Source organism: Pseudomonas gingeri (genome assembly GCF_013385425.1).
GTDB classification, from domain to species: domain Bacteria; phylum Pseudomonadota; class Gammaproteobacteria; order Pseudomonadales; family Pseudomonadaceae; genus Aquipseudomonas; species Aquipseudomonas gingeri_D.
Genome location: NZ_JACAQA010000003.1, coordinates 228,551 through 342,535, shown reverse-complemented (window position 1 = coordinate 342,535; position 113,985 = coordinate 228,551). Strand labels below are relative to the sequence as shown.

Annotated in this window: 106 protein-coding genes, 1 tRNA gene and 2 pseudogenes (2 of these 109 only partly in view); 71 read left to right on the top strand and 38 right to left on the bottom strand. The window is 61.7% G+C overall.

From position 1 onward, the window contains the following. Together HX830_RS04210 and msrB are read right to left on the bottom strand one after the other, a co-directional pair. Positions 1 to 1,198, bottom strand: the 5' portion of a protein-coding gene (locus tag HX830_RS04210) for a cytochrome c biogenesis protein DipZ (protein WP_177099061.1). The gene continues 608 nt to the left of window position 1, outside the view; the window shows 1,198 of its 1,806 coding nt (coding positions 1-1,198); the start codon lies at positions 1,196 to 1,198; its stop codon lies beyond the left edge, outside the window. A 27-nt stretch (positions 1,199 to 1,225) separates the two neighbouring features. Continuing rightward, positions 1,226 to 1,744, bottom strand: a complete 519-nt coding sequence (gene msrB, locus HX830_RS04205) for a peptide-methionine (R)-S-oxide reductase MsrB (protein WP_103495162.1) — start codon at positions 1,742 to 1,744, stop codon at positions 1,226 to 1,228. A 159-nt stretch (positions 1,745 to 1,903) separates the two neighbouring features. Here msrB and HX830_RS04200 point away from each other — a divergent pair, with 159 nt between their 5' ends. Next, positions 1,904 to 2,620 carry a response regulator transcription factor gene (locus HX830_RS04200; RefSeq protein ID WP_177099060.1) on the top strand — a complete coding sequence of 239 codons (717 nt, stop codon included), beginning with the start codon at positions 1,904 to 1,906 and terminating at the stop codon, positions 2,618 to 2,620. Beyond that, complete coding sequence (locus HX830_RS04195) at positions 2,617 to 4,077, top strand: sensor histidine kinase (protein ID WP_177099059.1); 1,461 nt, start codon at positions 2,617 to 2,619, stop codon at positions 4,075 to 4,077. Before HX830_RS04200 ends, HX830_RS04195 begins: the two co-directional genes overlap by 4 nt. A gap of 3 nt (positions 4,078 to 4,080) precedes the next feature. Here the strand turns inward: HX830_RS04195 and HX830_RS04190 are convergent, their stop codons facing one another. Then, positions 4,081 to 4,668, bottom strand: coding sequence for a TetR/AcrR family transcriptional regulator (locus HX830_RS04190; protein ID WP_103495165.1), 588 nt, complete (start codon positions 4,666 to 4,668; stop codon positions 4,081 to 4,083). Between the two features lie 132 nt (positions 4,669 to 4,800). Beyond that, positions 4,801 to 5,388: an NAD(P)H-dependent oxidoreductase gene (locus HX830_RS04185; protein ID WP_152739736.1), complete on the bottom strand. Its 588-nt coding sequence runs from the start codon at positions 5,386 to 5,388 to the stop codon at positions 4,801 to 4,803. Between the two features lie 107 nt (positions 5,389 to 5,495). On the opposite strand from HX830_RS04185, the gene HX830_RS04180 reads away from it, so the two are divergent. Continuing rightward, entirely contained in the window at positions 5,496 to 6,401 is a 906-nt protein-coding gene (locus tag HX830_RS04180) for a LysR family transcriptional regulator (protein ID WP_103495167.1), read from the top strand. On the opposite strand, the gene HX830_RS04175 is transcribed toward HX830_RS04180, so the two are convergent. After that, on the bottom strand, positions 6,346 to 7,269 hold the full coding sequence (locus HX830_RS04175; protein ID WP_152739737.1) for a LysR substrate-binding domain-containing protein: 924 nt from the start codon (positions 7,267 to 7,269) through the stop codon (positions 6,346 to 6,348). The two genes, HX830_RS04180 and HX830_RS04175, sit on opposite strands and share 56 nt — an antisense overlap. Positions 7,270 to 7,363: 94 nt before the next feature. On the opposite strand from HX830_RS04175, the gene HX830_RS04170 reads away from it, so the two are divergent. Then, positions 7,364 to 8,245 carry an EamA family transporter gene (locus HX830_RS04170; RefSeq protein ID WP_177099058.1) on the top strand — a complete coding sequence of 294 codons (882 nt, stop codon included), beginning with the start codon at positions 7,364 to 7,366 and terminating at the stop codon, positions 8,243 to 8,245. Between the two features lie 11 nt (positions 8,246 to 8,256). On the opposite strand, the gene HX830_RS04165 is transcribed toward HX830_RS04170, so the two are convergent. Then, positions 8,257 to 9,387, bottom strand: coding sequence for a patatin-like phospholipase family protein (locus HX830_RS04165; protein WP_177099057.1), 1,131 nt, complete (start codon positions 9,385 to 9,387; stop codon positions 8,257 to 8,259). A 524-nt stretch (positions 9,388 to 9,911) separates the two neighbouring features. Here HX830_RS04165 and HX830_RS04160 point away from each other — a divergent pair. The 3 genes from HX830_RS04160 (at position 9,912) to HX830_RS04150 (ending at position 11,608) form a co-directional block, all read left to right on the top strand. Beyond that, complete coding sequence (locus HX830_RS04160; RefSeq protein ID WP_177099056.1) at positions 9,912 to 10,337, top strand: YciI family protein; 426 nt, start codon at positions 9,912 to 9,914, stop codon at positions 10,335 to 10,337. Between the two features lie 32 nt (positions 10,338 to 10,369). Further along, entirely contained in the window at positions 10,370 to 10,786 is a 417-nt protein-coding gene (locus HX830_RS04155) for a VOC family protein (protein WP_177099245.1), read from the top strand. 153 nt (positions 10,787 to 10,939) lie between these two features. Beyond that, positions 10,940 to 11,608, top strand: coding sequence for an HAD family hydrolase (locus HX830_RS04150; protein WP_177099055.1), 669 nt, complete (start codon positions 10,940 to 10,942; stop codon positions 11,606 to 11,608). Here HX830_RS04150 and HX830_RS04145 read toward each other — a convergent pair. Next, positions 11,570 to 11,764 (bottom strand): hypothetical protein, encoded by a 195-nt coding sequence (locus tag HX830_RS04145; protein ID WP_177099054.1) that lies wholly within the window; start codon positions 11,762 to 11,764, stop codon positions 11,570 to 11,572. The two genes, HX830_RS04150 and HX830_RS04145, sit on opposite strands and share 39 nt — an antisense overlap. Before the next feature lie 224 nt (positions 11,765 to 11,988). Here HX830_RS04145 and HX830_RS04140 point away from each other — a divergent pair, with 224 nt between their 5' ends. Next, a complete protein-coding gene (locus tag HX830_RS04140) occupies positions 11,989 to 13,704 on the top strand; it encodes a hydrogenase maturation protein (RefSeq protein ID WP_177099053.1) in 1,716 nt (571 codons plus the stop codon). Here the strand turns inward: HX830_RS04140 and HX830_RS04135 are convergent. From HX830_RS04135 to HX830_RS04120, 4 genes are all read right to left on the bottom strand, one after another. After that, a complete protein-coding gene (locus tag HX830_RS04135; protein WP_177099052.1) occupies positions 13,701 to 14,774 on the bottom strand; it encodes an ABC transporter ATP-binding protein in 1,074 nt (357 codons plus the stop codon). The two genes, HX830_RS04140 and HX830_RS04135, sit on opposite strands and share 4 nt — an antisense overlap. Next, positions 14,771 to 16,369 carry an ABC transporter permease gene (locus HX830_RS04130; RefSeq protein WP_370868285.1) on the bottom strand — a complete coding sequence of 533 codons (1,599 nt, stop codon included), beginning with the start codon at positions 16,367 to 16,369 and terminating at the stop codon, positions 14,771 to 14,773. Before HX830_RS04130 ends, HX830_RS04135 begins: the two co-directional genes overlap by 4 nt. A 15-nt stretch (positions 16,370 to 16,384) precedes the next feature. Beyond that, positions 16,385 to 17,401, bottom strand: a complete 1,017-nt coding sequence (locus tag HX830_RS04125) for an iron ABC transporter substrate-binding protein (protein ID WP_152739743.1) — start codon at positions 17,399 to 17,401, stop codon at positions 16,385 to 16,387. Between the two features lie 264 nt (positions 17,402 to 17,665). Further along, a complete protein-coding gene (locus tag HX830_RS04120) occupies positions 17,666 to 18,760 on the bottom strand; it encodes an AbrB family transcriptional regulator (RefSeq protein WP_103499621.1) in 1,095 nt (364 codons plus the stop codon). 131 nt (positions 18,761 to 18,891) lie between these two features. On the opposite strand from HX830_RS04120, the gene HX830_RS04115 reads away from it, so the two are divergent. Next, positions 18,892 to 19,821: a LysR family transcriptional regulator gene (locus HX830_RS04115; RefSeq protein ID WP_103499620.1), complete on the top strand. Its 930-nt coding sequence runs from the start codon at positions 18,892 to 18,894 to the stop codon at positions 19,819 to 19,821. Here the strand turns inward: HX830_RS04115 and HX830_RS04110 are convergent. The 5 genes from HX830_RS04110 to HX830_RS04090 form a co-directional block, all read right to left on the bottom strand. Further along, entirely contained in the window at positions 19,799 to 20,590 is a 792-nt protein-coding gene (locus HX830_RS04110; protein ID WP_177099051.1) for an amino acid ABC transporter ATP-binding protein, read from the bottom strand. The two genes, HX830_RS04115 and HX830_RS04110, sit on opposite strands and share 23 nt — an antisense overlap. After that, the gene (gene ehuD, locus HX830_RS04105) at positions 20,583 to 21,233 is read right to left on the bottom strand and encodes an ectoine/hydroxyectoine ABC transporter permease subunit EhuD (RefSeq protein ID WP_177099050.1); all 651 of its coding nucleotides are present in this window, start codon (positions 21,231 to 21,233) and stop codon (positions 20,583 to 20,585) included. The genes HX830_RS04110 and ehuD overlap by 8 nt, the downstream gene beginning before the upstream one ends. 2 nt (positions 21,234 to 21,235) lie before the next feature. Beyond that, positions 21,236 to 21,907 carry an ectoine/hydroxyectoine ABC transporter permease subunit EhuC gene (gene ehuC / locus HX830_RS04100; protein WP_103499617.1) on the bottom strand — a complete coding sequence of 224 codons (672 nt, stop codon included), beginning with the start codon at positions 21,905 to 21,907 and terminating at the stop codon, positions 21,236 to 21,238. A gap of 41 nt (positions 21,908 to 21,948) precedes the next feature. Continuing rightward, positions 21,949 to 22,824 carry an ectoine/hydroxyectoine ABC transporter substrate-binding protein EhuB gene (gene ehuB, locus HX830_RS04095; RefSeq protein ID WP_177099049.1) on the bottom strand — a complete coding sequence of 292 codons (876 nt, stop codon included), beginning with the start codon at positions 22,822 to 22,824 and terminating at the stop codon, positions 21,949 to 21,951. Between the two features lie 352 nt (positions 22,825 to 23,176). Then, positions 23,177 to 24,124, bottom strand: a complete 948-nt coding sequence (locus tag HX830_RS04090; RefSeq protein ID WP_177099048.1) for an AraC family transcriptional regulator — start codon at positions 24,122 to 24,124, stop codon at positions 23,177 to 23,179. Positions 24,125 to 24,341: 217 nt separating this feature from the next. Here HX830_RS04090 and HX830_RS04085 point away from each other — a divergent pair, with 217 nt between their 5' ends. Next, entirely contained in the window at positions 24,342 to 25,541 is a 1,200-nt protein-coding gene (locus HX830_RS04085; RefSeq protein ID WP_256145108.1) for a colicin E3/pyocin S6 family cytotoxin, read from the top strand. After that, on the top strand, positions 25,538 to 25,771 hold the full coding sequence (locus tag HX830_RS04080) for a DUF7683 domain-containing protein (protein ID WP_177099046.1): 234 nt from the start codon (positions 25,538 to 25,540) through the stop codon (positions 25,769 to 25,771). The genes HX830_RS04085 and HX830_RS04080 overlap by 4 nt, the downstream gene beginning before the upstream one ends. Positions 25,772 to 25,788: 17 nt before the next feature. On the opposite strand, the gene HX830_RS04075 is transcribed toward HX830_RS04080, so the two are convergent. From HX830_RS04075 to HX830_RS04045, 7 genes and pseudogenes are all read right to left on the bottom strand, one after another. Beyond that, entirely contained in the window at positions 25,789 to 26,148 is a 360-nt protein-coding gene (locus tag HX830_RS04075; protein ID WP_177099045.1) for a Na+/H+ antiporter subunit G, read from the bottom strand. After that, entirely contained in the window at positions 26,145 to 26,423 is a 279-nt protein-coding gene (locus HX830_RS04070) for a K+/H+ antiporter subunit F (RefSeq protein WP_100943305.1), read from the bottom strand. Before HX830_RS04070 ends, HX830_RS04075 begins: the two co-directional genes overlap by 4 nt. After that, a complete protein-coding gene (locus HX830_RS04065) occupies positions 26,420 to 26,908 on the bottom strand; it encodes a Na+/H+ antiporter subunit E (RefSeq protein ID WP_177099044.1) in 489 nt (162 codons plus the stop codon). The genes HX830_RS04070 and HX830_RS04065 overlap by 4 nt, the downstream gene beginning before the upstream one ends. Continuing rightward, a complete protein-coding gene (locus HX830_RS04060) occupies positions 26,905 to 28,572 on the bottom strand; it encodes a monovalent cation/H+ antiporter subunit D (RefSeq protein WP_177099043.1) in 1,668 nt (555 codons plus the stop codon). The genes HX830_RS04065 and HX830_RS04060 overlap by 4 nt, the downstream gene beginning before the upstream one ends. Further along, positions 28,569 to 28,913 carry a Na+/H+ antiporter subunit C gene (locus HX830_RS04055; RefSeq protein WP_177099042.1) on the bottom strand — a complete coding sequence of 115 codons (345 nt, stop codon included), beginning with the start codon at positions 28,911 to 28,913 and terminating at the stop codon, positions 28,569 to 28,571. Before HX830_RS04055 ends, HX830_RS04060 begins: the two co-directional genes overlap by 4 nt. Further along, the gene (locus HX830_RS04050) at positions 28,913 to 31,831 is read right to left on the bottom strand and encodes a monovalent cation/H+ antiporter subunit A (protein ID WP_177099041.1); all 2,919 of its coding nucleotides are present in this window, start codon (positions 31,829 to 31,831) and stop codon (positions 28,913 to 28,915) included. Before HX830_RS04050 ends, HX830_RS04055 begins: the two co-directional genes overlap by 1 nt. A 116-nt stretch (positions 31,832 to 31,947) precedes the next feature. Beyond that, positions 31,948 to 32,987 (bottom strand): annotated as a pseudogene (locus tag HX830_RS04045) (DMT family transporter). On the opposite strand from HX830_RS04045, the gene HX830_RS04040 reads away from it, so the two are divergent. The 12 genes from HX830_RS04040 (at position 32,982) to HX830_RS03985 (ending at position 44,497) form a co-directional block, all read left to right on the top strand. Then, a complete protein-coding gene (locus HX830_RS04040; RefSeq protein WP_103499610.1) occupies positions 32,982 to 33,545 on the top strand; it encodes a helix-turn-helix domain-containing protein in 564 nt (187 codons plus the stop codon). The pseudogene HX830_RS04045 and the gene HX830_RS04040 overlap by 6 nt on opposite strands. A 281-nt stretch (positions 33,546 to 33,826) precedes the next feature. Beyond that, positions 33,827 to 35,029, top strand: coding sequence for an SfnB family sulfur acquisition oxidoreductase (locus tag HX830_RS04035; RefSeq protein WP_177099039.1), 1,203 nt, complete (start codon positions 33,827 to 33,829; stop codon positions 35,027 to 35,029). A 9-nt stretch (positions 35,030 to 35,038) separates the two neighbouring features. After that, a complete protein-coding gene (locus HX830_RS04030) occupies positions 35,039 to 35,494 on the top strand; it encodes a hypothetical protein (RefSeq protein WP_177099038.1) in 456 nt (151 codons plus the stop codon). Then, positions 35,484 to 36,881 carry an LLM class flavin-dependent oxidoreductase gene (locus HX830_RS04025; protein WP_177099037.1) on the top strand — a complete coding sequence of 466 codons (1,398 nt, stop codon included), beginning with the start codon at positions 35,484 to 35,486 and terminating at the stop codon, positions 36,879 to 36,881. Before HX830_RS04030 ends, HX830_RS04025 begins: the two co-directional genes overlap by 11 nt. Positions 36,882 to 36,956: 75 nt before the next feature. Beyond that, positions 36,957 to 37,952, top strand: a complete 996-nt coding sequence (locus HX830_RS04020; protein ID WP_177099036.1) for an acyl-CoA synthetase — start codon at positions 36,957 to 36,959, stop codon at positions 37,950 to 37,952. Beyond that, positions 37,949 to 38,725, top strand: a complete 777-nt coding sequence (locus HX830_RS04015; protein ID WP_177099035.1) for an ABC transporter ATP-binding protein — start codon at positions 37,949 to 37,951, stop codon at positions 38,723 to 38,725. Before HX830_RS04020 ends, HX830_RS04015 begins: the two co-directional genes overlap by 4 nt. After that, complete coding sequence (locus HX830_RS04010) at positions 38,725 to 39,606, top strand: branched-chain amino acid ABC transporter permease (protein WP_177099034.1); 882 nt, start codon at positions 38,725 to 38,727, stop codon at positions 39,604 to 39,606. Before HX830_RS04015 ends, HX830_RS04010 begins: the two co-directional genes overlap by 1 nt. A 3-nt stretch (positions 39,607 to 39,609) precedes the next feature. Beyond that, a complete protein-coding gene (locus tag HX830_RS04005) occupies positions 39,610 to 40,659 on the top strand; it encodes a branched-chain amino acid ABC transporter permease (protein ID WP_177099033.1) in 1,050 nt (349 codons plus the stop codon). A 35-nt stretch (positions 40,660 to 40,694) separates the two neighbouring features. After that, positions 40,695 to 42,035 carry an ABC transporter substrate-binding protein gene (locus tag HX830_RS04000; protein ID WP_177099032.1) on the top strand — a complete coding sequence of 447 codons (1,341 nt, stop codon included), beginning with the start codon at positions 40,695 to 40,697 and terminating at the stop codon, positions 42,033 to 42,035. Positions 42,036 to 42,038: 3 nt separating this feature from the next. Then, the gene (locus tag HX830_RS03995) at positions 42,039 to 42,806 is read left to right on the top strand and encodes an ABC transporter ATP-binding protein (protein ID WP_103494300.1); all 768 of its coding nucleotides are present in this window, start codon (positions 42,039 to 42,041) and stop codon (positions 42,804 to 42,806) included. Between the two features lie 14 nt (positions 42,807 to 42,820). Further along, entirely contained in the window at positions 42,821 to 44,275 is a 1,455-nt protein-coding gene (locus tag HX830_RS03990) for an FAD/NAD(P)-binding protein (RefSeq protein WP_177099031.1), read from the top strand. A gap of 148 nt (positions 44,276 to 44,423) precedes the next feature. Then, positions 44,424 to 44,497, top strand: a tRNA-Cys gene (locus tag HX830_RS03985). Between the two features lie 100 nt (positions 44,498 to 44,597). Here the strand turns inward: HX830_RS03985 and HX830_RS32385 are convergent. Both HX830_RS32385 and HX830_RS03980 read right to left on the bottom strand, forming a co-directional pair. Beyond that, positions 44,598 to 44,678 (bottom strand): annotated as a pseudogene (locus tag HX830_RS32385) (tyrosine-type recombinase/integrase); the annotation flags it as partial. Positions 44,679 to 44,779: 101 nt separating this feature from the next. Beyond that, complete coding sequence (locus HX830_RS03980; protein WP_152739211.1) at positions 44,780 to 45,160, bottom strand: hypothetical protein; 381 nt, start codon at positions 45,158 to 45,160, stop codon at positions 44,780 to 44,782. A gap of 393 nt (positions 45,161 to 45,553) precedes the next feature. Here HX830_RS03980 and HX830_RS03975 point away from each other — a divergent pair, with 393 nt between their 5' ends. Both HX830_RS03975 and HX830_RS03970 read left to right on the top strand, forming a co-directional pair. After that, complete coding sequence (locus HX830_RS03975) at positions 45,554 to 46,078, top strand: hypothetical protein (protein WP_152739205.1); 525 nt, start codon at positions 45,554 to 45,556, stop codon at positions 46,076 to 46,078. Between the two features lie 416 nt (positions 46,079 to 46,494). Further along, positions 46,495 to 47,100, top strand: coding sequence for a DUF6338 family protein (locus HX830_RS03970; RefSeq protein WP_152739202.1), 606 nt, complete (start codon positions 46,495 to 46,497; stop codon positions 47,098 to 47,100). A 376-nt stretch (positions 47,101 to 47,476) separates the two neighbouring features. Here the strand turns inward: HX830_RS03970 and HX830_RS03965 are convergent, their stop codons facing one another. From HX830_RS03965 to HX830_RS03955, 3 genes are all read right to left on the bottom strand, one after another. Beyond that, complete coding sequence (locus HX830_RS03965) at positions 47,477 to 48,151, bottom strand: polysaccharide lyase family 7 protein (RefSeq protein ID WP_152739199.1); 675 nt, start codon at positions 48,149 to 48,151, stop codon at positions 47,477 to 47,479. Positions 48,152 to 48,307: 156 nt separating this feature from the next. After that, positions 48,308 to 48,676, bottom strand: a complete 369-nt coding sequence (locus tag HX830_RS03960) for a VOC family protein (RefSeq protein ID WP_152739196.1) — start codon at positions 48,674 to 48,676, stop codon at positions 48,308 to 48,310. 136 nt (positions 48,677 to 48,812) lie between these two features. After that, entirely contained in the window at positions 48,813 to 49,343 is a 531-nt protein-coding gene (locus tag HX830_RS03955) for a GNAT family N-acetyltransferase (RefSeq protein WP_152739193.1), read from the bottom strand. A 246-nt stretch (positions 49,344 to 49,589) separates the two neighbouring features. On the opposite strand from HX830_RS03955, the gene HX830_RS03950 reads away from it, so the two are divergent. From HX830_RS03950 to HX830_RS03940, 3 genes are all read left to right on the top strand, one after another. Beyond that, on the top strand, positions 49,590 to 50,282 hold the full coding sequence (locus tag HX830_RS03950; RefSeq protein WP_177099030.1) for a hypothetical protein: 693 nt from the start codon (positions 49,590 to 49,592) through the stop codon (positions 50,280 to 50,282). A gap of 221 nt (positions 50,283 to 50,503) precedes the next feature. Then, on the top strand, positions 50,504 to 51,136 hold the full coding sequence (locus tag HX830_RS03945) for a LysE family translocator (protein WP_152739188.1): 633 nt from the start codon (positions 50,504 to 50,506) through the stop codon (positions 51,134 to 51,136). A gap of 66 nt (positions 51,137 to 51,202) precedes the next feature. Next, positions 51,203 to 51,601 (top strand): DUF3224 domain-containing protein, encoded by a 399-nt coding sequence (locus HX830_RS03940; protein ID WP_177099029.1) that lies wholly within the window; start codon positions 51,203 to 51,205, stop codon positions 51,599 to 51,601. A 45-nt stretch (positions 51,602 to 51,646) separates the two neighbouring features. Here HX830_RS03940 and HX830_RS03935 read toward each other — a convergent pair whose 3' ends face one another. Then, positions 51,647 to 52,786: a lactonase family protein gene (locus HX830_RS03935; RefSeq protein WP_152739182.1), complete on the bottom strand. Its 1,140-nt coding sequence runs from the start codon at positions 52,784 to 52,786 to the stop codon at positions 51,647 to 51,649. A 501-nt stretch (positions 52,787 to 53,287) separates the two neighbouring features. Here HX830_RS03935 and HX830_RS03930 point away from each other — a divergent pair. The 18 genes from HX830_RS03930 (at position 53,288) to HX830_RS03845 (ending at position 77,021) form a co-directional block, all read left to right on the top strand. After that, complete coding sequence (locus HX830_RS03930; RefSeq protein WP_371317470.1) at positions 53,288 to 54,370, top strand: efflux RND transporter periplasmic adaptor subunit; 1,083 nt, start codon at positions 53,288 to 53,290, stop codon at positions 54,368 to 54,370. Positions 54,371 to 54,422: 52 nt separating this feature from the next. After that, on the top strand, positions 54,423 to 57,488 hold the full coding sequence (locus HX830_RS03925) for an efflux RND transporter permease subunit (protein WP_177099028.1): 3,066 nt from the start codon (positions 54,423 to 54,425) through the stop codon (positions 57,486 to 57,488). A 5-nt stretch (positions 57,489 to 57,493) separates the two neighbouring features. Next, a complete protein-coding gene (locus HX830_RS03920; RefSeq protein WP_177099243.1) occupies positions 57,494 to 60,601 on the top strand; it encodes an efflux RND transporter permease subunit in 3,108 nt (1,035 codons plus the stop codon). A 2-nt stretch (positions 60,602 to 60,603) separates the two neighbouring features. Beyond that, positions 60,604 to 62,046, top strand: coding sequence for an efflux transporter outer membrane subunit (locus HX830_RS03915; protein WP_248745958.1), 1,443 nt, complete (start codon positions 60,604 to 60,606; stop codon positions 62,044 to 62,046). 181 nt (positions 62,047 to 62,227) lie between these two features. Next, a complete protein-coding gene (locus HX830_RS03910) occupies positions 62,228 to 63,274 on the top strand; it encodes a phytoene/squalene synthase family protein (RefSeq protein WP_177099027.1) in 1,047 nt (348 codons plus the stop codon). A gap of 63 nt (positions 63,275 to 63,337) precedes the next feature. Then, positions 63,338 to 64,540, top strand: coding sequence for a DUF3142 domain-containing protein (locus HX830_RS03905; RefSeq protein WP_177099026.1), 1,203 nt, complete (start codon positions 63,338 to 63,340; stop codon positions 64,538 to 64,540). Then, positions 64,527 to 66,701, top strand: a complete 2,175-nt coding sequence (locus HX830_RS03900) for a hypothetical protein (protein WP_177099025.1) — start codon at positions 64,527 to 64,529, stop codon at positions 66,699 to 66,701. The genes HX830_RS03905 and HX830_RS03900 overlap by 14 nt, the downstream gene beginning before the upstream one ends. Before the next feature lie 111 nt (positions 66,702 to 66,812). Continuing rightward, on the top strand, positions 66,813 to 67,043 hold the full coding sequence (locus HX830_RS03895) for a hypothetical protein (protein WP_103497472.1): 231 nt from the start codon (positions 66,813 to 66,815) through the stop codon (positions 67,041 to 67,043). A 223-nt stretch (positions 67,044 to 67,266) separates the two neighbouring features. After that, the gene (locus HX830_RS03890) at positions 67,267 to 68,247 is read left to right on the top strand and encodes a nucleoside-specific channel-forming protein Tsx (protein WP_177099024.1); all 981 of its coding nucleotides are present in this window, start codon (positions 67,267 to 67,269) and stop codon (positions 68,245 to 68,247) included. A 23-nt stretch (positions 68,248 to 68,270) separates the two neighbouring features. Next, positions 68,271 to 69,308 carry a purine-nucleoside phosphorylase gene (locus HX830_RS03885; protein WP_177099023.1) on the top strand — a complete coding sequence of 346 codons (1,038 nt, stop codon included), beginning with the start codon at positions 68,271 to 68,273 and terminating at the stop codon, positions 69,306 to 69,308. Positions 69,309 to 69,376: 68 nt separating this feature from the next. After that, a complete protein-coding gene (locus HX830_RS03880; protein WP_177099022.1) occupies positions 69,377 to 70,099 on the top strand; it encodes an alpha/beta hydrolase in 723 nt (240 codons plus the stop codon). 82 nt (positions 70,100 to 70,181) lie between these two features. Further along, positions 70,182 to 71,663, top strand: coding sequence for a helix-turn-helix transcriptional regulator (locus HX830_RS03875; protein WP_152739160.1), 1,482 nt, complete (start codon positions 70,182 to 70,184; stop codon positions 71,661 to 71,663). A gap of 141 nt (positions 71,664 to 71,804) precedes the next feature. Beyond that, the gene (locus HX830_RS03870; protein WP_103497467.1) at positions 71,805 to 72,047 is read left to right on the top strand and encodes a DUF1652 domain-containing protein; all 243 of its coding nucleotides are present in this window, start codon (positions 71,805 to 71,807) and stop codon (positions 72,045 to 72,047) included. A 214-nt stretch (positions 72,048 to 72,261) separates the two neighbouring features. Then, the gene (locus tag HX830_RS03865) at positions 72,262 to 72,930 is read left to right on the top strand and encodes a GntR family transcriptional regulator (RefSeq protein WP_103497466.1); all 669 of its coding nucleotides are present in this window, start codon (positions 72,262 to 72,264) and stop codon (positions 72,928 to 72,930) included. 72 nt (positions 72,931 to 73,002) lie between these two features. Further along, complete coding sequence (locus tag HX830_RS03860; protein WP_103497465.1) at positions 73,003 to 73,809, top strand: ABC transporter substrate-binding protein; 807 nt, start codon at positions 73,003 to 73,005, stop codon at positions 73,807 to 73,809. A gap of 12 nt (positions 73,810 to 73,821) precedes the next feature. Next, on the top strand, positions 73,822 to 74,598 hold the full coding sequence (locus HX830_RS03855; protein WP_152739157.1) for an amino acid ABC transporter permease: 777 nt from the start codon (positions 73,822 to 73,824) through the stop codon (positions 74,596 to 74,598). Between the two features lie 2 nt (positions 74,599 to 74,600). Next, a complete protein-coding gene (locus HX830_RS03850) occupies positions 74,601 to 75,380 on the top strand; it encodes an amino acid ABC transporter ATP-binding protein (protein ID WP_152739156.1) in 780 nt (259 codons plus the stop codon). A 30-nt stretch (positions 75,381 to 75,410) separates the two neighbouring features. Then, the gene (locus tag HX830_RS03845; protein WP_177099021.1) at positions 75,411 to 77,021 is read left to right on the top strand and encodes a gamma-glutamyltransferase family protein; all 1,611 of its coding nucleotides are present in this window, start codon (positions 75,411 to 75,413) and stop codon (positions 77,019 to 77,021) included. A gap of 54 nt (positions 77,022 to 77,075) precedes the next feature. Here HX830_RS03845 and HX830_RS03840 read toward each other — a convergent pair whose 3' ends face one another. Then, positions 77,076 to 77,732, bottom strand: a complete 657-nt coding sequence (locus HX830_RS03840) for a peroxiredoxin-like family protein (RefSeq protein ID WP_152739150.1) — start codon at positions 77,730 to 77,732, stop codon at positions 77,076 to 77,078. Positions 77,733 to 77,902: 170 nt separating this feature from the next. Between HX830_RS03840 and HX830_RS03835 the strand changes: the two genes are divergently transcribed. Further along, positions 77,903 to 79,201, top strand: a complete 1,299-nt coding sequence (locus HX830_RS03835; RefSeq protein ID WP_152739147.1) for a chloride channel protein — start codon at positions 77,903 to 77,905, stop codon at positions 79,199 to 79,201. Here HX830_RS03835 and HX830_RS03830 read toward each other — a convergent pair. Further along, positions 79,131 to 79,610, bottom strand: coding sequence for a hypothetical protein (locus HX830_RS03830; RefSeq protein WP_152739144.1), 480 nt, complete (start codon positions 79,608 to 79,610; stop codon positions 79,131 to 79,133). The genes HX830_RS03835 and HX830_RS03830 overlap by 71 nt on opposite strands. Positions 79,611 to 79,692: 82 nt before the next feature. Further along, positions 79,693 to 80,565 (bottom strand): LysR substrate-binding domain-containing protein, encoded by an 873-nt coding sequence (locus HX830_RS03825; protein WP_177099020.1) that lies wholly within the window; start codon positions 80,563 to 80,565, stop codon positions 79,693 to 79,695. A gap of 102 nt (positions 80,566 to 80,667) precedes the next feature. Here HX830_RS03825 and HX830_RS03820 point away from each other — a divergent pair, with 102 nt between their 5' ends. From HX830_RS03820 to HX830_RS03735, 18 genes are all read left to right on the top strand, one after another. Beyond that, positions 80,668 to 81,789, top strand: coding sequence for a muconate cycloisomerase family protein (locus HX830_RS03820; protein WP_177099019.1), 1,122 nt, complete (start codon positions 80,668 to 80,670; stop codon positions 81,787 to 81,789). A 24-nt stretch (positions 81,790 to 81,813) separates the two neighbouring features. Beyond that, positions 81,814 to 82,104, top strand: a complete 291-nt coding sequence (gene catC, locus HX830_RS03815; RefSeq protein ID WP_152739138.1) for a muconolactone Delta-isomerase — start codon at positions 81,814 to 81,816, stop codon at positions 82,102 to 82,104. 53 nt (positions 82,105 to 82,157) lie between these two features. Next, positions 82,158 to 83,063 (top strand): catechol 1,2-dioxygenase, encoded by a 906-nt coding sequence (catA, locus tag HX830_RS03810; RefSeq protein ID WP_177099018.1) that lies wholly within the window; start codon positions 82,158 to 82,160, stop codon positions 83,061 to 83,063. 99 nt (positions 83,064 to 83,162) lie between these two features. Further along, positions 83,163 to 84,131: an AraC family transcriptional regulator gene (locus HX830_RS03805; protein WP_177099017.1), complete on the top strand. Its 969-nt coding sequence runs from the start codon at positions 83,163 to 83,165 to the stop codon at positions 84,129 to 84,131. A gap of 85 nt (positions 84,132 to 84,216) precedes the next feature. Beyond that, positions 84,217 to 85,593 carry a Rieske 2Fe-2S domain-containing protein gene (locus HX830_RS03800; protein WP_177099016.1) on the top strand — a complete coding sequence of 459 codons (1,377 nt, stop codon included), beginning with the start codon at positions 84,217 to 84,219 and terminating at the stop codon, positions 85,591 to 85,593. Beyond that, positions 85,590 to 86,078 (top strand): benzoate 1,2-dioxygenase small subunit, encoded by a 489-nt coding sequence (gene benB, locus HX830_RS03795; RefSeq protein WP_152739126.1) that lies wholly within the window; start codon positions 85,590 to 85,592, stop codon positions 86,076 to 86,078. Before HX830_RS03800 ends, benB begins: the two co-directional genes overlap by 4 nt. A 10-nt stretch (positions 86,079 to 86,088) precedes the next feature. Further along, positions 86,089 to 87,111: a benzoate 1,2-dioxygenase electron transfer component BenC gene (gene benC, locus HX830_RS03790; protein ID WP_152739123.1), complete on the top strand. Its 1,023-nt coding sequence runs from the start codon at positions 86,089 to 86,091 to the stop codon at positions 87,109 to 87,111. Between the two features lie 10 nt (positions 87,112 to 87,121). Continuing rightward, complete coding sequence (locus HX830_RS03785) at positions 87,122 to 87,883, top strand: 1,6-dihydroxycyclohexa-2,4-diene-1-carboxylate dehydrogenase (protein ID WP_152739120.1); 762 nt, start codon at positions 87,122 to 87,124, stop codon at positions 87,881 to 87,883. A 154-nt stretch (positions 87,884 to 88,037) separates the two neighbouring features. After that, positions 88,038 to 88,412, top strand: a complete 375-nt coding sequence (locus HX830_RS03780) for a DUF2946 domain-containing protein (RefSeq protein WP_256350405.1) — start codon at positions 88,038 to 88,040, stop codon at positions 88,410 to 88,412. 85 nt (positions 88,413 to 88,497) lie between these two features. After that, complete coding sequence (locus HX830_RS03775) at positions 88,498 to 89,523, top strand: hypothetical protein (protein ID WP_103497451.1); 1,026 nt, start codon at positions 88,498 to 88,500, stop codon at positions 89,521 to 89,523. A gap of 26 nt (positions 89,524 to 89,549) precedes the next feature. Then, positions 89,550 to 90,053 (top strand): TlpA disulfide reductase family protein, encoded by a 504-nt coding sequence (locus tag HX830_RS03770; protein ID WP_103497450.1) that lies wholly within the window; start codon positions 89,550 to 89,552, stop codon positions 90,051 to 90,053. A gap of 335 nt (positions 90,054 to 90,388) precedes the next feature. Further along, positions 90,389 to 91,873 (top strand): carbohydrate porin, encoded by a 1,485-nt coding sequence (locus tag HX830_RS03765; protein WP_218171191.1) that lies wholly within the window; start codon positions 90,389 to 90,391, stop codon positions 91,871 to 91,873. Positions 91,874 to 91,983: 110 nt separating this feature from the next. Beyond that, the gene (locus HX830_RS03760) at positions 91,984 to 93,123 is read left to right on the top strand and encodes a hypothetical protein (RefSeq protein ID WP_177099014.1); all 1,140 of its coding nucleotides are present in this window, start codon (positions 91,984 to 91,986) and stop codon (positions 93,121 to 93,123) included. Beyond that, on the top strand, positions 93,120 to 94,424 hold the full coding sequence (gene efeB, locus HX830_RS03755; RefSeq protein WP_177099013.1) for an iron uptake transporter deferrochelatase/peroxidase subunit: 1,305 nt from the start codon (positions 93,120 to 93,122) through the stop codon (positions 94,422 to 94,424). Before HX830_RS03760 ends, efeB begins: the two co-directional genes overlap by 4 nt. Positions 94,425 to 94,502: 78 nt before the next feature. Continuing rightward, positions 94,503 to 95,528: an iron ABC transporter substrate-binding protein gene (locus HX830_RS03750; RefSeq protein WP_177099012.1), complete on the top strand. Its 1,026-nt coding sequence runs from the start codon at positions 94,503 to 94,505 to the stop codon at positions 95,526 to 95,528. Further along, positions 95,529 to 97,109 (top strand): ABC transporter permease, encoded by a 1,581-nt coding sequence (locus HX830_RS03745; RefSeq protein ID WP_152739105.1) that lies wholly within the window; start codon positions 95,529 to 95,531, stop codon positions 97,107 to 97,109. 8 nt (positions 97,110 to 97,117) lie between these two features. After that, positions 97,118 to 98,176, top strand: coding sequence for an ABC transporter ATP-binding protein (locus HX830_RS03740; RefSeq protein ID WP_103497444.1), 1,059 nt, complete (start codon positions 97,118 to 97,120; stop codon positions 98,174 to 98,176). Positions 98,177 to 98,471: 295 nt separating this feature from the next. Beyond that, positions 98,472 to 99,137 carry a dienelactone hydrolase family protein gene (locus HX830_RS03735; RefSeq protein ID WP_103497443.1) on the top strand — a complete coding sequence of 222 codons (666 nt, stop codon included), beginning with the start codon at positions 98,472 to 98,474 and terminating at the stop codon, positions 99,135 to 99,137. A gap of 47 nt (positions 99,138 to 99,184) precedes the next feature. On the opposite strand, the gene HX830_RS03730 is transcribed toward HX830_RS03735, so the two are convergent. Then, a complete protein-coding gene (locus tag HX830_RS03730) occupies positions 99,185 to 100,261 on the bottom strand; it encodes an alpha/beta fold hydrolase (RefSeq protein ID WP_177099011.1) in 1,077 nt (358 codons plus the stop codon). A 297-nt stretch (positions 100,262 to 100,558) separates the two neighbouring features. Between HX830_RS03730 and HX830_RS03725 the strand changes: the two genes are divergently transcribed. The 4 genes from HX830_RS03725 (at position 100,559) to HX830_RS03710 (ending at position 106,480) form a co-directional block, all read left to right on the top strand. Then, positions 100,559 to 101,545 carry a universal stress protein gene (locus HX830_RS03725; protein WP_152739096.1) on the top strand — a complete coding sequence of 329 codons (987 nt, stop codon included), beginning with the start codon at positions 100,559 to 100,561 and terminating at the stop codon, positions 101,543 to 101,545. Positions 101,546 to 101,640: 95 nt separating this feature from the next. Next, positions 101,641 to 104,037: a phosphoketolase family protein gene (locus tag HX830_RS03720; protein ID WP_103497440.1), complete on the top strand. Its 2,397-nt coding sequence runs from the start codon at positions 101,641 to 101,643 to the stop codon at positions 104,035 to 104,037. A 29-nt stretch (positions 104,038 to 104,066) separates the two neighbouring features. Then, the gene (locus HX830_RS03715) at positions 104,067 to 105,275 is read left to right on the top strand and encodes an acetate/propionate family kinase (protein WP_177099010.1); all 1,209 of its coding nucleotides are present in this window, start codon (positions 104,067 to 104,069) and stop codon (positions 105,273 to 105,275) included. Positions 105,276 to 105,502: 227 nt separating this feature from the next. Beyond that, entirely contained in the window at positions 105,503 to 106,480 is a 978-nt protein-coding gene (locus HX830_RS03710; protein ID WP_152739086.1) for an isopenicillin N synthase family dioxygenase, read from the top strand. Between the two features lie 54 nt (positions 106,481 to 106,534). On the opposite strand, the gene HX830_RS03705 is transcribed toward HX830_RS03710, so the two are convergent. The 5 genes from HX830_RS03705 to HX830_RS03685 form a co-directional block, all read right to left on the bottom strand. Further along, a complete protein-coding gene (locus HX830_RS03705; RefSeq protein WP_152739083.1) occupies positions 106,535 to 107,299 on the bottom strand; it encodes a substrate-binding periplasmic protein in 765 nt (254 codons plus the stop codon). A gap of 136 nt (positions 107,300 to 107,435) precedes the next feature. Next, positions 107,436 to 108,824, bottom strand: coding sequence for a heavy metal sensor histidine kinase (locus HX830_RS03700; protein ID WP_177099009.1), 1,389 nt, complete (start codon positions 108,822 to 108,824; stop codon positions 107,436 to 107,438). Then, positions 108,821 to 109,492 carry a heavy metal response regulator transcription factor gene (locus tag HX830_RS03695; RefSeq protein ID WP_177099008.1) on the bottom strand — a complete coding sequence of 224 codons (672 nt, stop codon included), beginning with the start codon at positions 109,490 to 109,492 and terminating at the stop codon, positions 108,821 to 108,823. Before HX830_RS03695 ends, HX830_RS03700 begins: the two co-directional genes overlap by 4 nt. A 145-nt stretch (positions 109,493 to 109,637) precedes the next feature. Next, positions 109,638 to 109,892 (bottom strand): DUF2790 domain-containing protein, encoded by a 255-nt coding sequence (locus tag HX830_RS03690; RefSeq protein WP_103497434.1) that lies wholly within the window; start codon positions 109,890 to 109,892, stop codon positions 109,638 to 109,640. A gap of 190 nt (positions 109,893 to 110,082) precedes the next feature. Next, positions 110,083 to 110,316, bottom strand: coding sequence for a hypothetical protein (locus HX830_RS03685; RefSeq protein ID WP_177099007.1), 234 nt, complete (start codon positions 110,314 to 110,316; stop codon positions 110,083 to 110,085). Between the two features lie 411 nt (positions 110,317 to 110,727). Between HX830_RS03685 and HX830_RS03680 the strand changes: the two genes are divergently transcribed. Both HX830_RS03680 and HX830_RS03675 read left to right on the top strand, forming a co-directional pair. Next, complete coding sequence (locus HX830_RS03680) at positions 110,728 to 113,382, top strand: glycosyltransferase (RefSeq protein ID WP_177099006.1); 2,655 nt, start codon at positions 110,728 to 110,730, stop codon at positions 113,380 to 113,382. Next, a protein-coding gene (locus HX830_RS03675; RefSeq protein WP_177099005.1) for a radical SAM protein crosses the window boundary here: on the top strand, positions 113,382 to 113,985 show its 5' portion. 836 nt of this gene lie beyond the right edge of the window; the window shows 604 of its 1,440 coding nt (coding positions 1-604); its start codon is at positions 113,382 to 113,384; the stop codon falls past the right edge of the window. The genes HX830_RS03680 and HX830_RS03675 overlap by 1 nt, the downstream gene beginning before the upstream one ends.

Genomic DNA, 113,985 nt, shown 5'->3' with positions numbered 1-113,985 from the left:
GGGCATCGACGAAGTAGTGGGCTGGCCAGTACTGGTTGTTGAAACCGCGCCAGATGGCATAGTTGTTGTCGATGGCCACCGGGTACTGGATGCCCAGCTTGCCGACGGCCTGGCGGACGTTGTCGATATCGCGTTCGAAGGCGAACTCCGGTGCATGCACGCCGATCACCACCAGGCCCTGGTCGTGGTACTTCTGCGCCCAGGCGTTGACGTAGGGCAGGCTGCGCAGGCAGTTGATGCAGGAGTAGGTCCAGAAGTCGATCAGTACCACCTTGCCCTTGAGCTCGGCGGCGCTCAGCGGTGCGGAGTTGAGCCACTGCACGGCACCCGAGAGGTCCGGCAGGGTGCCTTCCACCGGCAGCGCACGTTCCGCGCCACCGGTCTTGGCCGCCATCGCCATCATGCTGCCGCTCGGCTGGCCGGCGTCACTGTTGACCGCCGCCATCATGGCGCCACCCTGTTCCGGGGCTTTCTTCGGCGTCAGGTTGTCGAGCAGCTTCTGTTCGAGGCCCGAGGTGGCGACCGTGGACACCCGGGTCAGGATGCCGGTGTCCAGGCCCAGGGCAATGGCGACCACGCCGATCAGCATGGCCGCACCCAGGCCGCGACGCAGCCATTGGCCGGTGCCGAGGTTGCGCTTCATCGCGCTGAACAGCTTGCCACCGATCAGCAGCGCGCCGGCCAGGGAGGTCGCGGCACCGGCGGCGTAGGCCAGCAGCAACAGGGTGGTGCCGATGTTCGCGCCCTGCAGGGCGGCACCGGTGAGGATCAGCCCGAGAATTGGCCCGGCGCAGGGCGCCCACAGCAGGCCGGTGGCGATGCCGAGTACAAAGGACGAGCGCGCGCTGGGCGAGCCATCGTGGCTTTGCGCCGAGCGTGACAGCCGATCACCGGCCGCCACCAAGGGTTGGGTCAGGCGTTCGGCCAGGTGCGGGAACAGCAGGGTAATAGCAAAAAACGCCATCAGCGCCATGGCCAGCCAACGGCCGTACTGGTTGGCCTGCACCACCCAGCCACCGCCGACCGCCGCCAGGGTCGCGACCAGGGCGAAGGTCAGGGCCATGCCACAGAGCAAGGGCAGGCCGCTGCGCCGGAACGGTTCGCCGGAGCGGGCGAAGACGAACGGCAGCACCGGCAGGATGCAGGGGCTGAGGATGGTCAGAAGACCGCCGAGGTAGGCCAGGATAAGCAGGAACATGATGGAATCCTTGTCGAAACGTGGGAATCAGGCCGCGCCGGGGGCGAAGGTCATGGCGACACCGTTCATGCAGTAACGCAGGCCGGTGGGCTGCGGCCCGTCGGGGAAGACATGGCCCAGGTGGCCGCCGCAACGGTGGCAATGCACTTCGGTCCGGGAGACGCCGAAGGAGGTGTCGCGGCGGGTGGCCACGGCGCTTTCCAGCGGTGCGGTGAAACTTGGCCAGCCGGTGCGGCTGTCATATTTGGCGGCCGACGAAAACAGCGCCAGGCTGCAGCCGGCACAGGCGAACACGCCGGCGCGGTGCTCCTCATTGAGGGCGCTGCTGTACGGCCGCTCGGTGCCTTCATGGCGCAGCACTTCGTATTGCTCATCGCTGAGCATCGATTTCCACTCGGCGTCGGTATGGCTGACTTCGAAGGTTTCGCCGGTGTCGGCCGAACGACTGCCGCTGCCGAAGGTGGCGCCGACGGCGCGCCAGTCGAACAAACCGGCGGCGAGCAGGGTGGCGGCACTGGAAACAAGAAAGCGTCTTCTGGAGGACATGGCGTCGCGTCCACGGTGATTGATCAGGCTTTCATTGTTGAGCGGCGGGGGTCGCCAAATCCTCCCGTAAACTTAACTTATTTGTGAACATTGCCTCCTGGCGATCCGGCACAATGATTCAGGCGTCGTTTTCGCCGATTACCAGCACAAAGGTTGCCCATGGATTCACCCAAACGCATTCTGATCGTCGAAGATGACCTGCACCTGGCGGACTTGCTGAGCCTGCACCTGCGGGACGAGGGGTATGAGGTCACCCACTGCGCCGACGGCAACCTGGGCCTGGCGCAATTGAGCAAGGGCTCCTGGGATGCGCTGATCCTCGACCTGATGCTGCCGGGCGTCGATGGCCTGGAAATCTGCCGGCAGGCGCGGGCCATGGCGCGCTACACCCCGATCATTATCACCAGTGCCCGTTCCAGCGAGATGCACCGGGTGCTCGGGCTGGAACTGGGCGCCGACGATTACCTGGCCAAGCCGTTCTCGATGCTGGAACTGGCGGCGCGGGTCAAGGCCTTGCTACGGCGGGTCGATGCCCTGGCCAAGAGCCTGAAAATCGAGGCCGGGACCCTGGAGCAGGGCGGCCTCAGCCTTGATCCGCTGAGCCGTGAAGCCCGGGTCGACGGCAAGTCCCTGGACCTGACCCCACGGGAATTCGACCTGCTGCATTTCTTTATGAAAAACCCCGGCACCGTGTATTCGCGCATGGACCTGTTGAACCAGGTCTGGGGTTACCAGCACGACGGTTATGAACACACGGTCAACACCCATATCAATCGCCTGCGGGCCAAGATCGAAGTCGACCCGGCGCAACCCGAGCGGATTCTCACGGTCTGGGGCCGCGGTTATCGCTTCTCGCCGGTGAGTCGCCCGTCATGAACCTGACCCTTTCCCAGCGCCTGTCCCTGGCTTTTTCCATCCTGCTGCTGGCCTGTTGCGGGGCCTCGGTGTGGTTGCAGGTGCGGGCCAGCGACATGCATGAAAAGGAAGTGGTCCAGGGACTGTCCCGGGACCTGGCCCAGAGCATTGCCCTGGACAATCGGCTGGTGGGCACCGAAGGCCTGACCATGGAGGGCGTGCGTGCGCTGTTCGGCCAGTTGATGAACGTCAACCCGAGCGTGGAAGTCTATCTGCTCTCACCCAGCGGCAAGATCACCGGCGATGCCGCGCCCCAAGGCCACCTGCACCGTGATCACGTCGACCTGGCGCCGATCCGCCGCCTGCTCGACGGCCAGCCGCTGCCGATCCTCGGTGACGACCCGCGCAGCGATGACGGGCGCAAGGTGTTCAGCGCGGCGGCCTTGCGCGGTGGCGGCAAGGAACTGGGCTATCTGTACGTAGTCCTCCAGGGCGAAGAGCATGATCGCCTGGCGGCCCAGGTGTCGGCCAGTTCGGTGCTGCGCACCACCTTGTGGGCCATGAGCCTGGTGGCTCTGTTGGGGCTGATCGCCGGCCTGATCGCCTTCCGCCTGATCACCCGTCCGCTGCGCCGCCTGACCGAGACCATGCGTGATTTCGATACCGATGCCGCCCCGGCACAGTTGCCGGTGTTGTCCCGGGCCGGAGCCGGGCGTCGCGATGAAATCGAGGTGCTGGAAGCCAGCTTTGCCCAGATGGCCACGCGCATCGGCGAACAGTGGCGCAGCCTGACCCAGCTCGACCAGGATCGTCGCGAGCTGGTGGCGAATATTTCCCATGACTTGCGCACGCCCCTGGCGTCCTTGCACGGTTACCTGGAAACCCTGTCCCTCAAGGACGCGGTGCTGGCACCGGATGAGCGTCGACGTTACCTGGGGATCGCCCTGGCCCAGAGCAGCAAGGTCGGGCAACTGGCCCAGGCGCTGTTTGAACTGGCGCGCCTGGAGCATGGCGCGGTGCGGCTGCAGGTCGAGGATTTCTCCCTCAGCGACCTGATCCAGGATGTGTTCCAGAAGTTCGAGCTGATGGCCGAGACCCGCCAGTCGAAGCTGTTGGCGGTATTGCCCCGTGGCGCGTCGATGGTCAGCGCGGACCTGGGGATGATCGAGCGGGTCCTGACCAACCTGATCGATAACGCCCTGCGCCATACCCCCGAAGGCGGCACCATCGAGGTGGCGCTGACCCATGGCCGCGGCAAGCTTCAGGTCACGGTCAGCGACACCGGTCCGGGGATTGCCCCGAGCTTGCTGGAAAACCTGTTCCGCCGGCCGTTCAACCAGGACGGCGACCGGCGTTCCGGCGGCCTGGGGTTGCTGATTGTGCGGCGCATCCTGCAATTGCACGACAGTCAGATTCGCTTGTTGTCGATTCCGGGCAAGGGCGCGGTGTTCTGTTTCGAACTGACGGCGGTGGGCTGATTTTCAGCTCGCTTCGGCCAGCAGGAAATCCCTGGCTGCTGTCAGGAACTCGTCCGATAGCGCCTGGCCCCGGGTCGAACGGGCCAGGGTCAGGGCGCCGACCAGCAGCGCCTGCTGCACCAGGGCTTTTTGCCGGACCTGCGGGTCGTCGGTACCCAGCAGTGAGGCGTAGGTGTCGAGCAGTGTCTCCAGGCCCTTGACGTAGTTGCGATGCAGCGCGGTCCCGGGGTCTTCATGGGCCAGGTCGCCGCAGAAGGCCGCCACCGGGCAGCCTTCGCCCGGCGTGTCGCGATGTTTCGTACTGAGGTAGTGCTCGACAATGGACTGGCGCGCCGCTTCGCCGTGGCCCAGGGTCTCGGCCTTCTGCCGCCAGCGCTCGGTCGACTGCTGGAAGCTGCGGCTGCAGGCCTCGGCGGCCAGGGCTTCCTTGGACTCGAAATGCCCATAGAAACCGCCATGGGTCAGGCCGGCGGCGCCCATCACCTCAACCAGGCTCAGACTTTTCAGACCGCGCTCACGAAACAGCCGCGCAGCGGCGTCGGTGATGCTTTCGCGATTGAGTTCGGCCTGTTTGCGCGAGACGCGGGGCATGGGGGGCTCCTGAAGGGATGCGGTGATTGGCTTAGCATCCTTCAGATTATAGATTGTTGTAAACATCTATCTGTTCTTTTCCATACCTTGGACGACTTCCTTGTCATGAGTGGCAGGTGGCATGAACAACGCTTATCGAGTGTTGAACACCTGCTCCAGATGCCGCTTGTAGCGCAGCTGGTCGTTCTCATGTCCGGGGTTTTTCACGACGTCGAAGCAGGCGAAGGTCGGCAGCGCTTGCAGCCCGATCAACTGATGAGCCTTGTGGAACGGGAAGTAGACGGCATCGATATCCTTGCCTTCAAAAAAATCATCTTCGGCTTCAAAAGCGTGCCTGGGGGCGTTCCAGGTTGCCGAGATCATGTATTTGCGACCCTGCAGCAGCCCTCCGGAGCCATAACCAAGGGAGGGGGTTTCAGCGCTGCGCCCATCGCTGGCATAGAGCTGGCCATGGCCCACGGTGAAGACTTCGTCGATGTATTTCTTCAGTGTCCAGGGCGCGCCCATCCACCAGGCCGGCATCTGATAGATGATCGCATCGGCCCAGAGGAACTTGGCGACTTCTTCCTCCTCCCGGTAACCCTCTGTCAGGTGGGTGGAGCGGACCTCGTACCCGGAGCGGGTCAGCAGGCTGACCGCGGTGTCATGCAGGCTGCGGTTCAAGTCGCCTTTGGCAAAGGCATAAGGGGTGCCGGCGTTGATCACGAATATCTTGTCCATCACGGTGCTCCAGTTGAGTAGGAGTAGACGATAGCGATGAACATCGATTGGAAAAATGGTTTGTAGATCCGTTTAGAATGGACTCTGGAGTCATTAATGGGATGGGTATGGACAGTCTGAGTGCAATCGGTGTGTTTGTGCAGGCCGCCGAGGCCCGCAGTTTCGTGGCGGCCGGACGCTTTCTGGGGATTTCGGCATCGGCGGTCAGCAAGAGCATGGCGCGGCTGGAGGAAAAGCTCGGCGTGCGCCTGTTTCATCGCAGCACCCGGAGCATCGCGCTAACGGGCGAAGGGATGCTGTATCTGGAGCGCTGCAAGCGGGTACTTGGGGAGTTGGATGCCGCTAACGCCGAGCTGTCGCAGCTATCGTCAATGCCCCAGGGGCGGCTGCGTATCAGCCTGCCGATGATCGGCAAGCCCTTTCTGCCAGTCTTTACCCAATTCCAGCGACGCTATCCGGATATCCAGCTCGACCTGGAGTTTACCGACCGGGTGGTGGAAGTGATCGAGGAGGGGTTCGATGCGGTGATCCGGACCGGGGAACCCAAGGATTCCGGGCTCAGTGCCAGACCGTTGGGGGGCTTTCGGATGCTGGTCGCCGGCTCACCGGCCTATTTCTCCCGGCGCGGGGTTCCACTCACGCCTGCGGATCTGTGGGCCCATGCCTGCATTCATTTTCGTTACCCCCTGACCGGCAAGCTGCAGAGCTGGATGCTGTCGGGGGCTGGAGAGGACGCCGAAGCGGGGTTGCCCTGTTCGATGGTCTGCAATGCCCAGGATGGTCGAACGGCTTTCGCGGTTGAGGGCCTGGGGCTGATTTACGTGGCGGATTTCCTGATTGCGCGGGAGCTGGAAAACGGTGAACTGATTACCGTGCTGGACAGCTTCACCCAGGAAACCGGTCAATTCAATGTACTGTGGCCCTCAGGTCGGCACGTGGTGCCCAAGCTGCGGGCGTTTATTGACTTTCTGCAAGAGCACCTGCCGTTTCCGAAGTCAGCGACCGGGGCATGATGATATTCAACTCTTCCCCGAGGAAGCTTTGCAGCGCCTGGACCGCGGCGGCCTGGACCGCCGGTACCCGGCGGACATAGAGGGCGAAATCGACGATGGGCGGCGCCGGCAGGCCATCGGCCGGGCCCAGTACACGCATGCTTTCGCTGCGGATATTGCCTTCCAGCAACACCGTGATGCCCAGGCCGGCCTCGACCGCCGACTGTACCGCCGGCAGGCTGGTGCTGCTGCAGACCACGCGCCAGGGGATGTTCGCCCGCTTGAGGATTTTCACCACCTGGCCATGCCACAGGCAGCCACCGCCAAAGGTCACCAGGGGCAGGCTCTGGGTGCTCAGGTCGGCGGGCAGGGCCAGGCCGCGAGCCCCGACCCAGAACAACGACTGGGTCCAGCAGGCCTGGGGCTGGGCAGTGATCGCCGAGGCGTCACCGATGATCACATCCAGGGTACCGTCCGCCAGCTTGGCGGACATGGCCACGCTGCTGTCGATCACGATTTCCAGGGAAATGTGTGGATAGGCTGAGGAGAAGCGCCGTAGCGCCCGGGGCAGGCTGCCCACCGCAATGTCTTCGAGCAGACCCAGGCGCACGGTGCCGGCGATCTGGCTGGCGGACAAGGCCCGTCGGGCATCGGTCCCGGCGCCAAGAATGCTGTGGGCGTAAGGCAATAGCAGGTGGCCGGCCTCGGTCAGGCGCAGGCCCCGTGGCGAGCGGTCGAACAGGCGGCGTTCGAGGTCTTCCTCCAGCCGCCGCAACTGCATGCTGACCGCGGCCTGGGTGCGTGCCAGGCGCCGGGCGGCCGTGCCCACCGCACCGGTTTCGGCGACGGTGACGAAGGTTCGCAACAGACTGCTGTCGAGATCGCGCATTATCAATATTCGTGAAGTCTGGATAAGAAATATCAGCTTATTTGAAGTCTCTGCGACTGGCTAGGATGGCTCGACATTCACAGGAGACTTCAGCATGCAGGAAAATGCCACCGGACTACCGCTCTCCGATACCGGCAGGACACACCGCCGCGCGCTGTTATGGGCGGCCATGCTCTGCGTGCTGTCGATGCTCTTTGTCCAGTTCGGCGCGGCGCTGTCAACGCCGACTATGGAGACTTACGGTACGTTCAGCACCACCTGGCTGCGATTGTGCTGGGCGGCGGCGATTCTTGCGCTGCTGGTGCGGCCGCGCCTGCATCGCTTTTCGCTGTCACGCTGGCTGGCCGCCGGGAGTCTTGGCCTGGCGATGGCGGTGATGACCACCTGTTTCTTCGCGGCGATCCAGCGCATTCCACTGGGGCTGGCGATCGCCATCGAGTTTCTCGGTCCGTTGCTGGTGGCCAGCCTCGGGGTGCGCAGCTGGCGGGCGTTGATCTGGCCGCTGCTGGCGGTGACCGGGGTGCTGCTGTTGGCACGCAACGAGGAGGGCTGGATCGGCGAGCCACTGGGTGTGTTGCTGGCGTTCGGTTCGGCGGCGGGTTGGGCGGCTTATATCCTGATGATGAAAAAGGTCGGTCGGCTGTTCCAGGGCTTTGAAGGCTTGTCGGTATCGCTGCTGGCCGCTGCCCTGATTGCCACGCCCCTGGGGCTTTGGCAAAGCGGCGGCCATCCGCCTCTGTTGCAGATCGCCAGCTGCGCGGGCTTGGCCTTGTTCGTACCGCTGCTGCCTTATGGCCTGGAGATGGTTGCGTTGCGGCGGATGCCGGCGTCTTCGTTCGGCATCCTGATGAGCGCCGAACCGGCAGTGGGTGCCCTGGCCGGTTATGTGGTGCTGGCCCAGCCGATGATCCCGATGCAGTTTGTCGGCACCGCCCTGGTGATCAGTGCCAGCCTGGGCGTGCTGGTGCTGCCCTGACTGTTGCGGCTTTACGAGAGCACGAGGAGCTCCGCTGTTTTCGAGGCCACGGGCAATAGCGGGTACTCCCGGTCGGTCGCTTGCGCCACGGCATAGCCATGTCGGGCGATCCGCTCGAACACCTCGGGCTTGAGGCGATTCAGGGTGGTGGGGAAACCCGCGGCAAAGGCCGCATCGCTGCCTTTGAACGAGTCGATCAGGGAGCTGGCGATACTCAGGTAACCGCCGCGTCCCGGGGCTTTCTTCAGGTATTCGACAAAGGTCCGGCTGCGCAACGCCCGGGTCTGGTCGGACATGATGTCGGCCAGGCGCTTGAGTCGCCAGGGGCTCAGCACCCCGGCGTCAAACCCCGGCTTCAGCGGTGCGCCCGCGTCCGAGAGAATGATCGGGTATTCGTAGCGCTTGGTCTGTCCGGTAGCTGCGTCGAAAAAAGGTTCCAGGCCGAGGTTGTCATAGACGCCGCCGTCGTAGAGCCGCAGCTTCTTGAACGGCAAACGCATCTCGACGGCGCTGTTGAGTGGGGCTTCCCATTCGCGCTGCATCCATTTGAAACGGCGGGTCTTGAGCGACAGCGGGCCGATGCCACCGGGGAACGCCGCCGACACCGCCAGGGCCTGGGCCAGGGGGAAGCCGGTGGTGCTGGCGTAACCGATGGAGTAGTCACCCATATTGCTGCGCTTGAAGCGAAAGCGCTTGCCGTTTTCCGCCGTGGTGCCGTTGATCGACCAGTCGGGTTTGGCGGCGATCTCCGGCAGCAGGGCGGTCACTCCCCATTCTTTTTGCAGGGCCAGGGCCAGCAGGTTCGCCCGGGACAGCAGGAAGCGCCAATTCAGCGGGTTGCACAATTGGCGCAAGGCGCTCCAGAGCAGGCTGCGTGAGCACAGCCTGGCTTGCAGGGCGGGGTAGATATGTTGCAGGAAGGTCGCGGAGTCGGGCCACTGGCCGTGGTTTTCGTGAAGCATCAGGCCCACCAGCAGACTACCGCCGGACACCGTGGAAATCTGCGTGACCCGTTCCAGGGCCTGTTGTTCGGCGAGGTATCTGAGCACGCCGAGGTGAAACACCATGGCTCGAACGCCACCGCCGGAGAGCGCAAGGGCAAAATCTGAACGCGGGTCGATCGAGACTGCAGGAGACTCCATGTTTCCTCTCTGGTGGGGGGCGGCGTAGGCAATGGTTCTTCGATGTTAGTGCGTTCTCGGGGCGCGGCATAGAGCCCCGATGCCATATCAGTCAGGTAAGCGGCGTGGGCTTGTAGGCGCTTGGCTGGTCAGCGAATCTTTTAGCGATCTTGAGGGCCTATTCGCGGGCAAGCCCTGCTCCTACAGATCTATGTCGTACACAGGATTTGTATTCGACGCTGAACTGTAGGAGCAGGGCTTGCCCGCGAAGCTTCCAGCGGCTGGCGGATGATCTATGCCTTTCTGGCTCGGGGCCGCCGGACGGGTTTACCGGGGCGCGAAAGATCTACTTCTATGCTTAGGCTCAGTCGAATGAGGGGCGGCGATATCGACCGCCGATCTTCTGCGCGCTCGGAAACGGACCAACGGCGATCAGAAAAAAGTTGTCGTAAGTTGTCGATTTCGTGCTCGCCCGTTCGATTAGTCGACACAGCCGCCTGCCGGCTTGTCGATTTTGTCTACCACCACCATCAGGAGAAATGACCATGCGATTTATGGTGATCGTCAAAGCCAGCCCGGAATCAGAAGCCGGCGAAATGCCCAGTAACGAATTGCTGGCGGCCATGGGCGCCTATAACGATGAACTGGCCAAGGCCGGTGTAATCCTTGCCGGGGAGGGGCTGCACCCCAGCGCCAAGGGTGTGCGCGTGCAGTTCAGCGGCAAACAGAGGAGTGTGGTCGACGGACCCTTTATGGAGACCAAGGAACTGATTGCCGGTTTCTGGATCTTCAATGTGCAGTCACTGCAAGAAGCCATCGACTGGGTCAAGCGTTGCCCGAACCCGATGGCCAGCGACTCTGAAATCGAAATCCGCCAGATCTTCGAGGCCGAGGACTTTGGCGAGAGCCTGACCCCCGAGTTGCGCGAACAGGAAGAACACCTGCGCGCGAAGATGTCCAGTCAATCCTGAAAACCTGCCAGAACAGGAGATCCATCATGAGCCTGAAAATCATTCCTTACCTGACCTTCAACGGCAACTGCAAGGAGGCCTTTGCCCTGTACAAAAAGGTGCTCGGTGGCGAGCTGTTTTCCCTGTCGTTCGCCGATGCGCCGGAAGAGGCCTGCATCCCCAAGGATGCACCGAACCGGGACAAGATCCTGCATACCCGCCTGACAGTGGGGGATTTCAGCCTGATGGCCTCCGATTGTCCGCCGCATCAGCCGTACAGCAAAATGCAGGGCATTTCGGTGTCGCTCAATGTCGACAGCGTTGACGAGGCCAAGCGACTGTTCGCTGGCCTGAGCGACGGCGGCAACATCCATATGGCGCCGGCCAAGACCTTCTGGGCCGAGTACTTCGCAATGTTCGAAGACCGTTTTGGCGTGAGCTGGATGATCAATTGCGAGACGGGCCACTAAGCCTCTGAGATAAACCCGCTCCCGCAGCCAGGCGGTCAGTTGCGGGAGCGAGCGGGCTCGTGAGGGAAGGGCATTGGCGACACCTGTCGTTCAGGCAATTGTCGCGCAGGAGTGAGACACTGTGCCCGTTCGGTTCATGAGCGTGAAACAGCAATGACGATTTCAAACAGTGCCGCGCCGCAAGCCGTAACCTGCGTGGCCTTCGATTTTGACGGCACCATTACCACCACCGACAGCCTGCGGGATTTCGTCCGTTACCAGGTGGGTAACCGGCGTTTCCTGATCGCCGGACTGCTGGTCTTGCCCTGGCTGGCGGGTATGTATACGGGGCTGTGCAAGCGGGCCGAGGCCAAGGCCCGGTTTCTGGCGTTCACCCTGCGTGGCAGGAGCCAGGTCGAGCTGGAAGAGGCCGCGGCGCGTTATGTCGCCGAGCGCCTGCCGACGCTGATCCGTCCGGAAATGCTCGAACGGATCGAGGCGCACAAGCGCCTGGGGCACCGTCTGGTGCTGGTCAGTGCATCGCCCACGCTCTATCTCGAGCACTGGGCCCCGGCCGTCGGTTTTGATGCGGTACTGGCCACGCAACTGGAGTTTCGCAACGGACGTTTTACCGGACGCCTGGCGTCGCCCAACTGCTGGGGGCCGGAAAAGGTCCGGCAGTTGCAGCACTGGTTGGGCGATGCGCGCGGGCGGGTACTGTTTGCCTATGGCGACAGTCGCGGCGACCAGGAGATGCTGGCGTTTGCCGAACACGGCTGGTTGCGCGGACTGGGCGCCTTGCCTTCACTCGATGCCCGGCCGGATGGGCTGCACCACGGCTGAAGGCCTGTCGCTCTCGATCAGGCGGCGCTCTTGCAATACATTGATCAGGGCAACGCGGGCGGACGGATCCAACTGATGTTCCCGTTCCTTGAGTTCCAGCAGGATGGGGCTGGACCAACTGCGATAGGCACGCTCTGCAAGACGAACTGCACTCATTTCTCTCTCCTTGTTCAAAAGCCCGCTGAATAGTCGGGCGACTCCATGAGCGGAAAATCCTAGCCGAGAAATCGATGCTGCGCGAATGCTCCCGCCGTACGGTTGTCTGTTGACCTCGGTCAAGGTGCCGCGGGTGGGGCGCTTTACTGTAGCGGCTCCGGTCGGGCCATGGATTGCTCGTTGCAGCGTGGGGCCCGACGTATTGCTCAAGGAGGAGTTCCGTTATGCGTTCATTGAAAATCGTTCTGCTGGTATCGGCATTCAACGGCTTGACCCAGCGCGCCTGGTTGGAACTGCGCGAAGCGGGGCACGTGCCCAGTGTGGTGCTGTTCAGCGACGAAGATACGGTTTGCCAACAGATCGAAAACACCGATGCGGCCCTGGTGATCTGCCCGTTTCTCAAGGACCGGGTGCCGGCCCGGTTATGGCAGGATCCGCAGCGCCCGGTGGTGATCATCCACCCCGGGATTGTCGGTGATCGCGGCGCCAGTGCGCTGGATTGGGCGATCACCCGGCAGTTGCCCACCTGGGGCGTGACCGCCTTGCAGGCCGCCGAGGAAATGGACAGCGGGGCGATCTGGGCCACCTGCGAATTCGAGATGCCGGCGGGCGTTCGCAAGTCCGAGCTCTACAACGGCCCGGTGGCCGACGCGGCCATGACCTGCATCCACGACGTGGTGGCCCGGTTCGGCAGAGACTTTGTGCCCCAGCCCCTGGATTACCGTTTGCCGGAGGTTCGCGGGCGTCTGCAAGCGAATATGAAGCAGAGCGACCGCGCCTTCAGTTGGCAGGATGACGCCGAACTGATCCAGCGGCGCATCGACGCCGCCGACGGCCAGCCCGGCGTGCTCGCCGAACTGCTGGGCGAATCCTGCTACCTCTATGACGCCCATCTCGACAGCCGCTGTGGAACGCCGGGCCAACTGCTGGCGGTGCATGACGATGCGGTGCTGGTGGCGACCGGAGACCGCAGCCTGTGGATCGGCTCATTGCGGCGCAAACCCCGGCCGGGGGAAGAGACGTTCAAACGCCCGGCGCGGCATGTGCTGGCCGGTCGGCTCGACAAGGTGCCGACCTTGAATTGGTCTGTCGCCAGCCACCCGTATTGCAAGGAGGCCTACCAGCCGATCCGGTATCGTGAGCTGGACGGTGTGGGCGAGCTGACCTTCGAGTTCTACAACGGCGCCATGAGCACCGAGCAATGTCGACGGTTGGTCAGTGCCCTGCGCTGGGCCAAGGCCCAGGACACCGAGGTGCTGCTGTTCCGTGGCGGGCGCGGCAGTTTTTCCAATGGTGTGCACCTCAACGTGATCCAGGCGGCGGCGGTGCCCGGGCTTGAGGCCTGGGCCAATATCCGCGCGATCAACGATGTCTGCCGTGAGTTGCTGACCGCGCGGCAACTGGTGGTCAGCGGCCTGACCGGTAGCGCCGGCGCCGGTGGGGTGATGCTGGCCCTGGCGGCCGACGGGGTGTTCGCCCGCAGTGGCGTGGTGCTCAACCCTCACTACAAGAGCATGGGCCTCTATGGCTCCGAATACTGGACTTACAGTCTGCCTCGCGCGGTGGGCTATGAGCGTGCGCTGCAGCTCAGCGAAGACTGCTTGCCGATCAGCGTCGCCCAGGCGCTGGAAATCGGCCTGGTCCAGGACATCGGCCCGCGTTGCCCGCAGGCCTTTGGCAACTGGTTGATGGCCCAGGCGCGGCGTGTCGCCCACGACCCTCTTTATAAAGCCGTACGCGAGCGCCGGCGTGCCCGGGATGTCGAAGACATGGAGCGCTGCCGCGACGAAGAGTTGGCGCAGATGCGCCTGGATATGGTCGAGGATCGTAATGGCTTTGCAGAAAAGTGCCGGCACTTCGTGTTCAAGCACCGGACCTGCGGGACACCTCGGCGACTGGTTGCGCCCTGGGTGAACAGCGCCGAGGTGGTGAACGGCTAGCGGACGGCCTGGCGCCCCAGCACATGGGCATGGCCCAGGGCCGAGACCAGCACTTGGCTGCCGACCCGGGGTGCGTGCATGCCGGAGCTACGCACCAGCAATGAACGTTTCTGTCCGTCGGCGGCCGGTGCCTTCAGCTCCACGGTCAAGGTGCAGGTGTTGCCGCCGAAGTCGCATTCGGTGACCACCGCCGGGCTGCCGTTGCCGTCCGCTTGTCCCGGCGCCTGGGCCGCGAGTTGCAACTGCTCGGGGCGCAACATGATCTGCGCCTGGCCGTGGCGGCCTTCATCATTGACCGCCAGCCGGCCCAGGTCGCATTGCGCCCAGCCGTTTTCGATCAGGGCAGGCAGGATCACCGCATCGCCAAGGAACAGCGCGGTGTCCTCATCGTCCGGACGCAGGTACAGGTCCATCGGGTGTCCGGCCTGTACCAGCCGGCCCTTGCGCATTACCGCCAACTGATCGGCAAAGGACAGGGCTTCGGATTGGTCGTGGGTGACCAGGATAGTGGTCACCCCGGCTTCGGACAGCAGCCGCGCGACCATCTTGCGCATGGATGCCCGCAGCCCGGTGTCGAGGGCGGAAAAGGGCTCGTCCAGCAGCATCAACCGAGGGCGTTGCGCCAGGGCGCGGGCCAGTGCCACCCGCTGTTGCTGACCGCCGGACAACTCATGGGGCCAGCGTTTGCCCATCTGCGGCTCCAGGGCCACGCTGTCCATCAGCTCGGCCACCCGATGTTGCCGGGTAGCCTTGTCGACGATACCGAAGGCGATGTTATCGGCCACTGTCATATGGGGAAACAGCGCGCCGTCTTGCGGCACATAACCAATCAGCCGCTGGTGGGCCGGGACCTGGGTCTGGGCATCCACCAGCGGTTGGCCGTCGAGGGTGATACGCCCGGCGTCGGGAAACTCGAAACCGGCGATCATTCGCAGCAGGGTGGTCTTGCCCGAGCCGGATGGGCCGACGATGGCCGTGCGGCTACCGGTGGTAATCGACAGATGGATATCTTCCAGGGCCGCTTGCGAACCGAAGGACTTGTACAGCGCGTTGATTTCAAGAGCGTTCATCGGCCAGCCGTGCGTTTGGATTGATGATAGAGAAGCCCGGTCAGCGGCAGCGACAGCAGGATCATGAGCAGCGCATAGGGCGCGGCGCCGGCATAGTCGATTTCACTGGTCATGGCCCAGAAACCGGTGGCCAGGGTCCGTGTGCCGTTGGGTGCGAGCAGCAGGGTGGCGGTCAGTTCGTTGGTAATGGCCAGGAACACCAGTGCGGCACCGGCGGCGGCCCCCGGCGCGGCGAGACGCAGGGTGATCGACCAGAGCGCGCGGACCGGTGAGCGCCCGAGGCTGCGGGCGATATTTTCCAGTTCCACCGGCGCCTGGGCGATACCGGCGCGCAGGCTGACCAGGGCGCGGGGCATGAACATCAACAGGTAAGCCAGCAGGACGGTGATCGAGGTCTGGTAGATCGGTCGGGCGAAGTTGATGGTGACCGTGACCAGGGCCAGGGCCACGACTATGCCGGGCAGGGAGCTGGTGATGTAGTTGCAGCTTTCCAGCAGGCGATGCAGGCGTCCGGGCGAGCGGATCGACAACCAGGCCACGGGCACCGCCGCGCAGGTGGTCAGCAGGGCGCCGGCGGCACCGAGCAGCAGCGTCTGTTCCAGGGCCGGCAGCAGGTCGCCCATTTGCCAGACCTCGCGGCCACCGGCGATCAGCCAGTTGCCCAGGGTGACCAGCGGCACGCCGAGGGCCAGCAGGCTGCTGACGATCGGGATGCTCAGCGCCAGCAGCTTGGTGCTGCGGCTGAGGCGTACCGTGCGTTGTTGCCGCGCGCTGCCGGAACCGACCCGGGCATAACGGGCCTTGCCCCGGGCGGCCGATTCGACGGTCAACAGGCCCAGGCAGCACAGCGCCAGGATCCCGGCCAGGGTATGGGCCGCCGGGCCGCTGAAGGTCGACTTGAACTGGTCGAAGATCGCCGTGGTGAAGGTGTCGAAGCGGATCATCGCGTAGAGGCCGTATTCGGCCAGCAGGTGCAGGCCGACCAGCAAGGCGCCGCCGCAGATCGCCAGGCGCAGTTGCGGCAGGACAATGCGGAAAAATACCGCCCAGGGTTTGAGCCCCAGGGACTCGCCGACATCCTCGATGGCCGGGTCCAGGCGGCGCAGGGTCGCGGCAATCGGCAGGTAGAGAAACGGGAAATAGGCGATCACCGAGACCAGCACCCCGGCGAACAGCCCGTGGATCGGCGGCACCAGGCTGACCCAGGCGTAGCTGTGGACGAACGCCGGTACGGCCAAGGGCGCGGTGGCCAGCAATGACCAGGCGCGGCGGCCGGGCAGGTCGGTGCGTTCGGTCAGCCAGGCCAGGGCCAGCCCGAGTGCCACGCAGAGGGGAATGGTGATGACCATCAGCAACAGGGTGTTGGTCAGCAGCTCGGCCACCCGCGGACGCCAGACCAGCGCTTCAAGGGTGGTCCACCCGGTTTGCCAGGAAGACAGGATCACGAAGGCGATCGGCAACAACGCCAGCAGGGACACCAGCACGGACAGCCCGATGATCCAGGCATTGCCCTGGCGCCCGAAGAAATTTCTGGATCGCTTGCGCGAAAGCGCCGCAGGCGCGTAAGCGACTGCGGCGGGGTCCAGGGGGGAAATGGACTCTGGGATCAATTACAGGATTCCGGCCTGGGTCATCAACTCAACCGCTTTCTTGCTGTCGAGTTTCGAGGCATCGACCTTGGGTGCGTCGAGGTCCTTGAGCGGCACCAGTTTCGCATTGGATTCGGCACCCACGCCCACCGCGTATTCAAACGAGTTGCCGTTCTTGAGAACCGCCTGGCCATCTTTGCCGGTGATCCACTTGAGGAAGGCCTGGGCCTCTTCCGGGTGTTTGCTCGACTTCAACACACCACCGCCGGAGGTGCTGACAAAAGCGCCCGGATCCTGGTGCTTGAAGTAGTGCAGCGAGGTGTTCTTGCTGTTCTCGCCGGTCTTGGCCTGGTCGCCGAAGCTGTAGTAGTGGTAGATCACACCGCTTTCGACTTGCCCGGCATTGACCGCCTTGAGCACCGCGCTGTTGCCGCGATAGATCGATGCGTTGGTCTTCATTGCCTTGAGCCAGTCCAGGGTCGCGGCTTCGCCCTTGAGTTCCAGTACGGCGGCGACGATGGCCTGGAAGTCGGCACCGGCCGGCGAGGCGGCCCAACGACCTTTCCACTCAGGCGAGGCGAGGTCGAGCAGGGACTTGGGCAGTTGGGCTTCGGTCAGCTTGCTCTTGTTGTAGACGAACACGGTGGAGCGGGCGGCGATGCCGACCCAGTTGCCGTGGGCCGGACGGTAGGCTGCACCGATCTGTTCCAGAGTGGTCGGGGCCACGGGTGCGAACAGTTTGGCATTGTCCACCAGGACCATGGCCGGGGAGTTCTCGGTCAGGAACACGTCGGCTGGCGACTTGTCGCCTTCCTGGACGATCTGGTTGCCCATCTCGGTGTCGTCGCCATTACGCAGGGTCACCTTGATCCCGGTTTCCTTGGTGAAACCATCGACCCAGGCCTTGGTCAGGCTTTCGTGCTGGGCGTTGTAGACCACGATGCCGTCGGCGCTTGGGGCCGCATAGGCGTGGCCGGCGCTGAGCATGGCGGTGGTCAGAAAGGCGGTTTTCAGAAACGAAGGCAGACGGGGAATCATTGCGTGGGTAGCTCCTGCAGTCTTTTAGTAGTCGAGGTGGCTGGCGATTTTCGGCGCATCTACACCCGGTTCGCCGGCCCAGTTAAACAATGGGAATCATTCGCATGTTTGTCTGGGGCGGCAATTTAGAGGGTGAAATGAGAAAAAAACGTCAAAACCAGCATGACTCTCAAACAAATCTTAATCAATGTCGTTCGTATTTTGACTAAGGTAACGACGCAGATTGTGCCATGAATGCTTCGTCATCGGTGAGTCTTGTCGTGCCTAAGGCTTGATGGGTAGGGAGAAGCGAATCACCAGCCGGGCAAAGAACGCGCCGGTGAAGATCACCGCCAGCAGGCGCAAGGTCTGCATCGCCAGGACCAGGCCGACATCCGAATGGGTGTCGACTGCGATGATCGCCATGGTGTCGAGCCCGCCGGGGCTGGTGGCCAGGTAGACCGAGAGGAAGTCCAGGCCGAGCCACTTCGCCAGGACCCAGGCCGAGGCGGCGCACAAGGCGATCAGGCTGATGGCGCTGAGGATCATGGCCGGCAGGTGTTTCCAGACATAGAGCACGGTGGGGCGGTCGAAACGCAGGCCGACGTAGCAGCCGATGGCGCCGTAGGCGATTGCCAGCAGCCAGGCGGGCAGGGTGATATGCAGCAGCCCGGACAGTTGCAGGACGGCACCGATCAGCAGCGGTACCAGCAGGGCGCCCGCCGGTACGCGCGCGCCCAGCACCACGCCGAACACCACGGTGATCAGCGTCAGCCCCAGGTTGAGCAGGTTGAAGCCATGCAGCGCGGCATCGGCGGCATGGGATTCGCTGCCGTTGACCGGTGCTTCGAGCATATGGCTGACCAGCGCCCCGATCATGACCACGCAGACCACCCGCACATACTGCATGGTTGCCACGACCCGCCCGTCGGCGCCGAAATCATCGGCCATGGCGACCATGGCCGATGCCGCTCCAGGGGAGGTGCCCCAGGCGGCGGTGCTGGCCTGGATCCCGCCGAAACGCACCATCGCCAGGCCCACCATGGCGCTCAGGCCCACCGTCAGTACCGTGGCGAACAGCATCAGGTGCCAGGAGTCGGCCATTGACGTCAGTACCGCCAGGGTTATGGAGTGGGCGGCGAGCAGGCCGATGCAACCCTGGCCCAGGCGGAACGCCTGGCGGTGAACACGGATGCTGGCGCCACTGACGCCAAAGGCGATTGCCACCAGCATCGGACCGATAAATTGCCCGGCGGGCAACTCGGCGTACTTGAGCAGTTGTCCGCTGCCGCCGGCCAGCAACAGCAGGGCCAGCCATTGCAACGAGCGCGGCCAGGTGGTCAGGGAAAGCCGGGAGGATGAGGATGATAATGTGGTCAAGAGCACTCTCCAAAGCGCTGGACGCTCCTGTTGCAGGGCGTTGAAAGCGGCGCAGTGGGTAAATTATTGATAGCCTGATCGATCAAGTCTAGTTTCTAATTGTGATGAAACGATAACTTTGGTTGATTGAAATGGACCTGCGGGATCTCACCTATTTTGAAACCATTGCCGAGCTGGGTCATCTGGGCCGCGCGGCGCAGAAGCTCAATCGCAGCCAGCCGGCGCTGACCAAGAGCATCCAACGGCTGGAGGAATCGTTCGGCACCAAGCTGTTCGAGCGCGAGGGCCGACGGATCAAGCTGACGCCGGTCGGCGAGTTATTGCAGCAGCGCGGTCGGCAGTTGCAGCAGAGCATTGCCGAGACCCACCGTGAAATACGCGATTTCGCCAGTGGCGTGCTGGGCAATATCCGCCTGGGCTGCGCGTCGAGCATGGCCGAATACCTGCTGCCGCAACTGACTGCGGCCTTGCTGGAGCGGGCGCCGGAGATCACTTTGAGCCTGGCGATCGGCCAGGACGATATGTTGCGCGAATCCCTGCGTTCCGGCCGCCTGGACATGGTGATCTGCCCGCTGTTCGACGATGACCCCCAGCTGTTGTCGCATCCGCTGTTCGATGACGAAGCGGTGGTGGTTGCCAGTCGCAATCACCCGATCTTCGACGCGCCGATTCGCCTGAGCGAGCTGGGGCGTTATCGTTGGGTGCTGCCTGCATCGGGTGTTTCATCCCGCCGCTGGATCGACAATGTGTTCCTGGCTCACGATCTGCCGCTGCCCTCGGTGCAGATCGAGACCAACACCATTTCGCTGCTACCGCGGCTTATCGGCCAGACCCGCCTGTTGAGTTTCCTGGCGCGGGAAACCCTGGAGGATGTGAAGGGCGCGACGCACCTGCGGGAAGTGCGGCTCAAGGAAACCACCATGAAGCGTACCTTGGTGGTGTCGGTGCGTGCTGGCGCCTACTTGTCGCCAGCGGCGCAGACCATGCTCGACCTGCTAAAACGCGATGGCCGGGCGTTTTTCAGCGCACGGCGAGCCGTTAACGCTGCTCGACCCGATTGAGAAAGCGCCGGGTGCGTTCGTTGTCCGGCTCCACCAGGATCTGCCGGGGCGTGCCGTCGGCGACAATGCGCCCGGCTTCCATGAACAGCACCCGGTCGGCAATGTCCTGGGCGAACTTCATTTCGTGGGTCACCAGCAGCATGGTCACCTGTTGCTCATGGGCAATCGTGCGAATCACCTCCAGCACTTCGCCCACCAGTTCCGGGTCGAGGGCCGAGGTCACCTCGTCGAACAGCATCACCTTCGGACGCATCGCCAGGGCCCGGGCGATGGCCACCCGTTGCTGTTGGCCGCCGGACAGCTGGGCGGGATAGGCATCGGCCTTGTGGCTCAGGCCGACCATCGCCAGATAGGCCTGGGCGCGGTCCAGGGCTTCTTCGCGACTGACCTTGAGCACCTGCAACGGCGCCTCGGTGATGTTTTCCCGCACGGTCAGGTGCGGGAACAGGTTGAACTGCTGGAAGACCATGCCGACCCGATGCTCCACCGGGGCTTTTTTCGTGCCGGGCCAGCGCCAGCCGCCGCCCTTGGCGCTGACCGCCACGCCGTCGACCTCGATGCGGCCCTGCTCGTAGCTTTCCAGGCCCTTGATCAAGCGCAATACGGTGGATTTCCCCGAACCGCTGGGGCCGATCAGCGCGACTTTCTGCCCTTGGGGAATGCTCAGGTCGAGGTGGTCGATGACCCGGGTCGCGCCGAAGTGCTTGACCACCTGGGTGAGGCGGATCTGTGCCGGCGCCGTGGCCGCGAGGTGTGCAACGTCAGACATGGCTGCGCCTTTCCAGGAACTTGAACAACAGGGAAGTCGGCACACTGATGATCAGGAACAGCACGGCCATCAGCGTATAGGGTTCGGTGTAGCGATAGCTCATCCCGGCCACCTGCTTGGCGGCCTGGAACAGCTCCGGAATGGTGATCACCGCCAGCAGCGGAGTTTCCTTGAACATGCCGATCAGGTAGTTGCCCAGCACCGGTAGCATGGGTTTCAGGGCCTGGGGCAGGATGATTCGGCGCCAGGTGGTGGCCGTGTCGAAGTCCAGCGCCCGGGCGGCTTGCCACTGGCCCGCCGGTACCCCGTCGATGGCGCCGCGATAGGCCTCGGCGATATAGGCGCTGTAGTAGAGCCCGAGGCCGATCACCCCTGTGGAGATCGCCGGCAGGGTAATCCCGGCCGAGGGCAGGGCAAAGAACAGCACATAGAGCTGGACCATCAGCGGCGTGTTGCGAAAAAAGCTCAGATAGCCCTGGCAGCCGCGCCGTATTGCGCTGACCGATGAGCGTTGGGCAATCGCCAGGATCAGCCCGAGCAGTACCGCCAGGAGGAAACCGAGCACCACCACCTGCACGGTGACCAGCAGGCCGCGCAGCAGGTCGGGCAGGATCGACCAGGCAAACTCGAAGTCGAATTCCATGGTTACTCCCGGCGCCAGGCCGAACTGTGATGTTCATAACGCCGCACCAACCAGGTCAGCGGCCAGGCCATGACGAAGTAGCAGACCAGCACGATGCTCCAGATCAGCGTCTGTTGCCCCAGCGTGGTCACCAGCTGATTGCCGGAAAAGGTCAGGTCGCTCAAGGTGATCAACGACACCAGCGAAGTGGTTTTCATCAACTCGACCAATTGGTTGCCCAGTGGCGGCAGCATAAAGGGCAGGGCCTGGGGCAGGATGATCCGCCGAAAGGCCGCCAGCGGCCCGAAGTCCAGTGCGCGCAAGGCATCACGTTGCCCGGCGCTGACATTCACCAGCGCCGCGCGGACGATCTCCGAGCCGTAGGCCGAGAAAGTCAGGCCCAGGCCGATCACCCCGGTGGTCATCGGCGACAGGCTGATACCGAACAGCGGCAGGATAAAGAACAGGTAGAACAGCAGCACCAGGGCCGAAATGCCGCGCAGCAGCTCGACATAGGCGGTGGCGAACCAGCGCAGCGCGCGCCAGGGCGACAGGCGCATCAGCGCGATCACCAGCGACAGCACCAGTACCAGCAGTTCCGCGAGGAAGGTGATCTGCACGGTCACCCACGCGCCATGGGCCAACTGGCGCGCGATGAACAGGGCCGTTTCCACGGCTGGGGTATCGAGGGACATGGCCTGTACTCGTGTGGGTTTGAGGCCGTTTCAGCGTCTGGTTACTGGCTGCAACGTTGGGCGGCGGTGACGTCCAGGTCGGGCAGCTCGTTTTCGGTGTAGTCGTATTTCTGCAGGATCTTCAGCAACTCACCGGAGGCCCGCAGCTTGGCCAACTGTTCGTTGAAGGCCTGGGTAAAGGCCGGATCGTTTTTCGGCAGGCCATAGGATTGGTAGTTCCAGCTTGGCTTGCCCTGGGCATCGGGGATCTGCGCGAAAGGCAGGGCGCGTTCGATAGCTGGGTTGGCGGCTTTCTTGAGCAGGCCGATGATTTCCGCGTCGGGGAAATACACCACGTCGATACGTCCGGCCTCGAGGGCGGAGAGGGCTTCGGTGTCCTTGTCGAACAGCACCAGATTGGCCGCTGGAACGCCGCTGTCGCGGGCTTCCTGGACCTGGTTGGTGCCGGCCTGGGTGGCCAGGCGTGCCTGGCCGTTGTTGGCGACATCCTTGAGGCTGTGCAGGTTCAGAGGGTTGCCGGCCTTGACGATAAAGGCGCCGCCGGAGCGGGTGATCGGGTTGGAGAAACCGATGACCTTGCAGCGATTGGCGTTGATGAACAGGCCTTCGCCGATCAGATCGAAACGCTTGGCGGTGACACCGGGGACCAGGGAACCGAAGTCGGTGATCGGGGTTTCCAGCTTGTGGATGCCCAGCGGTTCGAGAATCGCCTTGAGCACATCGACATAGGCACCGGTGACCTTGCCGTCGGTGCCGATGTAGGCGTACGGCTGCTCATTGGCGATACCGGCGCTGAGACCTTGGCTACGACCCTTTTCCAGCAGGCCCGCGGCCAGGGCCGAGGAGGACGGGGCTAGGTTCAACAGCACGCTGGCGCACAGCGCGGCCTGCAACGACAGGGACTTGATAGCGTTCATGGAGGACCTGGAGAGAATGGAAAGGGGTGCCAGACAGTTAAGCCGAATACATGACCCGTAGGAGCCGGCTTGCTGGCGAAGAGTCCGTGAGGACGCTAAAAGCTTCGCGGGCAAGCCCTGCTCCTACAGGTTAGGTGGCATTTTTGAGATCCCATTTCCTTAACTGACTGGCACCGGCGACAAGTCCACTTATCGCCAGTCCAGCCTGGCCCGAGGGGGTGTTCAGCCTCGACTGACAGAATCTGAAGTGATTTTATCGATATAAGTGAAAAGTTTTAAATATCGTTAAGTGATAAGTATATGTTGTTTGCCGAGGGTAACGCCGACCGTTGGCGTTACCCTCGGTCCGGGCTCACAGCGGTCGCACGGGAATGCACAGGTCACAGTCGAGGGTGCCGGCTACCGGGTCGTAATGGGCGTCCTTCGGATAACGTTCGAACGGCGGCCCGCTGCCGAACTGCATCCCGCTGCGGGGCAGCCAGTCACCGCAGAGTTCGGTCCAGGCATCCGGGAACTCCCGGACGTGGCCGCTGAACCGGGCGACGGCATAACGCCCGCCCGGCATGGTGGTCAGGGTGGCCTCGCCGCTGCCGGTGAAATCGTCCGGTACCTGCACGCAGGCGTCATAACGGCATTTGGCCGCGGGAGTGATCTGCGGGTCATCGAGGCCGATTCCGAAACGCACTTCGCCCATCAGGCCGTTGCGCTCCATCCAGGGGGCGAACACCTCGCGCCAGAACGTACCGATGCCCAGGCCATAGGGGCCGGTATAACGCATATAGGCGATGCGGGTCGGGGGGATCTCTTCAATCGTGACGTCCATCGTCATGTCCTTCGGGGTGTGGGAGAGGCCATGGTCGGATAGAAGCAGGGCGTTTGCCTGATCAGGATTGCGAAATGACGCCCGGCGTTTTTCACGAATCTCATTCAGGCGCTGTTCCCAGCGTGCGGGTTCGAGCTGGCGCCAAGCGCTGGGCGTGACATTGAAATGCTGCTTGAACGCCCGGGAAAAGGCCTCGCCGGAACCGAAGCCGACCTCCAGCGCGATCTCCAGGACTGTGGCGTCGGGGCGCTCGGCCAGTTGCAGGGCGGCACAACCGAGCCGCCGCCGGCGCAGGTAATCGCCGAGGGTTTCACCGACCCAGGCGCTGAACAGGCGATGGAAGTGAAAGGGCGAGAAGCAGGCGATTTCCGCCAGTTCGGCCAACTCCAGCGGTTGGTCCAGATGCTGGTCGATATGCTCTAGGACCCGGTTCATACGGCGGGTGTACTCCAGCAGGCTCTGGTAGGCGACGCTCATCGGTTCCCAGCTCCCGCCTTCGGTACGTCAAAGGCAATCAACATGTTGTTTTCTCGTCTCCCATAAAGCAGGTGATATTCGCGCTGTAGACGGTCTGGAGTAGGACCAATCTGTAAACGCTGAAGGGCTTTTTGTAAACACTCTTCAGGGGCTTTATCGCCGTGAAAACCTCCCCCATGTTCCTTCGTACTGCAAACCAGTACGAAGGAACATGGGTTTGAAATGGAGCAATGATTTTTTCGAGAAAGGCGACAAAAAAGACTGCCTCTTCTGTCGGCCCGGCCAGCCATGCTCCTGGTGCAAGGAGCCTGACTGGCGGACCGAAAGCTGGGGCTGCTTCGGTGGTGTCGAACAGAAAGACCCCGCCCCGGCGCCTCCGGAGATCCCCCTCAAGAAGGATCCATGGTCGCAGCCGAAACCGTCACAAGGCGCGATCTTTGCCAAGTCCTGTGACCCCGCAAACTGGTGCTGTACGGAGGCGGGCACGGCTACGGAACCGGCCTCCCATTTCGGCAAGGTCATGGTGTCGAAAACCAAGGCGATTCCCGCCGGAGCCGCCGTGCTTGGTGCCACGTTGGGAGCCGATGCGGCCCTGGGGCGAATCGCCGGAGGCGGCATCGTCCAGCAGGGTTTCCGCTGGATGTTGCGTAGCGCCATGGTGGCCGGTGGTGGTGCCACGGTCTTTATTGCCGGCATGCTCCCCGCCCGTATGGGGGACGGCACCTTGTACAGCGACGACGAACTGCGCCAGATGGCGGCGGCGGCCTCCCGTGTGCGTTTCCAGTTTCGTCATGACGCCGAAGGGGCGTTGCAGCTCTACGGTATTCACACCGAGGCTTCCGGGGAGGACAGCGTCCGTATTGTCAAAGCCCAATGGAGGGCCGACGGCCGCACGCTGGAAGCCCATCTGGGCGACGGCATCACCCTGCTCTGGACGCCCAACGGTGGCCCGCTGCTCACCCCCGAACTGACTTTCCCGGAACACACGGATCAGCCGATGGGCAGCATCCTTGTGCATCCCATCGAGGAAGGGGTGGATTCACAGATCGACGGTTATCCGGTCGCTGACGACGTTACCCTTGGTGATCGGATCATTACGTTTCCGCTCGACTCCGGGCTGAAGTCGATTTATGTGGTGTATTCGAAGCCATTTGGAGGGGATCATTCGTACTACCCAGCGCCTAAAGGGCTGATGGCTTTTCCGGATGCCAAAGTGACACCCCGTAAAACATCCGTACGAGGTGGTGGTCATCTACGCAAACGTTGGAAAACCAAGGACGGCACTATTTTTGAGTGGGACAGCCAGCATGGTGCAGTCGAGAAGTACAACAGACGCGGAAAACACCTGGGAGAGTTCAATTCGGAAACAGGTGAGCAGACAAAACCAGCCGACAAAACACGTGAGGTAGAGCCTTGAGATACATAATCGAAGCATTCGATAAAGAAACCGAGTTGCTGGCCTTTGAAATTGAGCTTCCTGAGGACTGCGAGGAGCAATTGTCAGCAGTCATGGCGTGGTCTGCTCCTCAACGTGGGGATGAAGGCTACGATCTTAGTGCCTCACAGTTGGAGGCTGTTGAAGCGTTGGCTGGTAGAAAACTTTACGACCAACGCTATATTTTCCAACTGACCTGTAATGCCTATTGAACTGTCCTTCAAATCTCTCAGCCCTTGCCCTCGGTACGCCCACTACTGACTTCCGCGGGCACATCGTCGCCGGCCATACGCTTGCGGAACAACCCTGTGCGGGCCAGCAGCAAGGTGGTCACCGGGACGGTGATCGACAACAGGATCGGAATCAGCCAGGCGTGGATCACCGGCTCCGACTTGAGTGCCGAAAAGTACAGGATCGAGGCCAGCGCCACGCACCAGGCGCCAAGGGTCGAGGCCAGTGCCGGCGGGTGCATGCGCTGGAAGAAGTCCTTCATGCGCAACAGGCCGATGGCGCCACACAGGGCGAGCAGGCTGGCGGCCACCAGCAGAAAGGCCACCGGAATTTCGATCCAGAGGGATAACGGGTTCATTCGATCACCTCGCCACGCAGAAGGAATTTGGCCAGGGCAAACGAGCCGACAAAGCCGAACAGGGCAATCAGCAGCGCCGCTTCGAAGTAGGTATCACTGGCGTAGCGGATGCCCAGTACCAGCATCATCAGCATGGCAATCAGGTACAGGTAGTCCAGGGCCAGGACCCGGTCTTGCGCCGACGGGCCCTTGAACAGCCGGACCACGGTCAGCACCAGCGCCACGCTGAAGATGAACAGGCTCAGCAGGATCGCATTGGCGAGCAGTGCGCTCATTCGAAGATCTCCATCAGAGGACGTTCGTAAGTCGTCTTGAAGTGCTGGATAAAACCGCTTTCGTCGTCCAGGTCGAAAACGTGCAGTAGCAGGACGCTGCGGTCCAGGGCCAGTTCCGACCAGACGGTGCCGGGAACCACCGTGCAGATCATCGACAGCACGGCCAGGCCGTTGGCATCGCGCAGGTCCAGGGGCACCTTGACGAAGGCCGAACGCGGCGCGCGGCGTCCGGCGTTGAGCACGCCCCAGGCAACGGCGAGGTTGGACAGCACCACGTCGGCACCGACCCGAAAAAACAGGCGCAGCATCACCCCGGGGCGACGGATACGGATCGGCCGCGGGCGCAAGGGCGCCATCATCACCGGAGCGAAGACGCCGAGGGCCGCACCCAGCAGCAGGTTACCCGGGCTGACCGACAGGTTCAGCACCAGCCACAACAGCCACAGCGCCAGGGACAGCCACGGCGCGGGGAACAGGCGTTTCATGGCTGTACCTCCACGGCGGTGGTCGGGTTCGGCACCGGGCGAGCGGCCTGCACGGCGCTGATGTACTGTCCGGGGTTGTCGAGGGAGTCAGCCGCCGCCTGGGTGTAGCGCAACAGCGGCTCGGCCTTGACGGTCAGCAGGATGCACAGGCCCAGCAGGGCAAAGATGGGCAGGCATTCGAAACGCCGTAGCGCTGGCGACGGACGCTCCTGGGGTGTCCAGAAACGCGAGATGCCCATGCGCGAGAAAGCCAGCAGCGAAGCGAGCCCGGACAGCACCAGCAAGGCCAGCAGGCCCCAGGCCGCCAGGGAGATCGGCGCATCGATGCCCAACCCTTTCGGATTGAGCAAGGCGCTGAGCAAGGCCAGCTTGCCGATAAAGCCGGACAGCGGCGGCATGCCGATGATCAGCAGGGCGCAGGCGATAAAGCTCAAGCCGAGGAAGGCCATGGTCCAGGGAATGACCTGGCCGACCACGGCTTTCTGTTCATCGTCCAGGTTGGTGCCGGGCCTTGGGTGCAAGGACTCCAGCCGCCGGGGCAGCGGGTCGATGTCCTCTTCCAGCGGTAGTTCGTTGGCCGAACGTGAGCGTTCGATCAGTTCGGCCAGCAGGAACAGCGCACTCAGGGCCAGGGTCGAGCTGACCAGGTAGAACAGCGCGCCGGCCGTGAGGTTCGGTTGGGCGAAACCGATGGCCGAGAGCAGGATCCCCGCCGAGACCAGGATACTCAGGCTGGCCATGCGTTCCAGGCGCTGGGCGGCGAGGATTGCCACGGCGGCGCAGGCGATGGTCGCCATGCCGCCGTAGATCAGCCAGTCACCGCCAAAATGCGCCGAGGCACCGGCCTCGCCGGAAAACAGCAAGGTCCACAGCCGCAGCAGCGTGTAGATCCCGACCTTGGTCATGATCGCGAACATCGCCGCCACCGGGGCGCTGGCCGAGGAGTAGGCGGGCACCAGCCAGAAGTTCAGCGGCCACATCCCGGCCTTGGCCAGGAAGGCCACGGCGAGAATCGCCGCGCCCGCATGCAGCAGCCCGCGATCGGCTTCCGGCACCAGCGGGATCTTCAGCGCCAGGTCGGCGAAGTTCAGGGTGCCGGTAACGCCATAGATCAGCGCCGCGCCGATCAGGAACAACGACGAGGCCAGCAGGTTGATCGCGATGTAGTGCAAGCCCGCCGACACCCGCGAGCGCCCCGAACCGTGCAGGACCAGGCCATAGGAAGCGGCCAGCAGGACTTCGAAGAACACGAACAGGTTGAACAGGTCGGCGGTCAGGAAAGCGCCGTAAAGGCCCATCAACTGGATCTGGAACAACGCGTGGAAGCTGGCGCCGGCACGGTCCCAACGGGCCATGGCGAACAGCAGCGCGCTGACGCCGATGATCCCGGTCAGCACCAGCATCAACGCAGAGAGACGGTCGACCACCAGCACGATGCCAAATGGCACCTGCCAATTGCTCGGCAGGTAGACGCCGATGGAGCCGGTTTCGCCGGCCTGGGTGCCGATCAGCAAGAGTACCGAGATGCCCAGGCCGATCAGGCTCGAGCCCAGGTTGAGGCGGGCCTTGAGCGGCCGGTGCTTCTCGCCGAGCATCAGCATCAGCGCCGCCGTGAGCAGCGGCAGCAGGATCGGGGCGATGATCAGGTGCGACATCGGGTTCATTCCTTGGGCTCCCGGCCATCGACATGGTCGGTACCGGTCAGGCCGCGCGAGGCCAGCAGCACCACCAGGAACAGCGCGGTCATGGCGAAGCTGATCACAATGGCGGTGAGCACCAGGGCCTGGGGCAGCGGGTCGGTGTAGTTGAGCAGGTCCTGGGGCACGCCGTCCTTGATGATCGGCTCCTTGCCGATAAACAGGCTGCCCATGCTGAAGATAAACAGGTTGACCCCGTAGGACAGCAGGCAGAGGCCCATCACCACCTGGAAGGTCCGTGGACGCAGCATCAGCCAGACCCCGGAGGCCGCGAGCACGCCAATGGCAATTGCAATGACTTCTTCCATCAGGCGGCTCCTGGCTTGGGTTGGGCGCCGAGTTGCTGGCTCGGCCGATGGGCGCGGACCGACTGGTGCGCCAGGGCGGTGAGGATCAGCAGGGTCGAACCGACCACCACCGCGTACACGCCGATATCGAAGAACAACGCGCTGGCGACATGGATATCCCCCAGCAACGGCAGATGCAGGTGGGCGGTGTGGGTGGTCAGGAACGGATAACCGAAAGCCATCGCCCCCAGGCCCGTGACCGTGGCGAACAGCAGGCCGGTGCCCATCCAGCGCAACGGCCGCAGGCTCATCTGTGCTTCAACCCACTGGGTGCCGGCGACCATGTATTGCAGGATAAACGCCACCGACATCACCAGCCCGGCGACAAAACCGCCACCCGGCTGGTTATGCCCGCGCATAAACAGGTACATCGAGACCACGAAGGCGATCGGCAGCAGCAGGCGCACCAGCACCGCCGGCACCATCATGAAGCCCAGGGCGGTGTCGCTGGCGCTGCGCGGGTTGACCAGATCGGTGGCCACGTCCGGGGCCAGTTGGCGCTGCTGGTTGGGTAGTTCGAGGCTTTCCTTCGGCGGACGGAAGCGGCGCAGCAGGGCGAACACGGTCAGGGCGGTGGCCATCAGCACGGTGATTTCACCGAGGGTGTCGAAGCCACGGAAGTCCACCAGCATCACGTTCACCACGTTACTGCCGCCCCCTTCGGGCAGGGCACGACTGAGGTAGAACGAGGAGATATCGTTGGGCGTCTGGCGGGTCAGCATGGCGTAGGACAGCAGGGCCATACCGCCGCCGACCCCGACCGACAACAGCAGGTCGCGCAGGCGGCGAATCCGCGCCTTGCGCAGGCTGCTCGGCAGCGGCGAGACCTCTTCGATACGCCGTGGCAGCCAGCGCAGGCCCAGCAGGATCAGCACCGTGGTCACCACTTCCACCACCAGTTGGGTCAGGGCCAGGTCCGGCGCGGAGAACCAGACAAAGGTGATGCAGGTCATCAGGCCGCAGACGCTGACCATGATCATGGCCGCCAGCCGGTGGTACTTGGCTTGCCAGGCGGCGCCCAGGGCGCAGGCGATGGCCAGCAACCAGAGGGTGACGAAGACAATGGAGCCGGGGATCTTCGGCCGGTCGCCCCAGGACAGGCTGCTGTGCAGCATCGGGATCAGGCCGGCAACCACCGCCGCCAGCACCAGCAGGAACAACTGGGTTTGCAGGCGCTGGGTGCTGACCCGGCGCTCGATGCGCCGGGCGTAGCGCATGATGGTCACCAGGCAGCGCTCGAACAGGCGCTTGCCGTTGAGGCGACCGATCAGCGGCGGACGACTGAAACGGCCACGCTTGAGTTGCTTGCGTAGCAGCAGATAGAGCAGCACGCCGCCGGACATGGCGATCAGGCTCATGATCATCGGCGCATTCAGGCCGTGCCAGATCGCCAGGCTGTACTCGGGCAAGACCCCGCCGACCACCGGCAGGGCCGCGGTGGCGAGGATTGAACCGACCACCTGGGCCGGGAAAATCCCCACCAGCAGGCAGGTGAACACCAGCAGTTCCACCGGCGCGCGCATCCAGCGCGGCGGCTCGTGAGGCGTGTGGGGCAGGTCGGTGGCCTTGGGACCGAAGAACACATCGACGGTAAAGCGCAGCGAGTAGGCGACGCTGAAGGTGCCGGCGAGGGTGGCAATCACCGGCAGGGCCGTTTCGACCCAGGCCGTGGAATTGATGAACACCGTTTCGGCGAAGAACATTTCCTTGGAGAGGAAGCCGTTGAGCAGCGGCACCCCGGCCATGGAGGCACTGGCGACCATCGCCAGGGTCGCGGTGAACGGAATCAGCTTGATCAGGCCGCTGAGCTTGCGGATATCGCGGGTGCCGCTTTCATGGTCGATGATGCCGGCGGCCATGAACAGCGAGGCCTTGAAGGTCGCATGGTTGAGAATGTGGAACACCGCGGCCACGGCGGCCAGTGGGCTGTTCAGGCCCAGCAGCAGGGTGATCAGGCCCAGGTGGCTGATGGTGGAGTAGGCCAGCAGGCCCTTGAGGTCGTTCTGGAACATGGCGCAGTAGGCGCCGAGCATCAGGGTTGCGGCGCCGGCACCGCCGACAATCCAGAACCACTCGTCGCTGCCGGAGAGCGACGGCCACAGTCGGGCGAGGAGAAACACCCCGGCCTTGACCATGGTCGCCGAGTGCAGATAGGCCGAAACCGGAGTCGGCGCGGCCATGGCGTGGGGCAGCCAGAAGTGGAATGGGAACTGCGCGCTCTTGCTCAGGGCGCCGATCAGGATTAGTGGCAGTAGGACCGGGTACAGGACGTGGGCACGGATTTTATCGCCGGCCGCCAACACAGTGTCCAGGTCATAGCTGCCGACCACATGGCCGAGAATCAATACCCCCGCCAGCAGGCACAGACCGCCGGCGCCGGTAACCGTCAGCGCCATATAGGCACCGCGACGGGCATCACTGCGGTGGTGCCAATAGCCGATCAGCAGGAAGGAGAACAGGCTGGTCAGTTCCCAGAAGAACACGATCTGGATCAGGTTGCCGGACAGCACCAGGCCGAGCATGGCGCCCATAAAGGCCAGGAAAAAGGCGAAAAAGCGCGGCACCGGATCTTCCGGCGACATGTAGTAGCGAGCGTACAGCGACACCAGGGTACCGATGCCCAGCACCAGCATGGAGAACAACCAGGCGAAGCCATCCAGGCGCAGGACGAAGTTCAGCCCCAGGCTGGGCAGCCAATTGATGGTTTCGTGAATCACACCGCCGTGGGCGATCTGCGGGTAGAGCAGCGCCATCTGCAGGGTGCCGACCAGGGCGATGACACCGGCCAGGATGGATTCACTGTTGCGGGCGTTATGCGGCAGCAGGGCCGCCAGACAGCTGCCGATAAAAGGCAGAAGCAGTAGAACTATCAGGGACATAGGCTTCTAATCTGCAGGAGTTTGCGAAGGATCATACGTGGCGCGCCGGAGATCACCAACCCAGAACCTGTGGCAGAATCCTACAAGGTAGGTGGCAAATGCCTGATTTGCCCTGTTTATTTGTTCGGATCCAGCCCTTCGGCTTCCGCAGCCTCTTCGACTGCCTCGGCCCGTTGTTTGCCCTTGGTCTTCAACTCGCTGACGATCACCGCCGCGACAATCAACGCCGCCCCCAGCAGCGCAATCCCCGGCAGGCGCTCACCGGCCAGACGCCCGGCAATCCCCGCCCAGACCGGTTCCCCGGCATAGATCAAGGTGGCACGGGTCGGCGAAACACTCTTCTGCGCCCAGTTCATCGCCACCTGAATCGCCGCACTGGCGGCCCCGAGGCCGACGGCACTGGCCAACAACAACCAGGAAAACTCCGGCAACGCCTCCTGGGTCGGCACGATCATCAGAAACGCCAGGATCGACGCCGTGGCCAACTGCACCACGGTCACCCGCCGTACATCGACCTTGCCGGCATAGTTGCTGATCAGGATGATTTCGGCGGCAATCGCGATGGCGCTGATCACCGTGGCGATCTCCCCGGAGCTGAAATTCAGCTTCGCGCCATTGGGCCCGGACAACAGCATCAAACCGGTAAACGCCAGCATGATCCCGACACTCGGCATCAGCCCCGGACGCTTGCCCAGCACCAGCCATTGCAGCAGCGGCACAAAAGGCACGTACAACGCGGTAATAAATGCCGACTGGCTGCTGGGAATACTTTGCAGGCCCACGGTTTGCAGACCGTAGCCGAGCATGATTGCGGTGCCGATAAAGAATCCCGCCTTCAGCTCGAAAGCCGTAATGCCCCGCAGGCTGCGGGCCGAGAACAAGGCGACGATGCACGCCGCCGCGGCAAAGCGCAGTCCGACGAAAAACATCGGGCCGCTGACGGTCATGGCGTTCTGCACCAGCAGAAAGGTACCGCCCCAGACCATGGTGATCAGGATCAGCACGCACTCGGCCTTGCTGAACCGCAGGGTCGAGGCAAACGAGGTGTTGGGGTTCGCCGCAGTCATGGCCTTGCACACTATTCGGGTGAGACGCACAATGCGCCGAAGCTGGGCAGTATACTGCGCAAACCAACCAAGTGAGCAATATAGTGCACAAAGAAACTTCGCAACGGGCTTCGGTGTTGCAACACGTCAGCTTGAACGTGCGTCGACTGCGCCATGAGGCTCAGTTGAGTCAGACCGCGTTGTCGGAAAAGTCCGGGGTCAGCCGCCGTATGCTGGTGGCGATCGAGGCAGGGGAGAAGAATGTCAGCCTGACCACCTTGGACCGGGTGGCCGAGGCGTTGGGTGTGGCTTTCAGCGATCTGATCCAGGCGCCGGATGTCCGCGACCCGAGTCGGATCAACGAGGTGGCCTGGGCCGGGGTGATTCCGGGGAGCAAGGCGGTGTTGCTGGCCAAGGCCATGGCCAGTCGCGAAGTCGAACTCTGGGAGTGGCGCCTGGAGCCGGGGGAGCGTTATGACTCGGAGCCGGACTGCGATGGCTGGAGTGAGCAGATCTATGTCTTCGAAGGTTGCCTGACGGTGGTGCTCGGGGAGCAGCCGCGGTTGGTAGCGGCGGGGGAGTTCTTTATGTTTCCCAGCAACCAGCCCCACGGCTATCGCAACGATGGTGATGTGGCGACGCGCTTTATCCGCAACGTTGTATTGTAGGCGCGTGGCTTGCCCGCGAAGCTTTTGGCGGCCTCAAGGGCCTCTTCGCTGGCAAGCCAGGCTCCTACAGGTTCGCGGTGTTCTTAAATTTCCATCTCCATCTGCCCCAATACCAACTGTTGCCAGGGCAACAGTGTCTGGACAGTTTGCTGTTTTACAGCTGCGATCAATTCTAGGTTTTTATTTTAAATGACTGAAAAATATAGATTTTAATTTCAGGCACGACTCCTGCTATGTCCTTGTCATGCGTTTTGCATTTTCAAGGACTCGGGAGTCGGTCTATGACAACTGTCGCCAAACCTGCTTACACCGCCCATATCATCCGTTCGGATGAAGAGGCCATTGCCGCGGCCAGAACCCTCGCAGCGCGTTTTGCCGTCGAAGCCGGCGTACGCGACCGCGAGCGACGCCTGCCCGCCGCCGAACTCGATGAATTCGCCGCCAGCGGCCTGTGGGGCATCACCGTTCCCAAAGCCTATGGCGGTGCCGGTGTTTCCTATGTGACGGTGGCGCAAGTCATCAAGATCATTTCCGCTGCCGACTCGTCCCTTGGCCAGATCCCGCAGAACCACCTCGGTGTGCTGGACATCCTCCTGCAAACCGCCAGCGAGGAACAAAAGCATTACTACTTCGCCAAGGTGCTGCAAGGCTATCGCTTCGGCAATGCCTTCTCCGAAGCCAAGAGCAAGAATGCCGGCACCTTCAACACCGGTATCCGTTTCGACGGCGACACCGCACATATCGACGGTGAGAAGTTCTACTGCACCGGCGCCTTGTTCGCCCATATCGTCCCGGTGGTCGGGCTCGACGAGGCCGGTAATGCGCAGATCGCCTTTGTCGAGCAGGGCACCGCGGGTCTGACTATCGTCGATAACTGGGACGGCTTCGGCCAACGCACCACCGCCAGCGGCAATGCGCTGTTCAACGACGTGAAGGTACCGCGCAGCAGCGTGATTCCAGCCCACCAGGCCTTCGACCGGCCCACCGCCAACGGCCCGATTTCCCAGATCATCCAGGCGGCGGTCGACACCGGTATTGCCGTCGGTGCCCTCGAAGAAGCCAAGCGTCATGCCCGTCAAGCGCGGCCGTGGATCGACAGCCAGCAGGAACATGGCTGGCAGGACCCGTTCACCCAGGCTGCCATCGGCGATCTTGAATGGCGGGTACACGGCACCGAAGCCATCCTGGAAAAGGCCGGCCTGGCAGTCGACCACGCCCTGGCGCAGCCCAGCGAAGACAGTGTTGCCCTGGCCTCCGTGGTGGTGGCCCAGGCCAAGGTGCTGTCCGCCGAAATCGCGTTGCTGGCCAGCAGCAAGATTTTCGAACTGGCCGGCACCCGTTCGGTACTGGCCAGGCACAACCTTGATCGCCATTGGCGTAACGCCCGCACCCACACCCTGCATGACCCGGCGCGCTGGAAATATCACCTGATCGGCAACTACCTGCTCAACGGCGTCAAGCCGGCCCGACATGCCTGGAACTAGGAGCCCACGATGAACGCATTGACTCATCCCGCCAGCCACCAGCCCGCCCTGGCCCGGGTGGCGAGCGACCTGCATAACGCCCGCCAATCCCTGGAACGGACCCTCGGCGTTGCGCGCGCCCATGCCCAACTGGCCAACGATCACCAGGTCATCGGCAAGTTCGGCGACCTGCAGATTCGCATCGAGGTGGCGGCGGCGCTCCTGGAGCGCGCCGAACGCATTGCCGCCGGCAACCAGGACGAGGCCGAAAAGACCATTGCCGTCGCCGAAGCCAGTATTGCCATCGCCGAAGCCCTGGCGCAGGTCGGCCAGGTTGAACAGGAACTGACCGGCCAACGCCCCGAGTGGTCGCCCAGCCATGATCCGCTCCAGGATCCGTTGCATCTCAAATACCGATTGATCGGTGACTTGCGCCTCAATGGCGTGGTTCCGCCGAGTGCCAGGAGTGCTGTCGATGTCCCGTGAAATCCGCCTCAATGCCTTCGACATGAACTGCGTCGGCCATCAGTCGCCCGGACTGTGGGCTCACCCGCGTGACCGTTCCTGGCAATACAAGGACCTGGAGTACTGGACCGACCTGGCGAAGATCCTTGAGCGTGGCAAGTTCGACGGCCTGTTTATCGCCGATGTGCTGGGCATCTATGACGTTTATAACGGCAATGGCGATGCGGCGATTCGCCAGGCGGCCCAGGTGCCGGTGAACGACCCGTTGCAGTTGATTCCGCCCATGGCGCTGGTGACCGAGCACCTGGGGTTCGGCCTCACGGCTTCGCTGTCCTTCGAGCATCCGTATCCCTTTGCCCGACGTCTTTCCACCCTCGATCACCTGACCAAGGGGCGCGCCGGCTGGAACATCGTCACTTCGTATCTGGAAAGCGGTGCGAAGAACCTCGGCCAGCGTGCCCAGACCGAACATGACGCCCGTTACGACTATGCCGAGGAGTATCTGGAGGTCTGCTACAAACTCTGGGAAGGCAGTTGGGAAGACGGCGCGATCCTGCGCGACCGGGCGCGCAAGGTGTTCAGCGACCCGAGCAGGATCCACGAGATCCAGCATGTCGGCAAACACTTCCAGGTGCCGGGTATTCACCTGTGCGAGCCGTCGCCGCAACGTACCCCGGTGCTCTACCAGGCCGGCGCGTCCAGCCGTGGCAAGCAGTTCGCCGCCGAGCATGCCGAGTGCGTGTTTGTCGCCGCGCCGTCCAAGGTGCTGCTGAAAAAGGTCGTGGCCGATATCCGTCGGCGCGCGGCCGAGGCGGGTCGGGACCCGAAAAGCATCCTGATCTTCAACCTGCAGACGGTGATCCTTGGCGAGACCGATGCCAAGGCCAAGGCCAAGTTCGAGGAATACAAATCCTATGTCAGCTACGAGGGCGCCATGGCACTGATCTCGGGCTGGACCGGGATCGACTTCAGCCAGTTCAAGCCCGATGAGCCGCTGCGGCATGTGCACACCAATGCCATCCAGTCGGCGGTGGAGACCTTTTCCACGGCGGACCCGAACCGGATCTGGACGCCCAATGAACTGGCTGACTGGGTCGGGATCGGTGGGTTTGGGCCGCTGTTTGTCGGCAGCCCGGAAACCGTGGCGGATCTGCTGCAGGAGTGGGTTGAAGAGACCGATGTCGACGGTTTCAACCTGGCCTATGCGCTGACCCACGAGACCTTTGTCGACGCGGTGGACTTGCTGGTGCCGGAGTTGCAGAAGCGTGGTGTGTACAAGACCGAGTATGCCCCGGGGACCTTGCGCGAGAAGCTGTTCGGCGCGGGGCCGAAGCTGGCGGATATCCATCCGGGGGCGGGGTATAGGGATCTGGCGGCGTTGCGGGAGAAGAGCCTGCGTTCGGCCTGATTACCGACCGAAAAACCTGTATTTCACAATCGCCAGCGGACCACCGCACGCCAAACGACTGAACGAGGTTCCGCCATGAGCGTGCATGAACTGAAACGTCCGCCCGTCATCCATCCGCCGCACCCTGAAACGGTTTCGATCTTTACGGGTGCTCTTGAGCAGCTGCGCCACTGGGCCCAGGTCAGCCCGTTGCAGAGCGCCTTGCGCCACAAGCGCCACGGGCAATGGCACAGCTGGCGCTGGATCGATGCCTTGCGCGAAGTCGAGCGTTTGGCCGATGGCCTGCGCCAACAAGGCTTCACTGCCGACTCGCGCCTGGCCGTCAGCGGCGCCCAGGAACCGAACCTGTTGCTGCTGGCACTGGCCGCCCATTCCATCGGTGGCCTGGTCTTCAGCCTGGCCTCGGACCTGAACGCAGAAGCCCTCGACCAAGCGTTCTGGCGCCTGCACCCCAGCCACGGCTTTGTCGACAGTCGCCAGCAACTGCTCAATTGGCTAGCTGCCGGCGATTCAAGTGCCGCCCCAGCAGTGCTGATCGCCAATCAGCTGCCGGGACGCCAGCCGGGTTCGCCGAGGCAAAACGTGCTCGCCTTCGCCAGCCTCGGTGGCGACAACCAGGAGCCGCGTCCGCTGGTGCGGTGGCGTGCAACAGGCGCCCAACCTCAGCTATGGAGTGAAGAAGATACCCAATGGCGGGGCGGCTTGAGCGTGGTCCTGGAGCAATGGCTGAACACCGGCCACAGCCTGGCCTTCCCGGAAAGCCGCGACAGCGCCAGCCGTGATCGACGGGAACTCGCGCCGTCCGGCCTGCTGCTGTCAGCGGAGCGCCTGCAAGTGCTGGCCGACGAAATCGAACAACGCTTGGCTCCTCCGGGCAGTTGGCGCCGGCGCCTGTGCGAATGGTCACTGGCCCATCCCGAACGACTCGTGGCCCGCCTGCTCAAGCAGCGTGTGCGGCGCCTGCTGGGCTTTCAGCGCCTGCAATACATCTGGCAACCGGCGACGCCATCGAAAGTCCCGGCGGCCTTCAATCAATGGCGGGTCGATGCCCCAGGACGGAAAAGCGCATGAGTACGCTCGAACCTATTTTGCAAGTACGTGACGTGTCGCTGTCGTTCAAGGGCGTGAAGGCCATCAATGCACTGTCATTCGACGTGCCGCGCGGCGAGATCTGCGCCCTGATCGGGCCCAACGGCGCGGGCAAGAGCTCGTTGCTCAACCTGTTGAACGGGGTCTACCGCTTCGACAGCGGTGAGATCGTCTTCGAGCAGCAGCGCTTTCACCGTATCGATCCCCTGGACGCGGCCCGTCGCGGCATTGGCCGGACCTTTCAGAACAATGCGCTGTTCAAGAAGATGAGCGTGATCGACAACCTCCTGACCGGGCTGTCGCGGCATATGCGCAGCCACTTTCTCGAACAGGCCCTGGGCCTGTCCCGGGCGCGTCGGGAGGCCGAGGCCTTTCGCCTCAAGGCCCAACACATTCTCCAGTTGCTTGAACTCCAGGCCGTGCGCGATGTGCCGGTGGGCACCTTGTCCTATGGCCGGCAAAAACGCGTGGAGCTGGGCAGGGCATTGATCGCCGGTCCCACGCTATTGCTGCTGGACGAGCCCATGGCCGGTATGAACGCCGAAGAAAAACAGGAAATGGCGCGGTTTATCGCCGACGTCAATCGCGACCTCGGTACCACCGTGGTGCTGATCGAACATGACATGGGGGTGGTGATGGGTTTGTCCGATCATGTGGTGGTGCTCGACTACGGGCGCAAGGTCGGCGACGGCACGCCGGCCGAAGTGCAGGGCAATCCCGAAGTGATCGCGGCCTACCTGGGAGCGGTGCACTGATGGCGTTTTTTCTCGAAACCCTGATCGGCGGATTACTCGCCGGGACCCTGTATTCGCTGGTCGCCATCGGCTTCGTGCTGATCTACAAGGCCAGCGGCGTGTTCAATTTTGCCCAGGGCTCGATGCTGCTGTTTGCCGCGCTGACCTTTGTCAGTCTTCACGACCAAGGCGTGCCGTTCGCCCTGGCGTTGCTGCTGACGGTCGGAGTGATGGTGATCGGCGCGCTGCTGATCGAGCGCCTGGTATTGCGGCCGCTGGTCAACCGTTCGCAGATCACCCTGTTCATGGCGACCCTGGGCCTGTCGTTCATTATCGAAGGCCTGGCACAAGGGCTGATGGGCTCCCAGGTCCGTGCGTTGGACCTGGGCATCCACGACGTACCGCTGTTTGTCCACGGGATGATGCTCAGCCAGTTCGACCTGATTGCCGCCGCTGCCGCCGTGGTCCTGGTGGTGGTCCTGGCGCTGCTGTTCAACAAGACCCGGATCGGCGTGTCGCTGCGGGCGGTGGCCGACGACACCACGGCGGCACTGTCCATCGGCATCAACCTCAATCGCATCTGGCAGATCGTCTGGGCGGTGGCCGGCTGTGTCGGTCTGGTGGCGGGCCTGCTCTGGGGCGCACGCCAGGGGGTGCAGTTTTCCCTGTCGCTGGTGGTGCTCAAGGCCTTGCCGGTGCTGATCATCGGCGGCTTCACCTCGATCGGCGGGGCGATTGTCGGCGGGTTGATCGTCGGCGCCTCCGAGAACCTCGCCGAAGTCTATATCGGGCCGCTGATCGGCGGCGGCATCACGCCCTGGTTCGCCTATGTCCTGGCGCTGGCCTTCCTGTATATCCGCCCGGCCGGCCTGTTCGGCGAGCGGGCCATTGAGCGAGTCTGAAGCATGTCCGTTCCCGTAATGAGTGAAACCGCACCCTGGGTGCTGATCGAGCGGCGCCTGCCATGGTCGTTGCTCGGCCTGCTGGTGCTGGCATTTGGCGTTGTGCCGCTGGTGGGCAACGATTATTGGCTGAGCGCGATCCTGATCCCGTTCCTGGTGCTGTCCCTGGCGGGGCTGGGGCTCAACCTGCTGACCGGCTACACCGGGCAGACCTCGGTCGGCGCGGCGGGTTTCATGGCAGTGGGGGCCTTTGCCACCTACGGCTTTCTGCTGCGCCTGCCGGAACTGGGCCTGCCCGTGGCGCTGCTGGGTGGTGGCATTATCAGTGGCCTGGTGGGCTTGCTGTTCGGCCTGCCCAGTTCGCGGATCAAGGGCTTCTACCTGATGGTCACCACCCTGGCCGCGCAGTTTTTCCTCGAGTGGTTGTTCGTCAAGTTTCCCTGGTTCTACAACTACGGATCGTCCGGGACCATTTCCGCACCGAGTCTGTCGTTGCTCGGGCATGACCTGAACACCCCGGTGGGCCGCTACCTGCTGACCCTGGTCACGGTGCTGCTGCTGACCTGGGTCGCGCGCAACCTGGTGAACAGCCAGACCGGGCGCAACTGGATGGCGATCCGCGATATGGACACGGCCGCGGCGGTGATCGGTATTCCGGTGGCGCGCTACAAGCGCCTGGCATTTGCCGTCAGTTCGTTCTACCTGGGCATCGCCGGGGCGCTGTGGGCGTTCGCCTACCTGGGCACCGCGAGCGCCGGCAGTTTCGATATCAATCGGTCGTTCCAGATCCTCTTCATCATCATTATCGGCGGCATGGGCAGCATCGCCGGCAACTTCGTCGGCGCGGCCTTTATCTGCCTGCTGCCGATCCTCCTCAGCCATCTCGGGCAGGCCTTGCTCGGTGGCGCGGTGGATGCCGGGCAGTTGCAGAACCTGCAAAAAATCATCTTTGGCGTGCTGATCATCCTGTTCCTGATCAAGGAGCCGGAAGGGCTGATCCGCCTGCTGAGCAACACCCGCGAACGGCTCCGGCACTGGCCGTTGCGCTTCTGACTTCCGATTTCCCATCCCTGGAGAACGATTCCACCATGCGTGCACTTTTCAAACGTTCACTGACGGCTACGGCCCTGGCCCTGACGGTTCTCGGCACTGCGGCGCCGATGGCCCAGGCCTCGTCCGACCAGCAATTCTTCCCCCTGGCCACCTACCGGGTCGGCGCCTATGCCTCCAGCGGCGTGCAGGTCTGGGCCGGGATGATCGACTACCTCAACTACATCAACGAGGTGGAAGGCGGGATCAACGGCGTCAAGCTGGTCTGGCAGGAGTGTGAAACCGAATGGACGGCGGAGAAGGGCATCGAGTGCTACGAGCGCTTCAAGAATGGATTGGATGGCGCGCCGGTGGCGGTCTATCAGCCTAACGGCGCGCCGGCGGCCTACGCCCTGAGCGAGCGCGCGGAAGTCGACAAGATACCGTTGATCACCCTCGGTTACGGGCGCACCGAGGCCACCGACGGCAAGGTCTTCCCCTATAACTTCCCGGTGATGCTGACCTTCTACAGCGAAGCCTCAACCCTGGTGAATTACATAGCCCAGCGCGAAGGCGGCTTCGACAAGCTCAAGGGCAAGAAGATCGCCACCGTCTACCATGACTCGGCCTATGGCCGTGAAACCCTCGGGCCGCTGAAACTGCTGGCGGAAAAATACGGCTTCGAGAATATCCAGATTCCAGTAGCTGATCCGGGCAACGAACAGTCGGCGCAATGGCGGCAGATTCGCCAGCTCAATCCGGACTGGGTGTTCCTGCGGACCTGGGGTGTATCGACGCCGGTAGCGGTCAAGACCGCCGCGCGCTTTGGCTTCCCGGTGGACCATATCGTCGGTGATATCTGGGCCAGTTCCAGCGAAGATGTGTTGCCGGCGGGTGCGGCGGCCAAGGGTTATCTGGCGTTGACGCCTTACCCGGCGGGCGCGGACTTCGAGATCCACAAGCGCCTCAAGCAACACATCCTCGACAAGGGCAAGAGCGACCTCAAGGACCTGAACAACTTCGGCAGCGTCTACTACAACTCCGGGCTGGTGAACGCGGCGATTGCGGTGGAAGCCATTCGCACCGGGCAGGCCAAGTTCGGCAAGCGGCCGCTGCATGGCGAAGAAGGGCGTTGGGGCCTGGAGCATCTGGATATCGATGATGCGCGACTCAAGGCCATGGGCTTCTACGGCCTGATGCAGAACCTGAAACTGTCCTGCAGCGACCATGAAGGCGGCGGTTCGGCGCGGGTCCAGCAATGGGACGGTAGCCACTGGAGCCTGGTCAGCGACTGGATCGCGGCGGATCGGGCGCTGTTGCGGCCGTTGATCGACGAGAAGTCGGCAGCCTTTGCGGCGGAAAAGCACCTGACTCCGCGCACCTGCGCGGCGGGCGAGTAAGCCATGGGCCGGCCCGCGCTTGAAGCGAGCGGTGCGCCGCTGTTGCAGGTCTCGGACATCGAGGTGATCTATGACCGGACGATCCTGGCGGTGTCCGGGGTTTCCCTGAGTGTGCCCAAAGGCGGCATTGTCGCCTTGCTCGGGGCCAACGGTGCCGGCAAAAGCACCACCCTCAAGGCGATCTCCGGGCTGGTGCGGGCCGAACGGGCGCAGGTCACGCGCGGCAGCATCCACTTCCAGGGGCATGACAGCCTGGCGGTCGACCCGAGCCAGCGTGTGCGTGACGGCCTGGTGCACGTGCTGGAGGGGCGACATGTATTCGGGCAACTGACGGTGGAGGACAACCTGCGCAGCGGTGGGTTTGTCCGCGGGCTGAGTCGACGGCAGATGCTGGAAGACCTGGAGCGGGTCTATGCCTGGTTCCCGCGCCTGAAAACCAAGCGCAAAACCCAGGCCGGGCTGACCTCGGGAGGCGAGCAGCAGATGGTCGCCATTGGCCGGGCCTTGATGACACGACCGACTTTAGTCTTGCTCGACGAGCCATCCATGGGCCTGGCGCCTATTATCGTTCAGGAAATCTACGAGATCGTGGCTCAGCTCAATCGTGAGCAGCAGGTCAGCTTCCTGATTGCCGAGCAAAACATTAATGTAGCGCTCAAATACGCGACCCAGGCCCATGTGCTCGACACCGGCCGGGTGGTGCTCAGCGGTACGGCGGATGAATTGCTGGCCAGGGGCGACCTGCACGACTTCTACCTGGGCAAGCACTGACAAGAGAGTGAAGAATGAGTGGAACCCTGAGCGGACAGGCGACAGACGCCATCCCGGCTGCTGATGTGTTGATTATCGGCGGGGGCTTGAGCGGCGCGATGCTGGCGGTGCAGTTACTGCGCCTGGAAGGCCGGCGGCGGATCCTGATCGTCGAGCCGCGTGCCGAATTGGGACGGGGTGAGGCCTACAGCGCCACGGAGCTGGGGCATACGTTGAACGGTAACGCGGCGCGGATGAGCGTCGACCCGGACAATGCCGATGACCTGACGCAGTGGTTGCAGGCTTATATAGCGGACGGTGGTTGGCCTGAGTCGGATCAACAGCATGTTCCGGTCAGCGAGCTGTTCATGCCCCGGGGGATCTTTGGCCTTTACGTCCAGCAGCGCCTGGCCGAAGCCCGGGAGCAGGGGGCGGCCTGGGGATCGACGGCCGAGCATGTGCGGGGCGAAGTGGTCGATCTGCAAAGCGACAGTGATGGGGTACTGCTGATGCTGGCTGATGGTCGGCAATTGCAAGGTACCAGCGCGGTGCTGGCGACCGGCATGTTCCCTGCGGCGCGTACCCGGCAGAAACAGTCCAGCGGCTTGAATGCGGCGGCGGTTGACCCTTGGGATGTGGCGACCATGTCGCGGCTTGATCCTCAAGGGCCGGTGCTGATCATCGGCTCCGGCCTGACCATGGTCGATGCCGTAGTCTCGCTGGAACAGGCCGGGCATCGTGGGCCGATCCGGGTGATTTCTCGGCACGGGCTGTTGCCTCATGTGCGGCGTCAGCCGCCGAGCTGGGTGGATTTCCTGGCGGCTGATCACAGTATTCGCAGCCCACGGCAGTTGCTGCGCGAGGTGCGTCGCCAATGCACCTTGGCGTTGGAGACCGGGATTGACTGGCAGGCGCCGTTGGACACGGTGCGGGCGCATATCGGTCGGCTCTGGAGCCAGGCCAGCGATGTGCAGCGTCGGCAGTTCGTGCGGCATGTGCGGCCCTGGTGGGAGAGTCATCACCACCGTTCGCCACCCTTGAGTGCCGAGTTGGTGGAGCGGTTATATAAAGAAGGGCGGCTGACCATCGAGGCGGCGTCACTCAAGGGCCTGGACGAGCCACGGGATGGGCAGGTGAGTATTTTCGTCCGGCCAAGGGGGGAGACGCAGACACATACAGTTACGGGCGCGGCGTTGATCAACTCCACGGGTATTGAATATGACTGGCGCCGGGTGGATCGCCCATTGCCCCAGCAATTGCTGGCACGACGATTGGTTCGGCCAGGGCCGCTGGCGTTGGGTATCGCGGCGGATGTCGGTGGCGCTGTGGTGGATGCCGAGGGCAATATCTCCACCCGCTTGTTCGCTATGGGCCCGCCGTTGCGGGGCATGTGGTGGGAGAGCACGGCGGTGACGGATGTGGCCAGCCAGGCGAAGGCACTGGCGGTGCGTCTGGCGCAATTGAGCGCCTCGGAGAAAGACCGAAGCTGACCTAAAAATTATTAGAATTCAGGGGGTTGCCAGTGTCATTCAACTAGGACATAATGCGCGCCATCAGCAGGGACGGCAACGTAACCAACGCTGAAGAATCAAGGAGTTGCGGCAAGCCAGTCTTGCAAGGGCGCTCGATTCGACCTGAGGCCGAGTAGCAAAATGGTTATGCAGTGGATTGCAAATCCATCTACGCCGGTTCGATTCCGACCTCGGCCTCCACCTTCAAAGCCCCGTAAATCAACGATTTACGGGGCTTTTTTAATGCCCATTATTTGGCAATCGCTTCCGCAACTATAGCCATCGCTTCCGCAACTCGACGTCATTTCGTTGGATTGACGATCTCGCCAACCCGACGATAGACCTTTTTCGTCATCTCTTCGGTCGAGTGGCCAAGCAACCTGCAACTCTTCAGGCACTCTGAGGACGTCACGCTCATAATAATAAGGTTGAACAAAAAAGCCCGGCGCTGGGCCGGGCTTCAAGGGCGTTGCGCATTCAACGCTATTGGAAATTTTTCGTGATTGCTCGCTTACCTATTGCTGCCTCAATATTGCAATAAGTACGCTTATCGGCGGCGCAGAGAAGATACCTCCCATCCCTTAGCTGCATCGAAAAGGTCAGCTCGATCTCATCACCAGCCAGCATCACGCCGGCCATGGCTCCAATCGGGCCGAGAGCCAACGCTCCAGCCAGCCCCAGACCAACAGCACTCGATACGTCCCGGTACGAGGCCTCACTGATAATCCTGATGTCGAGTATTTCGGAGGTGGCAATCTTAAGTCCAGGCCACGGATACACAGCAGTTTGTATAGTTATGAAGCCGGGCTCAAGTATTGCAAATCCCTCAAGGAAATCCCCCGCCAGGATTTTTATTTTTGCCATGCGGTGTCCTCCTTGTATCAACTGCTATGAAATTGAACGCTTAGCGGGACGGGGCGTCAATGGCCTGTGGGTAATGGTCCTCAATGACCCGACAAATGGATGAGAACGAAAAGCCCGGCGCTTGGTCGGGCTGAAATCGATTGGCTCTTGCTAAACCACACGTAGTCGCCCAGGGCCGCTCCATCCTCCAGCAACGCGGCGTTGATGCTTCGGTGACTATCAAGGCCAACAGTGAGGTCGGGGTAATCGACTGGTTTGTGATGACCCCGCAATGCCCCTACCAACTTCCTACACCAATGAAACATTTGTTAGTTGTCCCGCGCCGCTATGGCATGGACCATGGTCCATGGTAAACGCCAATCACGCTACTTCAGCACGAGGAAAATGGCTTCCATGCTTCAGAAGAAACGCTCGCCGCAGCACACGGTCATTCACTGTCTGGGCAGGCTTAGCCTGCGCACAGCGGGTGCCGTCGCAATCACCCTCGCTACCTTGGGTGGCGCACAAGCGGCTACGTCCACCACCGATACCATCAAGGCATTCAAACTCTGCACTGGCGCGGATAACAACTCCCACGTACTGGAAGGGACCATCGACCAGCACATGCGCAACGACGTGACCGCCATTCACTTCAAGCAAACCCCGGCGCATGCCTCCTTTGATTGGCACAAGGACCCGGAGCCTCAGTACGTCATTACATTGTCCGGTACCCTGGCGTTCGTGACCAAAACCGGTGAGAAATTCACCCTGCATCCGGGTGAAGTACTGGTCGCCGAAGACAATACCGGCTCGGGGCATCGCTGGAATCTGGTCGACGATCAACCCTGGCGGCGTGGGTATGTGGTCCTGAAGCCGGGGGCGCCGGATTCGTTTATCCCGAACGATCCGGTTGCTGCGAAAGTATGTAAAGCGCCTTAAGAATGCTGTCCTGCGCACCGCTGTAGCGTGCCACTGGCCCGGCAATCAACTGCCGGGCCAGCTCATCATTTGTCATGCGGCCAAGACCCAGACCCTCTGCAACCTCTTTGGATAGAGGTGATTCCGCTTATGGGGACTTCATTGACGGGGAGGATCGCATTTACCTCGCACGATTTCATCTATCTTCTGAACACTTTCCATTAGTGCATCAAAAAACTTGCTCATTAATATGTTCTCACTGTTTTATGGCGCTTGAAAAATATTTTCGCCGCATTCTACTACGTTGATTTGACCGTAAGATAATTCTCCTTTTGTTGAGTGATATTTCTTGGAGTGCTTTTCTGTCTTGTGGATTGATGGTGATTTGATTTTTAGTGGAGTATTACAGGCGTCCGAATGCAAGTGGCTACCCGCAAATGGATGATCTCGTAAAAGATGTGATACCTCTGCTGCAATACCTGATCCCGGGCTTCTTAACCGCTTGGATCTTCTATTCGCTAACCGCCTTTAAACGGCCTGATACCTTCGGGCAAATAGTGCAGGCGCTGATTTTTACATTTGTTGTGCACGGGGTTGTGCTTGCAATTGGCGCGCTATGCCTCTGGGTTGGATCGAAGGGTCTGGCAATTGGAAAATGGGACGCAAAAGCCGAGGCATTTTGGTCCTTCATGATATCCGTTTTACTCGGATTGCTTTCATGCTGTCTCGCCACCAGCGATAAACTGCATAGTTGGTTAAGGAGCCGCGATATCACTGAGCAGACTTCATACCCGAACGAGTGGTACAGCACCTTCTCGAGATATCCGCGCTTTGTAGTCTTGCATTTGAATGACGAGCGCCGCCTTTATGGATGGCCTTCGGAATGGCCCAATGAGCCGGCCCAGGGGCAATTTGTCATCCAGAACCCCGCCTGGCTTGACGAGCGAGGGGGGCAAAATCATTGTGGTGCGCAGTTTTTGGTTATCGACGCTTCGAAGGTACAATGGGTAGAGTTTGATCAAGAGATAGAGGACGAGAAATGACCAGTAAAGCGCCTCAACCAATGCCAGCGTCCGGACGAAAGGGCATTGCGCATGACGGCAAAAATCCACTTCCCAGAGCCGTTGTTAGGCCAACGGCCCCCTCTGCTCCTCCGCCGCCGAAGAGATGAGAGCAGGGCCCTGGTGATCAAGATCGGACCTGAGGACGCTTCGGCGGACAGGTCCCGTTTAATAACGTTGACCGGCCGGAAGTCGTTACTGGCCCCTGATCAGTCCGGCATGCCTGACGGCCGGCGTGGTGGCGCAAGCATCGGATTTTCTTCTCGCTGCTCCAGTCTGATGTACGCGGGCCAATTGGTAACAAAAAGGTTCGGTCATCCAGCGAATAGAGCAGTATTGGGCTGCGGCTAATGCCAGATTAAATGTGAGTCACGGACAGTTGGCTGATAATGCAAATTGAGCCGTCGGTTGACGGTGTGGCATCCGTATAGTCAATCTGATTATAAATCCCTCCATGGAAATCGAAGGATTTGGACAGCCAGGAGCTTCCCAATTGAAGCGTTGGAGAGGAGGCGGACTGACCGCCGCTACTGGCACTCAGGATAATCGCGCCCGTAGAGTTACTATGGATGCTCACCTTGAACTTCGCACCTAATGCAACGTTACCCAGTAGAAATGCAGGCGTTGGGTCGGCACCGTTGTACTCCTTTCGAAATGCATAAGTGAGTGAGTTCTTCTCCCAAAACACCTTGATTGCCGGGTCTACATCGTTCTGAACGTGCATCTGTGAAACCACGACCTTCTGAGCCGAGTTTACCTTCACCAGTGTCATCTCTTGCCGGTTCCAGTGGTTGGCGGCGCTAAGCAGGGTCCAGTAAATCGACTCTTTCCATTCGCAGCGCGTTCGATGTGTACTCTTGCTGGATGCCCCCTTGGTAGGGGCCGTGAGCTGAATAGATCCATCTGGCAGCCGGGTTATTACGGTAGGGCACTCTGCGAGAGCCTTGGTACCGTTCAGCTCCAGCGCTACCGGGTTGGTGGCTGACGTCGGCAATGGTGTGGCGATGTCGAAGTTGCTGATATCTACAGTCATGATGGTCATCCTTGGTCATGGGAACTGTTTTTAATTGACGCTGGCTAGTCTGATACCTGTGGACGGTTATAGTTCACCGATTGGAAGTCATTGAGGGCGGGTATCGAACCTCGCGACGTCCTTGATCCCTGCCGCGTCCAAACCGCCCGCTTTGGATCAGCTTGATGGTTTTGAAAAGACGTTTACCAGGCTGCCATCCGGATCACGGAGCAGCAGGGAGGTATTGCCCCATGGCATTATCGTTATTGGCATCACAACTTCCGCATCACTGACCCGAAGCAGCACGGCCTCGACGTCATCCACTTGAAACTCCAGGATTGCCGAGCGGTTGCTGGCGGCGACGGCCAATCCGTTGTTATGAAGACGGATCAGGCGCTCATCGCTTATCGCCAGGATGACTCCGTCGAAGTGTATTTCGGCGAACCCGTCAGCAAGATGCCTGGGCTCAATGGTCGAGAGATTTTGATAGAACTGGACGAGGTGTTCGAACTTACTGGTGACGAGGCGGACAGACGAGAATTTCATGATTTGACCTGACAGAAATGAGAGGCCTCAGCCTACGTCAGGCCTCTGTCAGTTTCTGGCAGTATCGTTTTGCAAAACCCGGAAAAAGGAGCAAAAAGTGGGGTCCCACTTTTCGCCGTGGGCAAATGGCCGGGTGTCAACCCTCAAATGTTGCCCGCTCAATTTTATAAAAATAGTTTTCTTGCTGACCCACGGTGAGCTGTTTTATTGATTTATGGGAGAACGTCCCCCCGATCTTTTCCACTGCCCGCTGCGACCTAATGTTTTGACTGCCGATGTGGAACCAAACGGTGTCGACCCACTGAAAGGCATGCTTGAGCATCAGGTGTTTAAGTTCTCCATTCGCGGCGCCGCCCCATTTTTCGCGAGCTAGAAAGGTGTATCCGATAGCAACCTCACGCTTTTTCTCACTGAATTCATAGTAGCGAGAACTACCGACTACGCTGTTGCTGTCACGGTCGATAACGACCAGCGCGCTCTGCGAGGTGAGGGCTTCGTTAAACCATTCGCGAAAGACAGGTTCCTGGTAGCGCGTCGGGCTCGGGTGTTGAACCCAGATCAATGGGTCGGATGCGACGCGGTAAAGTGATTCGAAATCCCCGGCCTCCAGCGGGCGCAGCTCAAGTGACTCACCAAGAATTGATGGGGAGACGGGTAGTGCTTGCATCATTTTCTCCTGAGGTTCGGATGACTTGACCCTGGGGTTTCCTTGTACCCAGGCTCAGATTAACGCTCAATCAACATGAGAAATAGCCTTCTGGAAAAACTCGTATTTCCCGCGCATCTTAGGCACGGGAGAATATTACGTGTGCCAAACGCGGAGGATAATGTTCAAGTGTCGCTGCAAATTCAGCGATACGGGGTTTTCAGCCCGGAATAACAGAGTTCCTTTTCGTAGCAGAGGAGCTTTATCGTGACCAAAAAGAACATTCCCGATTCACATCCGATCAGCAGCGCGCTAAGCACCACCGACGACATCTACTCGCGTAAGATATCTGATGCCTCTACCGACGGAAATGAGGAGGTCCCGGCCAACGAGCCGCGTTTGCTCGACACCCTCGCGTTCACCGGCGCCAAATCCGTCATTCTCGAAGCCCCGTACAACAATCATCCGATTGATCGCTCTGATCGGTGTAGGCTGGACCGTCAAGAAAAGACGAGGAGAGCAGCCGCCGCAGTTCAACCTGCACATCGGAGTTCATCGTTGCCCCGATGTGCAGGCTGTCATGATCAACACCCACCTGACAGATCAGCCTTTGACGGTGACCGGGCCATGGTTGTCGCAGTGGCCACCATGCGGATGGTGCAGATGCCCCTCCACCAGATAGTCCACATGATCCCCATGTGTGACAGCTTCATGCCCACAGCCCGGGCCATGCACATGATCCTTGGCATGTCCGCCGCAGCTATGATCAGGTGTGCAGCTAGCGGGATTGCGCGCGTTGATCTCCAGGCTGTGCTCATCGACGTGATCGCCATGCACATGGTGCAGGTGACCATCGTGCAGGTAGTCGACATGGCCATTGTGCTCAATCGCCGTATGTCCGCAGCCCGGGCCATGCTGATGGGTGTGATTGGGATGCTTGTCGCACGTGCTCATACCTGATTCCTCTTTCTCTTCATGTTGGAGATTGGGTGTATTCAGGTTAGGCACATGTCCGATTTCGTGCCTCAATTACCCATGAAATGATTTACCAGTCGTCGTTTGCGTAATACGTAGTCTCGCGGATCCGGGCTAAAGGGGCGCGTGACTGACCACGGTGGCATACCACTTGCTTGCGGCTAGCAGCATTTTTGACAACTCCCACTGGATTAAGGATTTTCCCTTTGGCACTGCACCTTTGGTTTACTTTCGCCCTGGCCTACCTGGCAACGACCCTGTCTCCCGGTCCAAACGTACTCTTGGTCGTACGCAATGCCTTGCGTTATGGCCCCCCTGCCATGGCTGTAACACTGCTCGGCAACCTTGTCGCTCAGTTGCTGGTGACCAGCGGCGTGGCACTGGGCGTGGGTGCTATCCTCATTGCCGTGCCTACGGCATTCCTTGCGCTAAAAGTCATTGGCGCCGGTTATCTGATCTACCTCGGGTTGCGCCAGCTGTTGGCCCGTACGCCAGTGGTCCGGTCAGAAGGTGAGCCGCAAACCAGCCCACCGTCATCGAAATGGAACATTGGTATGGAGGCGTTTCTGGTCTCCGCGAGCAACCCCAAAACGCTGATTTTTCTCTGCGCTTTTTTACCGCAGTTTCTTGATCATGATCGGCCCATTCCCGGGCAGTTCCTGATGATGTACCTGACCATTGCAGCTATCGTAGTGATCGTCCATTCGGTTTACTGCTACACCGCTTATCGATTCAGTAAACGCCTCAGCGCCGCGCATTGGGTCGTGGCCTTGAAGCGCACCACTGGGGCGATATTCATCGGTCTGGGCGTACGCTTGCTGAACACCAAGGCGCTGTGAGCCGAAATCCGGTAAATCCAATTTATCAGTATGGAAGTCACCCATTCCTTTCTTGAAGAACACTCCATGAAAAGCACACGAGCAAATGGTTCTTTTGAAATCAGACTAAACCCCGAAGCCCTTAGCGAACCGGCTGCCGGGACAGGTCTTGGACGCATGTCCTTCAACAAGGTCTTCCAGGGCGACCTCGTGGCGACCAGTCAAGGTGAAATGCTTTCTTTCCGCAGCAGTGTGCTGGGTTCCGCCGGCTACGTGGCGATGGAAACGGTGACCGGCACGCTTCAGGGACGCAATGGCAGCTTTGTATTGCAGCACAGCTCCTCCATGACTCGCGGCGTAGCTGAGCAGTCCATTAACGTTGTGCCTGATTCCGCTACCGGGGAGCTTGCAGGGCTTGCCGGTAGCCTGGTGATCACGATTGAGGAAGGTCAGCATTCCTACCAGTTTGACTACTCACTGTCCTGAGACCAGCAGGGAGAGGCGAGGGTGGTCGTGCCTCTCCCCGGCACTTCACGGATAGCTGACTGCCTGCACCCAGTTGGCGCCCTTGCCAGAAGGTGCGCCGGAGCTACGCGTCAGCGTGCCGTGTAGCGGGTCGATGGCATATACACCCACCTCAGGGCTTTTCTCTCCGGTCACCAGCAGCCATTTCCCCGACGGATCGACGGTGATCCCCCGCGGTTGCTGTTCGACCTTGATGTTCTGCAGAAAGCTCAGCTTGCCGCTTTTGCCGTCTACCGAAAAGGCACTGACCGTGCTGCCGGTGCGCTCCGAGGTGTAGAGGAAGCGCCCGTTGGGAGTGAGCTTGATATCGGCGGCCCAGATCAGGTTGGCCGCCAGCGGCGGCGGTGTCGGTTGGCCAGGCTTGATCATCGGTCGGGCGATGCCGCGTACCAGGCCCGAGTCGGCGGGGATGGCATTGACTTCGGACAGTGCGCTCAGGCGTCCGCTCTTCGGGTCGATGGCGAATGTGGTCACGGTGCCGGCCATTTCGCTGAGCAGGTAGAGAAAGCGGTTATCAGACGAGATCACCGGATGACGGGGACCACTGCCCTTGGGCATGTCGATATGCCCCAGTGGCGTGAGCTTGCCGCTGACGGCGTCGAACCTGAATTCCAGGTACTGATCGGAACCCAGGCTGGCGGCGTACACAAAGCGATTGGTCTTATCGACAATGATCGAATGGGCGTTCGGGCCGGTCTTGATGACTTGTCGTATATCATCGCTCACCACACCCTTGGCATCGATGGCATTGACGCTGATCAGGTCTTCGCCGTATGAAGCACCAAACAGATAGTGACCGGCCTTGTCCGTCGAGATATAGGCCAGGCTGTCGGCGACTGTGGAATTCTTCAGGTGCTTGAGAGCCCCGTTGGCCGGGTCGATGGCGTAGGTCGCTACCGAATAGGGTTTGGCGCGTATGGACGCATAGAGTTTGCTGCGGTCGGGGCTCAGCGCCAGGGGCATCACGCCGGCCCCGACGTCGGTGGTGGCCAGAGGCTGCAATTGCCCCTTTGCCGACAGCTCATAGCTGTTGAGCGTGCCGTCGTTGGCATTGGAAACGTAGACGTAGGTGTTGGCCCAGGTCAGTGGGGTGATCATCAATAGTGCGGCACCGGCGAAACCTTGAAGGGTTTTGGTTCGACTCATTTCAGGGACTCTTTATTGTTGTTTTTAATTGTCTGTCATCGTATGACTTGGCTTGATTGTTAAGCGGCCGCGCCTCCCTTGTCAATCCTGAGGCTGATCAGGGAGACAGGGTTTGCCTGTGTCGTTTGTGATCGATGTGGCATCCATCCGTATGACGGGCTGCTCCATGGTTTGGATGTCCGTGACGTCTTCACCAACGGAGCTGACTGCCGACCCGACGACTTGGGGAACTTCAGACTATTTCGAATGAGAAGGCGTAAAGGCTAGACCGCGCCCGACGGCGCGCAGGCATTTCTCCACGCCGCTCGTCACTTGCTTAACTGACAAGAGTTTCACGATCGGCGTATCGCCCCAGAAAGCTTAGGTTCAGGTTGCCGGGCGCAACCTCGATAGCAGACTAATCTTCAGGGGCATGGCCAGTGGCCGTTACCCGTAAAGAAACAAGCCCCAGGGGAGAGATGAGTGAAGCACAGCAAGGGAACAAGCATTCTGCTGGTGGTCGTGGTGCTGGGGCTTCTGGTGGGAGGCTGGGTGCTTTATCACAGCTTGAACAAGCCCAAGGGCAAACCGCCTTCGGTGGGCGATCCGGTGACCGCCGTTGCCGTCAAGTTGATGGATGTGCCGGTGTACATCGATGCCCTGGGCACGGTGACACCGACCCGCAGCGTGACCGTGGTCAGCCAGGTCTCCGGCATCCTCTCCTCGGTGGACTTCAAGGAAGGCCAGCGGGTCAGCAAGGGCCAGGTGGTGGCGCGCATCGATGACCGCGCGCTCAAGGCCCAGTTGGCCCAGGCCAAGGGCGTGCTCGCCCACGACCAGGCGGTGCTGGTCAATGCCCAGCGTGACCTGGCGCGCTTTCGCGAATTGATCAAGGTCGGCTCGGTCAGCCAACAAACCCTCGATACCCAAGTTGCCACGGTGCAAGAGCAAGTGGGGACAGTGGCCGCCGACGATGGGGCGGTGCAGAACCTGCAAGTGCAGGTGAGTTATTGCACCATCACCTCGCCGGTGGATGGCATCGTCGGCCTGCGCCTGGTGGACCCCGGCAACTTTGTCTCCGCCGGTAGCACCACGGGGATCGCGGTGATCACCCAGATGAACCCGGCAACCGTGCTGTTCGCGGTACCGGAGGACGATCTGGGGGCCATCGATCAGGCAATGGGCAAGGGCAAGGTCGATGTCCTGGCCTATGACCGCAACAAACATAACCTGCTGGCCAGCGGGACCTTGCTGGCCCTGGACAACCAGGTCGACACCACCACCGGCACGGTACGGGTCAAGGCGCAATTCAACGACACCGGCAATGCGTTGTTCCCCAATCAGTTCGTCAATGCCCGCCTCAAGGCCGATACCCTGCAGCAGGTTGCGGTGGTCCCGACCCTGGCGATCCAGCACGGCAGCAAGGGTGATTTTGTCTTCGTGGTACAGGGCAACAAGGCCAGCCTGCGCACTATCAAGAGCGGGCCGGTCAGTGGCGACCTGACGGCGGTGCTGGACAATGGCGTGAAAGTCGGCGAGCAGGTGATTACCGAAGGGGCCGACAAACTGGACAACGGCTCCACGGTGAAGGTGGTCAGTCAGTGAGTTCAGCAATGTCTCAGACACTCTATTTGTGCCGCCCAGGTAGTCATTGCTCATGAATGTCTCCAGACCCTTTATCGAGCGCCCCATCGCGACCACGTTGTTGATGGTCGCCATCTTCCTGCTGGGGCTGCTCGGCTATCGCTTTCTGTCGGTTTCGGCCCTGCCTGAAGTCGATTACCCGACTATCCAGGTCTTCACCCAATACCCCGGGGCCAGCCCGGATGTGATCAGCTCCTCGATCACCGCGCCGCTGGAGCGCCAGTTCGGCGAAATGCCCGGCCTCAAGTCGATGGGTTCCACCAGTTCCAACGGTGCTTCGGTTATCACCCTGCAATTCGACCTGTCGCTGTCACTGGATATCGCCGAGCAGGAAGTGCAGGCTTCTATCAATGCCGCCGGTACCTTCCTGCCGGCCAACCTGCCGTACCCACCGGTCTACAGCAAGGTCAACCCGGCCGATGCGCCGGTCCTGACACTGTCGCTGACCTCCGATGTATTGCCCCTGACCAAGGTCGAGGACCTGGCCGATACCCGCCTGGCGCAGAAGATCTCGCAGATATCCGGGGTCGGGCTGGTCACCATCAGCGGCGGCCAGCGCCCGGCGGTACGGATCGAGACCAACACCTCGGCGCTCAACAGCATGGGCCTGTCCCTGGAGGATGTACGCACCGCCCTGGGCGCGGCCAACGTCAACCAGGCCAAGGGCAATATTGACGGCAAGTTCCAGGCGTTTTCCATCGGCGCCAACGATCAGCTGCAGTCGGCCGAGGAATACCGCGACCTGGTGATCGCCTACAAGAACGGGGCGCCGATCCGCCTGGCGCAGATCGCCACCTCGATCCAGGGCGCGGAAAACCCACGGCAGGCGGCCTGGACCAACGACACGCCGTCGATCGTGCTGAATATCCAGCGCCAGCCGGGCGCGAACGTGATCCAGGTGGTCGATCGGGTCCAGCAACTGCTGCCCAAGCTGCGCGCCAGTTTGCCGGGGACCTTGAAGGTCAGCGTACTGACCGACCGCACCCAGACCATTCGCGCCTCGGTCACCGACGTCCAGTACGAACTGGGGGTTGCGATACTGCTGGTGGTGCTGGTGATCTTCCTGTTCCTGCGCAATGTACCGGCCACCATCATCCCGGCCGTCACCGTGCCTTTGACCTTGATCGGTACCCTGGCGGTGGCCTACGTCCTGGGCTTTTCCCTGAACAACCTGACCCTGATGGCGCTGACCATTGCCATCGGTTTCGTGGTCGATGACGCCATCGTCATGATCGAAAACATCACCCGTTACCTGGAGGAGGGCGATACACCGTTGCAGGCCGCGCTCAAGGGGTCGGCACAGATCGGTTTCACCATTATCTCGCTGTCGGTGGCACTGATCGCGGTGATGATCCCGCTGCTGTTCATGGGCGATGTGGTCGGGCGGCTGTTCCGCGAGTTCGCCATGACGGTGGCGGTGACCATCGTGATTTCCGCGATCATCTCCCTGACCCTGACGCCGATGATGTGTTCGCGCATGTTGCGCAATCACAGCGGGGAACGGCGTCCGGACTTTTTCGACAAGATCAACGGCTACTACGTGCGTGGCCTGGACTGGATACTGCTGCACCGCACCCTGACGCTGATTTCCATCGTCTTCACCGCGCTGCTGACCCTGTTCATCATCGTGGTCATGCCCAAGGGCTTTTTCCCCGAGCAGGACACCGGGCTGATCCAGGGGATTTCCCAAGGCTCGCCCACCGTGTCGTTCCAGCAGATGGAGCTGCAACAGCAGAAGCTGGCCGCGCGGATTCTCAAGGACCCGGCAGTGGCCAGCCTGTCGTCCTTTGTCGGTATCGACCAGACCAACCCGACCATCAACCAGGGCAACCTGCTGATCAACCTCAAGGATCGCGGCGAGCGCGACAGCGCGGCGGTGGTGATTCGTCGGCTGTCGGATGCCAATGCCGATGATTCCGGGGTACGCCTGTACCTGCACAGCGTGCAGGACCTGACCCTCGACGCGACGATCTCGACCACCAGCTACCGCCTCGGCTTGCAGGCCACCGACCCGCAGGTCCTGGAAGAGTGGACGACCAAACTGCTCTCGGCCATCGGCAAGGACCCGATGTTCAGCGATGTGCAAAGCCAGGCGATGCAGTTCGGCAACCAGATCCAGATCAATATCGACCGCGCCACGGCCTCCCGCCTGGGTGTCACGCCACAGGCCATCGATAACGTGCTGTACGACGCCTTTGGCCAGCGCCAGGTGTCGACCATCTACACCCAGCTCAACCAGTATCACGTGGTGATGGCCACCGACCGGCCGCCGCGCAATATCGCCGACTTGCTGACCGGGCTCTATGTCACCACCAGCAGCGGTGCCGTGACGCCCCTGGCGAGCATGGCCACCCAGCAGGTGATCCGCACCCCGATCACCATCAACCGGCTGGGCCAGTTCCCCTATGCCGACATCTCCTTCAACCTGGCTCCCGGCCAGACCCTGGGCGCGGCGGTGACGCGCCTGGACCAGATTGAAAAAGACGTCGGCCTGCCATTGACGGTACAGGCCAACCTGGAGGGCGCCGCCGCGACTTTCCAGTCCTCGCTGTCGAACCAGATATTCCTGGTGGTGGCGGCGATTGTGGTGGTCTACCTGATGCTCGGTATTCTCTATGAGAGCTTCGTGCACCCGGTGACCATTCTCTCGACCTTGCTCTCGGCGGCCCTCGGCGCCTTGCTGGCGTTGCTGATCACCGGCACCCAGTTCGACATCATCGGCTTGATCGGCATTGTGCTGCTGATCGGGATCGTCATGAAGAACGGCATCATGATGGTCGACTTCGCCCTGGAGTTGCAGCGCAACGACGGACTCGACCCGGTGGCGGCGATTCGCAAGGCTGCGGAACTGCGTTTCCGGCCGATCCTGATGACCTCCATGGCCTCGCTGTTCGGCGCGGTGCCGTTGGCCCTGGGCACCGGCATCGGCTCGGAGCTGCGCCATCCGCTGGGCATCGCGATCATCGGCGGGCTGTTGCTCAGCCAGTTGCTGACGCTGTTTTCCACGCCGGTGATTTTCCTGGCGATGAACCAGCTGGAACGTCGCTTCAGCAAGCGTCAAGCCGAGACTGAGGGCTGATGCCGATGAACATCAGCGCGCCGTTTATCCAACGCCCGATTGCAACCATCCTGCTGGCGGTCGGCCTGGCCCTGTTCGGCTGGCTGGCCTTCCTGTTGCTGCCGGTGGCACCGTTGCCGCAAGTCGACTTCCCGACCATCAGCGTGCGCGCCTCGCTGCCGGGCGCCGATCCGGAAACCGTCGCCACGTCGGTGGCCACGCCACTGGAGCGGCAGTTCGGGCAGATCGCCGGGGTGACCCAGATGACCTCGTCGAGCAGCCTGGGCTCGACCCGCATCAACCTGCAATTCGACCTGAGCCGCAATATCGACGGCGCCGCCCGTGACGTCCAGGCGGCCATCAATGCCGCCCGCAGCAACCTGCCCAGCGATCTGTCGGGTAATCCGACCTACCGCAAGGTCAACCCGGCCGACTCGCCGATCATGATCATCAGCCTGACCTCCGACAGTGCCACGCCGGGCCAGATGTATGACGTGGCCTCGACCTTGCTCGAGCAGAAACTGCTGCAGACCAGCGGCGTCGGCGACGTCAACGTCGGCGGCGGGGCGCTACCGGCGGTGCGTATCGAACTCAATCCGGACCGGCTCAACCATTACGGTGTCAGCCTGGAGCAGGTGCGCGCGGCGATTACCTCCTCGAACGCCAACCTGCCCAAGGGCGCGTTGTCCATCAACGACCAGTCCTACGGGATCGGCGCCAACGACATGCTGTTCAAACCCGAGGATTACGCGCCGCTGATAGTCAAGCAAAGCAACGGTGACGTGGTGCATATCGCCGATCTGGGTTATGTCCGCGAGGATGTCGAGGACCTGCGCAACTTCGGCCTGTCCAACGGCCGGCCGGCGGTGCTGCTGGTGGTGTTCAAACAGCCGGGGGCCAACGTCATCGAGACGGTGGACGCGGTCAAGGCTTCGTTGCCGTTCCTGCAAAGCTCGATCCCGGCCTCGATCAAGCTCAATATCCTGCTGGACCGCACCACCACCATCCGCGCGTCGTTGCACGATGTGGAAGTCACCTTGCTGGTGTCGATTTTCCTGGTGACCCTGGTGACCTTCGGCTTCTTCCGCGACTGGCGCAGTACCCTGGTGCCGGCCATCGTCGTGCCGCTGTCGTTGCTCGGCACCTTTGGCGCCATGTATTTCCTCGGTTACAGCCTGAACAACCTGTCGCTGATGGCGCTGACCATTTCCACCGGCTTCGTGGTGGACGATGCGATCGTTATCGTGGAAAACATCATGCGCCACCTGGAACGCGGCGAAAGCCGGGTGCAGGCGGCACTGGCCGGGGCGCAGGAGGTCGGTTTCACGGTGTTGAGCATCAGTGTCTCGCTGATTGCAGTCTTCATTCCTTTGCTGATGATGGGCGGCATCGTCGGGCGGCTGTTCCGCGAGTTTTCCATCACGCTGTCGGTGGCGATCCTGATTTCGATGCTGATCTCCCTGACCGTGACGCCGATGCTCTCCAGCATCCTGCTGCGCCCGAGCGAGGAGACGGGCTCGGATCACGAATACCCGGACTCGCGCTTCCATCGCTTCTATGACCGGACCCTGCTCTGGGTCGTCGAGCATTCGGCCTTGATGGGCTTGCTGACCGTGCTGGTCATCGTCCTTGCCGGTGTGCTCTATGTGCTGGTGCCCAAGGGGTTCTTTCCCCAGGAAGACACCGGGCGGCTGCAGGGCAGCATCATCGCGCCACAGAGTATTTCCTATGCGGCGATGCAGGAGGCCTTCAGCAAGATCAACCAGACCGTGTCGAAGAACCCGAATGTCGAAACTGTCGGTGGTTTTATCGGTGGTGGCGGTGCGATCAACAGCGGCCAACTGTTTATTGCCCTCAAGCCGGTCGGTGAGCGCAAGGATAGCGCCGACCAGGTGATCGCCCAGGTACGCAAGGCCCTCGGTGACCTGCCGGGAACCCGGCTGTACCTGCAATCGGCCCAGGACATCACGGTCGGCGGCCGGCAGAGCGGGGCGCAGTACCAGTACACCATGACCGCCGATGACCAGGCCACCCTGGATGAATGGGTGCCCAAGGTCGTCGCGGTGCTGCATACCCTGCCGCAACTGACCGATATCAACACCGACCAGCAGGACAACAGCCTGCTGGCCAACATCAGCATCAACCGCGACACCGCTGCCCGCCTGGGGGTCAATATCGGCAATATCGACCAGACCCTCTACGACGCTTTTGGCCAACGCCAGGTCTCGACCATCTACAAGTCGGCCAACCAGTACCACGTGGTGATGGAAGTGGCGCCGCCGTACTGGACCGATCCACAGACCCTCAAGTCGATCTATGTCCCGACCGGGCCGGTGAGCTCCAGCCAGGCGGCCAACGCTACAACGCTTTCGGCAAGCGGCAAGACGCTGGTGCCACTGTCGGCGCTGTCGGATACCGGCATCCAGCGCACGGCGATCTCCATTGCCCACCAGGGTACCTTCCCGGCGGTAACGGCCTCGTTCAACCTGGCGCCGGGCACCTCCATCGGCCAGGCCACGGTGCTGGTGGAAAATGCCGTGGCCCAGTTGCGTATGCCGGCCAGTGTGGTCGGGCAGTTCGCCGGCACGGCCCAGGTGTTCCAGTCGTCGGTGGCCAGCGAGCCGCTGCTGATCGTCGCGGCCCTGTTGTCGGTGTATATCGTGCTGGGGATGCTCTACGAGAACCTGATGCACCCGCTGACCATCCTCTCGACCTTGCCCTCGGCCGGTGTCGGCGCGCTGATCGCCTTGCTGCTGACCGGCACCGAGCTGTCGATCATCGCCCTGGTGGGGGTGATCCTGCTGATCGGGATCGTCAAGAAGAACGCCATTATGATGATCGATTTCGCCATTACCGAGCGGGTCCAGCACGGGCGCAGTGCCCGCGAGGCGATTCACCGGGCCTGCCTGATCCGCTTCCGGCCGATCATGATGACCACCCTGGCGGCCATTCTCGGGGCCTTGCCGCTGGTCCTGGGCAGTGGCTACGGTTCGGAGCTGCGCCGTCCGCTGGGGATTTCCATTATCGGCGGGTTGCTGCTCAGCCAATTGCTGACGCTCTACACCACCCCGGTTATCTATTTGTGGCTGGACAGCGCTTCCGAGCGGCTGCGCCGGCGCGGCAAGGAGTCTTGAACATGATGATGGGTCGACGCGCCCCCTGCCTGGTCCTGTTGCTCAGCCTGAGCATCAGCGGCTGCATGGTCGGGCCGGATTACCAGAAACCGCCGATCGAACTGCCGCAGACCTTCAAGGAAGGCGCGCAGTGGCAGCGGGCGGCCGCCAATCCCCAGGGGGCGCTGGACAGCCAGTGGTGGCTGGATTACCACGATCCGGTCCTCAACGACCTGATGATCCGCGCGGCCAAGGCCAACCAGTCGATTGTCGCCGCCGAGGCGGCTTATCGCCTGGCGCAAGCGCAAGTCGCCTCCAGCCGGGCCGGGCTCTGGCCGACGGTGACCGCCGGACTGTCCGGTTCCCGTGGGGTGGGCAAGAGCGGCAGCAGCGGGGCAACCACGAGCACTTCGGGCGGTTCGGTCGAACAGAGTGTCAGCGCCACCCTCGGCGCCAGCTGGGAGCCGGACCTGTGGGGCCTGGTACGCCGTGGCATCGAGTCGAGCCAGGCCTCGGCCCAGTCCTCCGATGCCCTGTTGGCGGGAGTCCGGCTGTCCATCGGCGGTAGTGTCGCCAGCAACTATTTCGGCATCCGCCAGCTGGATATCGATATCCGCTTGTTGAACGAACAACAACGGATCAATCAGCACCTGCTGGACATCACCCAGACCGAATACACCCAGGGCACCGCCTCCAACGACCAGTTGCTGGTGGCCCAGGACCAACTGACCACGGTGGTGGCTGCCCTGCAGACCTCGCAGCGTTCGCGCGAGCAGTTCGAGCATGCCCTGGCGGTGCTGGTGGGCGTGGCGCCGGCGCAGTTCAGCCTGGCGCCGGTCGACAGCTTTGCCTTCAACCTGCCGGCAACCCCCCTGAGCCTGCCGTCGGGGTTGTTGCAACGGCGTCCGGACGTGGTCGCCGCCGAGCGTTCGGTGGCCGCGGCCAATGGGAAAATCGGCGTTGCCGAGGCGGCGTTCTATCCCAATCTCGATCTGACGGCCCAGGTCGGCTACACGGGCAGCGCCCTGGGCGGCCTGTTCTCCTTGCCGAACCGGATCTGGAGCGTCGGCCCGGCGCTGGCCGAAACCCTGTTCGACGGCGGTGCGCGTTCGGCGGCGGTCAAGGAGGCCGAAGCCAGCTATGACGAGGAAGTCGCCAACTATCGCGGCACGGTGCTCAGCGCCTTGCAGAACGTCGAAGACAACCTCTCGGTACTCAATCACCTGCAGATCCAGGCCCAGGCCTACCAGCAGATCTACCAGCGCAACCAGCAATTGTTCGGCAGCCAGCAGGCCCAGCAGAAGGCCGGCACGGTCAGCCTGCAAGGCGTGTTGACCCAGCAACTGATCCTGTTGCAGACCGAGCAGAGTCTGCGTGACACCCAGGGCCAGTTGACCCAGGGCAGCGTCAGCTTGATCCAGAGCCTGGGCGGTGGTTGGCAAGGGGGCGATTTGACCGGTAAGTGAGACGTCGTAGCCTGTCGGTTTGCCCAGGAGGAGGCCACTCCGACGAGGGTGTCGGTAATATTTTTTGCGGTGGGCGCGGGCTCGTTATAACAATCTGTTGCAAGACGGTATCTTGTCGGTGTTTTCCAGCCGTTAAGATGCACACGCCCCAAGCGATTTCTTTTATTCAACGAGCCTGACCATGCCCTTTACCCAAGCAACCGGAGCATTGGCACCGCAGAGCGCCCTCGGTTATCAGGAGGCGATTTTCCCTCAGGTGTCTCGGTCTTTTGCCCTCACCATCCCGCAATTGCCGCCGCCGTTGAACACGGCCATGACCACCGCCTACCTGCTCTGTCGGATCGCCGACACCATCGAGGACGAGCCGACGCTGTCGATTACCGACAAGCAGCATTATGAAGCGGCGTACATCCGGGCAGTTCTCGGTGAGATCGATGCCCGGCCGTTCTGTGATGAGCTGGGCCCTTTGCTTTCCGAGGCCAGTTCGCCGGCGGAAAGAGCACTGTTGAGTCAGTTGCCACGGGTACTGGAGGTGCTGCGGACCCTTGACGAACCCCAGCAGGCGACCATTGTGCGGTGCCTGCGGGTGATGTGCCTCGGCATGGGGGATTTCCAGCGGGTCGTTGGTTTGCAGGGGCTGGAGACCTTGTCCGAGCTCAAACGCTACTGTTACTGCGTTGCGGGCGTGGTGGGCGAAATGTTCACCGAATTGTTCGTCGACTTCGCGCCGGAACTGGTGGTTCATCAGGAGCGGATGGCCTCACTGGCCCTGTCGTTTGGCGAGGGGTTGCAGCTGACCAATATCCTCAAGGACCAATGGGAAGACCGGCGGCGTGGCGTTTGTTGGTTGCCACGGGACCTGTTTGCGCGACATGGCGTGTGCTTGTTGTCGTTGCACACGAGTACGCAACCTGGCTATGGGCCGGCGCTGACAGAACTGATCGGCATTGCCCACGCACATCTACGCCGAGCCTTGGACTACACGCTGCTGATTGCACCCGAGCGCGCCAGCTTGAGGTTTTTCTGCCTGCACTCCATTGGCCTGGCGATACTGACGTTGCGTAACCTGCATCGACGTGCCGACTTTCATTCCGGGTCGCAGGTGAAAGTGCCCCGCGGCCTGGCAATGACAACCCTCGGCACTCTGCGCTCGCTGGGTGGAGACAACGCCGGCTTGCGGGGGCTGTTCGATCGGGCGACGCGTTCGTTGCCGTTGACCCGTCTCTGAAGTGCCGCGCTGTTGAGGTAAGATGCCGGCAAAACAGGCCCGCCGTGTTCGATAAGGGTTCGTATGTCCTTGATTTTTTCTGCCCGCAGGCTGGTGCCCCTCGGCCTGCTCTTGCTGTTCAGCGGCTGCCAGCCCGCACCGACAACGCCCCTCGACCAACAACTCTATATCTGGCAACGCCAATGGCGCCCGGCCCATGAGCAGGCCCTGGCCCGGAGCCGGGCGGACTTCTCGACTTTGCGGGTGCTGGCCCTGCAGGCCCAGCCCAAGGCCGGGTGGAGCAGGGCGCGGGTGGATCTGGCGCAACTCAAGGCCGATGGCCGGCCGGTGATCGCGGTGGTTCGCCTCGACGGCCAGCTTCCGGCCCTGGATCTGGACCTCGCGCGCACGCAAATCTCGACGCTGCTGGACGATTGGCAGGCTGGCGGCGTGGCGCCCGCCGGGCTGGAAATCGACCATGACAGCGGTAGCGCACGCCTGCCGGGTTATACCGATTTCCTGGTCAAACTGCGCGGCCTGTTGCCTCCTTCATTGAAACTGAGCATCACCGCCTTGCCGGCCTGGCTCGACAGCCCGCAGTTACCGGCCTTGTTGCAGGCGGTCGACAGCAGCGTGTTGCAGGTGCATGCCGTGAGCAACCCGAGGCTCGGGCTGTTCAATCCTGGCCAAGCCAGGGACTGGGCCGAGCGCTGGGGGCGGGTCAGCGACAAGCCGTTTTACCTGGCGCTGCCGGCCTATGGCGTGGCCTTGTTGCCGGACGATCAGGGCGGGCCGGTGGTCGAAGGTGAAGTTGCGCTGAACCGTGGTGGCGAACGCCGCGAGCTGTTGGCCGATCCGCAGCAACTGGCAACCCTGGCCCAACAACTGCGGGCCAAGCCGCCGGCGCATCTGGCCGGGCTGATCTGGTTTCGCCTGCCGCTGCCCGGTGATCGCCGCGCCTGGAGCCTGGCGACCCTGCGCGCGGTGGCCCGTGGCGAGGCCCTCGCCAGTCAATGGCGGGTTGAACTGTCGGCCCGCGAGGGCCTCTACGACATACGCCTGGAGAATGTCGGCAATCTCGACCGGCCGCTACCCGAGCGCGTGGTGCTCGACGCAGAGCAATGTGATGGTGTCGACGGCATCAATGGCTATACCTTGCAGCAAACCTCGAAGCAGCTCATTTTTACCCGCCAGTCCAGCGTGCGCATCGCCGCTGGTGGCCAGCGTGCGCTCGGTTGGGCGCGCTGTACCCGAATCGATCAAGGAGCTTGGAATGTCTACCCGTAACTGGCCTCGGCACCTGCTGTGCCTGTCCCTCAGTCTGCCGCTCTCGGCACTGGCCTGCGGTCCGGACTTTCCCTTGCGTCTGCTGAACGATCGCGCCCAGTCCCTGGCCGATCTGCCGGAAACCAACTTCGCCTTCGAGGTCGACCGTCTCGGCGAAGCCGTTGCCGGCCTGAAACCGGCGACCGAGGCGACGCTGACGCCGTACTGGGACAGCGATGACAACAGCAAGCCCTATCGCGAGCAACGGGATAAGGTGGAAGCCAGCGAACTGCCGGAAAACCTGCGGGCCGAGGTGACGCGCTTGCGCGGCCTGCAAGATCCGCAGCAGGTCGAAACCCAGGGCGCCAGCCTGCCGGCTGAGTTGCGGCTGTATATCGCCGGTGCCGTGGCCTTCCAGGCCGGTGATGCGCAACGGGCGGTGGAGTACTTCCGCCAGGTCCTGGCCTTGCCGGCCGACCAACGCAAGCTGCGCAGCACCTGGGCCGCGTATTCCCTCGGGCGGGCCTTGGTCGCCCTGAGTGTCCAGGCCGAGGCGGGTGTCGATACCCCGGCGGATAACGCCAGCGCTCCGGCCGCCACCAGCATTGAGCTGCAGGCCCAGGCCCGGCTCGCGTTCCAGCAGACCCGGGACTTGAGCGCCGGGGATTTCAGTGATCCGTTGGAACTGGGGATTGCCAGTCTGGGTGAGGAAGCCCGGCTGGTCAGGCTTGACAATGACTGGAACCGCGCCATTGCGCTATACGCCAGCCAAAGCCGGCTGGGTTCCAACAGTGGCTACACCTCGCTCAAGCAGATCGCCGGCGAACTGGCGGGGTTGCCGGATGATGAGCTGCGCACCTTGCTCAAGGAGAAAAACGTCCAGGAGCTGTTGACCGCCTATGCGTTGAGCCGGGTTGGCGGGGCCTTCGATGAGCAGCCGGAGCAGGACCTGCGACTGTCCAAGTTACTGCTGGCCAGTGCCGCCGGTAGCCTGGACAACGCTGACCGTCTGGCCGCCCTGAGCTACCAGAAGGGTGACTACGCGGGAGCCAAGGCCTTTGTCGAACACGCCGGCGACGGTGGCCTGGCGTGGTGGGTGCGGGCCAAGCTGGCCTTGCGCGACGGCGACAAGGTCCAGGCCGCCAGTGCTTATGCCAAGGCGGCCAAGGCCTTTCCCAAGGACGAAGCCTGGGGCACGCGGCGGGCGCCGGACTGGAGCTTCGAGACCGTCCAGCCCGGCTGCCGGGTCGAGGGTGAAAGTGCGATCCTGGCACTGGACCGTGGCGACTACCTGCAAGCGTTCGACCAGCTCTACCGCAGCCAGGACATCTATTGGCAGGATGCCGCGACCGTGGCCGAGCGGGTGCTGACGACCGACGAGCTGAAAACCTATGTCGATGCCCATGTGCCTGCGGCGCCTGCGGCAAAGCCCGAGGACAAGGAGAATTACGTGCGCCGCCCGGTGGCCGCGCAACTGCGTGAATTGCTGGCCCGACGCCTGCTGCGCGAGGGGCGCTACGATGAGGCACCGAAGTACTTCGACAGCCCCGAATTACAGGCGACAGCGCGGGATTATGGCCGTGACCGCCAACAAGCGGTGTCGCGTTGGACCGCCACTGGGCGCGCCGAGTCGTTGTTTGCCGCGGCTACCATAGCGCGAAAGTCGGGTATGGAAATCCTCGGCTACGAGATGGCGCCGGATTACCGCACCCTGGACGGTTACTACGCCCTGGACACACCTGCGTTGCAACCGGCAGCGTTTCTCGAAACCGCGGAAATCCAGCGACAGCAGGCCACCGTGGCCAAGCCCGACCGGCGTTATCACTATCGTTGGGTCGCTGCGGACCTGGCCAGCCAGGCCGCCGACCAGTTGCCCCATAGCAGCCAGGCTTTCGCCGCCGTGCTGTGCAAGGCGGCGAGCTGGGTCGCCGGGAGTGATGAGGAAATCCAGTTCTACCAGCGTTATGTCGAGCAGGGTCCGTATGTGAGCTGGGCGACGAATTTCGGCCAGCAATGCCAGGAGCCGAACTTCGACCAGGCCAACAAGCGTTATCTGACCGAGCCGTTGAACGCCGTGCGTTCGGCGTTGCGGCCTTACAAGGTGGCGCTGATCGTAGGCGTCCTGGCGCTATTGGCCGGGTTGGCGACACTGTGGGTACGTCGGCGTAAAGCTAAGCTTTGAGGCAAGGAGGGCCAGGGCGTGCTATTGCTTAGGGATGCATCGCCTTGAACCTTTCATGAAGGGGCGGCTCTGGAACTTCATGTATTGCCCACAGAACCAAGAGGTGACGATATGCCGGTCAAGCACGATTTGCTCGCGGACCTGAAGTTGAACAAAGAGGCGCTGGCGCAACACAGGAGCAAGGACCCCAGGCTCAACCAACTGCTTGATCAATACGACGATATCGACAAGGAAGTGCTGGCGGCCGAGTCGGCCCAGGCGGCGGATGATCCGTTGCGAACGCTGAAGGAACGGCGACTGAAAGTGAAGAACCAGATCGTCGAGCGTCTCCAGGCGCTTTGATCCCTGTGGGGGCTGGATTGCTGACGATAGCAATCCAGCATTTGCCCCCGAATTCCCTGACCCAATCGACAGTTTTGACATTTCATTTCCATATATTTCAATATTTTGTAGGCGCTTGTTACCGCTATATGTAAGGTTGTGGGTGAGGCCAGGGAGTGCCGCACCATCGGAGGACGGTACGCCTGGCCGTTTCCACCGAACACTATAAAAACAGGGAGTTTCAATGTCCGTCTTGTTCCAGCCGCTGCTCCGGCACGCCGTGCCATCCCCGCGTTTTACCCGTCTTGCACTGTCCCTGCTGTTCGGCAGCCTGACACTGCAGACCCATGGCGAAGCCCAGGCCCAAGCGGCCCCTGTCGATGAGTCCGCCCAGGGCGAAGCACTGAGCCCCGATGCAGGACCTGCGGCGAAGCAGGGCGCCTACCTGTCCGACTGGTTCAACCAGGACCTGACCGTGATCGGCAGCAGGGACATCAGTTTCGGGCCTCGTCCGGCCGATGACGTCTACCTGGAATACGAATACTTCGGTCGTAAGGGCCCGTTCGAACTTTACGGCTATGTCGATATCCCGAAGGTCTTCGGCATCGGCAACAGCCATGACCAGGGCGCCTGGGACCACGGCTCGCCGGTGTTCATGGAGCACGAACCGCGCATCTCCATCGACGCCCTCAGCGGCCGCAGCCTGGCGCTCGGCCCGTTCAAGGAATGGTATGTGGCCTTCGACTGGATCTACGATCACGGCAGCCGCACCGCCAACCGCGCCAATACCCTCTACAGCGGCCTGGGTACCGATATCGACACCCATTCGCGGGTCAATCTGTCGGCCAACTTCTACGGGCGCTACCAGTGGGAGAACTACGGCGCGAACAACGAGTATTCGTGGGACGGCTACCGCGTCCAGCTCAAGTACATCGTGCCCATCGACCACTTCGGCAATGGCGCGTCGCTGACCTATATCGGCTTTACCAACTTCGATTTCGGCTCCGACCTGCACAAGACCGATCCGGCGCGTACCGCCAATGCCACGGTGGCGACCAACGTGCTGCTGTATTCCTTTACACATTTGCGTTTTACCCTGGTGGGACGCTATTTCCACAACGGCGGCAACTGGCGCGACGGCAGTCAGCTGAATTTCGGCGACGACGATTTCCGCGCCCGTTCCAACGGCTGGGGTTATTACGCCGGCGTCGGCTACCAATTCTGAAACCCTCGTTAATAGGAGCGTTCATGCGTACTGTGACTCGTCACACCCTTATCGCTGGCCTGCTGCTCGGCAGCCTGGCCGGACAGCTGGCCTGGGCCGCACCGACGGCACCGATCAAGCCCAAGGTCATGTTGATCACCATGTTCGCGCCGGAAGCGCAGACCTGGATCGATCGCCTGGCCCTCAAGCATGAAATCCCGGTACCGGGCCTCAGCGCCGAGTACCCGAACATTCGCTGCAATGACCAGGACACCTGCCTGCTGGTGACCGGCATGGGCCAGGCCAACGCCGCCGCCTCGACCCTGGCCCTGGCGTTGTCGCCGCAGTTCGACCTGCGCCAGTCGTACTTCCTGATTGCCGGCATTGCCGGGATCAACCCCCATCAAGGCACCATCGGCACCGCGGCCTGGGCCCACTACCTGGTGGAGTTCGGCACCCAGTGGGAACTGGACGCGCGGGATGCGCCGAAAGACTGGCCCACCGGCTACATTGGCATCAACACCCGCGGGCCGAACGAGAAGCCGCCGCTGGACTACAAGACCGAAGTCTTCGAACTCAACCCCAAGCTGCAGGCCAAGGCGTTTGCCCTGTCGCATCAGGTGAGCTTGAGCGAGAGCAAGGAATCCGCGGCCTGGCGGGTCAAATACCCTTATGCGCCAGCCAACCAGCCGCCGGTCGTGAGCCGCTGCGACACCCTGGCGGGCAATACCTGGTTCTCCGGGACACGCCTGAGTGAACGGGCCGAGGTCTGGACCCGCTTGCTGACGGACAACAAGGGCGTCTACTGCACCACCCAGCAGGAAGATAACTCCACCTACGAAGCCTTGCTCCGCGCGAGCAAGGCCGGGCGGGTGGATATCAATCGCCTGGCCGTGGTCCGTGCCGGTTCGGATTTCGACCGGCCGTATCCGGGCTACAGCGAAGTCGACAACCTGCTCAAGTATGCCGACCAGGGCGGTTTTGTCCCGGCCCTGGAAAACCTGTACCGCGCGGGTAACCCGTTGGTGCAGGCGATCCTCGGCAACTGGAAAGCCTGGGAGCAGGGCGTTCCCGAGAGCTGAGTGATTCGGTGGGGCGCGCCGCCAGTGCTAAGCTGGGCGCCCCACCGAACGCCCGGAGAACCCCGACCATGCTCAAACCCCTGGCCCTGGCCTTGTTGCTGGCCTGCACCGCGTCGGCGGCACAGGCCGAACTGCTCGCCGATATGCCGTTGACCTACCAGGCCCAGGCCAATGCCGATACCCACGACCAGCCGTTGGTGATTTTCCTGCATGGTTACGGCAGCAACGAAGACGATCTGTTCGGCATCAAGGACGACCTGCCGGCCAACTACACCGTGCTTTCGGTGCGCGGCCGCCTGGAACTGGACCTGGGCGCCTACCAGTGGTTCCACAAGAAGGTCGGGGAGGCCCAGTACGACGGCGACAGCGGCGACCTGTTGCAGAGCGCCGCGGCCATCACCGACTTTGTCACCCGGGTCACGGAGAAATACCACACCCAGCCCGACAAGGTGTTCCTGGTGGGGTTCAGTCAGGGCGCGATGATGACCTATGAGGTCGCGCTGCGGCATCCCGAGGTCCTGCGCGGTATCGCCTCCCTCAGCGGCCGGGTGTTGCCGGCGTTGCGTTCGGAACTCAAGGGCGGGGCGAAGTACTCTGGGTTGAAGGTCTTTATCGGTCACGGCACCGCCGATCCGCAGGTGCCTTATGCCGGGGCGACCGAGGCCCTGGGCGTGCTGAAGGGCCTGTCCATCGAGCCGCAGTTTCACTCCTATCCCGGCGTCGGCCACACCATCAGCGCCACGGAAGTCGAGGATCTGAAAAACTGGATCAGTGCTTCGTTGCAACACTGACCGGCCCGACGTTTTTCCAATTGCACTTGCGCGTTGCACGGGGGTCAGATGTTCGACCTAACCGGGCCACTTGGGAGAAACGATGAGCCAGGATGTCCTCGCGACCGAAACCAACCGCCGCCAGTTGCAGCAGATCATCGCCGGCCTGTCCGAAGGCGTGATCCTGATCGAGGTCGACCAGAGCATTCTCTGGGCCAACGATGCCGCACTGGCCATGCATGGCGTCAGCCAGCTCAGCGAACTGGGCGCCAATGCCGAGCAGTATCAGGAACGCTTCAACCTGCGTTATCGCAACAATCATCCCCTGAGCGCCGACCAATACCCCATCGTCCGGGTCGCCAATGGCGAGACCTTTGACGATGTGGTGGTCGAGATGAGCGTCCAGGCCGATGAGCAGACGCCCCTGTGCGTGCTGCGTATCAGCAGCATGATCCTGACCAATCGCGCCGGCGACCCCGAGTCCCTGGTGCTGATCATCAGCAACGCCACCGACTGGGCCAGTGCCGAACAGCGCTTCGAGAAAGCCTTCAGTGCCAACCCGGCACCGGCGGTGATCTGTCGGCTCAGCGACCTGCGCTACGTCAAGGTCAACCAGGGCTTCCTGGAGATGACCGGCTACAGCCGCGAACAGGTCATCGGTCGCTCGGTCTACGAACTGGATGTGCTCGAAAACGCCGAGCGCCGGGACCTGGCCATCCAGCGCCTGGGGGAGGGCGCCACCATTGCGCAGATGCAGGCGGAGATCAGGCTGGCGGACGGTGGCAGCAAACTGGTGATCGTCGCCGGCCAGCCCCTGGATATCCACGAGGACAACTGCATGCTGTTTTCCTTTATGGACCTGGAGCCGCGACGCAAGATCGAAATCGCCTTGCGCCAGAGCGAGGAGCGTTTTGCCAAGGCCTTTCGCCTGACACCGGTACCGACCCTGCTCTGCAGTGCGGACAACCAGCAACTGATGGACGCCAATGAAGCCTTCCTGAACATCACCGGTTATGCCGCCGAAGAATTGCTTGGGCACAGTGTCCAGGCCGTGGGGTTTATCGAGGATGGGGTGTTGTGCGAACGACTGTTCGTGGCCCTGGAAAAAACCGGCCGCCTGGAGGGCCTGGACCTCCGGATCCGCCAGAAAAACGGTGAGCCCATCGATTGCGTGCTGTCGGCCGACACCGTGCTGATCCAGGATGCGCCCTGTTACCTGCTGGTGCTGACCAATATCACCGAACGCAAACGTTCGGAGCTGGAGCTGGTGACGGCCATCGAAGCGGTGATGCAGGACGCGTCCTGGTTCAGCCAGAAGCTGATCGAAAAGCTCGCCACGGTGAAAAGTGTCAGTGCGCCCAACCTGCCAGGCTTTTCCCTCGCCGACCTGACGCCGCGCGAACGCGATGTGCTGGGCCTGATCTGCGAGGGCCTGGCGGACAAGGAAATCGCCGCACGGCTCGAACTGGCCCTCAATACCGTACGCAATCATGTAGCCACGGTGTACTCCAAGCTCGACGTGCACAGCCGCAGCGAGGCGATTGTCTGGGCGCGCGAACGTGGCTTGTTTGTCACCAGGCGTTGAGGGTGCAAATGCACCAGTGCCACCAGTGCATATACGGGTGTAGAGCTTCCACGATTTTTCTTAGCATGATTGCCTGACGCGCGGGCGGGTCGCCCGCGTGACGAATAACCAGGTACGGGACTCACCGGTGTGCTCTCTCTAATGGAATTACGCAGCTTGCTCGAAAGCGGCTTTGCGCCCCTTGCCTGTGAATGCCTGCTGGGCGAAGCGTCGCTGAGTGTCAGGGTCTATGACCCCGAGAGCGGGCGGGTCGACCTGATGGTCACGGGCATAGCCCTGAACCTGTTGCACCGGCGCGAAGGGGCACTGCGGCTACTTGAGGAACTGCGCGAGGAACTTGAGTCCAATACGCTCAAGGTCGAGCGCGCTTCCGGCGCCCGTTAGCCGAGGTGTTACCGGATACTTTGCTTCACCTCTTTGGCGCGTCCCTGCGCGCTTTTGTAGCAGTCAGCCGTTACGCCACTCCCTCCTGAATGGCCCTGTTTCTGACAAAAGCCTATTCCTATCAAACCCTTGAATGCATTTTCAGGAAGCTGGCACGCGTTATGCTTTTTTGTATTCATGGATAATTGGATACAAAAAGACAAAGGTGCTTCCCATGCAATTCGCTCCCGCTTACGTTGACCGTCAGCCCCGGACCGCCGAGGAGGAGGCCTACACCTTTCTGCTGGAGGCGATCTGTGGCGGTCGTTACCGCAAAGGCGACCGGCTGATCGCCGAGGACATCGCCGGCGAGATCGGCATGAGCCGCATGCCGGTGCGCGAGGCCTTTCGTCGCCTGGACGCCCAGGGCCTGGTGACCCTGCGGCCCAATCGCGGGGCGATTGTCAGCGGCCTGGAGTTCGACGAGCTGCAGGAAGTCTTCGATATGCGCAGTGCCCTCGAAGGCCTGGCGATCCGCGTGGCCGTGCCGAAGATCGGCGAACGCCAGTTGGCGGCCCTGGAACGGATGCTCGACGAGATGGACGACTACCGCGACGAAAGCGCCGAGTGGGTCAGCCGACATCGGGCCTTCCATGAATACCTGTGCAGCCTCAGCGGCCGGCCACGGCTGATGAAGCAGATATCGGCCCTCTATTCACTGATCGAGGCGCCGATGCGCCTGTGGTTGCAACACAGCGAAAAGCCCTTGAGCGCACGCCAGGAACACGCGGTGATCCTCGACGCGATTCGCGCGGGCAATGCCGCGCACGCCGAGGCCGTGGTGCGCCAGCACATCGAGGGCACGGTGCCGGCGCTGATCGATTTTCTGCAAACGAAAAAATAGAACCGGGCTCAAGCCCGGCCGTGTCTTGACTTTGAGAACTGCCCCGTTATCAACGAACAGGAGTGTCTGGTCATGCATAAACCTCGCGTGTTGTTTGCCGCTGTATCCCTGGTGCTGCTGGTGCAGGGGGCGGTCGCCGCGCCCCAGGTGCCGGAGCGTTTGCAGAAGGTCGCAAAACTGACCTATTGCTCGGGCATGGATTCACCCCCGCTGGTGTCGTTCGACGAGGCCCAGAAGCCCAGGGGCCTGACCGTCGACCTGGGTCTGGAAATTGCCAAACGGCTGGATAACAAGACGGTGCAATGGCGGGTCATTCCCTTCTCCGGGCTGCTGCCGGCGCTGCTGGCGCAACAATGCGACATGATCGTCGACCAACTGTTCGACAAGCCCGAACGGCGGGAAGTGATCGACATCGTCAACTACATGTATTCCAGCCAGTCGGTGGTGGTGCCCAAGGGCAATCCCAAGCACATCAAGGCCCTGGACGATCTCTCCGGGCACAAGGTGGCGGTGCTCAACGGCTCGACCATCAAGACCCTGCTTGACGCCGAAAACGACACCCTGGCCAAGGCCGGCAAGACGCCGATGAAGCTGGTGGTCTACAACACCGACACCGATGCCTTCCAGGCCCTGCGTATCAGCCAGGTCGACGCCTACGGCACCACCGTGGAAACCGCCGGTTACTACGCCGCCATGGCCCCCGATCTGTTCGAAGAGGGCGTGCCGGCCTTCAGCCGGATTCTCACTGGCCTGGGGATTCGCAAGGACGATCCGCAACTGGGCAAGGCCGTGCAGCAGATCGTCACTGATATGCGCAGCGACGGCAGCTACGCCCAACTGCTGGGCAAATGGCATGTCGCCAGCGACACACTCGACTGAGGCGGGCGCCCGATGAACTTCAATTGGCAAGTGTTCTGGCAGTACCTGTTGCAGCCCAGCGGGGTCTACCTCACCGGGCTCTGGCTGACCTGCCTGATCAGCGTGCTGGCGATGTCGCTGGGCTGTGTACTCGGGCTGGCCGCGGCGTTGCTGCGGCTGTCACGCAATCCCTTGCTGCACCTGCCGGTACGTTTCTACGTGTGGCTGATGCGCGGCACGCCGTTGCTGGTGCAGATCGTCTTTCTCTACACCGCGCTGGCGGCCGGCGGGATCTTTCGTTTCGAGGACCTGGAACTGTTCGGCCTGGTGATACCGGGCAATATCCAGGCGGCGATCATCGCCCTGGGCCTGAACGAAGGCGCCTATATGGCTGAGATCATCCGCGCCGGGATCGGTGCGGTGGACAAGGGCCAGTACGAGGCCGGACGTTCGCTGGGCATGACCTTCGGCAAACTGATGCGGCGTATCGTCCTGCCCCAGGCCTTCCGGGTGATCGTGCCGGCGCTGGGCAACGAGTTCAACGTGATGCTCAAGAACACCACGCTGGTCAGTGTGATCGGGGTGCAGGAGTTGTTGCTGAGTACACAGATGGTGACCTCGGCGACCTTCCGGGTGTTCGAACTGTACCTGGTGGTGGCGATCTATTTCCTGTTGCTCACTACACTGTGGGGCTTCTTCCAGCGCTGGCTCGAAGCACGCTTCGGTCAGTCGGACCGGCCGTCGTCACCGCCGCCGGCCTCCAGCCGAATGTTTGGTCGCAGTGCCTTTAAACTGCTGAGGGGGCGTTGAACATGGCGCACAAGAGCGAAGAACTGATCATCGAAGCGCTGGACATTCAAAAGTCCTTTGGCGACTTGCAGATCCTCAAGGGCATTTCCCTGCAGGTACGCCGCGGTGAAGTAGTGGTGCTGATCGGCGCCTCGGGCTCGGGCAAGACCACCTTCATCCGCTGCATCAACCTGCTGGAAGATATCCAGGGTGGGCGTATTCGCGTCAACGGCCGGGCCATGGGTTACCGCGAGCGTGCCGACGGCAGCCTGGTGCGTGACTCCGAACGCAATATCGCCCGTCAGCGCCGGGATATCGGCATGGTCTTCCAGCGTTTCAACCTGTTCCCCCATATGACCGCCCTGGAAAATATCATCGAGGCACCGATCCAGGTGCTCGGCATGTCGCGGGCCGAGGCGCTGGAGCAGGCGCGGGCCTTGCTCGCCCGGGTCGGCCTGGCGGACAAGGCGGGGCATTACCCCTCGATGCTTTCCGGCGGTCAGCAGCAGCGGGTGGCGATCGCCCGGGCCCTGGCGATGAAGCCCCAGGCCATGCTGTTCGACGAGCCCACCAGCGCCCTCGACCCGGAAACCGTCGGCGAGGTGTTGCAGGTGATGAAGCAGTTGGCCGAGGAGGGCATGACCATGGTGGTGGTGACCCACGAAATGGGCTTTGCCCGGGAAGTCGCCGACCGCGTGGTGGTCCTCGACCAGGGGGAACTGATCGAGCAGGGGCCACCGGAGCAGATTTTCAGTCGGCCCGCGCATCCGCGTACCCAAGCTTTTCTCAGCCGTGTGTTGTGAAATCAACCCTTGTTTGGAAGAACTTTTGCCATGTTGAAATTTTCTGTCCACGAATATCCTTATCCGTCGCAACGCCAGAGCGTGTTTGCCCGCCGTGGCATGGTGGCGGCCTCGCAACCCCTGGCCGCGGAAGCCGGCATCGAGATCATGCGCAAGGGCGGCAATGCGATTGACGCTGCCATCGCCACGGCGGCGGCGCTGACGGTGGTCGAGCCCACCGGCTGCGGCCTCGGTGGCGATGCCTTCGCGCTGGTCTGGTGCAAGGGCAAACTGCACGGCCTCAACGGCAACGGCCAGGCCCCGGCGGCCCTGAGCATCGAGGCGGTCAAGGCGGCGGGGCATACACAAATGCCGCTGTATGGTTGGACCCCGGTAACCGTACCGGGCTGCCCGTCGGCCTGGGCCGAATTGTCGAAACGCTTTGGCAAGTTGCCCTTTGCCGAGCTGCTGCAGCCGGCCATCAGCCTGGCCCGGGAGGGTTTTCCCGTGTCGCCGGTCATCGCCTACAAATGGCAGCAGGCATTGGTGGAATTCAGCCCCCATCGCGACGCCGTGCTCGAGCCCTGGTTCGAGACGTTCCTGATCGAGGGCCGCGCCCCCCGGGCCGGCGAGCTGTTCCGCAATCCGGCCCAGGCCCGGACCCTTGAAGAACTGGCCGCCACGGCGTGCGAAAGCCTGTATCGCGGTGAACTGGCCGCGCGCCTGGATGCCCATTCCCGTGCCACCGGCGGTTACCTGCGCGGCAGCGACCTGCAGGGTTATCGCGCGCAGTGGGTCGAGCCGATCCATATCAACTACCGCGGTTATGACGTCTGGGAAATCCCGCCCAGCGGCCAGGGGCTGGTGGCGCTGATGGCGTTGAAAATCCTTGAAGGCTTCAGCTTTGACCATCGCGACAGCCAGCAGACCTGGCATCGCCAGCTGGAGGCCATGAAGCTGGCCTACAGCGACGGCCTGCACTACATCACCGACCCCTTGCATATGCGGGTAGCGGTGGCGGACCTGCTCAGCGACGACTACAGCGCCCGCCGCCGCGGGCAGATCGGCGAGCAGGCGCTGCCGCCCAAGCCTGGCGATCCCCATGCCAGCGGCACGGTGTACCTGGCCAGCGCCGATGCCGAAGGCAATATGGTTTCGTTTATCCAGAGCAACTATCACGGCTTCGGTTCCGGCGTGGTGCTGCCCGACAGCGGCATCGCCTTGCAGAACCGTGGGCAGGAATTCAGCCTCGACCCGAGCCATGCCAACTGCCTGGTGCCCGGCAAGAAGACCTATCACACGATCATCCCCGGCTTTCTCAGCCAGGGCAGCGAACCCCTCGGGCCGTTCGGTGTGATGGGCGGCTATATGCAGCCCCAGGGCCACGTGCAGATGGTGATGAACCTGGTGGACTTCGCTCTCAACCCCCAGGCCGCCCTGGATGCACCGCGCTGGCAATGGCTGGGGGAGATGAAGGTGGGTATCGAGCAGGGCGCTTCACGGGACCTGGCGATGGGGCTGGCGCGGCGCGGCCATCAGGTGCAAATCACCTGTGACCTCACCGAATATGGACGTGGCCAGATCATTCTGCGCGACCCGCTCAGTGGTGTGCTGTGCGGCGGTACCGAACCGCGTACCGATTCCCATATCGCCGTGTGGTAACTCAAGCAGTTGCAGGCAAATAGCTGAGGCCGCCACCGAAGTGGCGGCCGTGCCTTAACCGCGCAACGCCGGCAGCAGCTCGGAAGGGTCCGGACGCAGCGTGTAGTCTGGATTCACTTCGGCGTAGAGCAGGATACCGTCCTGGCTGATCACGAAACGCCCCGGCATCGGCAGGCTCCAGCTCGGGTCGTCGTTGAAGGTCGGCAGGTCGTTGCCGAAGCCTTTGTACAGCTCGACCAGATAGTCCGGCAGCTCGAAGCGCAGGCCGAAGGCCGCGGCGACCGCACCGCGGGTATCACTGAGGATCGGAAAGCTCAGGTTGTTCTGGCGTACCGATTTGCGGCTGTTGGCTTTGATCTGTGGCGAGATCGCCACCAGGTTGGCGCCGAGTTCGCGGTAGGCGGGCAGGGCTTCCTCAAGGGCCTGCAGCTCCATATTGCAGTAAGGGCACCACACGCCACGATAGAAACTCACTACCAACGGCCCCTTGGACAAGAGTTCCGTGGAGGAAACCGGATGGCCGTCGGGATCGTCGAGGGTGAAGGCCGGGGCTTTGTCGCCGACTTTCAGGGCGCGCTCGGCCAGGCCGCTGGCGATCAGTTCGTCGGTGGCGCGTTTCATCACCGCGTGAACCGCTGGCGGTGCGTTGTAGGGTGGTTTTCCGCTGACGAAGTCGGCTTTGAAGGCGTCGAGTTTTGCTTGAAGAGTCATGGTCGTTTCCTGATGAGTGGATCGTTAATCACCCGGTCATGCTCACAGCCCGGCCGTGGGGCCGGTAGAGAGGGCCACGGCATAGTTCCTATTCTTGCCGGGAATACCGGATAATCACTTCCGGCGTGCGGCCATCCGGTCGTTGTGCACCAGACCTCGCGGAGTCTTGAATGGCCTTGCCGGATTCGTCGCTACACACTGAAACCAAGGTTCGTTCCAGAGCCCACGCATTATTCGTTCTCTGTCTTGTGGTGATCCTCACCGGTATTGGCGCCGGCCTCGGCGGCACGCTGTTGGCGATGCTGTTGCACGCGATCCAGCACCTGGCCTACGGCTATGGCCAGGACAGCCTCACCAGCCATGAAAGTTTCCTGATCGGCGTGAGCAGCGCCTCGACGTCGCGACGGATCCTGGCCCTGGCGCTCTGCGGTCTGGTGGCGGGCCTGGGCTGGTGGGCGATCTATCGATTCGGCAGCCCGCTGGTCGGTATCAAGAAAGCCGTGGCGCCCGACGGACCGGCAATGCCGCCCAAAACCACGGTGTGCCATGCGCTGTTGCAGATCATCACCGTGGCCCTGGGCTCACCGCTGGGCCGTGAAGTCGCGCCCCGGGAGGTCGGCGCACTGGTCGGTGCCTGGTTATCGCGCAAGGCGCAGTTGCCCCCCGAGACCCACCGGCTGCTGATTGCCTGCGGGGCAGGGGCCGGGTTGGCGGCGGTCTATAACGTGCCGTTGGGGGGCGCGGTATTTGTCCTGGAAGGGTTGCTGGCGGTGTTCAGTTGGCCGGCGGCGATCATGGCCCTGGCGACTTCGGCGATTGGCGCCGCCGTGGCCTGGGTCGGACTGGGCGCGCAGGTGCAATACGTGGTGCCGAGCCTGGCGCTGACACCCGGGCTGCTCGCCTGGTCGATGCTGGCCGGGCCGCTGTTCGGGCTCGCCGCTTATGGTTTTGTGCAACTGACCGGTCGCGCCCGGATCCAGGCTGCCCGCGGCTGGCGCTTGCCGGTGTTGTCCTTGATCAACTTCACCCTGATCGGCTGCGTGGCGGTCTATCTGCCCCAGGTGCTGGGTAACGGCAAGGGGCCGGCGCAGTTGGGCTTTGACAGCGAACTGACGTTGGGGCTGGCGGCCGCGCTGTTGGTGGCCAAGGTGCTGGTGACCAGCGCCAGCTTGCGGGCCGGGGCCGAAGGCGGGCTGCTGACGCCCGCCCTGGCGATTGGCGCGCTGATGGCGATTCTGCTGGGGGGATTATGGAGCCTGGCGTTTCCAGGCGTCGCCCTGGGGGCCTTCGCCATTGTCGGTGCGGCGGCGTTCCTCGCGGCGTCCATGAGCATGCCGATCACGGCCATTGTGCTGGTGGCGGAGTTCACCCGGATCGATCACGACTTCCTGGTGCCGATCATTCTCGCGGTGGTGGGCTCGGTGTGCATGAGTCGCCTGTGCGAAGTGATCGGTCGTCCGGCACGCTGACGCTTGCCACCGGCCGCAAGCCGCTAGCGAGGATCCTGCTGGCTCTCTTGGCCTTGGCCAAACCATCCGGATCGCCATTCAACAGGCCTTGCAGCGCACCGGCACACAGCCGCGATTGGAAGTCATCGCGCCCGGCGAATTGCTGATGCAGCAGCTCGACGCCTTGCAGCGCCATGGCCAGGATCGCCTCGATACCGCCCGGACCCTGGATCGAACTGATCATCACATGCCGCAAGGCCTTCTTGTACTGGCTCTGGGTGTGGATCGCGGTGATATCGACGCCGCTATCGGCAAAGACTTTCTCCAGCAGCCCGCGCACGGCGTCGTCCTGGAGAAAGGGTTCGCCACAGTCATCCTCGAACACCAGGCCCTTGGCAGTGAGTGTGACCCCCGTGCTGTGCTCGGTCATTCTGGCTCCTTGTAAATCACGGTAGATTTGCAGTTTGCAACCAGCCGTCGGATCAGACAAATGAAAAGCGCTCGAAAAAGTGCTACTCGTCATGACTGTTCAACAGGTTCAGACAACGCTGCAACACCTCCGAGACGTCGCCCGCCCGGTAGCTGAGCACGATGGGCGAGGTGATGCTGCTGTCCTGCAACGAGGTGTAACCAATGTCATCCCGGTGCAAGCGCTGAACCGAGGCCGGTACCAGGGCAATGCCGACCCCGGCGGCCACCAGGCCGATGGTGGTCTGCAGTTCGTTGGCCATCTGCGCCACGTGGATACTCAGGCCATGCCCGGCGAACACCCCCAGGACATGGTCGGCATAGCTGGGGCGCGGGCTGGCGGGATAGAGGATAAAGGGTTCCGCGGCCAACTCCTCCAAACTGACCGGTCGCCCGAGCAGCGGATGCCCGGCCGGCAAGGCTGCGACCAGGGGATCCTGGCGGAGGACTTTCTGGACGATGGCCGGGTCATCGAACAGCATCCGCCCAAAGCCGATATCGATCCGCCCGCTTTTCAGCGCCTCCAGTTGTTGCAGGGTGATCAGCTCCGACAGGCCCAGCTCGATATCGCCAAAACTGCGCAGGCGGCGGATCAGGTCGGGCAGGGCACCGTAGAGGGTCGAAGGCGCAAAGCCGATACCCAACCAGCGCTTGCGGCCGGCGGCCACGCGCCGGGTATCGTCACAAACCCGCTCAAGCTGTTCGAGCAGCTGGCTGGAATGTTCCTGGAAAAAACGCCCGGCCTCGGTCAGGCGCAAGGGCCGCGAACGCTCCAGCAGCGCCACCCCCAATTCATCTTCCAGTTGCTGGATCTGCCGGCTCAGGGGCGGTTGGGCAATGTTCAACAACTCGGCCGCACGGGTGAAGTTCAAGGTCTGGGCGAGCACCTTGAAATAACGCAAATGACGAAGCTCCACGATACCTCCTGGGTATGAAGCGAGACTTATTCAATATTGGACCGGCGCCGCCTTGAGCGTCAATCATGGCGGAAAGACCAATACCACGTAGATGGATACGCCATGAGCGCTGTAACGATCGAACACTTCGATACCCAGATTGTCGATTTGCCCACCATTCGTCCGCACAAACTGGCGATGCACACCATGCACGGCCAGACGCTGGTGATCCTGCGTATCCGTTGCAGCGACGGTATCGTCGGCATCGGCGAGGCCACCACCATTGGTGGCCTGGCGTATGCCGGGGAAAGCCCGGAAAGCATCAAGGTCAACCTCGATACCTGGTTTGCGCCGCTGCTGATCGGCCAGGACGCCAGCAATGTCAACGCCGCCATGCAACGGGTCGACCGGGCCATTCGCGGTAATACCTTCGCCCGCTCGGCGGTGGAAACCGCCTTGCTCGATGCCCATGGCAAACGCCTCGGGCTGCCGCTGGCCGAACTGCTCGGTGGCCGGTTGCGGGACGGCGTGGAAGTGGCCTGGACCCTGGCCAGCGGCGACACCGGCAAGGACATCGAGGAGGCCGAGCGCATGCTCGACCTGCGCCGCCATCGTCATTTCAAACTCAAGATCGGTGCCGGCGAACCGGCGCGGGATATCGCCCATGTCGCGGCGATCAAGCGTGCCTTGGGCGACCGCGCCAGTGTGCGGGTGGATATCAACCAGGCCTGGAGCGAGGCCGTGGCGGTACGTGCCTGTCGCCAACTGGCCGATGCCGGGGTCGAGCTGATCGAGCAGCCGCTGTCCCGCCATGATCGTGCCGGCATGGTGCGTTTGAGCGCCCATAGCCCGATCCCGCTGATGGCCGACGAAGCCATCGAGTCGGTGCAGGACAGCTTTGCCCTGGCGCAAATGGGCGCCGCGAGTATTTTTGCCCTGAAGATCGCCAAGACCGGCGGCCCGCGTGCCGTGCTGCGTACGGCCGCGATTGCCGAGGCGGCGGGTATCGGCCTGTACGGCGGCACCATGCTCGAAGGCAGTATCGGCACCCTGGCGGCCGCGCATGCTTTCGCCACCCTCGACAGGCTGGAGTGGCACACCGAACTGTTCGGCCCGTTGCTGCTGACCGAAGACATTCTGGTCGAACCGCCGACCTATCGTGATTTCCAGCTGCTGATCCCGAAGACTCCCGGGCTCGGCCTGGTCATCGATGAAGAACGCCTGGCGCGTTTTGCCCGCCACTGACTTCCTGAACCCAGAGGACACACCATGCTTTTTCACGTACGCATGACCGTCAAACTGCCCACCGACATGCCGGCCGAACAGGCTGCGCGACTCAAGGCCGATGAACGCGAACTGGCCCAGCGCCTGCAACGGGAGGGCACCTGGCGCCACCTTTGGCGCATCGCCGGGTTGTATGCCAATGTCAGCGTCTTTGATGTGCCGGATGCCCAGGCGCTGCACGATACCCTGATGCAACTGCCGCTTTATCCCTATATGGAGATCGAGGTCATGGCGCTGTGCAGGCATCCCTCTTCGGTCCGTGACGACGACCGCTGAGCCGGGGTTTTCCAAGGTTTGCATCCACAAGAACAATGATGAGGAACAGCAGCATGACCGTTCGTATTTCCCAAACCGCCGAAGTCCAGAGCTTCTTCGAAGGCGCCGCCGGCCTTGACCAGGCTGCCGGCAATCCACGGGTGAAGCAGATTGTCCACCGGGTGTTGAGCGACAGCATCCGCCTGATCGAAGACCTGCGGATCTCGCCGGAAGAGTTCTGGAAGGCCGTGAACTACCTGAACGAACTGGGCAGCCGCCAGGAGGCCGGCCTGCTGGTCGCCGGGTTGGGCCTGGAACACTATCTCGACCTGTTGCTGGATGCCGAAGACGAGCAGGCCGGCCATGTCGGTGGCACGCCACGGACCATTGAAGGACCGCTGTATGTGGCCGGTGCGCCACTTTGCGAAGAGGAGGCCCGGCTGGATGACGGCCGTGATCCGGGCACCGTGCTGCTTATGCGCGGTCAGGTCCGCGGCCTCGACGGCAAGCCGCTGGCCCATGCGCTGGTCGATGTCTGGCATGCCAACACCGGTGGCACCTATTCCTACTTCGATCCTTCGCAGTCGGAGTTCAACCTGCGCCGGCGCATCCGTACCGACGCCGAAGGTCGCTACCGCTTCCAGAGCATCGTGCCTTCCGGCTACGGTTGCCCGCCGGACGGCCCGACCCAGCAGTTGCTCGATCAACTGGGCCGGCACGGCCAGCGCCCGGCGCATATCCACTTCTTTATTTCCGCCCCGGGTCATCGTCACCTGACCACACAGATCAACCTGGCGGGCGATCCCTACCTGCACGACGACTTTGCCTACGCCACCCGCGACGAGTTGATTGCCGAAATCGTCTTCAAGGAAGACGCGAACGGGCGGCATGCCGAGATCGACTTCGATTTTGCCTTGCAGTCGACGGATGCCGCCAAGGAACAGGACAAGGGTGAGCGGGTGCGGGCACTCGAAGTCTGACCCTCGCCGCGTTCCGGCGTTACAGGTCCCGCGTGCGTCTGCCCGCGGGACTTTTGTCGTCCTGCCAGCCTTGATGGAAAAACAAGAGAGGCTTATCCCATGACCACTTTGTTGAGTGAGCGCAGCCGGATTTTCGAACAGGCCGATGCCCATGCGGTCTCCGAGTATGTCAACCAGCATGTCGGCAGCCATTGCATTCGTCTGCCGCCCAAGGGGCGCCCGCAAGCGAGTATCAAGCACCGGACCTTTTCCAGCCTTGACCTGTGCCGCATCAGCTACGGCGCCCGGGTCCAGGTAACGTCGCCGGCCCTGGAAACCATCTATCACCTGCAGATACTGCTGAGCGGACACTGCCGTTCAAGCTCCCGGGGCGAGGAGCGGATCTATACGCCCGGTGAGATCCTGCTGATCAACCCGGATGATCCGGTGGACCTGACCTATTCGGCCGATTGCGAGAAATTTATCGTCAAGCTGCCGGTGCGCTTGCTGGAAAATGCCTGCCTGGACCAGCACTGGCTGCTGCCGCGCCAGGGCATTCGCTTCGACAGTGAGCGCCGCGACCTGGCCGGGTTGGATGGTTTTGTGCAATTGCTGGGGCTGATTTGCCACGAGGCTGAGAGCTGCGCGGAACCGGAGATTAAAACCCTGTATGAGCGCATTGTCGCCAGCAAGCTGCTGGGCCTGCTGGCGAGCAATGTGCAACGGGTCTGCCCCGAGGCGGAGAGCGCTGGTGGCTTCGAAGCGGTCCGCCAATTTATCGAGGCGCATCTGCACGATGAGATCGGTGTAGAGCAATTGCGTGAGGTGGCGCGGGTCAGCGAGCGCTCCCTGTACTTGCTGTTCGAACGGCATGTCGGTATTTCGCCCCGCGACTATGTGCGCCAGCGCAAGCTGGAGCGGGTGCATGCGCTATTGCAGCTACCGGGCGCCCGCAGTGTCACCGAAGTGGCGCTGGACCATGGTTTTGTTCACCTGGGGCGCTTCTCCGAAACCTATCGCAAACGCTTTGGCGAGCTGCCTTCGCACACCTGGCGCCGCCAGCGGGAGGGGGCTGCACGTAGCGGATAGCGATTTGCAGGGGGCGGATATTGTGACAGTCAGGGCAGGCATAAGGTGAGGGCGCCTGAGACAAGAACAATGGAGGGCCCAGCCCATGAGCGACACACTCGACAGACTCGCCTGCCAGATCCGCGAGTCGGTTCAGGAAGACCCCGCCAGCGGAACGTTCCGCTGCCGCCGCGACATCTTCACCGACACCGAACTGTTCTCGCTGGAAATGAAACACATCTTTGAAGGCGGCTGGGTCTACCTGGCCCATGAAAGCCAGGTCCCGGAGATCAACGACTACTACACCACCTTTATCGGCCGCCAGCCGGTGGTGATCACCCGCGACAAGCAGGGCCTGCTCCATGGCCTGGTCAACGCCTGTGCCCACCGTGGCGCCATGCTCTGCCGCCACAAGCAAGGCAACAAGGGTTCGTTTACCTGTCCGTTCCACGGCTGGACCTTCAGCAACACCGGCAAGCTGCTCAAGGTCAAGGATGGCAAGACCGGCGCCTACCCCGACCGCTTCGACTGCGACGGCTCCCATGATCTGCGGCGCCTGGGGCGCTTCGAAAACTATCGCGGCTTCCTGTTCGGCAGCCTCTCGGAGCAAGTCCCGCCGCTGAACGATTACCTGGGGGAAACCCGGGTCATCATCGACCAGATGGTCGACCAGGCCCCCGAAGGCCTGGAGGTGTTGCGGGGCAGCTCGTCCTATGTCTACGACGGCAACTGGAAGCTGCAGATCGAGAACGGTGCCGACGGTTACCACGTCAGCTCCGTGCACTGGAACTACTCGGCGACCATGCAGCGGCGCAACTACGAGTCCGAGGGCACGCGCACCGTGGATGCCAACGGCTGGTCGAAAAGCCTGGGCGGCGTCTACGCCTTCGAGCATGGCCATATCCTGCTCTGGACCCGCTTGCTCAACCCGGAGGTCCGTCCGGTGCATGCTCATCGTCAGGCTCTGGCTGAGCGCTTGGGTCAGGAACGTGCCGACTTTATCGTCGATCAGACCCGCAACCTGTGCCTGTACCCCAACGTCTATCTGATGGATCAGTTCTCGACGCAGATCCGTGTGGTGCGGCCGATTGCGGTGGACAAGACCGAAGTGACCATCTATTGCATGGCGCCCAAGGGTGAAAGCGCCGAGGAGCGCGCAACCCGTATCCGCCAATACGAGGACTTCTTCAACGTCAGCGGCATGGGCACGCCCGATGACCTGGAGGAGTTTCGCTCCTGCCAGACCGGCTACCAGGGCTCGATCCCGTTGTGGAACGACCTCAGCCGTGGCGCCAAACAATGGCTGGAAGGCGCCGACGAGAATGCCCGGGCGATGGGCATGCAACCGCTGCTCAGCGGTATCAAGACCGAGGACGAAGGTCTGTTCGTGCGCCAGCACGCGCATTGGGCCGAAAGCCTGCTCACGGCGCTGGAGCGCGAGCGCAAAGGTTTGATCGCCACGGACAAGGAGGGCCAGGTATGAACCTTTCACGTGATCGTTTGCTGGATTTCCTCTACCGCGAGGCCCGACTGCTCGACGACCGCCAGTGGGACGAATGGCTGCAATGCTATAGCCAGCAGGCGCAATTCTGGATGCCGGCCTGGGATGACCACGACAGCCTGACCGAAGACCCGCAGCGCGAGATTTCGCTGATCTACTACCCCAACCGCGACGGCCTGGAAGACCGCGTGTTTCGGATCAAGACCGAGCGCTCCAGCGCCAGCACCCCGCAGCCGCGCACCGTGCACCTGATCGCCAACCTGGAAGTGCTGGACGGTGATGAGCGTGAAGTCGAGCTGCGCTTCAACTGGCACACCCTCAGCCATCGCTACAAGACCACGGATTCGTACTTCGGGACCTCGTTCTATCGCCTGGATATCAGCGGCGAGCAACCGCTGATCACCCGCAAGAAGGTGATACTCAAGAACGACTATATCCACCAAGTCATTGATATTTATCATATCTGAGGGCCGGCCCATGACGTATCGCATTGCCCTGAACTTCGAGGATGGGGTCACTCGTTTTATCGACTGCAAGGCCGGCGAGAAGGTGCTCGACGCCGCCTTTCGCCAACGGATCAACCTGCCCATGGACTGTTCCGACGGCGTCTGCGGTACCTGCAAATGCCGTTGCGAAAGCGGCGCCTATGACCTCGGCGAAGATTATCTCGAGGAAGCGCTGGGGGCCGATGAGGTCGAGCAGCGCCAGGTGCTGACTTGCCAGATGATTCCCGAAAGCGACTGTGTGCTGGCCGTGCCGGTGCCGTCCGGCACCTGCAAGACTGGCACCTCGCGGTTCGACGCGACCCTGGCGGGGATCACCGCTCACGCCGACGCAGCTCTGGAAGTCCGTTTCGAACTTGATCAGGCACCAGCGTTCCTGCCGGGACAGTACGTGAATATCGGCGTCCCCGGCAGTGAACAGACCCGCTCGTATTCGTTCAGCAGCCTGCCCGGCGAGTACCACGTCAGCTTTCTGATCAAGCATGTCCCGGGTGGGCTGATGAGCGGCTGGCTGGGTCGGGCCCAGCCCGGCGAAAAGGTCTCGATGAGCGGGCCGCTGGGCAGTTTCTACCTGCGCACGGTGACCCGGCCGTTGCTGTTCCTGGCCGGTGGTACCGGACTGGCGCCGTTTCTGTCGATGCTCGAAGTGCTCGCCGAGCGCAACGAACGTCAGCCGATCCACCTGATTTATGGGGTTTCCCGGGACCAGGACCTGGTCATGGTCGAGACGTTGCAAGGGTTCAGCGAGCGCTTGCCGAATTTCACCTTCGTCACCTGTGTCTCCGACCCGCGGACCCTGCACCCGCGCCAGGGTTATGTGACCCGGCACATCGCGCCCGGGTTGCTCAACGGCGGGGAGGTCGACGTTTACCTGTGTGGCCCGCCGCCGATGGTCGATGCCGTACGGCAGCACTTCAAGGCAGAGGGCGTGATCCCAAGCAGCTTCCACTACGAGAAATTCACCGCCAATACCCTGGTGACCGGCGATGCCGCCTGAGGAGATCGTGATGAACCCACGTTTCAAGGACAAGGTAGCGCTGGTCACCGGCGCGGCCCAAGGTATCGGTCGACGAGTGGCCGAACGCTTGCTGGAGGAGGGCGCCTGGCTGGTGGCCGTGGACCGTTCCGAACTGGTCCACGAGCTGCGTGGCGAACGGGTCCTCAGCCTGACTGCCGACCTGGAACAGCATGCTCCTTGCACAGAGGTCATGCGCGCCGCCCATAAGCGTTTCGGGCGCATCGATATCCTCGTCAACAACGTCGGCGGGACCATCTGGGCCAAACCTTTCGAGCATTACCAGGAAACCGAGATCGAAGCGGAGGTGCGCCGCTCACTGTTCCCGACCCTCTGGTGCTGCCATGCGGTATTGCCCTACATGCTGGAGCAGGGCGGCGGGGCGATCGTCAATGTCTCGTCGGTGGCTACGCGCGGGATCAATCGGGTGCCCTATGGCGCGGCCAAGGGCGGGGTCAATGCCCTGACTGCCTGCCTGGCCTTCGAGACCGCCGGCCGCGGGATTCGGGTCAATGCCACGGCACCGGGCGGCACCGATGCGCCGCCGCGGCGTATCCCGCGCAATGCCCAGGCACCCAGCGGCGATGAACAAGCCTGGTATCGACAGATCGTCGAGCAGACCGTGGACAGCAGCTTGATGAAGCGTTATGGCAGCATCGACGAACAGGCAGGGGCGATCCTTTTTCTCGCCAGCGACGATGCTTCCTACATTACTGGCGTGACCTTGCCAGTAGGAGGGGGGGATCTGGGCTGAGCTGACGCGCCGGGCCGTTATATAAGCTATATATAGACTGTTGCCTGAAACGTGTTGCGGCACAATGTCGCAACCGTTGCCGACACGTTGTACTGGTGACCGTTGTTTGTCACCCTTGGCGCCAATAATAATCAGCGACGTCACTTTCGTGTCCATGCCCCGGTTTTCCCACTCATTGCGTCAGCTTGCCATTTGCCTGGCCATGCTTGCGGCGTTGCTGCCGAGCGTGATGCTGTTGCTGCCGGCTGCCCATGGGCAGTCGATGATGATGGGCGAACATTGCAACATGGTCGGTATGACCGGACACGACTCGTCCTCCGGCAGCCGCGATCCCTCGCCGGACCAGTACCATGAATGCCATTGCCTGCTGTGTGTCGTCCATGCGGTCGATATCGGTTTACCGCCCAGCGTCGTTCAGTGGCAGCTTTCCGGTCGCACCGACGTCGTGCTGGCACAAGCGATCTACCCTCCCTACGCCAGCACAGTCTGGCTGGTCTCCGAGCCGCGCGGCCCGCCCGCTTTTTCCTGATTCTCCTTGCAATGGCAAATCCTCCCCAGTCTGTTTGGGTGGTTTGCCCCTATGCGTTGCAACTTAATCCAGGAATGCCAACCCCATGGTCATGCCATCACTGCGCCGTACCCGTCGAAGCGTATTGCCGCTCGCGGCTTTGTCTGTCACCGCTTTATTTCCGCACCTCGCGTTGGCTTGTGCCAGCTGTGGCTGCACCCTCAGTTCCGATTGGGACAATCTGGGCATCAGCAGCTCGTCGGGGCTGAAGCTGGACCTGCGTTACGACTATCTGAACCAGAACCAATTGCGTAGTGGTAGCCACAGCATTTCTCCAGGTGCCGCGAGCCAGATCTCCAACAACGGCAACCCACAGGAGGTGGAAAAGTACACCCGCAATGACTACCTGACGATGGGCCTGGACTACAGCTTCAATGCGAGCTGGGGCGTGGATCTGCAAGTGCCGTATATCTTTCGCAGCCATAACACCCTGGGCACGGCATCGGATGGTGTGACCCCAGGTGATGGTGGGGGCCAGTACAGCTCCAGGACCTCCAGTCTCGGCGACGTCAAGGTCATCGGTCGTTATCAGGGGTTCACACCGCAGCACAACCTGGGAGTGTTGTTCGGTTTGAAACTGCCCACGGGGGCCCATGACGACACCGCCCCGTCCACCGACCCCACCGCCCCAGGCCCTGTGGCGATAGACCGTGGCCTGCAACCGGGTACCGGGACCACCGACGGCATCCTGGGTGTCTATTACATGGATACCCTGAACAAGAACTGGGACTACTTCGGCCAGGCCTTGCTGCAGAAGGCGCTTGATTCCAGTGATCACTATCGCCCAGGCGATGGCGTCAACCTGAATGTCGGCCTGCGCTACATGGGCAACGCCTACGTCACGCCGCAGCTCCAGCTGAATGTGCGACATGTCGAGCGCGATGTCGGTGCCAATGCCGACACCGTCAGCACCGGCGGCACTCTGGCCTACCTCAGTCCGGGTGTGACGGTGCCGGTCGGCAAAAAGACCTCGCTCTACAGCTTCGTGCAGGTGCCGGTCTACCAGAATGTCAACGGCGTGCAGCTTGCTCCGCGCTATACCGCGACCATCGGCGCCCGATACGCGTTCTAGTGATCCATGAGACGGAGGGAAACTTGATGAGCACAAAAAGACTGCTGCCCTTGTTCGCGCTCTGTTGCAGCCTGGTTGGTCTGCCCGCCTGGGCGATTGATGTAGGCGAGCACGCGCCGAATCTGACGGCGAAAACCCTGGATGGCGAGACCTTTGATCTGCGCAAACAGGCCGGCCAGGTGGTGATCGTGAATTTCTGGGCTTCCTGGTGCGAGCCGTGCCGGGCAGAAATGCCCGCGATGGAAGCCTATTACCAACAGCACAAAGGCGAAGGGCTGAAGATTATTGCGATCAGCATGGATGAGCCGGAGGACGACGCCATGGTGCACAAGGTCATGGCCGGCTACAGCTATCCCGCAGCGTTCCAGCGGGACGCCGATTTCAAGGGGTTTGGCCGGGTCTGGCGGATGCCCATGACCTACGTCATCGACAGGCAGGGCGTGGTGCGCAAGGACGGTAGCGTGGGCGATCCGAAAATCGATCGGGCGCTGCTGGATCAGTTGGTGAACCCGTTGCTGGCGACGCATTAGCACTGACAGCCTGAAAACCGCCGAGTGCTTTGGCACTCGGACCGGCCATGCTCCGCTATAGCGGAGCCAATTACAGATATCACATCGTGCTTTTCTCCGGCCGGTGCCGAGAAGGGCGGGGGGATATCGTCCTGTGAGGCCCGAACCAGAGCCTGGGGAAAAAGTTTCATGTTCTGGAGGCGAAGTTTCATCTGAAACAAATTGTATTAAAAAATTCCCAGGCCTAAGATGCGCGCAATTCGAGACCGGTTCTCATTTCGATTCTCATTTTGATCCTTTCCCGTGGCCCGAGCCTGTTGCCGCGGTGTGAGGATCAAGTCCTTATGGAGTCATCGATGCGCGCAATGTCGTACCACCGATCCACTCAGCGTGTTGTTCTGTCGACCGCCCTGGCTTGCTCTGTCGCCTGGCTGTGGGTCGCTCCCGCCAACGCGGCGCAAGCAGTGCCGACGGCCAATCCGTCCATGGCGACAGATGACGTCAACCCTGCGGACCTACCTGAAGCGGATCTGGCGATCAAGGCCGCGCCAGCCGGTCAGTGGACCGGTTTCTGGACGCGCCAGAACATGCTCGGCGATATCGGCGGGCTGCGCTCGAGCCTCGCGGCCTATGGCGTGACCCTGGGCCTGACGGAAACCAGCGAATACCTGAACAATGCCAAGGGCGGCTTGAATCGCGGTGGGGACTACGACGGTCTCACCACCATGACCCTGAAGCTCGACACCCTCAAGATGTTCGGCCTGGCCGGCGGTACCCTGAACATCAGCGCCATAAGCGTCCACGGGAAAAACCTCAGCGCCGACAAGCTGGGCACCCTGCAGACCGCCAGCGGTATCGAAGCGGACACCGGCACCCGCCTGTGGGAAGCCTGGTACCAGCAGAAATTCCTCGACGAGACCCTGGATTTGCGCGTCGGCCAGCAGAGCATCGACCAGGAGTTCATGGTCAGCCAGTACGCCAGTACCCTCGTCAACACCATGTTCGGCTGGCCGGCGGTGCCGTCCTACGACATGCCGGCCGGTGGCCCGGCCTATCCGTTGTCGGCCCTGGGTATCCGTGTGCGGGTGCATCCGACCGATGCGATCACCGTCCTCGCGGGCGTCTATGACGGTAACCCGGCGGGCACCAACGACGGTGACCCGCAACGGCAGAACGCCCACGGCACCAACTTCGACCTGCACACCGGCGCGCTGTACATCTCCGAGCTGCAGTACGCCGTCAACCCGGCCTCTCTGGGTCAGACGGAGACCGCCAACCCCGGTCTGCCGGGTCTCTACAAACTCGGCGCCTGGTACAACACGCAGAACTTCGCCGACCAGCGCTACGGCACCGACGGCTTGTCGCTCGCCGATCCGAACAGCAACGGCACCGCCACCGAGCATTCGGGCAACTACAGCGTCTACGCCGTGGCCGACCAGATGATCTGGCGCCAGGCCCCGGACAGCATGCGTTCGGTGGGCGTGTTCACCCGCCTGATGGGGGCGCCGGGCGATCGCAACCTGATCAGCTTCAGTGCCAACGCCGGCGTGACCCTGGCCGCGCCTTTCGAAGGCCGCGATGCCGATACGGTCAGCCTGGCGCTGGGTTACGTCAAGGTCGGCAGTGGCGCCGCGGGTCTGGATCTCGACAGCGGCAACCGCGTGCGCAATGGCGAGACCTTTCTTGAAGCGACCTATCAGTACCAGTTGACCCCGTGGCTGCAACTGCAACCGGACATTCAGTACACGCTCAATCCAGGGGCGGGCCAGAACCCGAACGATCCGACGCTGCGAATGGGTGACACGCTGGTCTGGGGCTTGCGCACCAACATCACCCTCTAGACCGGACGCTGGCCGAGCGCTTTGCGCCGGCCCGAGCGCACCGATCCGCTTTGTTTGATTTCGGCCCTGCCCGACAGGGCCTGTCGACTTCGAGAAATCAGGAGTATTGCATGACGTATTCGAGCCTGCCGCGTCTGGGCAAAGGCCTTGTGGCCCTGGCCACGCTATTGACCTTCAATGTCGCCCTGCCGGCGTACGCGGATGATGCCCAGGGTTTCCTGACCGGCATCCACAAGCACCAGCCCCTGACGTCCACGGTCCCGGACAATGGCGACCAGAACCCGTACGCCATTGCCGTGGCACCGGTGTCCGCCGGGAAAATCCAGAAGGATGACGTGCTGGTCGACAACTTCAACAACGCCGCCAACCTGCAGGGCGTCGGCACCACCATTGTCGACTACAACCCGAGCACCAAGCAGCTGTCGTTGTTTGCCCAATTGCCCCATGACCTGCCGCAGTGCCCGGGCGGCGTCGGCCTCAGCACCGCGATGACCATGCTCAAGAGTGGCTGGGTGATCGTCGGCAGCACCCCGAGCAATGACGGGACCACCGACACCAAGGGCGCTGGTTGCCTGGTGGTGCTCGACCCGAACGGCAAGGTGGTGGATGTCTGGTCCGGGCCGAATATCAACGACCCATGGGGCAATATGGCGGTGATCGACAACGGTTCCAGCGCGACCTTGTTTGTCAGCAACGCCGGTTTTGGTGTCGGCAGCGCCAAGGGCACGCCACCGGTGGTGATTCAGTCCACGGTATTGCGCCTGGACCTGAAGATCCCGGAAGGCAAGCCACCAGTGATCACCAACCAGACCGTGGTCGGCAGTGGCTTCAGCGCCCAGGCTGACAAAGGTGTGTTCCTCGTCGGCCCGACCGGCCTGGCGATGGGCAAGGACGACAAGCTGTACGTCTCCGATACCCTGGCCAACCGCATCAGCGAAATCTGGGATGCCACCACCCGTACCACCAGCGCCGGTGTCGGCCGCACGTTGACCAAGGACGGCATGTTGCTGCGTCCGTTGGCCCTGACCACCGCACCTAATGGCCACTTGCTGACCACCAACGGCTTGAACGGCAAGGTCGTGGAAATCGACCCGGAAACCGGCAAGCAGCTCTTTGCCCAGTGGATCGATGCCAACAAGGCCCAGACACCACCGGGTAACGGCGATCTGTTCGGCCTGGTCATGACACCGACCGGTGATGGCTTCTACTACGTGGAAGACGACGTCAACATGCTGGTCCTGGCCAAATGAGTACATACGACGACAGTGTTCCTGGCCTGTCCCGGCGTCGTTTCCTGAGCGCGGCCAGCAGCCTGGCCGTTGCCGCGGGAGTGATCGGCACCGGCGGCGCGGCCGCGGCCGAAAGCCTGGCAAAGCCCAAGGCCGGCCAGGCGTTGGCCGCAGTCGAGCCGTTCTATGGCGTGCACCAGGGCGGCATCGTCACGCCACAGCAGACCCATTCGCTGTTTGCCGCGTTCGACCTGGAAACCACTGCGCGGGCGGATGTGATCGCGCTGCTCAAGCGCTGGACCGCTGCGGCCAATCGCATGAGCCATGGCGAGACCGCGCAACCACTGGCGGTGCCCAAGGATGCCGCGCCACTGGACGGCGGTTCGGCCGAGGGACTCAGGCCGTCTCGCCTGACCGTGACCTTTGGCTTCGGTCCCGGCTTGTTTGTCGGCAGTGATGGCAAGGACCGTTATGGCCTGGCATCGCGGCGCCCGGAAGCGCTGGTCGATCTGCCGAAATTCAACGGCGACCAACTGGTAGCCGAGAAGTGTGGCGGCGACCTGAGCATCCAGGTCTGTGCCGATGATCCGCAGGTGGCTTTCCATGCCCTGCGTGAGCTGCTCGCCCTGGCGGATGGCGTGGCCCTGATCAAGTGGATGCAGTCCGGTTTTACCAGCCCCCCGGCTGGCGGCGGCACCACCCGAAACCTGATGGGTTTCAAGGATGGCACCAACAATCCGTCCACTCGCGACAGCAAGATGATGGACGAGGTGGTCTGGGTCGGCGATGAAGGCGGCTGGATGAAGGCGGGCTCCTATGTCGTGGTGCGGCGTATCCGTATCGCGCTGGAGCACTGGGACAGGACGGAACTGGGCTTCCAGGAAGAGGTGGTGGGTCGTGACAAGGCCAGTGGCGCGCCGCTGGGCAAGACCCACGAGTCCGACCCGCTGGATCTTGAAGCACAAGACAAGGACGGCAACCCGATCATTCCGGACAATGCCCATGCGCGGCTGTCCGCCGCCGCTGAAAACGACGGTGCGCAGATTCTGCGGCGTGCCTACTCCTACAACGATGGGGTGGGTTTTTATGCCGAGCGTTGGCCACCATGGCGCCAGGGCATGATGCTCGATGCCGGGTTGTTCTTCGTGGCTTACCAGCGCGACCCGCGCAGCGGCTTTATCAAGATCAACAAGAAACTGTCCACCCTGGACATCATGAACCAGTTCACCACCCATGTGGGGAGTGGGATCTTCGCCTGCCCACCGGGTGCCAGCGAGGGTTCGTTCATCGGTGCCGGGTTGTTCGAAGGGCTCGACAGCTAAGGGCTGTCGAGCAGGGCGCAGCCTGTATCGGGCTGCGCCTCTTTGGCTGTAATCATCGCTGTATTGGGAGTATTTCGAATGTCTTTCAAGGTTTTCAACGCCACGTTGCCGCGCACTGTCCAACTCGCCTGCCTGGCAGCCGCGATGCTGGCGTGCGGCGTCTCTCAGGCCGCCTCGCTGACCCTGTACAGTGCGCAACACGAGCAGACCGTCAATCAACTGGTCAAGGATTTCGAAAAGCAGACCGGCATTTCGGTCAAGGTGCGCACCGGTGAAGGTCCGGAACTGGCGGCGCAACTGCTGGCCGAAGGCAGTGCCTCGCCCGCCGACGTGTACTTCACCGAAAACTCTCCCGAGCTGATGTTGCTGGAAGAGAAGGGCTTGTTGGCCCCCGTGCAACCCGCCACTTTGTCGACTATCCCGGCCCGTTACAGCTCGCCGAGCGGTGATTGGGTCGGGGTGCTGGCCCGTGAAAACGTGCTGGCCTACAACACCAAGCTGGTCCAGGCCACTGAATTGCCGGCCTCGTTGCTCGACCTGGCCGAGCCGGCCTGGAAAGGCAAGGTGGCCATTGCGCCGGCCGATGCCGACTTCCTGCCCCTGGTCAGCGCGATGCTGGCGGTGAAGGGCGAAGCCACCACCTTGCAGTGGCTCAAGGGCCTGCGCACCAACTCGCAGATTTTCAACGATGACGAAGGCGTTACCGCTGCCGTCAACCGTGGTGGTGTTGCCGTCGGGGTGATCAACAGCTACTACTGGGCGCGCCTGCACACCGAAGCCGGTGACAAAGGGACCCACAGTGCGCTTTATCACTTCGCCAACGGTGATGTCGGGGCGCTGGTCAACGTGTCGGGCGTCGCGGTCCTGAAGACCACCCGCAACCAGGAAGCCGCGAACAAGTTTGCCGCCTACCTGACCAGCGAAGGCGCTCAACAGTTGATGGCCAGCAACAAGGTGACCTACGAGTATCCGCTGCGCGCGGGTGTTGCTCCGGACCCTGTACTGCTGCCGTTCAGCAAGCTTTCGCCACCGGCCCTGGATATGAAGACCCTGGGTGACGATAGCCACGCGGTCAAGTTGCTGCGCCAGGCCGGCCTGCTGTAAATGGCCAATGCGACCATTGCGGTCAAGTCCGAACGGCGTACGCCGTTCGGACTTTTGTTTGTCTGTGTCGTCGTGGCGCTGCTGGTGCTGGCGCCGCTGGCCTTCACCCTGAAGCAGGCGGCGAGCTTCAGCTACGATGACGCGGTCGAATTACTGTTCCGGCCCATTGTCGGCGAGCTGGCGGTCAATACCTTGTTGATTGTCCTGGCGGCGACGTTCGCCTCGGCCTTGATCGGTACGGCGGTGGCCTGGTTCGTCGAACGCACCTATCTTCCGGGACGAGGTGTCTGGGCGGTGCTCGCGGCGGTGCCGCTGGCCATGCCGCCCTTTATCACCAGCTATGCATGGGTTTCCCTGAGCCTGTCGTTGCAGGATTTCTCCGGTGCCTTGCTGGTGGTCACCACCGCCTACTTTCCACTGGTTTACCTGCCGGTTTCCGCTGCGCTCAGGGGCATGGACCCGGCGTTGGAGGAAACCGCCCGTTCCCTCGGGCTCGGGCCGTGGCGCTGCTTCTTTCGCGTGGTGCTGCCGCAGCTCAAACCGGCGTTGCTGGGCGGGGTACTGCTGGTCGCCCTCAGCGTACTGTCCGAGTTTGGCGCGTTCGCACTGTTGCGTTTCCGGACCTTTACCACCGAGATCTATGCCGAATATCGTGCCAGCTTCGACGGTGCCGGTGCGGCCTTGCTGGCCTGCGTGCTGGTACTGCTGTGCCTGATCTGCCTGGTGGCGGAGTTCAAGGTGCGCGGCCTCACGCGTTATGACCGGCTCGACCGTGGCACACGCCGATCGGCCACCCGCTACGAACTGGGCCGGGCGAAATGGCTGGTATGGGCCGGGTTTGCCGGTTTGACCGTGACCACCCTGGGCGTTCCCCTGGGCATGATCGGCTACTGGTTGCTGCAGCACAGCGAGGCCGCCGTGACGCCCTCCGAGTTCTCGCTGGGGCAATTGACCAGCACGACCTGTGCCTCCTTGGGCCTTGGCCTGGCCGGGGCGCTGCTCACCACCTTGCTCGCGTTGCCCCTGGGCTTTTTGTTGGCGCGCTTTCCAAGTCGTATCAGCACCTTGCTGGAGCGTATTGCGTATCTGGGGCAGGGCGTGCCGGGTATCGTCATCGCCCTGGCGGTGATTTCGATCTCGATCCGCTTTATCCAACCGCTTTACCAGAGTGCGGCGTTGTTGGTCCTGACGTATTCGATCCTGTTCCTGCCGCTGGCACTGGTCGGTGTACACGCCACGCTGGTGCAGATCGAACCCCGTCTTGAAGACACGGCCCGCTCGTTGGGCCTGCGGTGGTGGCAAACGGCATGGCGGGTGATTCTGCCGCTGGCCGGCCCCGGTATCGGTGCCGCCGCTTCGATGGTGTTTATCACCATCGTCACGGAGCTGACCGCCACCTTGTTGTTGTCACCCATCGGTACCCACACGCTCGCCACCCAGGTCTGGGTCGATACCTCGGCGATGGCCTTTGCCGCTGCCGCGCCGTATGCCGCCATGCTGGTCGGTATTTCACTGTTTTCCACCTGGCTGCTGATGTCGCTGTTCGGCAAATCGGCGGTGCTGGGTAGCTTCCAATCATAGGGATCGACATGGCTGATGTAGAAATTCGCGGCCTGCGCAAGACGTTTGGCAACACCCCGGTATTGCGTGGCGTCGATCTGTCGGTGTCGTCCGGCAGCCTGGTGGCGATTCTTGGACCGTCCGGCAGTGGCAAGACCACGTTGTTGCGGCTGCTCTGTGGCTTCGAGCGCGGTGACGCGGGGACGATTCAGATCAATGGCCAGCGGGTCAGCGGTCCCGGCGTCTATGTGCCGTCGGAGAAGCGTCATATCGGTTATGTGCCGCAGGAAGGCGCGCTGTTTCCGCATCTGTCGGTGGCCGAAAACATCGTCTTCGGCCTGCCGCGGCAACTGCGAAAAGCCCACCACCGCGTCGCCGAGTTGCTCGAACTGGTGGGCTTGCCCGGCGATTTTGCCAATCGTTCACCGCATTCGTTGTCCGGCGGACAGCAGCAACGGGTAGCGCTGGCACGGGCGCTGGCACCGGCGCCGGCCCTGGTCCTGCTCGACGAGCCGTTTTCCTCGCTGGATGCCGCGCTGCGGGTGGAAACCCGGCAGGCGGTAGCGCAGGCCTTGTCGGCGGCCGGCGCCACTGCGTTGCTGGTCACCCACGATCAGTCCGAAGCGTTGTCCATGGGCAGCGAAGTCGCGGTGTTATGGAAGGGTGAACTGGTACAGGTGGCGAGCCCTGAGCAGTTGTACCGGATGCCGGTCAGTCCCGAGCTTGCGCGCTTTGTTGGCGATGCAATGTTGTTGCCGGGGATTGTCGACGGCGCCCGCGTGGTGTGTGCCCTGGGACCTTTGCGCCTGATGGCGGCCATGCCCGACGGGCCGGTACAGGTGTTGCTGCGGCCGGAGCAGATCAGGCTTTCAGCCGTGGAAACCGGCGTTGTCCAGGCGCGGGGCAGGGTGCTGAAAGTGGACTACTACGGGCATGATGCCTGTGTGCACCTGGGGCTGTCGGATGGTACGGGCCTATCGACCACGCTGATTGCGCGCGTGCCCGGCCATTTATGCCCGCGGCCGGGTGATGAGGTGGCCATCAGCGTGGAGGGGGAGGTACTGGCCTATGAAGTTTTCCGTGATTGATATGGGTCAAGCAAACCAGCCGATACCAGGCCGGAATCAAGCCATCCGCTGAATCTGTTGAAGCGCCCACCCCAGCTATCTCATGAAGGCTGCACGAGGTCGTACCTTTGTTGATCCAGGTCAACATTGCGATTGTCATTTCATGGAAGCTGCAAGGGCGCCATTGTTGCAGATCCAACCAGGGGAACACCCTGATAGTCCACCTCAACGTCCTCAGCATCCTGCTGTTGACCTGGACGACCACGACCGCTATTCCGGAAAAGGAACCTCTTGGATACGAACCGGGAGCACTCCGATGCTTGAGCCTCAATCTCGAACGCTGGACCTGATGGATGTCGAGTTGTCAGCCGACTTGTTCCTGCCGATGAATGCAAAGGGGCTGGTGATCTTCGTTCACGGCAGTGGCAGCGGCCGTACCAGCCCGGGTAATCGGCACGTTGCCCAAGCCCTTGCCAGGGAGGGACTGGGAACGTTGCTGTTCGACCTGCTCACGGAGACCGAGCAACGCCTGGACAACCTGACCCGCGAGTTGCGTTTCGATATCACCCTGCTGGGCAGCCGGTTGGTAGAGGTGATCGACTGGATCGGCCAGGATGTGGAGTTGCATTCGTTACGGATCGGTCTGTTTGGCGCCAGTACGGGCGCCGCCGCGGCGCTGTTGGCGGCGGCTGAGCGCCCGGACAGAGTGCACGCGGTGGTCAGTCGGGGAGGGCGGACCGACCTGGCAACAGTGGTGCTGCCACGGGTGAAGGCACCGACCTTGCAGATCGTCGGCGCACAGGACCCCTTGGTATTTGGCCTGAACTTCCAAAGCAGTCATGTCCTGCGCTGTGAGCAGCGGCTGGAGGTCGTGGCGGGGGCTACGCATCTTTTTGAAGAGGCCGGCACCCTTGGGGAGGTCGCCAGGCTCGCTGGCGAGTGGTTCGAGAAGTATTTGCAGATGGAGTTAGTCACCCTTTGACGGGGTTTGAACACCAAACCCAAGGGCGACGTCCCTTCAAATGGCTATCAAAGATGATCGGCGTCGATAATGGCCTTGGCAAAGGCCTGCGGATCCTCCTGCGGCAGGTTGTGGCCGATGCCGCCCTGGATAAGCCGGTACTCATATTTGCCGGTGAAACGCTTGGCATAGTCCTCGGCGGCGGGATGCGGTGCGCCGTTGGCGTCGCCCTCAAGGGTGATGGTCGGCACTCCGATGGACGGGGCCTTGGCCAACTTCTGTTCCAGAGGATCGTATTTCGTTTCCCCCTGGACCAGTCCCAGGCGCCAGCGGTAGTTGAAGACCGTAATGGCAACCTGGTCGGGGTTGTCCAGGGCAGCAGCGCTGCGATTGAAGGTGGCGTCGTCGAAGGCCCATTTCGGCGAGGCCGTCTGCCAGATCAGCCTGGCAAAGTCGTGGGTGTTCTTTTCGTAGCCGGCACGGCCCCGTTCGGTGGCGAAGTAGTACTGGTACCACCATTGCAACTCGGCCTTGGGCGGCAATGGGGTCTTGCCGGCTTCCTGGTTGCCGATCAGATAACCGCTGACCGAGACCAGCGCCTTGACCCGTTGCGGCCAGAGTGCCGAGACGATATCCGCCGAGCGCGCGCCCCAATCGTAGCCACCGAGCACCGCCTGCTTGATCTTCAGTGCGTCCATGAAGTCGATAACATCGCTGGCCAGCGCGGCGGGTTGGCCGTTGCGCACGGTGTTGGCGGAAAGAAAGTGCGTATCGCCGTAGCCCCGTGCGTAGGGCATGAGTACCCGGTAACCCTTTGCCGCCAGTAACGGTGCTACTGCGTCATAGCTGTGAATGTCGTAGGGCCAGCCGTGCAGGAGAATGACCACAGGACCATCGGCCGGGCCTGTTTCGGCGTAGGCCACATCCAGCAAACCGGCATCGATATGCTTGAGCAGGCCGAACGGGGTGGACTGGGCCGCACCGCTGGTGCCGCCAGTATTCACCGTTGCCGGGGCTGCTGCGTTGCTGGCTTGCGCGTGGGCGACACCAAGCGCACCGAACTGCATCAGCGTGAATGCGAGGACGGACGAGCCAAGCAGGCGGCGTTTTTTATCAACGGGGTGTTTCAACAGGGTTGTCTTCATGTTCCGGTGTCCTTTCAAACGAAGGGTCAGGTGTTCTGGCTGACTCTTATTTGAACGCGGAGACGTATCTGGCCTGTTTCAAGATTGCCCTGTGGGTGTAAATGCTTGTATCGAACCGGCTTGAGATACACGGTGATACACGACGGATTCTGCCGCGGACGGCGCGCTACAACAGCGTGCTTGTTGAGGGAGATCAAATTCGCCTGCTGCTTTGGGTCCACTATGGAAACAGACCATGAGCAGAACGGGCGTACATGGGTCAATCAACGGCGGGACTGCCAAATGCCGAGGTGAGTCATGATCCGATCATTGCGTCTACTGCTTATTGCACCTTCCCAACCGGTGCACACCCCTGCGTTGGAATATGCGGGGGGATTGGCGCAGACACTCAATTCGGCGTTGCATCTGGTTGCTTTCGTCCATGCAGCGGCACTCGATGTGGTCGGGCACGGCCATTCGGTCAATCTGGACAACGCCCGCAACGGCATGATGGATGTTTATCGGCAGTGGCTGAACAGCGAAGCGGTCTTGTTGCGTGAAAAGGGAGTTGAAGTGCAGTACGAGGTTATTTGGGGAAAACCATCCGCTTTTGAGCTGGCAGCCTACGCGCAGAACCTGAAGACTGACTTGATTATCAAAGACTTGCATGAGGAAGCTCATCTAAAACGTCTGGTGTTGTCGTCGCTCGATTGGGACCTGTTGTGTGCCAGCCAGACCTCGGTACTCTATATCAAGCAAGCACCAGCCCCTCGTCTGCGCAAGATCCTGGTGGCAGTGGACATTGAACTGGAGGGCGAGGCGCGCGCGACTGAAAATGACCAGATCATCAGCATGGCCCGGCAATTGGCGGATGCCTGTCATGCGTCGTTGCATCTGATTACGGTCTACCACTGCGATTCCGTAGGCTGCAAGAGCATTGCAGCAGCCCTCTCAAGTGCTGAGTTGCCGAGTTATGAGGCCCGCAGGAACGTATTCGATGCATTGGCGACTGAACATGGGTTCGCCAAGGAACATCGGCATTTCCTGGTGGGAGCACCGGCCAACGTCATTCGTAGCTATATCCAGCGTAATACTTATGATCTCCTGATCATTGGCTCTGCCAATCACCATCTTCTCAGTTCGACGATCGGGAGCACCGCGGAAGGGATTCTCGATAATCCCGTCTGCAATGTGCTTGCACTCAAACTGCCTCCCGCGTCCTGTAATGCGTATGCGCAGACGCAAGAGGGCGCGCAGGCCGATGGCGTGTCCCATCAATTGCAACCGGAGTTGATGGCTCGGTAAAGGCCGGGGAAACCAACTGGCTTGATGTAGATCAAGCAGCAAAGTGCTCCGACTCCGATAGTAAACGCTCGTGTTCGCACCCATCGGAGTTCTTCATGAGTGACTTTCTGAACAAGGATCAATTGGAAGGGCTCGATGCCTACTGGCGGGCTTCCAACTATCTGGCCGTTGGGCAGATCTACCTCAAGGACAATCCGCTGTTGCGCAGGCCCCTGGCACTGACCGATGTAAAACCTCGGTTACTGGGGCACTGGGGAACCAGTCCTGGCTTGAATCTGATCTACGTGCACCTCAACCACCTGATCAAGACCCATGACCTGAACCTGCTCTTTGTCACCGGCCCGGGGCACGGCGCGCCGGCCATCATGGCGCAGGCGTATCTGGAAGGGACCTACACCGAACTCAACCCGCGGGTGGAACAAAACGCCGACGGATTGCTGCAGCTGTTTCGACAGTTTTCCTGGCCTTATGGTATCTCCAGTCATGTGTCGGCGCAGGTGCCCGGGTCCATCAATGAAGGCGGGGAGTTGGGCTATTCCCTGGCGCACGCCTATGGTGCGGCCTTTGATAATCCCGATCTGATCGTCGCCTGTGTGATTGGCGATGGCGAGGCCGAAACCGGTGCACTGGCGGCCAGCTGGCATTCGAACAAGTTTCTCGACCCGCGGCGTGACGGCGCCGTGCTGCCGATTTTGCACCTCAATGGCTACAAGATTGCCAACCCTACGCTGCTCTCGCGCATCAGCGAGGAAGAGCTCAGCGCCTTGATGTATGGCTATGGCTATGAGCCTTACTTTGTCGAAGGCGATGATCCCGAGACGGTGCATCAGGCCCTGGCTAAAACCCTGGACACCATTTTATCGGAGCTGCGCGAAATTCAGCGTACTGCGCGTCGGCAGCCCAGGCAGTCGGTGCCGGAGCGTCCGCTCTGGCCGATGCTGGTACTACGCACGCCCAAAGGCTGGACCGGCCCCAAGTTCGTCGACGGCTTGCCTGTGGAAGGGACCTGGCGTGCCCACCAGGTACCGCTGGCGGACCTGCAGCAACCCAGGCATTTGATGCAACTTCAGGAATGGCTCAAGAGTTACCGCCCGGAGGAGCTGTTCAGCGCCGGCGGCGCCTTGCTGCCCCACATTGCCGAACTGGCACCGGGCGGACACCAGCGCATGAGCGCCAATCCCCATGCCAACGGTGGGTTGCTGCTGCGCTCCCTGGAAATCCCGCGTTTTTCGGAATATGCGGTCAAACTGCCAAGCCCCGGGGCCCTACAGGCGGAACCGACACGTGTGCTGGGCGTGTTTTTGAAAGAGGTCATGAGAAGCAACCTGGCGTCTGCGAACTTCCGGCTGTTTGGCCCGGATGAAACAGCTTCCAACCGGCTCGACGCGGTCTATGAGGTCAGTGGCAAGACCTGGATGGCGGACCTGGAGCCGGGAGACAATCATCTGGCCGCCGATGGGCGTGTCATGGAAATACTCAGTGAACATGTCTGCGAAGGTTGGCTGGAGGGTTACCTGCTCACCGGGCGTCATGGGCTGTTTTCCTGCTACGAAGCGTTCATTCACATCGTCGGTTCGATGGTCAATCAGCACGCCAAATGGTTGAAAACCGCCGCCAGTGTGCCCTGGCGCAAACCCATTGCCTCGCTCAACCTGTTGCTGTCTTCCCATGTCTGGCAGCAAGACCATAATGGTTTTTCCCACCAGGACCCGGGATTTATCGATCTGGTGGCCAACAAGAAAGCCGAGGTGGTGCGCATTTACCTGCCACCCGATGCCAACTGCCTGTTGTCGGTGACGGATCACTGCCTGCGCAGTCGCAACTACATCAATGTCATTGTCGCGGGTAAACAGCCGGCCCGACAGTGGCTGGATATCGAATCGGCCATCAGCCATTGCCTGCGTGGCATTGGTCGCTGGGCGTGGGCCAGTCATGACGATGAGGTCCCGGATGTGGTGATGGCCTGCGCCGGTGATGTGCCGACCCTGGAAACCCTGGCGGCGGTGACCTTGTTGCGCGATTACGTAGCGGATCTGAAGGTCAGGGTTGTCAATGTGGTCGACCTGATGGTGATCCAACCCGATAGCGAGCACCCCCACGGTTTATCGGAGGGCGCTTTCGAGGAACTTTTTCCCCGCGATATACCGGTTATCTTTGCCTTCCACGGCTATCCATCGCTGATCCACCGGCTTTTGCACGGTCGCGGACAGCAGGAGCGTTTTCATGTCCGGGGGTTCAAGGAGGAGGGGGCCACCACGACGCCCTTTGACCTGACGGTGATCAACCAGCTGGATCGTTACCAACTGGCCCTGGATGTGATTGAACGTGTCCCACGCCTGCAGCCGCAGGTCGAGACCGCGCGTGCACGTTATTGGGCCTCCCGGGAAAGGCATGCCCTGTACCTGATCGAACATGGCCAGGACTTGCCGGAAGTGGCGCAATGGCAATGGACGCCGGCCTCCGAAAACGGAGCGGACGGCCCAGGCCAGTAACGGCTGCGGCAAAACAGGAGTGCACCACGATGGATGATCCTTGCCCCGCGTTGTTGGTGTTTAACGCGGGTTCTTCGACGCTCAAGTTTTCCCTTTATGACGCGAGCCTGTCAGCGCCCCACTGTCTGGGGCATGGCAGTGTCGAAGTGCGCGAACACAAGGCCAGCCTGAGTTATCAGGACACTCGGCTCAAGGCCGGGCGGCAGGCGCACTGGTCGAGTGCCGGTGACGGCATGGACGCTGCCACCTTGAGCCACCTGATGGGCTGGATCGACAGCAATACCCGGTGGCGTGTCCGCGCCGCGGCCCATCGCGTGGTCCATGGCGGCCAGCGGCGCGAGGTGGCGGCGCTGGTGGATGGGTCGCTGATCCGCGAGATGCAGGCGCTGACGCCGATGGCGCCGTTGCACCAGCCGTTGTGCCTGGCACCCATGCTCCACTTGGCCCGTGAGTATCCCGGTATGCCCCAGGTGGCCTGTTTCGACACTGCGTTTCACCACACCCTCGATCCACTGGAAACCCTTTACGGACTGCCCAAGGCCCTGAGTGAGGCGGGCATGCGCCGTTACGGCTTCCACGGCTTGTCCTATGAGTATATTGCCGGTGTTTTGCCCGATTACGACCACGATGCGGCACAAGGTCGGACGATCGTCGCCCACCTCGGCAACGGCGCCAGTTTATGTGCGCTGCATGACCGGATCAGTCGCGCGACCACCATGGGTTTCTCCACGCTGGACGGATTGCTCATGGGCAGTCGACCGGGAAGCCTGGATCCCGGGATCGTGCTGTACCTGCTGCGTGAGCGGGGCATGAGCATGCAGGCAGTCGAACACCTGCTGTATCACGAGTGCGGCTTGCTGGGTGTCTCTGGCGGCGAGGCCAGCGATATGCGCACGCTGATGGCCAGCCGTTCGGACGCCGCCAAACAGGCCATAGCGTTGTTTGTACGCCGCGTCGTCAAGGAAATCGGCGCGCTGGCCGCGGTGCTCGGTGGCGTTGACGCTCTGGTGTTCACCGGTGGCATCGGAGAACACGCGCATGAGGTGCGCGATGGGATTCTTGAGGGGTGCGCCTGGTTGGGCGTAGTTCGAAAAAGCGCCGGCAGTGAGAAGCCCGATCAGGCCGTGTCTGCCTGCCTTTCCCAGGCGCAGAGCAAAGTATCGGCATGGGTCATTGCCACTGACGAGAACGCGGTCATCGCCCGACACAGCCTGGCCTTGCTGCCTCAGGGGGTGTAACCGAAAGCCGCACCTGATACGTGCTCATCGCACACTGTTGGGGCGTATGGAAATCAATGATCACGGGGAAATCCACCCCACCGGCGGTATTGAACGGTGGGTAGGCGCTTTGGCGTGCGGTAGAGGGGTGTCGGGCGAGAGGGACGGCACGGTAAATGCTTATAGCTGTATATACAGCTGAGCAATAAGTGCGTCATGTCCTCTCAACCACGCCCCCAGGAGTGCATATGTCTTCCAGCATCCGTCTTCCCCTGATTGATATGTCCGGTGTTCGCGAAGGTGACCAGGCGAGTATTCGTCGAGCCGCCGATGCCATCCGGACTGCCTGCTGCGATACCGGCTTCTTCTACATCATCAATCACGGTGTACCGCAGCCGGTGATCGACAGGGCGATGTCGGCTGCCGCGGAGTTCTTTGCCTATCCGACCGAGGTCAAGCGCGAGGCGGCCGTCAACAAGCGCCATCGTGGCTGGCACGCGCTGGGCGGGGCGACCATGTACGAAGCCAGCAAACCTGATCACAAGGAGTTTTTCAGTATCGGGCTCGAGTTGGCTGAAGACGATCCCAGCGTACTCGCCGGTGAGGCGCTGCGCGGCCCGAACCAGTGGCCGGCATTTATGCCGTCGTTGCGCGAGGTCCTGGCCGAGTACTATCAGGAAATCGGCAAGGCCGGGGCGGATCTGTTGAGGGTGGTGGCGGTGGGGTTGGGGATTGACGAACATTTCTTCATCGACAAATACACCAAGCCTTTGCAACGCACCCAGATGGTCTATTACCCGCCGCAACCGGCCCAGGCCGATGCCGATCAATTCGGGGTGGCGCCCCATACCGACTACGGTTGCATCACCTTGCTGTATCAGGACAACAGCGGCGGCTTGCAGGTCCGTGAGCTGGGCTCCAACAGCTGGATCGATGCGACGCCGATTCCGGGCAGCCTGGTGGTGAACGTCGGCGACCTGCTGGCGCGCTGGTCCAACAATCGCTTTCGCTCGACCTTGCATCGGGTGATCAACCGCTCAGGTCATGAGCGTTACTCCATCGCGACCTTCTATGATCCGACCTATGGCGCCCTGGTCGATCCCTGTGAACTGGGGATCGATTCAGCGCAGAGCCTGTATCCGCCGGTGGCGGCGGGAGACTACATACTCAAGAGAATCGATGACTCGATGGCGTATCGCAAGGGCAAGGCGCCAGGCGTTGAGTGAATGCCGTAAACGGCAGGGAGGATGGCACGTACAAAAGGGGCGCCCCTTCGCGAATCACTGCGACAGGTAGTCCTTTTGTATCCGTGCCAGCGTCCCGTCACGGCGAAGCGCTTCAATCGCTTGGCGCAAGTCGTGGACCTGTTCGGAGGAGCATTGCTTCGAGCAGGCGAGATAGAGATCCACCGTGCTCATGACGGGGCTCATCAGCAGCTTGCGGCTGGAGACCTTGGGCCAGATGTACTGGCTCTCGGGGACGCCGTTGAACCAGGCATCGATGCGGCCTTTCAAAAGCATTTGCGCGGGATTTTCCCCAATGGTCAAGGGGTGGATCTGCTTGTCGCTGAAACCTTGGGCACGCAGGATTTCCTCTTGCGCACTGCCCAGGCCCACGCCGATCACATGGTAGATCTTCCTGGCTTCGGCGAAGCTGCTCACCCGGTGCTCAAGGCTGAAAAAAGCACGGTCCATGCTCATGATGGGCGCGATCCAGGTGAAGTGATCTTCGCGCTCGGGCGTACGTGACAACGGGGCGATCAAGAGGTCCTGCTTCTCACTGACGTATTTTTGCGACCTGGCCCAGGGCAGCGCCTGTATATGAGCGACATAGCCGGCTTTGGCAATGGCCATCAGGGCGGCATCTCCGACGATGCCGTGCCCCTTGGCGTCATCGACAAGCGTCAGCGGGGGCGCGTCGATGATAAACAGGTCGATCGGTTGTGGCGCAGCCCATGCGTGATAGCTCAGCAGCAGGAACGCCGGCAGACACAGCTTGGCAAGGGCCTGGGTACGAGTATGGGCTACGCGCGTGATCTGGCTCATGACCTGATATCTCAAGCACGGCTGGCAGCTCCCGGAAAAGCCCGGAGAAATCATGGCGACCGCTGACTTAGCGTAGCGCGGATTTGAGAGAAAGCCGGAGTTTGGCGCAAATGAACGGGTGATCGATCCAACCGATTTATTGCTCGCGCATCGGGAAGGACAGCTCGAAACAGGTCACGCCACTCTCGCTGGTAACGCTGTAGTGACCACTGTGCAATTGCATGATGGTCGCTACGATCGACAGGCCAAGCCCATTGGATTGGGCCGAGCGCTCACGCGATTGATCAGCCCGGTAGAAACGCTCGAACAGTCTCGGCAGGTGTTCCGCCGGGATGGTGGGGCCATGGTTGCGCACCCGCAGATGGATGCCGGCGTCCGACGGTATGGCCTGGATCAGCAGTTCGGAATGAGGCGCTCCGTACTTTATCGCGTTGGCACACAGATTGGCCAAGGCGCGGCGCAACAGGACGGGCTCGGCCCAGATAACACCTTCGCCTTCTGCGCGGATGGTGATGTCGGCGTCTGCCGCCAGACCTTCGAAATAGTCCGCCATGCGTTCCACTTCTTCCGCGGCGTCCAACTCCTGGCGCTGCTGGCGGGCACTGCTTGGGTCGGTGCGGGCGAGGAAGAGCATGTTGTCGAGCATGCGCGCCAAGCGTTCCAGCTCTTCGACATTGGAGGCCAGCAGTTGCTGATAATGTTCAACGCTGCGGTTCTGCTGCATGGCGACCTGGGTTTCACCCAGCAGGTTGTTGATGGGGGTGCGCAGTTCATGGGCCATGTCCGTAGAGACCTGAGCCAGTTGCTCGAAGCCCTTGCCCAGACGCTCGAGCATGGTATTGAAAGAGTCGATCATCGGTAATAGCTCCTTCGGGGCACCCTGGCTGTCGAGTCGTTCGGTCAGATTGCCAATGCCGATACCATGGGCGTGGCGTGCCAGACGCCTCAGCGGCAGCAGGCCGCGGTAAACCATCAGATAACCGGCCAGGGCCAGGACTATTGCCGCGAGGCTGGCGAGGATGTAGACACTGAGGCGGTAGCTGGCCAGCACCGCGGTCCGCTCGGTCATCAAGCAGCCGATGGTCAATTGCAGCTTGCCCGAGTCGATACTGGTAGACACCGCGGAGAACGGCGCACCATTGACTTCCGCTACTTTATGGACATCGCTCAACTCCAGGGTGTGCTCCATCGCGACCGGAACCAACTGGGGAATATCAAGGTTCCCGGGATTGACCACGAGTAACGGAGGCGCCCCTGGCACACCAATACTGAGTACAGATTCGCGATTGCCCATCATGTTCTGAAACAGCGCGGGCTTGGTTCTGATCAGATCCCGGGTGTTGCTGTCATTGAGCACGTTACGCAACTGATTGACACGGAAGACGAGGGCCACTTCGTCACGGTGTATCAGCTCGCTCTCGAGTTCGCGGTACAGTTCGACGCCCATGGTCGCCAGCAGGGCAAAGGCCAGCAAGGCAAATACCACGGCCAGGCGCAGCGTCAGGGAGTAATGGCGATGCTTCATGGCTGCGTATCAAAGCGGTAGCCAATTCCACGCACGCTGTGGATCAGCTTGAGCTGGAAAGGATCGTCTATTTTCAGGCGCAGGCGGCGTACAGCCACGTCCACCACGTTGGTGTCGCTGTCAAAGTTCATGTCCCAGACCCGGGAAGCGATCAGCGAGCGGGATAACACCTGCCCCTGATGCGTGGCAAACAGGTGCAGCAATGCAAATTCCTTGTTGGTCAGCGTGACTCGCACGCCGGCGCGGGTGACGCGGCGTTTGATGACATCGATCTGCAGGTCGTCGATCTGCAACTGCTCTTCTTCCCGGGTCGGACCGCGTCGGGTCAGCGTGCGCAGGCGGGCGATCAACTCGGCGAAAGAGAAGGGCTTGATCAGGTAGTCGTCGGCCCCCAGCTCCAGGCCTTTGATACGGTCGGCGATATCATCCCGGGCGGTCAGGAACAGGACTGGCGTGTCGGCCTCCTTGCGCAGGCGGCGCAGGACTTCCCAGCCGTCCATCTTCGGCATCATCACGTCCAGCACGATGACGTCGAAGGACGTTTCCAGGGCCTGGTGCAAGCCGTCAACGCCATCGCGGGCCAGGCTGACGGAGTAGCCTTGCTCCTGCAGGCCATTGAGTAAATAGTTGCCCGCCTTGGGTTCGTCTTCCACTACCAGGATATTCATGGGTATTACCTTGGTTCAGTTTCGGTATTCGATTCACGAAAGCGGACCAGAAAGCCGCGAGCAGGTGGCGCGAGTATAGCCCGATCATCAGCTGATACTGCGTGTGGCCCCCGCTCCTTGTCAGCCATCTTCGTAAAGCTCCCCATCAGTTTTCGTTTGAGCAGTGCCCTTGAACCTGATAGTCCAACACATGTTCCCGACCCTGATGATCCAGGTAATCGAGCTTTGCCGGGATCACGCCGCATTGATCCGAGAGGTCGGTCATGGACAAGACTTTCGCCACGTCCATCTGGACGAAAAAACCAGTCTTGTCATGAATCACCGTAGGACTATCGGTGGTGCTGGCGAAGGCTGAACCGGTGGCGAGGAGGGCGGCGAATCCGAGCATAAGAAGTTTCATGGCATTGTCTCTCTGTCTGAGTGGGCTGCCTGTTGTCTGGCAGTGGGTTCACAATAACGAGGCCACTCAAACAGCCGACGAACAAAACAATGACAAAGTTGTAATGCAAGCTTGTCCGAAACCGGGGCCTGTGAGCACCGGTTCGGATCGAGACGAAGGAGGAGAGGGTAGGATTTGGCTGGAAGTGCCTTTACCTGACGGGGTGTTCCGCTGCCTTGCATTCCGCCAGGAAAGCCCTTCCCATGGGGGTCATTTGAGCACCGCTATAGACCAGTTGCGGATGGCTGACGTCGGCCAGCGCTTGCGCATAGTTGAAGCTGATCAAGCGTTCCAGCGTGTCGACCTCGGCAGGATCCTTGATCTCACTTTTGCCCTGGGCGATTTCATTCAGGAGACTGTAGAAGGCGGTATCTTGTTTGTTCACGATTTAGCCTCTTTCCGGGGTTGTGCCTGCTGATGATGGCCGTGCCATCACTACCAATATAGCGCTCCCAGCCTTGGCGCACGCAATTCAACCGCCAGCCGCGCGCCGACCGAAGGCGGCAGTACCGAATCACGCTGGAGCAGGGGCCCGTAACAGGCTGCCTTTTACGCGGATGACGCTGTTGTCCTGGATACCGGAAATACCTTGTCCCCCATTTCCGGGCCATGAATAAATAAAACCAATACTCGTCTGTATGAGTTGTTGATTCGACTCGTACAGACGAGTATTTTAATTTCGAGAGGTTACATATGACCCTCTCATAAAACAAAAAATGGATAAAGCATGATTCAAGGCTAGCCGTTTCGAGTGCGTGGTAATCAATGACTTCCTATTGGTTTGAGGGGTATGAGCATGCATGCTGGAGCCATATTTATATCATTTGATGCTGTCGCGGTATCGGGCATTACGGTCGAAGCATTAAAGATGGCCAAATGCCTTGAGCAGAGTGAGATTACGTCCTATCTCGACCTGGGCTATGACATCAAGATCGACAAAGGCAATTTCAACAGGCCTTATGATCACGAGAAAAATATCTATCAGGGCGTGTTTACCCTGGTTCGCATCGAAGACATAGAGACTGTCCCACATTACAGCCAGGATTTCATAGAGTATTCGCACAGTGTCCTGATCGGTCAAAAGACCGCGGTTTCTCCAGAAGAGCAGGAACGGCTTTTAATCGCCATTCGCGAGTCGTCACAGGCACTGGCTCATCGAATGGTGCAGTTTTGGGAAACACTGGATATCCGTTATGTGATCGTTGAAAACGGAACGTTGCCGGAAAACATTATTTACACCCAAGCCTTGTACCTGGCCATCGACGCCTATGGGCAAAAGCATGGCCTGGGGAATTTCGTTATCTGGCGCGATCATGACCTGATGTGGAACAGTGAGAAGACCGTGATGAAATACGGTCCGGAGCCGTATCCCCATGCCGTCAAGCCGGTTCAATCCCGCTACATCACCTATGTGACCCTCAATCAGCATCTGAAGAACAAACTCGAGGAATGGTGCGATCACGCTGTCGACGTCAAGGTCAGGAAGAATACCTATGATTTCAGCGGGCAGGGGACCTGCACGAACATCAAGGAAAGCCTGGATATCCGCGACAGCGACGTCCTGATTGCCCGCACGACTCGCATCATTCCGCAAAAACGGCAGGACAGGGATATCCACCTGGTCCTTCGGTTGAACGCGCTTTTTGCCCGGAACGGTAGCCGCCGAAGAGTGTATCTCGCGATCGCCGGCGATCCCCATGAACATCCTGGCTATTTTGAAGCCTTGAATAAACTGGCCCGGGAGCTACAGGTCGAGGGCTTTATCAAGTTCATCGGCTCACTGCCCCATGACTCTATGCCGACGAAGGAAAAGTCCACGACCATTGAGGATTTGTATTACTCCTGCGACCTGGTTTCCTTTCTCACTTCCTGGGGGTATGACAGCTACGGCAATCCCGTGGGGGAGGCGATCAGCAGCCGGCGCTGCTATATCACGAGCCGCTACGAATATTATCAGGAAGTCTATGGCCAGCATGGTTTTGAAGCGCCGGTCATGTCGATCTCGGAAGATCAGGATGACCTGCCTGATGATGACTTTATTGACGATGTCTATCAGTTGCTGAATAACAAGACGCTGATGGCTGAAATGGCTCATAAAAATTTCACCATCGGTCAGCAGGTGCTCTCCAATAACGTTATTGGCATGCTGGACTTGAGTCCTTCTGGAGGAAATATGCGTGAGGCCGTCTTTGTCTCGGTTGTGCTGCCGGTTTATAACGAAAGTGATCGCATCGATAGTGTGCTGGATTCTTTATTCAATCAGAAAACACGGGGTGGCCTGATTACCCACGCCACCTATGAACTGATCATCGTGGATAACAACTCCACGGATGACTCGGTAAAAAAAATCAACGCCTTCAAGGCTGAAAACCCGACCTTGGATATTCACGTTATCCAGGAGACCACCCAAGGTGTTTCATCTGCCAGAAAACGCGGCATGGACTATGCCTCCTTGCGCTCAAAACAGCGCGACATCCGCCTGGGAGTCAAGAATAAACACTACATTGCTTCCGCCGATGCGGACTGCACCGTGGACCCTTACTGGCTGCACGCGCTGATTGAAAAAATGCTCGAGGAGAACGGCGATCTGGGCACCTGTAATTACTATTACAACGAAGCGTCCTTTCGCCATCGGCCGAACCTGCTCAACGAGATCCAGAAGACCCTGCGCTGCCGCGAGATGTCATTTTCACTGTTTGGCGGTTTTCCGGACGGCAAGGGGTTTGCCGTCGAGCGGGGCCTCTACGACAAAGTGGGCGGCATCGAGATTTTCTACCAGTTGGACAAGGGCCGCTTTGTCGAACACCTCTCCGATGACTGGGATTTCGGGATCCGGGTGATCGCCTGGGGCGGCAAGCCGGTCTACGCCCACGATTCCCGCATCGAGATCAACAGCCGTCGTGTGGATACCATTCTGGATGAGGTGATTACCGGCAACGCCTATGGGCAGGACGGAATCATCATCATGAAGGACGTACGCCCCGACGTCGAAGAGCAAAACCCAACGCTGCGGGACACCACGCCTGTGCAGTCGCAACAGGCCTGGGACTACTCGATCAAGGACTATGTGCCCAAAAACATCGTGCTGCCGGCGCTTCTCAACCCGCGGATTCTGCTGGAAAGCCCGGCGGTACGTGAGTTCTTCAGCGGGCCGGTGGCCGATCGTATGTATCAGCGTATCGATGAAATCAAACAGGGCTCGCGGGTCATCGACTTCAAACCGATTCACGCCTACAAGACCCCGTCCTATCGCCTCTATTTCGAGTTCCGCGAGGAGATTTTCAGTGCCCTGCGCCGTGCCGTCGGCGAGGACATCGGTTTCCCGCCGCCATTGCCGGCCTGCTTCGATGGGGTCAAACCGGAAGACTTCGAGCGCTTTGTCTACTACTTCGCCGAAGACCGCGAGTCCGGTGAAGCCCATAACTACTTTGCGAACGGAGGGGTATTCTGATGAATGGCGAAGCGCTGGGCTCACTGAACGATATCGACTTGAACTATCCAACGCCGCGGGTCTACGACTTTCTCTCGCGTCCCGATAACAGCGCCTTTCTGGAGTACGTGTTCAACGACCCGTTCGGCTGCCATGTTTTTCCTGGCGATATCCCCGACTATCCGCTGTCCTCTTTTTTTGCCGACATGGATCGCGATATCAAACAGGCCAGGCAAATCCATCTCTGGGCCTATATTCCCACCTGCCGCTACCGTTGCCATTTTTGCCAGTATCCGACGGTTATCCTGAACCCCAAGGCTGCCTCGTCGCAGCAGGTGTTCCGGGACCTGGTGGATTACAACATCAAAGAGGCCACGATGTGGCTCCAGAAAGTCCCCGGTCTGGCTCAGGCTGAAGTGGGCGAATTCAACATCTTTGGCGGTACGCCGTCACTGCTGCCTGAGCAGGAACTGCGTCGTCTGATGGCGTTCTACCGGAGCCATTTCAACTTCTCGGCCGCCACCCTGCGCTTTGAGGGCGAACCGGGCACCCTGAACAAACCCTACCTGTCGCTGTTGAAGGAGCTGGGGTTCAGCAAAATCAGCTTCGGCACCCAATCCTTCA

Bases quoted from the DNA above. Each gene is read 5' to 3' on its own strand.
- HX830_RS04065 (WP_177099044.1), bottom strand. From the start codon at position 26,908: ATGAAACGCCTGTTCCCCGCGCCGTGGCTGTCCCTGGCGCTGTGGCTG.
- HX830_RS03995 (WP_103494300.1), top strand. From the start codon at position 42,039: ATGGGCCGGCCCGCGCTTGAAGCGAGCGGTGCGCCGCTGTTGCAGGTC.
- HX830_RS03855 (WP_152739157.1), top strand. From the start codon at position 73,822: ATGAACTTCAATTGGCAAGTGTTCTGGCAGTACCTGTTGCAGCCCAGC.
- HX830_RS04175 (WP_152739737.1), bottom strand. From the start codon at position 7,269: ATGCGCGATCTCGACAGCAGTCTGTTGCGAACCTTCGTCACCGTCGCC.
- HX830_RS03845 (WP_177099021.1), top strand. From the start codon at position 75,411: ATGTTGAAATTTTCTGTCCACGAATATCCTTATCCGTCGCAACGCCAG.
- catA (WP_177099018.1), top strand. From the start codon at position 82,158: ATGACCGTTCGTATTTCCCAAACCGCCGAAGTCCAGAGCTTCTTCGAA.
- HX830_RS03770 (WP_103497450.1), top strand. From the start codon at position 89,550: ATGAGCACAAAAAGACTGCTGCCCTTGTTCGCGCTCTGTTGCAGCCTG.
- ehuC (WP_103499617.1), bottom strand. From the start codon at position 21,907: ATGTCCCTCGATACCCCAGCCGTGGAAACGGCCCTGTTCATCGCGCGC.
- HX830_RS03680 (WP_177099006.1), top strand. From the start codon at position 110,728: ATGCATGCTGGAGCCATATTTATATCATTTGATGCTGTCGCGGTATCG.
- HX830_RS03745 (WP_152739105.1), top strand. From the start codon at position 95,529: ATGGCCAATGCGACCATTGCGGTCAAGTCCGAACGGCGTACGCCGTTC.
- HX830_RS04005 (WP_177099033.1), top strand. From the start codon at position 39,610: ATGTCCGTTCCCGTAATGAGTGAAACCGCACCCTGGGTGCTGATCGAG.
- HX830_RS03875 (WP_152739160.1), top strand. From the start codon at position 70,182: ATGAGCCAGGATGTCCTCGCGACCGAAACCAACCGCCGCCAGTTGCAG.
- HX830_RS03910 (WP_177099027.1), top strand. From the start codon at position 62,228: ATGCCCTTTACCCAAGCAACCGGAGCATTGGCACCGCAGAGCGCCCTC.
- HX830_RS04165 (WP_177099057.1), bottom strand. From the start codon at position 9,387: ATGGAGTCTCCTGCAGTCTCGATCGACCCGCGTTCAGATTTTGCCCTT.
- ehuD (WP_177099050.1), bottom strand. From the start codon at position 21,233: ATGGAATTCGACTTCGAGTTTGCCTGGTCGATCCTGCCCGACCTGCTG.
- HX830_RS03750 (WP_177099012.1), top strand. From the start codon at position 94,503: ATGTCTTTCAAGGTTTTCAACGCCACGTTGCCGCGCACTGTCCAACTC.
- HX830_RS04125 (WP_152739743.1), bottom strand. From the start codon at position 17,401: ATGATTCCCCGTCTGCCTTCGTTTCTGAAAACCGCCTTTCTGACCACC.
- HX830_RS03990 (WP_177099031.1), top strand. From the start codon at position 42,821: ATGAGTGGAACCCTGAGCGGACAGGCGACAGACGCCATCCCGGCTGCT.
- HX830_RS04060 (WP_177099043.1), bottom strand. From the start codon at position 28,572: ATGAACCCGATGTCGCACCTGATCATCGCCCCGATCCTGCTGCCGCTG.
- HX830_RS03925 (WP_177099028.1), top strand. From the start codon at position 54,423: ATGAATGTCTCCAGACCCTTTATCGAGCGCCCCATCGCGACCACGTTG.
- HX830_RS04180 (WP_103495167.1), top strand. From the start codon at position 5,496: ATGGACAGTCTGAGTGCAATCGGTGTGTTTGTGCAGGCCGCCGAGGCC.
- HX830_RS03835 (WP_152739147.1), top strand. From the start codon at position 77,903: ATGGCCTTGCCGGATTCGTCGCTACACACTGAAACCAAGGTTCGTTCC.
- HX830_RS03955 (WP_152739193.1), bottom strand. From the start codon at position 49,343: ATGCAAGCACTACCCGTCTCCCCATCAATTCTTGGTGAGTCACTTGAG.
- HX830_RS04200 (WP_177099060.1), top strand. From the start codon at position 1,904: ATGGATTCACCCAAACGCATTCTGATCGTCGAAGATGACCTGCACCTG.
- HX830_RS04115 (WP_103499620.1), top strand. From the start codon at position 18,892: ATGGACCTGCGGGATCTCACCTATTTTGAAACCATTGCCGAGCTGGGT.
- HX830_RS03895 (WP_103497472.1), top strand. From the start codon at position 66,813: ATGCCGGTCAAGCACGATTTGCTCGCGGACCTGAAGTTGAACAAAGAG.
- HX830_RS04190 (WP_103495165.1), bottom strand. From the start codon at position 4,668: ATGCCCCGCGTCTCGCGCAAACAGGCCGAACTCAATCGCGAAAGCATC.
- HX830_RS03725 (WP_152739096.1), top strand. From the start codon at position 100,559: ATGATCCGATCATTGCGTCTACTGCTTATTGCACCTTCCCAACCGGTG.
- HX830_RS03980 (WP_152739211.1), bottom strand. From the start codon at position 45,160: ATGGCAAAAATAAAAATCCTGGCGGGGGATTTCCTTGAGGGATTTGCA.
- HX830_RS04020 (WP_177099036.1), top strand. From the start codon at position 36,957: ATGAGCGTGCATGAACTGAAACGTCCGCCCGTCATCCATCCGCCGCAC.
- HX830_RS03975 (WP_152739205.1), top strand. From the start codon at position 45,554: ATGCTTCAGAAGAAACGCTCGCCGCAGCACACGGTCATTCACTGTCTG.
- msrB (WP_103495162.1), bottom strand. From the start codon at position 1,744: ATGTCCTCCAGAAGACGCTTTCTTGTTTCCAGTGCCGCCACCCTGCTC.
- HX830_RS03735 (WP_103497443.1), top strand. From the start codon at position 98,472: ATGCTTGAGCCTCAATCTCGAACGCTGGACCTGATGGATGTCGAGTTG.
- HX830_RS04070 (WP_100943305.1), bottom strand. From the start codon at position 26,423: ATGAGCGCACTGCTCGCCAATGCGATCCTGCTGAGCCTGTTCATCTTC.
- efeB (WP_177099013.1), top strand. From the start codon at position 93,120: ATGAGTACATACGACGACAGTGTTCCTGGCCTGTCCCGGCGTCGTTTC.
- HX830_RS03970 (WP_152739202.1), top strand. From the start codon at position 46,495: ATGGATGATCTCGTAAAAGATGTGATACCTCTGCTGCAATACCTGATC.
- HX830_RS04170 (WP_177099058.1), top strand. From the start codon at position 7,364: ATGCAGGAAAATGCCACCGGACTACCGCTCTCCGATACCGGCAGGACA.
- HX830_RS04025 (WP_177099037.1), top strand. From the start codon at position 35,484: ATGTCCCGTGAAATCCGCCTCAATGCCTTCGACATGAACTGCGTCGGC.
- HX830_RS03940 (WP_177099029.1), top strand. From the start codon at position 51,203: ATGAAAAGCACACGAGCAAATGGTTCTTTTGAAATCAGACTAAACCCC.
- HX830_RS03965 (WP_152739199.1), bottom strand. From the start codon at position 48,151: ATGACTGTAGATATCAGCAACTTCGACATCGCCACACCATTGCCGACG.
- HX830_RS03885 (WP_177099023.1), top strand. From the start codon at position 68,271: ATGCGTACTGTGACTCGTCACACCCTTATCGCTGGCCTGCTGCTCGGC.
- HX830_RS04015 (WP_177099035.1), top strand. From the start codon at position 37,949: ATGAGTACGCTCGAACCTATTTTGCAAGTACGTGACGTGTCGCTGTCG.
- HX830_RS03720 (WP_103497440.1), top strand. From the start codon at position 101,641: ATGAGTGACTTTCTGAACAAGGATCAATTGGAAGGGCTCGATGCCTAC.
- HX830_RS03715 (WP_177099010.1), top strand. From the start codon at position 104,067: ATGGATGATCCTTGCCCCGCGTTGTTGGTGTTTAACGCGGGTTCTTCG.
- HX830_RS04000 (WP_177099032.1), top strand. From the start codon at position 40,695: ATGCGTGCACTTTTCAAACGTTCACTGACGGCTACGGCCCTGGCCCTG.
- HX830_RS03905 (WP_177099026.1), top strand. From the start codon at position 63,338: ATGTCCTTGATTTTTTCTGCCCGCAGGCTGGTGCCCCTCGGCCTGCTC.
- HX830_RS04050 (WP_177099041.1), bottom strand. From the start codon at position 31,831: ATGTCCCTGATAGTTCTACTGCTTCTGCCTTTTATCGGCAGCTGTCTG.
- HX830_RS03760 (WP_177099014.1), top strand. From the start codon at position 91,984: ATGACGTATTCGAGCCTGCCGCGTCTGGGCAAAGGCCTTGTGGCCCTG.
- HX830_RS04135 (WP_177099052.1), bottom strand. From the start codon at position 14,774: ATGAACGCTCTTGAAATCAACGCGCTGTACAAGTCCTTCGGTTCGCAA.
- catC (WP_152739138.1), top strand. From the start codon at position 81,814: ATGCTTTTTCACGTACGCATGACCGTCAAACTGCCCACCGACATGCCG.
- HX830_RS04195 (WP_177099059.1), top strand. From the start codon at position 2,617: ATGAACCTGACCCTTTCCCAGCGCCTGTCCCTGGCTTTTTCCATCCTG.
- HX830_RS04150 (WP_177099055.1), top strand. From the start codon at position 10,940: ATGACGATTTCAAACAGTGCCGCGCCGCAAGCCGTAACCTGCGTGGCC.
- HX830_RS03705 (WP_152739083.1), bottom strand. From the start codon at position 107,299: ATGAGCCAGATCACGCGCGTAGCCCATACTCGTACCCAGGCCCTTGCC.
- HX830_RS03920 (WP_177099243.1), top strand. From the start codon at position 57,494: ATGAACATCAGCGCGCCGTTTATCCAACGCCCGATTGCAACCATCCTG.
- HX830_RS04090 (WP_177099048.1), bottom strand. From the start codon at position 24,124: ATGAGCGTCGCCTACCAGAGCCTGCTGGAGTACACCCGCCGTATGAAC.
- HX830_RS04055 (WP_177099042.1), bottom strand. From the start codon at position 28,913: ATGGAAGAAGTCATTGCAATTGCCATTGGCGTGCTCGCGGCCTCCGGG.
- HX830_RS03800 (WP_177099016.1), top strand. From the start codon at position 84,217: ATGAGCGACACACTCGACAGACTCGCCTGCCAGATCCGCGAGTCGGTT.
- HX830_RS03765 (WP_218171191.1), top strand. From the start codon at position 90,389: ATGCGCGCAATGTCGTACCACCGATCCACTCAGCGTGTTGTTCTGTCG.
- HX830_RS04145 (WP_177099054.1), bottom strand. From the start codon at position 11,764: ATGAGTGCAGTTCGTCTTGCAGAGCGTGCCTATCGCAGTTGGTCCAGC.
- HX830_RS03840 (WP_152739150.1), bottom strand. From the start codon at position 77,732: ATGACTCTTCAAGCAAAACTCGACGCCTTCAAAGCCGACTTCGTCAGC.
- HX830_RS03880 (WP_177099022.1), top strand. From the start codon at position 69,377: ATGCTCAAACCCCTGGCCCTGGCCTTGTTGCTGGCCTGCACCGCGTCG.
- ehuB (WP_177099049.1), bottom strand. From the start codon at position 22,824: ATGAACGCTATCAAGTCCCTGTCGTTGCAGGCCGCGCTGTGCGCCAGC.
- HX830_RS03865 (WP_103497466.1), top strand. From the start codon at position 72,262: ATGCAATTCGCTCCCGCTTACGTTGACCGTCAGCCCCGGACCGCCGAG.
- HX830_RS03690 (WP_103497434.1), bottom strand. From the start codon at position 109,892: ATGAAACTTCTTATGCTCGGATTCGCCGCCCTCCTCGCCACCGGTTCA.
- HX830_RS04160 (WP_177099056.1), top strand. From the start codon at position 9,912: ATGCGATTTATGGTGATCGTCAAAGCCAGCCCGGAATCAGAAGCCGGC.
- HX830_RS03710 (WP_152739086.1), top strand. From the start codon at position 105,503: ATGTCTTCCAGCATCCGTCTTCCCCTGATTGATATGTCCGGTGTTCGC.
- HX830_RS03870 (WP_103497467.1), top strand. From the start codon at position 71,805: ATGGAATTACGCAGCTTGCTCGAAAGCGGCTTTGCGCCCCTTGCCTGT.
- HX830_RS03775 (WP_103497451.1), top strand. From the start codon at position 88,498: ATGGTCATGCCATCACTGCGCCGTACCCGTCGAAGCGTATTGCCGCTC.
- benB (WP_152739126.1), top strand. From the start codon at position 85,590: ATGAACCTTTCACGTGATCGTTTGCTGGATTTCCTCTACCGCGAGGCC.
- HX830_RS03935 (WP_152739182.1), bottom strand. From the start codon at position 52,786: ATGAGTCGAACCAAAACCCTTCAAGGTTTCGCCGGTGCCGCACTATTG.
- HX830_RS03850 (WP_152739156.1), top strand. From the start codon at position 74,601: ATGGCGCACAAGAGCGAAGAACTGATCATCGAAGCGCTGGACATTCAA.
- HX830_RS04185 (WP_152739736.1), bottom strand. From the start codon at position 5,388: ATGGACAAGATATTCGTGATCAACGCCGGCACCCCTTATGCCTTTGCC.
- HX830_RS03785 (WP_152739120.1), top strand. From the start codon at position 87,122: ATGAACCCACGTTTCAAGGACAAGGTAGCGCTGGTCACCGGCGCGGCC.
- HX830_RS03900 (WP_177099025.1), top strand. From the start codon at position 64,527: ATGTCTACCCGTAACTGGCCTCGGCACCTGCTGTGCCTGTCCCTCAGT.
- HX830_RS03830 (WP_152739144.1), bottom strand. From the start codon at position 79,610: ATGACCGAGCACAGCACGGGGGTCACACTCACTGCCAAGGGCCTGGTG.
- HX830_RS04035 (WP_177099039.1), top strand. From the start codon at position 33,827: ATGACAACTGTCGCCAAACCTGCTTACACCGCCCATATCATCCGTTCG.
- HX830_RS04075 (WP_177099045.1), bottom strand. From the start codon at position 26,148: ATGAACCCGTTATCCCTCTGGATCGAAATTCCGGTGGCCTTTCTGCTG.
- HX830_RS03780 (WP_256350405.1), top strand. From the start codon at position 88,038: ATGCCCCGGTTTTCCCACTCATTGCGTCAGCTTGCCATTTGCCTGGCC.
- HX830_RS03890 (WP_177099024.1), top strand. From the start codon at position 67,267: ATGTCCGTCTTGTTCCAGCCGCTGCTCCGGCACGCCGTGCCATCCCCG.
- HX830_RS03695 (WP_177099008.1), bottom strand. From the start codon at position 109,492: ATGAATATCCTGGTAGTGGAAGACGAACCCAAGGCGGGCAACTATTTA.
- HX830_RS03820 (WP_177099019.1), top strand. From the start codon at position 80,668: ATGAGCGCTGTAACGATCGAACACTTCGATACCCAGATTGTCGATTTG.
- HX830_RS04030 (WP_177099038.1), top strand. From the start codon at position 35,039: ATGAACGCATTGACTCATCCCGCCAGCCACCAGCCCGCCCTGGCCCGG.
- HX830_RS03730 (WP_177099011.1), bottom strand. From the start codon at position 100,261: ATGAAGACAACCCTGTTGAAACACCCCGTTGATAAAAAACGCCGCCTG.
- HX830_RS03915 (WP_248745958.1), top strand. From the start codon at position 60,604: ATGATGATGGGTCGACGCGCCCCCTGCCTGGTCCTGTTGCTCAGCCTG.
- HX830_RS03740 (WP_103497444.1), top strand. From the start codon at position 97,118: ATGGCTGATGTAGAAATTCGCGGCCTGCGCAAGACGTTTGGCAACACC.
- HX830_RS03860 (WP_103497465.1), top strand. From the start codon at position 73,003: ATGCATAAACCTCGCGTGTTGTTTGCCGCTGTATCCCTGGTGCTGCTG.
- HX830_RS04140 (WP_177099053.1), top strand. From the start codon at position 11,989: ATGCGTTCATTGAAAATCGTTCTGCTGGTATCGGCATTCAACGGCTTG.
- HX830_RS04010 (WP_177099034.1), top strand. From the start codon at position 38,725: ATGGCGTTTTTTCTCGAAACCCTGATCGGCGGATTACTCGCCGGGACC.
- HX830_RS03700 (WP_177099009.1), bottom strand. From the start codon at position 108,824: ATGAAGCATCGCCATTACTCCCTGACGCTGCGCCTGGCCGTGGTATTT.
- benC (WP_152739123.1), top strand. From the start codon at position 86,089: ATGACGTATCGCATTGCCCTGAACTTCGAGGATGGGGTCACTCGTTTT.
- HX830_RS04110 (WP_177099051.1), bottom strand. From the start codon at position 20,590: ATGTCTGACGTTGCACACCTCGCGGCCACGGCGCCGGCACAGATCCGC.
- HX830_RS03960 (WP_152739196.1), bottom strand. From the start codon at position 48,676: ATGAAATTCTCGTCTGTCCGCCTCGTCACCAGTAAGTTCGAACACCTC.
- HX830_RS03805 (WP_177099017.1), top strand. From the start codon at position 83,163: ATGACCACTTTGTTGAGTGAGCGCAGCCGGATTTTCGAACAGGCCGAT.